Raw genomic sequence first — 92,873 nt, forward strand, 5'->3', positions numbered from 1 at the left:
ATGCCCCACATCATCGTCGAGTACACCGACAATATCCGCGCCGAGGCGCGCGTGCCGGCGCTGCTCAAGACCCTCAACGACGTACTGATCGCGCAGGACGGCGCCTTCCCCATCGGCGGCATCCGTTCGCGCGCGCTGGCGCTGAGCGACTACCGCATGGCCGATGGCGAGGCGGACTATGCCTTCGTCCACATCACGCTCAAGATCGGCGCGGGGCGTGACGAGGCCGTCAGGAAAAAGGCGTGCGACGCGCTGTTCGATGCGGTCAAGGCGCACTTCGCCGAACTCTACGCGCGGCGTTACCTGGCGCTGTCGATGGAGCTCGTCGAGTTCAACGAAGGCGGCACCTACAAGCACAACAACGTGCATGCCCGCTTCAGGAAGGCCGGCTGATATTCGCGCCCGGTCACCAGACACGCTACCACGACCCCACGGAGACCCTATGCTCAKCCCTGAGCTGATCGGCCAGATCGCCCGGCGCCTGGACGGCGCCGAACAATCGCGCACGCAGATCCGGCAGATTTCGCTGGACCATCCCGACATCACCATCGAAGACGCCTATGCCATCCAGCGCGAATGGGTGGCGCACAAGCTGGCGCAGGGCCGCACCGTCAAGGGCCACAAGATCGGCCTGACCTCGCGCGCGATGCAGATGTCGTCGCAGATCGAAGAACCCGACTACGGCACGTTGCTCGACGACATGTTCTTCCAGGACGGCGCCACCATTGCGCCGGGGCGCTTCATCGTGCCGCGGGTGGAGGTGGAACTGGCCTTCGTGCTGGGCAAGCCGCTCAAGGGGCCGCACTGCACGCTGTTCGATGTCTACGACGCCACCGCCTACGTCATCCCCGCGCTGGAGATCATCGACGCGCGCAGCCATTCGATCGACCCCGAAAGCAAGCGCCCGCGCAAGGTCTTCGACACCATTGCCGACAACGCCGCCAACGCAGGCGTGGTGATGGGCGGCCGCCCGGTGCGCCCGTTCGACGTGGACCTGCGCTGGGTCTCGGCCATCATGTCGCGCAACGGCGTGATCGAGGAAACCGGCGTGGCGGCCGGCGTGCTCAACCATCCGGCCAATGGCGTGGCCTGGCTGGCCAACAAGCTCCATCCGTTCGGCGTGGGGCTGGAAGCGGGCGAGGTCATCCTCGGCGGCTCGTTCACGCGGCCGGTGGCTGCCAGCCCGGGCGATACCTTCCAGGTGGACTATGGCGCGCTGGGCACCGTCGCCTGCCATTTCGCGTAGCGGCGCGGCGCGGGTGCCGGGCCGATCTCGGGCCGCGCCCGGATCGCGCCGGACTGGCCCGGGCTACCGGGCTACCAGGCAGGCTCAGGAGACGTTGCGGTACCGCTCGGCGGCATGGACCTGCGCGAAATTCGGGAACATGGCGAGCCGGGCGGCTTCGTAAGCGTTCCATTGCCCCACGTCCGGCAACGGCGGGATCGTGACGGTTTCGCGGCGGTCGTAGCCGACGAGTGCCGCATCCACCAGTTCATCCACTTCCATGACGGCCGCGAGGCTGTTCACATCCTTGCCCGAGCGCGCCCAGATTTCCGTGCGGGTGGCCGATGGCAGCACGGCCTGCACGTAGATGCCCTTTGGCCCGAGCTCGAGGTGAAGACCCTGGGTCAGGAAAAGCACGAAGGCCTTGGTCGCGCCATAGACCGTCAGGCCGAATTCGGGCGCAAGTCCCACGACCGAGCCGATGTTGATGATGGCGCCGCCGCCGGCCTGGACGAAGCGGGGCGTGACKGCGCTGGCAAGACGCGTCAGCGCCGTGGTGTTGAGGTTGATGACCGCGGCCACGTCATCCGGGCTCTGATCGGCAAAGCCGCCGGCAGCACTAGCGCCGGCATTGTTKACCAGGACGCCGATGCGGGCGTCGTCGCGCAGCCGTGCCTCGACCTGGRCCAGCTCCGCCGGCCTGGTCAGGTCTGCCTGGAGGATATCGATGGTGACACCGGTTTCGCTGCGCAACGTCTGCGCGATGGCTTCCATGCGGGCGCGGTCGCGCGCTACCAGCACAAGGTTATGTCCGCGCCTGGCGAACCGGTCGGCATAGACGGCGCCGATGCCAGTGGATGCGCCGGTAATCAGGACGCTGGGCTTTGTGGTCATGCTGTTCCCCTTCAGGATGTCGGTACGTTTGCTCGCGTATTCATGACGGCCGTCATGAATGGAATCATGATGTACGTCATGTATAATGTCAAGCGATGATGGAGAGAATCAGATGAAGGTCAGTCGCGAGCAGGTTGCCGCTAACCGGCAGAGGATCCTGGAGGCGGCCAGCCGCCTGTTCCGCTCGCTCGGCTTCGAGGCCGTGACGGTGGCGGAAGTGATGAAGGCTGCCGGCCTGACGCATGGCGGCTTCTACGGGTACTTCAAGTCCAAGGACGACCTGATCGCCCAGACGCTGGCGCATGTCATGGCTGCCGGGGCCCAGGGCGAGGTCGACGTGGCCCGCTATGTCGCCGATTACCTTGCGCCGAGCCACCGCGACGACCTCGCGGGCGGGTGCCCGACGGCTGCCCTTGCCGCGGAAACCATCCGCCAGGCGCCGGAAGCGCGGGCGGCAATGACGGCTGCGCTACGGCGCCAGTTCGAGCGGTTCGGCGAAAGCGCGCCGGGTGGCAACGCGGCCCAGGCACGCCAGGCCGCGATCGGCAACTGGTCGGCCATGCTGGGCGCCGTGATCCTGGCGCGCCTGGTCGACGACCCGGACCTGTCCGACGAGATCCTGGCGCAGACCCACGCCTGGATCCGCGGCAAAGGCAAGCCGGCGGCCGGACCCGACACCTGAGCGGCAAGGGGCGCAACCGGCGCCCGGGACTGGCATGGCGATTGCGGCAGTACCGGATCGCGCCGCCGCCGGCGGCGATCCCGGAGGAGACAGCCATGCATTCGACGCCCCGCAAGGAACACAAGGAAGACAGCAGGGCCGTCCGGCCCGATGACCAGCCGGTGCCCGGCCGCACTGGCACCGCCACGCGCGCGCAGGACCAGCAGGGCGAACCCCAGCCGCGCCTGCCGCACGAACACGACGAAAGCCATCACAGCCAGCGCAGCGGCCCGCGCAAGGAGGTGGAGCAGGCCGGTCGCGATATCGAGCGCGGGCTGGAAGACACCGATCTCTACGCCACGCGCGGCAAGCGCGCCGGCGGGCAGAAGTAGACGTAGCGGTCCCCGGACAGGCGTGCCCGGGGACCGCTACAAGACGACTCTCAAGATATTTCCCAGAACAAAGCCGCCTCCACGCTTGCGCGCGGAGGCGGCTGGCGGCGCCGTGAGGTGCCGCGCTCGTCAAAGCAGGCTGTCAGCGCTGTCCGCCTTGCTGCCCACCTTGCTGGCCGCTCTTCTGGCCTTGCTGGTTCTGCTGACCGGCCTGATCGGTCTTCTGGCCCTGCTGGCCTTGCTGGCCCTGGCCGCGATCCTGTTGCTGCTGCTGGCCGCCCTTCTGGTCCTGGCCTCCGGACTGCTGGCCCTGTTGACCAGACTGCTGCTGTTGCTTGTCCTGGTCTTGCTGGCCTTGGCCGGGTTGCTGTTGCTGTCCCATCGTGCTCTCCATGGCGCGGCGGAATGCCGCGTTATGGCATGGGCGCAAGGCGCGTGCCACGCACGGTGGCGGCTGCTGCGCATGGCGCATCCCGGTATGGCGCGCGTACCCGCCAGGGCCTGCCAGGCAAGGGCCCCAGCGCCCTGGCGCATCGATCCGCGCGCACCGGCAGAGACCGCCCGACCCCGTGGAAGTCGATGGCGCCGCATATGCGCCGGCGCGGCGCGGCATGAGTTGGCGCCATCCACCCGGCGTTTTTTACAAGCCCGTCATTTATTTACAGGCGCCGCAGGGGCCGCACCGCCGGTTCGCTTGCGGCACCGGCCAGCGCGCCCGGCCAGCGCTGCCGGACGCGCTGGCCGGGCGTCTCTCCTTGCGGCGGCATGGGGGCGCCGCGCGTGCCTGTCCCGGAACKGTCCTTGCGGGAGAGTATGCAGAAGCCAGCACACGGCACGCGTCCAGCGACGCGCGGACGTGGATGCCAGGCCTTTCTGTTCCTTCCGGCTCCCTGCGCAATCATCGGAGCCATCGAACMATCATCAGGAGATCGCCATGAACACACATGAGACGTTTCGCGCCGTTTGCCTCGCTGCGCTGCTGGCAGCCGCCGGCGCCGCCCAGGCCGCCACCGCCACGGACACTGCGCCTGCGGCAAACAGCGCGCCGGGTATGACGGGCCATCCCGAAACCAGCAGCGCCAGGCAGAAGATGAGCGACAGCGCCGTGACCACCAAGGTCAAGGCGGAACTGCTGGCCGCAAAGGGCCTGAAGTCCACCGGCATTCACGTCAAGACCCGGGACGGCGTAGTGTCGCTGGACGGCGTGGTGCCTTCGGAAGACCAGCGCACGCTTGCCGCGCAGACCGCGCGCAACGTGGATGGCGTGGCGTCGGTCTCGAACTCCCTGCAGGTGGTCACCAGGTAGCCGCCAGTCGGGCGCAGGCGCCCGGAGCCCGACGCCCGGCGCCGGACGGGCTCGGGCCATGGCACGGGCACTACGCCGCGAGATTGATGCCCGTCAGGGTGAAGGCCGTGCTCGCCCGCATGGATTCCGGCAGGTTTTCATTGAGCAGCCGGACCGCGCCGGGGCCCACGGTATTGGCGCAGGCGCTCGCCAGCGCACTTGCATGCGCGAGGCCGGCCTGACGCGCCAGCCTGTCGCCGGGGATGCGCCGGCCGGTAGCCAGCAGGTATAGCGCGTGCGCTACGCGCTGCTCGCGCAACAGTACCCGCAGCGCCTCGCCCTCGGCAAACAGGCGGGCGCGCACCAGCCTTGGCGCTACCTGCCACCGTTCCGACACCAGCGCGGCATTCCACGGCAGCCGCGGCAGCTCGAACATCGCGCCAGCCAGCGCACGCGACCAGTATTTCCCGGTGGCGCCATGGTCGCGCGGGCAGGCCGCATCAGGCACCGCGCGCAGCACGAGCGCCGTGTCGCGTCCGGTCCTGGGCAGGAAATCGCAATCGAAATAGGCAAAGGCAGGCACCACGAACGGCTTGCCGGGCGATACCTCGCGCCGCGCATTGGCATCGCGCAGGCATGCGCTGCCCCGCAGGGCGTCCACGTGCACGGCAAAGGGAAAGCGCAGATGGGACAAGCGCAGCTCGGTGCTGCTGACAAGGGCCATGCGAAGCTCAGGGGGCGCAACCGGCGCGCGGGTATCGCGCCGCTTGGGAAAAGAGGCATTGTACGGTGTCGCGGCACGCCGGACCATCATCGTGCCGGCCATTGCCTGCGCTACAGCTCCGACAGCCCGACGTGGCGCAGCCGTTCGAGGTCGGTCACGCGGATGCTCTGGTAGGAAAGATCGACCATGCCTTCGGCCGCCAGCCGGCGCAATGCCTGGTTGACGCGCTGGCGCGAGAGCCCCGTGAGCAGGCCGATTTCTTCCTGGGAAAGCTCCAGTACCGCGCTTGTGCGCGGGTAGAGCGCAGCATGGAACAGCTGCGCGATGGCCTGCGCCACGCGCGCATCCGCACCCAGCAGCCGGTCGTTCTGCACGGTTGCGATGAACTGCCCCATGCGTTCGTTGAGCTGGCGCACCACGAAGCTGGAGAAGGGCAGGCTCTCCGCCAGCAGGGTGTGGAACACCGTATCGGGCACCAGCGCGATGCGCGAGTCGCGGATGGCGATCACGTCGTAGCGGCGGGCCTCGCGCTTGATGACGCTGCCTTCGCCGCACCAGCCGCCGGCCGGCACGCCGGAGAAGGTGCAGCCGCGCCCGTCCGGCGTATACACGGCGAGCTTGATGAGTCCGTTCTCGACCCCGATCCAGTAGCGCGACGGCTCGCCCCGGCGCGCCACGAAGGCGCCCGCGGCGAAGTCCTGGACCACCACCTGCCGTGCGGCCAGCGCCTGGTGGGCMGGCGCGAGCGAGGCGTACCACTCGTGCCTGGACAGCAAGGCAGCCGGCGACGCAGGCGTGGCAGCGGGGGGTGGTGCGGGAAGGCCGGGCTGGGAGGACGCGGGTGGATGGCTGGACATTGATCTGGATTCAACCCGGAGAGCGCGCCCCGGCGGGGCACTGTCATCCGGACGACAAAGCTTTGTCGTGTGGGATGATAGCCTTGCCCTGCAAAAAGTAACAGCGACCGGCGGCGCCCGCAGCGCCAGGCGCAAGCGGAGACCAAGCAATGCCAAGCGATTTCGACACCGGCCTGGGCAAGAACCCGGCCAACCACGTTCCCCTCACGCCCATCGATTACCTGGCGCGCGCCGCCGAAGTCTATGGCGAGCGCCTGGCCATCGTGCATGGCCCGCTGCGCCAGACCTGGCGCGAGACCTACGCTCGTGCGCGGCGCCTGGCCAGCGCGCTGGCGGGCCTCGGCATCGGCCGGGGCGATACGGTGGCGGTCCTGTTGCCCAACACGCCGGCCATGGTGGAAGCGCACTTCGGCGTGCCGATGGCGGGGGCGGTGCTCAATGCGCTGAACATCCGGCTCGACGCCGCCAACCTGGTTTTCATGCTGCGTCATGGCGAGGCCAAGGTGCTGCTGGCCGATACCGAGTTCGCCGAGCTCGCGCGCCAGATCGGCAACGAAATCCCCGGCCTGAAGGTGGTGGCGGTGGCAGATGCGCTGGGCCCGCAGGACGCGCCGCGCTTTGGCGAGACCGACTACGAAACCCTGCTGGCCTCGGGCGATCCCGACTACGCCTGGCAATGGCCCGCCGACGAGTGGGACGCCATCGCCCTGAACTATACCTCGGGCACCACCGGCGACCCCAAGGGCGTGGTCTACCACCATCGCGGCGCAGCCATCAATGCCGTGTCCAACATCCTCGAGTGGGACCTGCCCAAGCACGCGGTCTACCTGTGGACGTTGCCCATGTTCCACTGCAACGGGTGGTGCTTTGCCTGGACCATCGCCGCGCGCGCCGGCATCAATGTGTGCCTGCGCAAGTTCGAGCCCAAGCTGGTGTTCGACCTGATGCGCGACGAAGGCGTKACCCATTACTGTGCCGCGCCCATCGTCCACACCGCGCTGGTCAACGCGCCGCCGGCCTGGCGCGAAGGCCTGCGCGGCCCGGTGCGCGGCATGGTGGCCGGTGCGCCGCCGCCCGCGGCGGTGCTGGCGCAGATGGAAGAAATGGGTTTCGAGCTGACCCACGTCTACGGCCTGACCGAGACCTATGGCCCGGCCGCGGTGTGCGCGGAGCAGGACGACTGGGCCGCGCTGTCGCAGGAAGACCGCGCCACCCGCAAGGCCCGCCAGGGCGTGCGCTACCACTTGCAGGCCGGGGTGGCGGTGCTCGATCCGGATTCGATGCAGCCAGTGGCCGCCGACGGCGAGGAGATCGGCGAGATCATGTTCCGCGGCAATATCTGCATGAAGGGCTATCTCAAGAACGAGAAGGCCACGCGCGAAGCCTTCGCCGGCGGATGGTTCCACACCGGCGACCTGGGCGTGCGCACGGCGGACGGCTACGTCAAGATCAAGGACCGCAGCAAGGACATCATCATCTCCGGCGGCGAGAACATCTCCAGCGTCGAGGTGGAAGACGCGCTCTACCGCCATGCGGCCGTGCTGGCCGCGGCGGTGGTGGCGCAGCCGGATGCCAAGTGGGGCGAAACGCCCTGCGCCTTCGTCGAGCTGAAAGACKGCGCCAGCGCCACGGCCGAGGAACTGATCGCGCATTGCCGCACCTTGCTGGCTGGCTTCAAGGTGCCCAAGGCCGTGTATTTCGGGCCCTTGCCCAAGACTTCGACGGGCAAGATCCAGAAGTTCGAGCTGCGCCGCAAGGTCAAGTCGKACACGGCCATCGACGTCTAGCCACGCGCGGTGGCGCCGGCCGGCGCCACCGGGGCCGGGGGCTAGTGGACGGCCCGCTGCGCGGACGCCAGCGTCGCCGGCCGCGTCGTGCCACCGGCGGGCAGCGCKCCCGTAAAGGCGAAATCCACCTCCGGCACGCGGCCGCTGACGATGTCCGCGATCGCACGGCCCGAGCCGCAGCCGTGCGTCCAGCCAAGCGTGCCGTGGCCGGTGTTCAGGTAGAGCCCGCCGATGGCGCTGGCGCCGATATAAGGTACGTTGCCCGGCGTGGCAGGGCGCAGCCCGGTCCAGAATTTCGCCAGCTCCGGTCGGCTCATGCCCGGGAACACTTCCAGCGTGCGCCGCACGATGGCCTCGCAGCGCACCGGGTTCAGATCCATCGCATAGCCGTTKAGTTCGGCTGTGCCGGCCACGCGCAGGCGGTCGCCAAAGCGCGAGAACACCAGCTTGTACTCGTCGTCGGTCAGGCTCACGCTGGGCGCGCGCTCGCTGTCGAGCACCGGCAGCGTCACCGAATAGCCCTTGGCCGGATAGATGTCGAGCTTGACCCCGAGCGGGCGCGCCAGCATCGGGCTGAAGCTGCCCAGCGCCAGCACGTAGGCGTCCGCGCTCTCGATCTGGTAGCCGCCAGTCTCGTCGGCAATCTCCACCCCGTGCATGCTGCCGCCCTCGGCATGCAGGCGCTGCACCCGCACGCCATAGCGAAAGCGCACGCCCAGCGCTTCGCAGCGCGCGGCCAGCGCGGTGGTGAAGCGGTGCACATCGCCCGATTCATCCTCGCTGGTATAGGTGGCGCCCGCCAGACGCGGCGCGATATTCGCCAGCGCCGGCTCCAGCCGCACCACTTCGTCCGGCCCGATCACGCGGCGCTCGCAGCCCAGCTCGCGCATGATGCGCGCCGGCTCGACGGCCGCGTCGAATTCCTTCTGGCTGGTATAGAAATGCAGGATGCCGCGCGTGAGGTGGTCGTACTCGATGCCGGTCTCGGCGCGCAGCGCCTGCAGGCTGGCGCGGCTATAGGTGCCCAGGTTGAGCAGCTGGATCATGTTGTGGGTGGAGCGACTGGCCGTGCACTCGCGCAGGAACTTGAGTCCCCACGACCACTGCGCCGGATCTGCGCGCAGGCGGAACAGCAGCGGAGCATCCTCGCGCCCGAGCCAGCGCAGCATCTTCAGCGGCGCGGCCGGGTTGGCCCAAGGCTCGGCATGGCTGACCGAGATCTGCCCGCCGTTGCCAAAACTGGTTTCCCGGGCCGCGCCCGCATTGCGCTCCAGCACCACGACCTCGTGCCCGGCACGGGCCAGGTACCACGCAGACGCAACGCCGATCACGCCGGCTCCCATCACGATGACTTTCATTTCTCAGGCTCCGGATAGCAAAAAGGGGCAGGCAAGCCATCTGGCCTGCCTGCCCCCACTGTCCTTTTGCCTGAGAGATTCGCCGCACCCACCACGGGTACCGGCTTGCCCCTTCGGCGGCCGCGTGCCGCTTACCTGGTCGGTGTGCGGTCCGGCGCTCTCCAGTTTGTTCGGTTTCCAGTCTTTTGCACCTGAGCGTTTCAGGGGTACGCCTTCGGTAGAGACACCCACCTGATACGGCGGAGGTGTCTCGTTCTCCTGGAAGCCGCAACATAGCACGCGTTGCAGAGAGACTGCAAGGGCAGTATGGCGGCCCGGCGGCGCCCCGCCGCCGGGCCGCGCGCTGTAGCAAGGTTCTGTAGCAGTCTGGCCGGCCAATTTTTGGAGCCGGCGAGCTCGGGAGCAGGGCACGAGTAGCGCAGGCTTTTACAGGTGGCGGACCAATATGGCAATAGGGTTCAAGGTGCAGTGCCTGGTATCCGCGGCGTGGCACCGTTGAGTGCATCATGCAATTGCTGCTTCAGTGCTTTGCAGCGGTCGGCTACCTCTTCCGACTGCTTGCCAAGCCCGATACTKATGGCCTGGCGTTCCAGCATATCCTTCAGTTGACCAGTCAGATTTGCCGCGATGTTGTCCAGAGCCGTGTTTCCGAACCTCTCGATGGCATTGCTGGTGCCTAGCGCCGATGCTTCGGCGTGCTGTCTGAATGCAGCGCGAAGCGAGCGGCGCAGGTCCGTAACGTAGCGCCGTTTGGCATCCTCGATTTTCTCTTCCCGAAAATGCAGATAGAGGTCGAGGATGGTTGCTAGCAACKGGCTGAATGCCGCTAGTCTTCCCGATGCTCTTGTGATGAGGCCAGCTCGACGGAGAGCCTCCGTCCTGACCAGCCTTATCCCGGTGGACCCGGCAATTTCGTAGAGGAGATTGCCGAGTGCCTTTGTGCTTATCGAAGCGGCTTCCAGTCCGCCTGCTATTGGCCCGGTTGCGCTATTGACAAGCCGCGTCAGACGCAATGCCGGGCTAGCTGGGATGCGGATGGCATCCAGTGAGCCGGGTGTGCCTGGCGCGAAGCTGCCGCCGGACCACGGCATGTGGAGCGCCTGCGTTGTGCGATTCTCGAGTTGCTTCCCCGCGCCGCCAAGGATTTCGTGCAGCTGTCGCTCCATTTCGCACCAAAGCTTGCTCAAGTCCTCCTTCATCTGGTCAAGCGTGGAGGTGAAGAACGCCTGCACCTCCGGAGCCTCGGCGGTGCCGTCCAGACGTTCCATTGCTTTCGCGGCACGCCCCAGTACTGTTGAATAGACTTGCCGATGCCATAGGCGCGCGAGCGAATGCAGGTGTTCCCTTGCCTGTTCAAGCTCGGCGATTTCCTTCTGGACGCAGGCTATGCGTGCTTGCAGGCAGGGCTCGTCGCCGGATTGCATGACATCCCGCATAACGCCTTCCACAGCGCTGATGGCTGCAATCGCCCGGCTCGCCTGACCGGTCTGGTTTCCCCAGGCGGAAAGGCTGGTCACCAGCGCCGACAATCTGCTTTGCCGCAGCAGTCGCTCGCGGAAGCCGGCCGAGGCCTGCCTGGCATGGAAGTACTTTGCCACCGAGCAGTGGAGCACGGGAATGCCGATGCGTCTACCCAATACCGCCTCAATCCGCTGTTGCATGCCGGCGCCTCCATTGCGGTCCCGGTCTATTTTGTTGACCACCAGGCAGCATGGTCTGCCGAGACAGAGGTTGTCTTGGTCTAGCAGCCTTCTCAATATGCCTGCCTGGGCCCGATAGGGAAGTTCGGGTGTAACGACGAGCAATATCATGTCGGCCTCCATGGCCGCACTGAGTGCTGCCCCGCCCACGAGTTCACTGGGGGAAAGATAAAGGCCTGGCGTATCCACAAATACCATCCCGTGCCAGTCATGCTCGCCTACCGCCGCAGTTGGCTCATCCGTTCCGAGGTGCGCTTCGTCGTTCCCTGACACCGCCCGGATGAGGCTGGTTTTGCCAACTCCCGCCTCGCCGAGTAGCGCGATTCTCCATGGGGCCTCAGCCTTTAACGTTTCCTGCCAGTATTGCAGGGTCGCGCGCAACGATTCCGAAGATGAAGTTGGCCAATGCGAAATGATTGAGGCCGCGTCGCGGATGAGGTGGCGGACGGCGTCGCGAGTGTCTTGAAATCCAGGCGTCACAACAGCACTCCAGTGTGAATTGAGATGCCAAGCAATTGCTCCGCCAGCTGAATGGAAGTCGACCCAGCCCCGATTGCTTGTTCCCACTGCATTTCGCTAAGCAAGACGGTCGCCGCCTCCCGGCCCGGGGCTATCGCCACTGACGCAATCGCCGAGCCGCAGTTGTCTATCCCGAGTGCCTGGCGCACTTGTCGTTCGAGCGGGGCGAGCCGGTCAACCAGCAGAAGCCTTTCACCGCCCAGCCACTCGGATAGCTGCTTCAGCTTGCTGCCGTCAGACTCACCGGGAAGCTTGAATGCGTGGTCGAKGCTGCGGGAAAATGCCACACTTGCAATCGCCAAAACGCCGGGTCGCCGCGCAACGGTGACAATATCAATGTGTTCGCGGTGCAAGTCCTGGGCAACGAGCTCGAAAGCGTGACTCAACAGGCAGCCATCAATTTTCGATGCGATGCGCTCGAGTCGCTTCGTCTCCGCGTCGAGGGAACTGCGGACGCATGCGAGGTGCTCTGAGATAGAAGCGGCCAGTTGTCCTTGCGCGCCTCCATCGTATCTACTCCCCGATAAAGCGTGTAGCCATTGATGCATCCGCCGGTGGTGTTGCCCCAGGACATCCCGCAGATCTTTCTCAAGGGAGGCGCGCCGCTGCTCCAGCACCAGATTCGCTTCGCCGATCCACCGGCTGGTGACCCGGCATACCCCTTTGTCGACGCCGAGTCCTACCGCCATGGAGAGAATCGTCGTGGCGGCAATCGTCCAGAGCGTGTCATCCACGACCGCGGAGATTAGCCATCCCGCGACGATGGCCGCTGCTGTGGATGAGATGCTTCGGAACAGAAGACGTGCGTGACGGTGCGACTTGACACGATGCCTGGCAAGCTCGAGTTGAGATACGTCAATTGAATCGTTATCGAACTGCCGTGCCCCGATGTCTGAAGCAGGAGGAAAGCTGGCCATATCGTTCGTTGTCGCCTCATTTGCCTGTAGCGCCAGGGGAAGCMATCCGGCGGCGTMGGTAAGCCCGTGCTCATCGAGCATGCCTCGCCAACCACGGCTAATAGCGTCTGCTGGAGAGGGCTCCGACAGCGCGTCGTCTATGAGACTGGCTATTGAATCCGCCGCAGCTTCAAAGCGGGATTGAAGCAAGTCAAGACTCCGGGCAAGCAGCCGGGCCGCCGTTGACCTCTGCAGTTCAAGGGAGTTTACGGCCGTCATCGCGGCATCGCGAAGTTGCCGGACGGAATCAGAGGCCTCGTCGATACACCCTCGGGTCAACTGAACATACATGTGGAGAAGGCTGGCCGGGGCCTGGAGGCGAGCCGATGCGACGCCTGAGGTCAGCAGGCGCAGAACGGCGGACTCTGCGGCCATCACATTACTTGACCGTTCGAGTGACGCGGCGGATACGCCAGGCGGTAGCACTGCGCCATGCCGTGCCAGCCACGCGGCCCGTGCGTGTATCGGAGTTACCTCGATGGCATCGATGCAGAAGCGTTGATAGATTCGCTCTGCGATGCGAGCGCCCAGTTGAGCGACGTTCCGGTTGCCCGACGCATGTCCATCCCCGCCAATCAACAGGTCAAGATCTTCATCGTGCCGCTTCACATTCAACAGTACCGCCAGGCGGCCCCGCAGCGGACCAGCTTGCGCAAGGCTGTCGAACGCCCCCGGTGCCATATCGTCATCCGTTAGTACCAGGACGAGCGTGTCGGGCCACATTGATCTGTCCCACCGCTGCGCCATGACGMCGGCATCATTGGGAGGGCTCTTCGCTACGCTTGCTTCCTGGACAAGGAGACACGCCGGGGTGTTTGCGATGGCACGGTCGGTTGGGTTCTCGCGCCGTGCCGGCGCCAGCTCAAGTGCTTGTGCCTCTCGAGCAAAGAATGCGGGCGAGCCGAAGAGGGCTTCCCTGGTGGTTGTCTTCCCGGAGCCCTCCGGCCCGACGAACAGGACAGATGGGGGATAGCCGGCGTCGGCAATACTTTCATACCCGCGCTCGAGCGCATGGGAAATGCCATCAACCTGTGAATGCAGTGTTCTGGCCCATATGCGGGACCGTTCAAGAAGTTCACTTGACGGCATTGACCCCGCCAAGGATAAGTCGCCAAGCGTATGTGCAAGGTTGCGGGAGACGTCGCCGAGCCGGCTCAGCACGGCGCGAATCGAGTCACGCTGCGCCTCCTGGAACTTTGCTGCCGCGGCACCAACGGCACGTGCGGTTGATAGTGCCGCATCGAGTTCTCGTTTGGCACAAATTGAACCGCTTGTCAGCAAATGGCGAGATGCGGCATCGGGTTCGGGCACGCCGCCAATACCGAGTTGAATAGTCATAAACGAGCCTGGCCACGAGAGATAGTCCGCGCATGCCTCTGGAGTCGTGGTTTCCAACTCGGGGTGGGGCTGGCGCGTGAAAGGTCACTCCATACGGCCCTCGGTATCTCGCTGCCGAAAGCATAGTCGAGTGGGGGCACGGATCAGGACGAGCGGGCGTCAAAGGCGGCCTTCGAAAAAAATGACTGCCTGATGCTGCCGAGGAATCCAAAGTCGAACGCGTTCTTTTTCCCAGGCAAGAAAAGCGGCGCGCCTCCCATGAGAATGCGCGCCGCGAAAGCAGCAGATGTCCAAGCTACTCGCCGCCCTGGCGTCCAATACAGGGCTCTCATGCTGCCGGCAACGGGAGGCGGGGGCCCCCAATTGCATTGCGAGGAGCGCTAGTCTAATGACAGCGCTGGCTACTTATCGGTCTTTCTGGTTTCAGATTCAGCCAAGGCATGGCTGAAAAGCCGCTACATCGCCCGCCGACTCGCGGAGCGACCACGCGGAACGTTTGGCCTTCGGCCGCCCAATGCTGGCGGAGCGAGAAGGCAATGCGACGATGGCTGGCCGAACGACGCCGGATGTTGGCCTGTGATTCATCAAATCTGCGGGGGCTAACGAGGCATTGCGCTGCTACAGTGATGCCGACGGGAATCGGGTGGCGTGTGGACTCTACAGATGTGTCAGCGAGGTCCCAGGAGGCCACGGGCCGAAACCCGTCTGGAAAGGGCAACACGGCCTTTGTKACTGAGGAAGAGTGCAATGAGTTGGACGGTAGACGAGATGGCAGAGCGCGCGGCAAGAGAGTTGCGCGATGGCGAGTTCGTGGAGTTGGGCCCGGGCTTGCCTGCCTTGGTGGCAAATCATATCGATGTCGCGAAGGAGGTTTGGGTTCATTCCGACGATAGGCTGCCAGGCATGGGCCTATACCCGACGGACGACTACATGGATGCCGATATCCTCGACGCCGGGCGAGGTGGAAAGCGCGTTGGACGGCAACTCACTCCCTTCCATTCGACGCAATCCTTCGCGGCAATGCTGAGTCCTACGGCGGATGTCGCAATCCTGGAGGCTCTCTGTGCCAGTAGCGCGGGCGAGTTCATTGAGCCAGAAAATACCATCGCCCGGCGTAAGACCGGCGGCGCACTGGGCAACGCGACATATGGCGCGGGACGCATCATTCTGCTCGTCCGAGAGTCGGGACTCGTGCATGGCTGCGGTGGGCCGTCACATATCGTCGACGCCCTGGGCGGGCATGGAATGGTCGAGCGGGCTGCGAATCGAATTATTACCGAGTGGGCCGTGCTTGATGTAACGTCTGGCGGACTGCGGTTGGTCGAGGCGGCGAGTGGCKTCACTCGCGGAGAAATACAAGCGAAGATTGGCTCGCGACTGCTTGATTAAACCGAGTGTGGAGGTGGCGAACCGGAGGCGCTTCGGCGTGCCGAAACCATTGTCCGGAACGCCAGATGCGAGTCTCGCCACGAACCGCCGCAAGAGCKATGCGTGGCGAAACCCGGGTCTTGCGCTAAGTAAGTCCAGGGGCGAATGCGCCCTTCATCGGCGCGGCGCTCCCGCTGCTCATGAGGTGACCGGGTGGCCTGGAGTGAATGCGCCAAAGGTACCCGCATGCACATCCTTGCTGAAATGTTCGAGCCAGTCGGATTCGTCACCAATAAGATACTCGCGCGAAGTGCCGGCCGAGAGACGGCGAATCGTAATCCATCCMTGCAGGCCAAATATTTCGTCGCTMTTCGGGTCGGTGGTGTCGACTTCGACAAGCACGAAGTCATGCTGAGGCAGGCTGTGCCGCTCMAGGAAGGAGAGGAAGCGCGAATGCTCGGACGGGTCGATCAGTTCCATGGTTGAATCCTTCATACATTTGTGACTGCAGGCCAGCCGGCAAGCGCGGCCCCCGGTTATCCCACGCCCCGCAAGCTTCATGCATAAGGATCGAAGCGCGGCGGACCTGAGTGCTTTAACTCTAGCAATCCCAAGCCGATGGAGACAGCCCGTAGTTCGAGCGGATGAAGACAACCACATTGTAGTTTCGGCCAAATGCCGAAGTCGACGCCTGTGATGGGGAGTCAGCAAGTGGCGGGCCGGAGGTAGCCGCGTTGCGTTGCAGCGTGCGTTGCTGCCGAGAGCGGGAAGACGAGCGTACCGTGAGGACAACACGGGCATGCGCCAATTCCGCAGCAAAAGCAGTCAACGGTATGAGGTAGCAACGCAATCGCGCCAGGAGGCCTTGTAGCCGTGGGTTCGGAACACTCGCTTGACTCTCGACCGGGCCGGCCGCCGCCGTGTCGTTTTCCATCTGGACCACGGGCCGTGTGCCCTCGAGGCGATCAGCGAGCCACCATGGCCGAAGCGTTCACTTGTATGGCAGATACTTGGTGCGCTGTGAGCCTATCCTGTTCCAAGACCGATCGCGCGCTCTCCTCTTGGCAAGGTCCACCAAGTGCTATCCGGCAGGGCCGACTGGCAGTTCTCCCAGGTAGCGCGCTGCATGGAGCAGCCATGGCATCGCAGCAGTTGAAAGATATCGTTCAGTTCCTTCGGGACCGTAATTCACAAGTCCCGGCTCAGCCAACGCTGGAGCAACTCCGAACGCACGCGGACAGGATCTACAACGAAATCGACGTCCCGCAAGGCGTTCGCTTCCTTGACGGCAACGAACTGCCGGGGACGTGGACGGCGTCCTACGGAGCGCAACGCAACCAGGCTGTCCTGTATCTCCACGGCGGCGGCTATGTCATGCATACCCCAGCGCAATACCGAACGCTGACGGCGGCCTTGTGCATCGAGACGCATCGGGATGTCTTTGCGGTTGACTATCGGAGGGCACCTGAGAACCCTTTCCCTCTCGCACTGCGCGATGCGCTCAACGCCTACCAGTGGCTGTATGACCGGCTTGGTGAGGACCCTTCCATTGTCGTGGCAGGAGACTCGGCTGGCGGCGGTCTCGCCGTGGCTCTAATGCTGCTGTGCAATCAGCGGGAGATACCGCTACCGAAGGGGGTCTTTCTCATCTCCCCCTGGACTGACCTCACCATGAGCGGTGACTCGATCCGCGCAAAGGCGGACGTCGACCCCATCATTTCAATGGAAGGGCTCCAGGCGTTCGCGCGTAGTTACCTGCAAGAGGACAATGACCCGCGGAACCCTTTGGCATCGCCCCTCTTCGGCGACCTGGCGGGCCTGCCACCAATGCTGATTCACGTCGGAGGAGACGAAAGCCTGCTGGATGATGCGACGAGGCTTGCGGCGCGAGCCGGCGCCGCCGGCGTCGATGTCACCCTCAAGGTCTGGCCTGGGATGTTCCATGAATGGCATATGTGGCACACGCGCTTACCGKAGGCAAGATCTGCGGTTCTCGAGGGTGCCGCGTTTATCCGTGGACGATTCGACGCCTGAGTGGCAGCGGTGCGCCGCACCGTGAAGTGCGGCGAGGTGAAAAGAGCAGCGGCGGACAAGGCGAATGCAAGAAGGCCCCGGATGGGGCCTTCTTGCATGTCTATCGCGATGTGGTCAGGCTGCCAGGATCCGGTGAGGAGGCCCCGCTGGGCAGGGTGAGGACAATGCCGGCGATGAGAGTCAAAACCCAGGAGTCTGCTAAACAGCGTACTTCAGCGCTGCGTTCAGCACGACAGCCATTGCGAAGCTGATGGCCCACCAGGAGACGGCGAAGGGAATCAGATTCACCAGGAGATGCCTCACCGAGTTGTGCTGCTGCTGCATGGACGCAGCGTGGATGGCTGAAGTGTTCATGATGTCCTCGTCTGTCCGATACGGCCTGTTCTTCTGTTTTCGGCCGACTTGATTACTTGGCATTGGCGCCGCACGTACAGTGCTGCGGCGGTGAATTCATTATCGGAGATGAAGGCCCGTGCCGTTAGTTATGAGATGCAGCAGTTTCAGCCAAACTGCTCGCTACCGAAGCCACTTACAGGAGAGGGCCCACCAATGCACATGGCCGAGATGGGGCGMGAGGGTTGTCGAGCTTTTAATTGGGCCTGATACGGTACCTTGGTGCKCGAATGTGTAACTGGCTGCTGCGATTGCGAGCAGCAGCGCCAGGAGATGGAGAGCCTGCATGGCGTCCTCATGACACCTGAGTTGTGTGGACGCACGGTAGTCCGACCATTTGGACACCACCAGCCTCCTGGCAGTTATCGAATCAGGAATGGACCTTCCTGCTGGTTTGGACAGCCCACACTCATCTCCCCATGGCGCAGCGTGCCGGTTCAACGTCTCATGGTTTATCAGGGGGATTTCCTGCGTACACCTGCATGGAACTCAAAATGAGAGACGACGCTAACGGCCAATATTGACAGCGCTACGGCCAGGGCCGCTCGCGCATGGCGATTACTGTCTAGACTCTGCAACTGGAACTAGTGCTGGGCAATGAGTAGCGTACGCGTGCCTGCCGATGCCTCGGTGCGCAGGCTGCCATGGATAGCGCTAGTCAGAGCAAGCCCCGGACAACCGGCGAGGGCGCCGGCGAGTCATGGTTAAGGGACCAGTGGGGACAAAAGGCTAACGACGGGAGCATTGCCTCAGCTCGCGGTTGAGTGTGCGCCGCCAGCGGTCCCCGAGTTGGGAGTAGAAAGATGATTGAACTGATAAGTATGCATGGCACGGCAGGAACCGGCATTCTGGAAGTCCGCTGCAATGATGATACGCCGCAAGATGTCTTCCTACGGTTMGTGCGCGCAAAGGTCAGCATGGAGAATCTCCTTTCAGCCTCCGCGATACTACAGACCTCGAGAAGAATGGCGCTGGACGGCGCATCGCTTCGATGGGAAGTGAAGCTTCCCGACATGCCTGCCCACCTTGCGCTTGCCCGCGCGGCACTCGACGTCATGGGAATTGCCTACCTGGATAAGGCTGGCCCCTTGCTGCAGGCCGCGAATGGAAGGAGACCGCCGCCAATTTCCCGGTAGCGATTGTTGGCAATCCGATGGCGGCAAAGCTCATCCTACAAATCGAGTGGCCCATCTCGGGAGAAACTCACCGGAAAGTCGTCGGTTGCTTATGTGGCCGACGCCAATATCAGGATTGTTCATGCGGAAGAGAGGCATTGTTGTTTTGGTCGCATTGATGCTGATGGCATTGAGGCTTCCGCTGGCGGAGGCCCTGACACTCGGAACTGGACTGCGGGAAGTCGATGCCGACTTGGCCAGCGTTGTACAGCGGCCCATCGAAAGGCGAAAGGAAGGCCGCAGTGATGACAAATCTCATATCGTCCTGGAGCGGCGCTCAATTGTCGTTCCCAACGGGCCGTTCGCACATCGCTTTCTTCAACTCGAAATTGACCGCGCCGTCACGCGTGCTGGAGGGGACGCGGCAATTCGCGTTGGAGAGAGGGAAGAGGAGGCGTATACAGAGGTGGTGGACGGTGTTACTTATCCAGCCATTAATCTGGTAGTCGACATCCTTATCGTAAAGCACAGGTAAGCGCTCCGGTCCTCCGATTTCCTGAGGAAATTGGTGGCGGTTGCATCCTTTAAAGAGCCTAGGGAGTCGCGCATTGCAAGACCAAGCATCAATAAACTACGTTCTGACCTTGAAAGACCCTCGCATGCTCCGCGAGTTGACCGCKAGCCTGGCCGAGGCGTGGTCTGACCTCCAAAACCCTTTCTCGCTCATCTACGACGAAATGCTCGCCTGTGGTCTCTCCGCCAGCGTATCGTCCTGCTTGCTGCGGAGTTCACTTTCTGTCGACATAGCGAGCGCCGGCAGTTGTGGGGAGAAGGCTCAGCTACGCGTATCGGCACGCATTGATGCGTCTGCGATTGAACGCAACCGCGAGTGCCTCGAAGGCATACTCTTGAACGTGGTCTTTCCCAGCTTAAGGCCGACGTGCGATTTCGAGGTACACGAACTCGACAGATGATGTCCGGGCGCACCGGAGAAAAATCGAGGTGACAAAATCGCCCGCATTGTGCGTGACGGCCTATTTGCGATGGTCGCGCTAATTTAATTATGGACTCTTATTATTAATATCATGAGGCTGATTGGTAAGTCGCTATTCAGGTGTTCGATTTTCGTTTCCGCGGCCTGCGTCGGTTTGGCTGCTTGCGTAGCTCCGATTCAACGATACKAAKGTACGCCGGAGGTCCGGTATGGAACCGGTGGTGCCAGAGAGGTTGTCGACGGTGTGGATGTATGGACACATGGGGAGCCTCCCAGAGCATACGAGAGAATCGGCTACACAAGCGTGGAAAGCCCAGAGGGGTGGATTGGGAACCGTATTCTTCTGTCTCGCATAGCGGGGCGAGTGCGCGAGGCAGGGGGTGACGCTGCCCTGCTTGGAGAGGCGCGAACAAGGCTCGAATCGCTTCATAAGGCCGGTGGCCAGATGCTTGCGGAGAATCGGCGCATCGTGGAAATCACTATCATTCGCTACCGATAAGTTCCGGTCGCCGGTTCGGATGTCCTGCGGCGCAATGAAGGTATCCGCGCCCAAAGCCGTGCCACGGATAGCACGTGCGTCGGCCGTCGCAGTGCTTCGCACCGGCACTGAAGCTGCACCCCGCTGCGGCATCGGGAGCCGGCAAGTGTCTCTGAGTTAACAGCCCATGGCAGGCTGAGGGTGGCACAGAGTCAGGCCTGCCCGGCATCTCCGGCAGGAGCTAGCGGCAGCAGGTCGTGTAGATGCGAGATGGCTGTTTCTGCACATGCATTCARATGCAGCCAATCGAGTGGCACTTCAAGCCAGGGCGCGCGCGCGTTGGCCGGAATTGACTAAAATAAAGTATCCGGTCATCTACGTCTGTTGTTGCCATGAAAATCGCTGTACTTGCTTTCCCGAGCGTCCAGATGCTCGACTTGGTGGGGCCTATCGATGTCTTCAATGAGGCTGCGCGTCAGGCAGGAAATCCAGGTGCGTACCAGTTCGAGATTGTGTCGCCAACACCCGGCATTCTGACTGCCTCGAACGGAATGACGATTACCCCGGATGCTACGCTTGATACCAGCAGCCCCGATATAGACACGCTTCTGATCGCGKGTAGTCCTTTGGTGAATCTTGTTGAGAAAGACACCGCGATACGAGATTGGATTAATCGCTACGCCAAGACGGTTCGTCGGATTGGCTCGGTCTGTTCGGGAGCGCTTCTMCTGGCGCACACAGGGTTGCTGGATGGAAGACGTGCTACAACGCATTGGAACTMAACCRCCAGGCTGGGCCGAATGTTCCCCAAGGTAAAGGTGGAGCCGGACCAGATCTATGTGAAGGATGGAAATATCTACACATCCGCCGGCGTCACGGCAGGGTTGGACCTCGCGCTTGCCATGGTAGAGGAGGACTTTGGGCGGGCGATTGCCCTGAAAGTTGCCCGTGAGTTTGTGATGTTCCTCAAGCGGCCTGGCGGGCAATCCCAGTTTAGTGCGCATCTGGCTGCGCAGACTGCAGAAAAGAGCGCGATTCGGGATGTTCAGAATTGGGCGGTGGAGAATCTGAACAAGCAACTCTCGGTGGATAATCTGGCCGCCCATGCGGGGATGAGCACACGAAACTTTGCCCGCATCTTCAAGCAGGAGTGCAACGTGACGCCTGCGGACTTCGTTGAGGGAGCGCGACTGGATGCCGCACGCAKGATGCTCGAAGAGACTAGGAATCCGCTAAAACGTGTGGCTGCCCTTACGGGCTTCGGTGACCCGAATGGCCTCAGACGAGCCTTCCTCAGGCGACTTGGCGTCTCGCCGGCCGAATACAGGCGCCGCTTCCGCATTGCGGCGTGATTGCCAGCGCCGCGGCATTGGGTGCTGGCATCGCCCGATGCCAAAGCAATTGCCTTCATCCAGCTCGCCCTCACATAGCTACTTTCGTAGCGCCTGAAGCGCAGTGAAGGAATCAACGCGTCATCGCGCGGGGCAGCGCATTACGTCATGGACAGCGCGTGGGTGATGGCCCTGAATCTGCCGACCCAAAGCGGGCCGCACCTGGCCTCCGACGCTACGGTTGTGGGGCTGGCTGGAAGCGTCACTGAATTGGCAGGAACAGCGCCCTCGTCAAGGTTTTCACTAGGGGTATGGACACCGATAATCCAGTAGCCAAACGACCCGCACCCGCTGGTACTGCAGTGAGCGCGGCGCAACTGAAGAACTCGGAGAATGCCATGAACCGCGAAGCTATTCTTTATCACGATGGCTGCAAGATTTGTCTTTCCGTTGTGGAAACGATGACAGGCCTCTTTGACAACGACCGACATTCCCTGACTGTTGTCAATCTCGAGGAACACGGAGAGCTAACCGCCTCCGCGGAGGCAGCGGGGGTGAAACGACTCCCGAGCCTGGTGATTGATGGGAAGGTCCTGGAGATTCAGCCACACGCCCCGATTGCGGAGTTCCGCCGGCAGTTGGTGTCCTKAGTCGCTCCGGACGGGGGCGCAGTCGGAGCGCTGCGCCCCGCTGGCGCGCTCAAGCCTCGCGTCCAAGCTGGTGGGAAGACTTCCGGTTCCCCGTTGGCGCATGAAGGCACAGGATGTGCGCTCCCTCGGCTTGAACTGATGGTATAGCGCCACGCGTTGGCTTTTCCACGAAGTCAAACTAGTTCACGTGGGGCGCCTGCGCAAGCGCGCGGCCCAAATCGTGGCATCAGCTCTGCTCTTCGAAAGTGCCCGTCAGGAAGGAGAGGCAAGCCTTCCCGGCGTCCGCCGAGCGTTCCTTCGGTGCCCAATCAGACCTCGCGGGAACCCGCCTACATCGACCTTGCCGGCGCGACTATCTCGTCAACAGTGTTTGGCCAATCAGTTCCTCGGTGCTTKCCGAACGGCGGAATTGTCCCCGTTCGCTTCCCTGGGGCTCGCAGTTCATCGCCGATGCGCTTGTATCGGCTGTCCTCTTCAAGAATAGCGTCATCATGAAATCAAACAGGTTGCCCCTATACATATTTGTGGCGATGGTACTCKGCGTGCTCGTCGGCACGGCCGTTCACTTCTTGGCCGGCGCGGAAGCGGCCAAGTCGATTAGTGGATATCTCTCCATCCTCAGCGACGTCTTTCTCCGTCTGATCAAGATGATCATTGCACCGCTGGTGTTTGCGACGCTTGTAGGCGGTATCGCGGGCATGGGCGACGGGAAGGCGGTGGGTCGCATTGGTCTCAAGGCGATGGCATGGTTCGTTGTTGCTTCCATCACGTCGCTGGTGATCGGCCTCGTTATGGCAAACGTCTTGACGCCGGGGCTTGGCATGGATCTGCCGCTGCCAGCCGCGGACGCCGCCTCGAACTTGAAAACCAATGCTTTGAACTTGAGAGACTTCATCGCTCATATGTTMCCGAAGAGCGTCATTGAATCGATGGCGACGAATGAGATACTCMAGATTGTGGTCTTCTCCGTGTTCTTCGGTGCCGCACTTGGCACCATGAAGGATGGCGTCGGCAAGCCGCTACTCCTGTCCATCGACGGACTCGGGCACGTGATGCTCAAGCTGACCAACTACGTGATGGCCTTTGCTCCGGCCGGCGTGTTTGGCGCCATCTCCGCGGTMATMTMTACCCAGGGTGTCGGCGTGCTCCTCGTCTATGGAAAACTGCTCGGCAGCGTGTACCTGTCGCTGGCGATACTCTGGGTCATTCTTATCGGTGCAGGCTACTGGTTCCTCGGGCGAGATGTATTCCGGTTGCTTGGCGAGATTCGTGCTCCGCTTCTATTGGGCTTTGCTACGGCAAGTAGTGAGTCGGCTTACCCGAAGGTGGTCGAGCATCTCGGGCACTTCGGCGTAAAGGACCGTATTGTCAGCTTCGTCCTTCCGCTTGGTTACTCGTTCAATCTTGATGGCTCCATCATGTATACCTCGTTCGCGGCGCTGTTTGTCGCGCAGGTCTATGGCATCGAGTTGTCCCTGACGAAGCAGATTACGATGCTCTTGGTCTTGCTCGTGACAAGCAAGGGGATTGCGGGCGTTCCCAGGGCCTCCCTCGTTGTCGTCGCGGCCGTATTGCCGATGTTCGGACTGCCGGAAGCCGGCATCTTGCTCGTGCTTGGCGTTGACCATATCCTCGACATGGCTCGCACGGTTACGAACGTCCTTGGGAATGCGTTGGCTACGGCCGTGGTCGCAAAGAGCGAGGGAGGACTGCAAAGCTCCTCCGCTGCGCGGTCGAGCCTGGATACCCCCAGGACGGCGTAGGGCCCCAGGCGGGGTGTAGAGAACGCCGCGACTCGCGCTTCGAATTTCTGGTGAAAGCTGCGGCCGTTTGGAGAGTCGTCGAGGGCAACCCGTCCGACTCGCAGGCGTGCCGGCCAACCTATTCCGAATTACTCACAGCGGCCTGAAAGGCCACCTTCAAAGATATGCTCGAAAAGAAACCAGGGCGACCGTCCGCGTTCATGACGGCGTGCATGAGCACAGGACTGTTCTTCGCCATGGCAGCGGTTACCTGCGCCGCATCCGCTGCCTCAGCCAATGCGCCAGAGGACCCGGACAGTAACAGAATTGCCGCGGAAATGAAGAAAATGCTGGACGGCCGTGCCGAAGTCAAGGGAGTCGCAAAGACACCGATTCCCGGCTTGTTCGAGGTCAGCATTGGTGGTGGCTTGGTGTACACGGATGGCTCCGCGAGATACATCATCAACGGCGTGATGGTTGATGCAAAGAGCGGTGCCAACCTGACGGAAGAGCGCCTTGCCGACTTGAATCGCATCAAATGGTCTGACCTGCCTCTCGCCGACGCGTTGAAGTGGACCAAGGGAAATGGAAGCCGGCAGATGGCCGTATTCTCGGACCCAAACTGCCCGTACTGCCGCCGGCTTGAGCAGAATTTGCGTCAGATTGACGATGTGACCGTCTACACCTTCCTTATGCCGGTGTTATCCGACGATTCGGAGCTCAAGGCCCGGCAGATCTGGTGCGCGGMGGATAGGACCAAGGCCTGGCGAGACTGGATGCTTGGGAAAGTTGCCCCGGCAGGGAAGGCCAACTGCAAGACACCTATTGCCGACAACCTTCGGCTGGGCAGGAAGCTGAACGTGACGGGCACGCCCGGCGTGTTCTTTGCTGACGGCACGCGGCTGGCCGGTGCTGCCGACGTGGTCACGCTCGAGCGCAGGTTGAGCGCCGAAAGGAGATAGCACTTACAGTTCGCGCAGGCCGAGTGCGCCTACAGATCAACGCTACGCGCGATTGGTGTTCGATAGCGACGAGGGGTGTCCGTTGCGTGGAAGGAATCGCGAAGCCAGCCGGGAATGGCGTCTTTCCGGGAAGAGGGCAACACAGGCCGGACAGTCGGAAGTGCTACGGGAAACTGGATAGACTCGTGCCCAGTTGGTTTCGTTCAGCGCGGACAGCCGCCAAAGTGCGAGCGCAGCGCAATTTGTCTCCGTTTATGACATCGACACAAAATACTCATACACATCGCGCTTGCGGACCGAGATAACCTCCACGGCGTCAAGAACTCGTATGAAGGTAGAAATTGTGAAGCGCGCCGTTGTAGTGGGTATCAGCTCGGTGGTTCTGTTGAGTGCATGTGTCATCGCTCCTCCGCGCGAGGAACACCGGCATCGGGATTGGGAAAGGGAAAGGGAAAGGGAAAGAGAGAGGTTCTCTCGATGGGAGCAGCCGCAGGAGATGCCTCGAGACTTCACCATCGAGCGTCACCAGCAGCGCTGATGAGACAGGTGGCGTGTGCCCTGGATCAGGCTCATTCCCGAGGCCGCCTTCAGTCCTTCTCTGAGGGCGCTAACGAATAGCTAGCGGAATGCCTACGAATGCGAAGACCGCTCTGAAAGCTTCCATGTAGGCAGTGCGATACTCCGCCTCGAATCGCCAGCGAAATAGACAACCATCCGAGGCCAGCGGGAGTACTTCGAGATACATGGTCTCGGTCACCAAGCTAACGGCCTGGGAAATTAGCCGATAGTCACTGGCATCGACGATTCTGTTGGCGTAGATGCCAAGCCATGCCAAACCGCCGGCGCCCGCATCGTCCGCGGTACGAAGTTCGCAGTCCATCTTGTAACCATCCTAAGCAAACGTACAGCCTGGTCTTCCATTCGGGATATTCTCCGCCGATGCAAAAGCGGGCTACCGAGTGCCCGCTCCAAGCATGGAGAACCTATTACCTGCACTCGGGTTGCAAGCAGCCGTCAAGCGCAAAGTCGGCCCTCCTGTCGAGCATGATATTCAGGGCCTGAATCGCAGCTCGGGCCGAGCCGCGCCCAAGATTGTCCAATCGCRCAGCAAGCAACCCGCTTTCCTCGGAGCTTCCCGGCAGGCAGTAGAGTTCCAGGATGTTGGTGTCACTGACTTCGCCTACGGCGATGCCGTCGGCTGGGGTGGCGCCTCGTGTCACCCTGACGTGACATGAATCAAGGTACCAGCGCTCCAGCAAGGAGTACGCGTCCTCCAGCGTGTGATGCGGCGTGAGGTTGGATTGGAACAGTGGGATGTGTACGGCGGTGCCACGCGCAAAGTTTCCTATGCTTGTGGCAAGCTGTATCGCTTGCGGGGGACGGGTCCATCGCTTGATTTCCCGCAGTTCACGGTCAATGGAGGTTGTCTGCAAAGTCCGGAAGACGGCGCGCTCCKCGCGGGCCGCGGTTTCCGCGCGCGACCTGGTCTCGCTAGCCTCCAGTGCACTATATCCTTGCACCGCATGGATACTTATCGGCAGGCGGGGGGCCAGGTATCCAGCTTCAAACAGGGGGTGCAACAGCGAAATGGAGGCACTTGCCACAGCGTTCGGAATCCCTACAACGCGTGCTTCGCGAATGAGAGCAGAGTTTTCCCGGAAGAACTCGGGGAGACCGCACACTACGTCACCACCTGAGAGATATGCTCCACTGGTATCGATGATTMGGGGCCCCTCGTGCAGATGTCCCAGAAGCTCGAGGGAGGAGGAGGCATTCCCACAGAGGATAGCGAAATCGGCCTCTCGGGCGATGTCAATCCGCGACACACGCCCCTCGTGGACGAAGGGCTCATAGCATGATAGTTCCAAATCGGACCTGTTCCGCAATAGCCCCCACAGGGTAAGGCCAACGGGAGTTTCCACTCCATCTACAAACACCTTCCGTTTGAGCATTTGAAATCCGATTCGTGGGGCCGCTTTGAGTGAGTACGCGGTGTTGGGGCGAGCTAGGTGGCAGTCCGAAACCGGCGCCTGTAGTCTGCCGGTGTGACGCCGAGGCGACGAACAAATGCGCGGCGAAGGCTATTGGGGTCGCCGAATCCGCAGAGTGCCGCGACCCGCTTCAAGGGATTGGCAGTTTCCTCCAACATCCGCCTCGCGGCGTCCAGACGAGCCCCTTCKACAAATTCGGCCGGTGTCGTGTTCGACTCGCGCTTGAACATGCGGGCAAAGTTCCGCGTGCTCATTCCTGCGTGCAGCGCAAGATGGTCTACGGAAAGGGGCTTCTCAATGTTCTCAAGCACCCAGTTCTGCACGTCGCGAATAACGCTCTTCTCAGCGGTCTGGGCCGCCAGGTGAGCGCTGAATTGCGATTGCCCACCTGGCCGTTTGAGGAACATCACGAACTCTCTTGCGACTTTCAACGCCACACCGCGACCGAAGTCCTCTTCGACCAAGGMCAATGCCAAGTCCATGCCCGCGGTAACGCCTGCGGATGTGTAGGTAGCTCCATCCTTGATGTAGATACGGTCAGGTTCCACGGTTACGGCGGGAAATGTGCTCGCCAGGCGGGTCGATGCGTTCCAGTGCGTCGTAGCCCTCTTTCCATCCAGAAGACCGGCACGGGCCAACAAGAACGCCCCCGAACACACGGCGCCAAGCCTGCGCACCCGTTTGCTTTGCTGCACGAGCCAGGAGAGCAGGGCCGCTTGCTCCTCGATTTCGCGCATCTTCGGGCTGCCTGCAACAAGAAGCGTGTCAATGTCACCACTCGCTGATGCGATGCCAGCGTCGGAGAAGAACGTCATGCCATTTGATGCMCGGACTTCGCCGCGCTCCGGCGTGATGATTTCKAACGTGTATGCGCCCGGATTTCCAGCCTGCCTKGCGGCTTCGTTGAACACGTCAATTGGGCCAACCACATCAAGCATCTGGACGCCCGGAAATGCAAGTACGGCTACTTTCATGGTCGCTTATTGGTCGAGGCCTGTTGCGTGCTGTTTAATCAGAAAAGGTCAACCGGCCTTTGGGGGTCCGTGTTTGCGCCATCATTGGCTGTATTTGGCGCGGGAGTCTGGTTGCCATCTTTCTTGAAACTACGCTGCCTTCCCCTTGTACGGAGGCCGTGCGTTTCCCGTGCGGAGCACCCGGGGAATTGCCCTCTGCCGCGGGTTGCCGGGCCGCCGTCTATCGGGGGCCCGGCTCGGGAACGTGCGGCGCAGGTCTAGCGACTTCAGCCAAGCAGCAAGCGGCCGCTGAAGAGCAGGTGAAGCGTGCGAATGAACAAGATGCCAATCGCAATCGTAAGGATGGCGAGGATGAGGCCGGCGATTAGCGTCAGCGGCCAGGTATTGGCAAAGAGTGCATATTTCAGTGCGGCATTCGCCAGGGCAGCCATCGGGAAGCTAATCGCCCACCAGGACGCAGCAAAAGGAATCGAGCGGCGGAAGACTTTGAAGCCGAGAACGATAAAGAGGAAGAAGCCGAAGTAGAAGAGCAGCGACGCGAACATATCGACATGCTGAGCGACGTTCACGTATGCAAGAAATCCAACTTCGAACGGCGCAATCATGATGATGAGCGAGGGAACCATCCCCTTGGGGAGCGGCTCGTGGTGCACGACACGCGAAAAGATCATGGTGAAGAAAACCATCGCCATCATCGTTCCGACCGCGACCGCAAACATGTTCACTTCGTGTGCCCAGGCCATCGGCATCGTCCCGCCCGCAACGGCGATATCCAACGTCGCAACACCGGGGATAAGCCACGCCGGGGCTGCATGCGTAGGGTCCTGCTTACCCTTGAAAAGGCGGGCAGTGATGATAAAGCTCAGAACAATGGTAAGAACTGCGCCCACCCCCCAGACTACCTGACCCAGCGACTCGCTATAGAAGCCCAAGACTGAGGAAAGCAGGAGTATGCCAATGGTAATGGTTCCAAAGAAGTTGCCGGCGATAGGATGAGTGAATTCGCCGTGCACGGTCGCCGGATACTTAATCCATTTGGCTATGTAGCCGATAGACAGAACCACGAACGTGAGAATTGCGACAATTCCAATGACTTCAGCAATGACCGGGTTGACGCCAAAGGCCCGATGAGCCAATCGCCACGCTAGAGACAGGCCAGAGATACCCATTACCGCGCCAAAAAGGTTGACGGGCAAATGCCTGACCGAGTGTGTTTTGACCTCTGCTCCAGCGGAATGACTTACAGTCGTACTCATCTCAAGCTCCACGAAAAATTGTCTGATTTTGCAGCGTACMCAGGAAAACGGGTMCGGCTAGCCGTATGCTTCGGCTCGCAGATTTGTTGGCCMGTTGGGAATGACTGAATTATGGTAGCCGGAGTGCGCGACTGAAAGATGCAAGATGTGGCAGTTTCGGCCAACCTTCGATCTGGTTTCTGCCAGCCAAAACAGCATGGCCGAATTTGTCGTATTTGAGGCCGGATTGGCCTTCCCAGGTGCAGCACGCTACGCGAAAGTCGCCAGCCAGCGGCCTCGCAAATCACACGCCCTCTCGGAACCAGGCCCTCACCCCTGGACGGACTACACCGGCTCGCCGGCCCGCCCCCATACGAGCGCAGGGGACATCGTTTCCTCCAGCGTGCAGCGTACGCTGCACGGCGCCGCAAATACGGACAGTGGCAGATAGCCMTTTCAGTACGGCCGAAATTGCAGGTTTGCCTACGCCGAGCAGCGGGTTGTGATTCCATCCGCGTTGACGCGTAGACCAGGCTCAAAGAAAGAGCGGTCTGGCCGGAAGTGAACTCAAGCTGTCCGTCAAACKGAGAATTAGTAGTACAGAATGCTCGGTACTCATCGCGCGAGCGGAAGGCTACCCCGTCCTCCTTATCCTGGAATCCATGCGCAATGCACCATGGCACGCCTGCACATTATTCCGGGCCGTTGCCCAGGGGGAGGATAGCGCCTGTCATTTCGGCGCCACTTACATTGGATTAAATATGGCTTGGACTATTCTATCTATTGCTGGACTACTGGAAATAGCTTTCGCGTTTGGGATGAAGTGGTCGGAGGGGTTCAGTCGACCAGGGCCCAGTTTGTTCGCCATCGCCACGGGCCTGACGAGTATTGTTCTGCTGACGCTGTCTCTGCGTAGCCTCCCGGTTGGCACCGCATACGCCGTGTGGACGGGTATTGGCGCGGCGGGTACCGCGGCAGTGGGCATGGCTTTCCTTGGGGATTCAATAACCGGCGCTCGAATCCTTTGCCTGGCGCTGATTCTCTGCGGCGTGATTGGCTTGAGACTGGTTGGAGGGGAGGCGGCCTAGCACGGCGCCCGCCGCCCAACCCCGGGGCGGCCTTGGCTTGCTGGACGCCCTATCCCTGCATGCCATCGTGGCCACCCGTCGGGTCAACGGACTTTGCCTGCCCGGCGAATTGTCTGCGGTAGGCGAGCGGGCTCTCCCCATAGTGTCGCCGAAAGACGAACCGGAACTCCTTGGAATCCGAGAATCCGCACATCGTGCAAATCTTTGCAATCGGGTAAGTGGTCTCCCTCAGCAGTCTGCTTGCCTCGGTTGCACGGGCAGACTCGACAAAGATGCTTGGTGCCACCTTGGCCTCCTCCTCAAATTTCGCCTGGAAGTTCCTCGGGCTCATGGCAGCCTGCAGGGCTAGTTGCTCAATCGTCAGCGGCTTGTCCAGGTTTCGGCGCACCCATTCCTGCACCTCGAAAATCTCACCGTGCGGCCGCACCCGCGGGCCACATGAACKCCCGCTGAACTGGAGCTGCCCTCCGAGCCTGCGCGGGAAGATGATAAGCTCCCGCGCCACTTTCATCGCGACGGACTTCCCAAAGTCTTCCTCGACCATCMCGAGAGCCAAGTCCATTCCGGCGGTAACGCCAGCGGATGAATAGACCTGCCCATCCTTGATGTAGGGCCTATCGGGCTCGACCTGAACACGAGGGAACCTGGCGGCGAGCTGGTTTGTGGCGTCCCAGTGGGTCGTGGCACGCTTCCCGTCCAGCAGCCCTGCGTTGGCCAGCACCATGGCGCCAGAGCAGATGGAGCCCAGCCGGCGCACGACTTTTGCCTGGTMTTTCAGCCATTGCACGGTGATCTCCCCGACCGCCATTGCCGTCCTGTTCTGCATCCCGGGTACCAGTAGCGTATCAATGTCCCCGAGGTAATCGGCAATGGTCATGTTTGGCGTAACACGGATGCCGTTGGAAGCGATGACAACGTTTCCGTCGATTCCCACCAAGCTGATTCGATACGCGTGAGGGCTTCCTGCCTGTCTCGCCGCCTCGCTGAAGACATCCATTGGGCCGACGACATCGAGCAATTGCACGCCCGGGAAGATCAAGATAGCTATGTGCATGATGGGAAAATTCCGGTCTTGGATGATACGAAACGAGTCTATTATTTAAACCAAACAATGTCGCTAAGATGGCCGTATGTCATGCATCAAAGTCTGAATCTGTTGCCGGGCAGATCATGAAGATGGAATTAACGTAATGTGCATCCACAAGTCGCGTGCGAGGTAACTATCGTCTCGGGTTGTGGAGCTTTTCTGGTTTCAACTCACGGGGCATTGATGACCGTAGTTGAAATTTCGGTTAGACCGATGTGCGGTGGATCGTTCTTTGCAGGCGGCTCAAGGGGCCGCCTAACCGTAGTGGCGGAAACTGTCCCAAGGTTGGCGGGCCATGCCGCGTGGGGACTCTTTACCCGGAAAGCACCGCAATCGAGAATGTTCCTGGAGTTAATCGGCTTGGCGTAGCGTCGCAGATGAAGCGATCCKGCGGTCCGGTTAGCGATGGCTCTGAATGAGAGAGCGAAAGATTCATTGGAGAAATGGACCGATTCGTTTGCTGGGGATTTGCTCGATTCGGTTCAATGAAGGGATATGTATGCTGCGAATGGCTGTTGATGCAGGGTTGGAACGGTGGGTTGCTCGGGTCAGAAAAGATGCGGACGTCCCGGTGCGGATCAAGCTATGGACCGGAAGCGCCTTCGACCTGGGACGCTTCGGGAACCCGAAAGTAACGTTGTCGGTACGCGACTCAAGAGCGTTGCCTTACCTTGTATCGCCAAGCTTGGACAGTCTTGGTGAAGCGTATGTGCAAGGAAGAATCGATGTTGATGGCGAYATCACCGACATTATCCATATGGGCTATCGCCTCGCGGAATTGGGCTCGGACGATGGGGGCACGTGGGACCGATTGGCCCAGACAGTCCGGCGATTGGGGCATTCCAAGGACGAAGACAAGGCCGCCATTGAATATCATTACGATGTCTCCAACGAGTTCTACAGTCTCTGGCTGGACGAGAACATGGTGTACTCGTGTGGCTACTTCGAGGATGGAAGCGAGACCCTGCATTCCGCCCAGTTAAAGAAGATTGACCACATTCTGACGAAGATTCGCGTCCAGCGAGGGCAGACTTTGCTGGATATCGGTTGCGGATGGGGTGCCCTTGTCATTCGCGCCGCCCAGAAATACGGGGCGAAGTGCGTTGGCATCACCCTCTCCGAGAATCAGTATCGCTTTGCCAAAGAGCGGGTGGAGAGGCTCGGTCTAGCGTCGTCGATCGAAATTCGCCTGCAGGACTATCGCGACGTTGCGGGTACCTTTGACCGGATTACCAGTGTTGGCATGTTCGAGCACGTCGGCCTGGAGAATCTGCCGCGCTATTTCGGGAAAGTCGCCTCCTTGCTGTCGGAGGGTGGGGTCGTGATGAATCATGGCATCACATCAAGCGATGCCTCTAGTGCAGACTCGCCCCATGGCGGTGGCGGATTCATCGATAAGTATGTCTTCCCGCAGGGTGAGTTACCTCATATCTCGTTGGCACTTAAGGCGATGCAAGAGGGCGGAATCGAGGCGCTCGATATCGAGAATCTGCGAAGGCACTACGCACAGACCCTGTCTATGTGGACCGAGCGTTTTGAGGAGAAGGCCGCGGAGATTCGCGAGGCCATCGGTGAGAAGAAGTATCGAATCTGGCGCGTATACCTGGCGGGTTGCGCGTTTGCGTTTGATGTCGACAACGTGGCCATCTACCAGGTCGTTGGGCAGAAGGCTCGTCGCAACGCGGGGTCCATCCCCTGGTCGCGGAAGTACATGTACCGAAAGACGGAGTAATAGTCAGGTCCCACGGCTAGCGACTTGCTGTCGTGGCGACCTGATCTTGCGAGTCGCTCAACTCTCGTCTGGCCTTCGGAAGCCATATGACCATGCGCCAAGGATTTCGGGAAACTGAAGCGGAGGGAGGCGCAGTGCGGGCTGAGAGCATGAATGCGAAATACTGGCACGGTCGCTTCGACCAGGCCAGGCGCGTTGATGTTCCTGTGTAAGGGGGCATGGTGCGCCATAGCAGTAACCCGATTGCCAATTACGCCGAGAACATGGTCGGTCATCGCTGCGTCACGGGCCTGGGAACGTTGGAAAGCGGTTTCGGCGCCTTCAGCTTTGTCCGCCACGTGATTGAGCAGACAACGGAACGAGCGTTCCCCGCGAACTTGATGATGGCGGCAGAACTGCTCCCGCGCGTAGAACTGTCCGAGGCGTTGCCGGGCGACCTCGTCTTCTTCAATACCGAGATGAGAGCGTTCTCCCACGTGGGAATCCTGTTGTCCGAAGGCGCCTTCGTTCACGTACTCGGCAAGTGCGGGACCGTCGAGTACGGGTCGATTCGTTCCTTCCGGTGGCGGTCGATCGTAAACGGTGTCAGGCGCTGTCCTCAGTGTGTCTGCCGATTCGCTTCCAGACGGTTTGTTTCGCTTCGAGCCTCATCAGACTCGCACGGACAGGCCGAAGCCTGTTTAGAAAGTGTAGTTGACTGACGATAGCGCGTACACAGCAAGGCGTCGCTGGACAACTGGGCTTCGCGCCGTATCGCCGAGCAAGCCAGTAACCGAAACTGCGCTGGTGATAGCCCAATTGCTTGTCAGCTTATGGGTCCAGACGAGTCTCGAGTCGGCGCCATATACGCCGGAATGGGCGGCGTATTCATTGAAGCCCGAAGTGAGAGCTTGCGACCCCGTTACTCCAAAGAAGGTCTGGTTGTACTTGCGGGTTCCGGCGAGCACGCCGACATCAAGGGAAACAACATCCCGGTCAGTCTTTGCCAAGTCGAACTTCGCTGCGGTACGAGAAGTGATTCCGCGCTCGCGGTGCGTGAGCGGAACCCTGAAAGTTGAGGTGAGGGAGATCTGCGGGGTCAGGGAAAAGCCCAGTTGGAGGACGCTGACAGCGGAGCCGCTGATGTCACCCATGCCGCGCAGGTGGTCGGAGCCCGGGAKCCCAGGTCGATTCTCGTCCTTTCGTCCCAGATCGTAKGTCAATGCAGCACTGCCAAAAAAGCCACTGGATGAACTGAAACGGGCTCCGATGCCGTCTGTCGCGGAGGCAAAGAGTCCATTCGGCAAAGTCACGGCGAAGGTAGGAAGTGCCACCGCGTGGTAGTCTTTGCTGCCCAGGTACCTCGGCACGACACCCCCGGCCAGGCCGACGMTGTATGACGTCGTCGACGATGGAGATTGACTCCCAGTCTGATTATCCACGGTGGATGCGGCGGCGAAACCGAAGGTACAGCAGCCGAGGAGTAGTAGTAGATTGCGCATGGTAAAAAACAGGCAGGTTGATAGTGCATCCGACTATACGAATGGAGCCTGCCTGCGTGGGTCATGGCTTTGTGTAGATTTGTCTCCAGTTGTCAGGCCATCTTGCGTCCGTCGGCGGACGCTCCAGGAAGAAGCATGACGAAGCGAGCGCCCCCCAGTTTGGACTGCTCGCATACGGCGGACCCATGGTGTGCTTTCACGACCTGCATGACGATAGAGAGGCCGAGGCCATGGCCACCCGTGCGTCTGTCGCGACTGCTGTCAAGACGATGAAATGGCTGAAAGACCAGCACTCTCTGACCCTCAGGGACGCCGGGCCCGTCATCCTCCACGGAGATGGTGACCGTATGACCTGACGTCTCAAGGACAGTGATCACCACACTGCTGGTGGCGTAGCGTATGGCATTACGAAGAAGATTCGCGAGGGCGCGGCCAATGCCGTGCGATTCGCCGCATAGACGGGAAACGCMATTAAGCTGGGCGTGGACAGAAATGTTCGCAGCGGCGGCCTCAGGCCTGGTTGCCTCTATCGCCATCTCGATGACGGGTTGGACATCGAACGGTGCGCGAGTTACGCCCGGCAGCAGGTGCTCCAGGCGGCCGAGTTCAAGAATCTCGGCTACGAGCGACTCCAGTTCCTTGATATCCCCATGCATTGCTTCCGCGCGCGCATGTACCTTGCTTAGAGAGGTGGATGACTTCAATAGCTMTAGCTCAAAGGCGACGCGAGAGATTGGCGTGCGGAGTTCGTGGGACACGGCGTTCATCAGATGCTTCTGCGCCTCAAAAGAGAGTTCGATGCGATCGGCMATCTGATTGAAACGGCGAGCTAGTCCGGATATGTAGGATGTTCGGGGGAGCTGCGAGCGCGCGGACATGTCGCCGTGCCCGAACTCTTCGGCGACAGAGCTTAGTGAATCCAGTTCAGTCCAATGGCGACGCACCCATAACAAGCTTGCGGCGAGAACCAGCGCTGCGACAATTCCGTACGCGGCGTAGAAGACGGCCTGTGTTCTGAACTTTGTTTTTCCAACGCGGGCGGCTAACGTTGTCGAGCCAAGGCGCAGGTAGAAAGCGTTGCCGTCGGCTGCGAACACCGGGAGACCATCGTGCAGGTCTGCGAGGTCCTGCTCGTGTATGAGGTCGGACGGAGGAATTGATACCAGCGAAAGCCGGTTGCGGCTGCGTAGATTCAGATCGTCGATGACATGCGGCCACTCGGCGTATGGATGGGAGAGGATGCGTTGCGAGAGTAGGTCGGAGTACCCTTGAACGGCCTCCCGCTGCATCTCGGTGTACCGGCTATGGAAGACCCGCGGCAAGCCAAGGTCCACCAATGCAATTGCGGAAAAAGTGGCAACCAGGACAAATACATACAATCGGATAAGGAAGCGTMGCACGGTTGCTACCAGGCCGAAGGGCTTAATAAATAGCCTTGGCCCCAAATGGTCTTGATGCGTTCAGGCTTATCCCATGAGTCCTCGAAGTGACGTCTCAGCCTGCAAATGTAGTTGTCAACCGACCGGTCGAAGCCGTCAAAGCCAAAGCCACGCAGCTCCTTAAGAATTTGGTCTCGATCTAGTACAGTTCCGGCCTGCCGCGCCAGCACAAGAAGGAGGTTGAACTCCTTGGTGCGAAGTGGGATGGTCTCCTCACGCCAGACGACTCGGCGGTCGCTCAAGTGAATTTCCAGACCCCCAATCTTCAAGTTCTCGTGTCGAATGGAGGCGGAGTTTTGTTCACTACGTCTCAGCAGGGCCCGAACCCGTGCCAGGAGGACTCTCGGCTCGACGGGCTTGGCTACGAAGTCGTCGGCACCCAACTCCAAACCTACGATCTGGTCGTAAGGGTCTTTACGTGCCGTCAGCATGAGAATCGGAACCGACGAGATTTGCTTTAGGCGACGGCAGACTTCCATTCCGTCCAGCCCAGGTAGCATCAGGTCTAGAACAACCAGGTTTGGCTTCAGTTCCTGATACGCGGCTATGGCCTCGTCCCCGCGATTGCACGTGCTCGTCGCAATGTCGAATTCACTCAGATACTCCGAGATGAGTTTCGCTAGCCTATTGTCATCCTCTACGAGCAGTAGTCTGCGCTTCGTACTGTCCATCCCCACATCCATCGTCTAGGCCTTGGCGCGCGTACCGAGTCTCGCAGCGGCAAGCGCCATATTCACCTATCAAAATCGGCACCACGGCATGCAGTGCCGCAGAAGAGAACATCTGCATCACTTTATGAGAGCCGGCGCGCCGAATTTGCCATTCTGCCTAGCAYACCAGCAAGGTGAAAGCTGGCGTGTGCTACCACCAGCATATATGGCTGGATTTGCCATAATTTTGGCTAAGTTTGAGTGCAGACCAATCGAGCTCGAAAGTGATKAAAGGCTCGGCGCGTAGCCCAGGCTCCCGGTGGGATGGTCTTTTGCGACGCCTCGTCCCTCGGCGGGGCGCGGCATACGATGCGCATCGTTGCGCCCACCGTTAAAGTAGCCGTTGAATACACATTATATTTTTCGACAAATTCAAACAAAGTTGTGAAAAAAATCCTGGAAGGAAAGACGTAGAGTTTGAGGCATAGATACGGTTGGGAGGATGTCATGACCATGCTGATGCAGAGTTACGGTACAGGCGAGGCCAACACATGTTGATATCGATTTTTGGAGGGAGAGCATCTCGAAACAAAGGAGGGAAGTATTCAATGGGGGAATATGTGAAGTTCGCGCAATACTGGCAATGAAAACCGTCGCAATTGTCGGCCTCTCCACCATTCCAGACACAGCTAGCTATGAAGTAGCCAGATTTCTGCAGCGCGATGGCTTTCGCATCGTGCCCGTCAATCCCMGTCACGCGGGCCAAAGAGTATTGGGCGAGCTATGCCATTCCAGCCTGACTGATGCAGCGGCAAAGCTGGCGGAGGTGGGCGAACGGATTCAATGGGCTCATATTTGCCGGCAAAGCCGTGATGTCCCGCCGGAGGTCGTAGAGGCAGTTCTTCTTGGGCTTCGTGGGGTGTGGCTCCAGCTTGGCATCGTTAATAGCGAGGCGGTGAAGTGGGCCCGTATGGGGTGGCTGCTTGCAGTGCAGAATCGCTGTCCGAAGATTGAGCTAATGAAGCTGTGGGGAGAATAGCCGCTCCGGTCCTCCGATTGTTGCATCTTCTCAAGAGTCTGGGGAGTCGCGCATTACAAAACMAAGCATCGAAGAACTATGTTCTGACTGTGAAAGATCCCCGCATGCTCCGGGAGCTGACCGCGAGGCGGGCCGTGGTCTGGTTTGGCCTGGCCTGCAAAACCCTTTCTCGCTTATGTACGACGAAGTGCTCGCCTGTGGTTTCTCCGCCAACGTATCGTCTTGCTTACTGCGGAGTTCACGTTCTGTCGACACTATGAGCGTCGGCAGTTGCGGAGAGAAGGCTCGGTTACGGATATCGGCACGCGCTGATGCGTCTGCACGTTACCGATTGCCGACTGGCGGGAGCGGTATCGCTCTCTTTCTCTCTCTCCCTTTGAGGCGGTCGCCCGGCCATCTACGTCTGTTGTTGCTATGAAAATCGCTGTACTTGCTTTCCCGAGTGTCCAGATGCTCGACTTGGTCGGGCCTATCGATGTCTTCAACGAGGCTGCGCGTCAGGCAGGAAATCCAGGCGCGTACCAGTTCGAGATTGTGTCGCCAACGCCCGGCATTCTGACTGCATCGAACGGAATGAAGATTACGCCGGATGCTACGCTTGATACCAGCAGCCCCGATATAGACACGCTTCTGATCGCCGGTAGTCCTTTGGTGAATCTTGCTGAAAAGKACACCGCAATACGAGATTGGCTTAATCGCTACGCCAAGACGGTTCGTCGGATTGGTTCGGTCTGTTCGGGACCGCTTCTCTTGGCGCACACAGGGTTGTTGGATGGAAGACGTGCAACAACACATTGGAACTCAACTGCCAGGCTGGGCCGAATGTTCCCCAAGGTAAAGGTGGAGCCGGACCAGATCTATGTGAAGGATGGAAATATCTACACATCCGCTGGCGTMACGGCAGGGTTGGACCTGGCGCTTGCTATGGTAGAGGAGGACTTTGKGCGAKCGATTGCMCTGAAAGTTGCCCGTGCGTTTGTGATGTTCCTCAAGCGGCCCGGTGGCCAATCCCAGTTTAGTGCGCATCTGGCTGCGCAGACTGCAGAGAAKAGCGTGATTCGGGATGTCCAGAATTGGGTGGTGGAAAATCTGAACAAGCAGCTTTCAGTGGATAATTTGGCCGCCCATGCGGGGATGAGCACGCGAAACTTTGCCCGCATCTTCAAACAGGAGTGCAACGTGACGCCTGCGGATTTCGTTGAGGGAGCGCGACTGGATGCCGCACGCAGGATGCTCGAAGAGACCAGGAATCCGCTAAAACGTGTGGCTGCCCTTACGGGCTTCGGTGACCCTAATAGCCTCAGGCGAGCCTTCCTCAGGCGACTTGGCGTTTCGCCGGCCGAATACAGGCGGCTTCCGCATTGCGGCGTGACCGGGAGGGTCGGGGCATTGGGAGTTGACATCTCCTGATGCCAAAGCAACACAAGCGGTTCACCCTAGCTACCAATGTACAGGTCTATTCTTGCGATTCGCAAAGCCCATGGCAACGTGGCACTAATGAGAGCTCGACACATTGCCTTTGTTAGCCAAGCAGGCTGTCCAATGCCTGGAAGTAGTCGTCCGCTTGTTCAACTACCGGGAAATGTCCAGACCGGCTGAGCTCAACGAACCGGCTACCCGGAATGAGGGAAGCGCAGGCTGCGCCCTCCTGCGGCGGATTGAGCCGGTCGTGCGCTCCTGAGATAACGATGGTCTTTGCACTGATCTTGGGGAGAATTCCMCGGAAGTCGAAGCCGACGAGTGCGCCCCCCGCCGCGGCCATCTCGTCTTCTGATAGAAGAGAGCGCATAAGCCTCTTGATATGAGCATCCTTCTTGATAGGGTCCACATAGGGTCCGAAGGCGAACCCAAGAAGGAACTCTTGCGTTTCCCGATGTGTCAGGTGCTCCACCTCGAGCTTGTGCTMCTCAAGGATGCGGGCGGAAGAGGACGTTGCACCATTGCTCTTGGTCACAATCAGGGCCAACTCCTTGACCCGCTGCGGATATGTGGCGGCGAAGCCTTGGGCGATGTAACTGCCCATGGAAGCTCCCATCACGGTGCAGTGATCGATCCCGAGTGCATCCAGCAGGCACCTGAGGTCTTCGACATGATGTTCGAGACCGAACTTTCCTCCGCGACTTGACTGTCCATGCCCGCGGGCGTCATACGCAATCGTGCGGTGCTGCTTTGCAAAGTGCGCTACCTCTTCATCCCAGCTTTCGAGACTTGCTCCCAGTCCGTGAATGAAGACAATGGGGGCTCCTTCGCCTCGTTCGACGACGTTGAGATTMACTCCGTTCACTCCGTTMACCGCAAAGCATTTCACAGTCGACTCTCCACAGATGCGCATGCATCTCGTTGCCGCTGTACGGTGAGCCAGGATCTTCCTGGCGACACTCCCTCACCACAGCATCACGATTCTATGTCCCCAGGCGGGATATCTCACTGCGAGGTGGGGGAGGTGTCCCTTCCTGACTGCGCATTGTCCGGGAATTGCACAAGATGTCCGGGCATCCCGCCGACCTTTCGCAAGTGCCGCCGGGGACTGCGCCGCTTGAAGGGTCAGGCAGACCTGAGGAAGCTCGATGAGATTTCTCGTGTCAGGAGTTCCATCGCTTCCAGTTCCTCCTCCGACAAGCCGCCCACGCAAGCGGTCGTGCCCCAGTCTCCGTAGATCAGTGCGACGCAGCGATTCCTGATGGTCACCGGGGCCAGCAGGATCGAGGTGGCATCGGGCAACTGTTCACGGTACCAGCGGGGCACGCGGTGGGCAATTTCCTTGTCGAAGGAATCTTCGATCACCAGCGGTTTGCGCGCGGTGGCGGCAAAGTGGAATATATCCGGGACAAAGCCCTCCTCGAACGATAGCGCCTCCAGTTTCTCTCGCATGCCGTCGCCAAATCCGATACGCGCCCCGAAGCGCTTTGCCTTCGGGTTCAGCAGCATGAGAAAACAATGCGAGAAGTTCAGTGCCCGCATGGCGGATTCGAGAACGAGCGGGGCCAGTTCGGAAATTGGCAGCTCGCCGCCTTCGCGTTGTATCTCGCCAAGGCTCTGCCGCAGGCGCGCGAGAGCGTCGTGCGGTTTGGCTGAGTTCGTTGGCGCGACCGCCTCGGCGGTGTCCGCGGATGCGGCGTCGCGCATCGAGGCATTGAGTGTCTGCGCCTGCGCTACCGCGATTTCGATGGCCTCGGGTTGCAGGCCCAGCGTTTGCGCGAGCTCCAGTATCGCGGCCTGGACGACATCCTCCGGTTCCCCGCTGCAGATCAGCGCCGCGGCCTGCGATGAAACCTTGGCCATTGCACCCAGCCAGTCGGCATGGGACTCCAGCGGTGTCTCTTTGTCGAAGCTCGCCCGCGTCATCGAGGTCGCGATCAGGGACGGCAGCCGCCATTTGATGGCGGCCGCCTGCGCGATGTCTTCCAGCGTCACGCCCAGCACACGCTGGATTGCGTCGCTTTCCMCGGCAGCGTCTTCCTGGCAGGAATCCTGGATCTGATTCCATTCTTCAGGAAAGTAGAAGACCAGGAGCAGGCGGCTCATGTGATGCATCAACGTGCAGACCACGGCCTCTTCCGCCTGGCCTATGCCCTGCGCGTTGCTCAGGGCCCTTGTGAGCTCGCCGGCAATCAGCGTTTGCTGCAATGCCTTGGCAGCCTGCGGGCGGTTGGCGGCGACCCCGGAAAAATACTCGAGAAGCTGGACCCCCAGCGAGAGATGGCTTATCGCATCGACACCCAGCACAAGGATGGCGCGCGATACCGTCGTCACCTCCCCGCCGAAAGTGCGGTACATGGCGGAATTGGCCAGCCGAATGACCTTCTGCGACAGGCTGAAGTCAGACAGTACGCCGGCGGCCATCTCGCCGACGCTGCTGTCGCTGTTCAGCGTCTTGAATATGTTGTCAATGCTGAACTGCAGTGTGGGGAAGTCCCCTTGCTGAGCCATTCGGCTCCAGAGCATTTCGAAGAACTGTTTCTTTGACATGATGGCATCTATTTCGCAAATGCCTGGGAATCGTCAAATAACAATTGACCGGCCCGAGTCATGCTCTCAAAATCCGGCGCGCTGAGCGCCTTCGAATATAGCCACCCCTGAACCAGCGCACATCCGTGCCTGGCCAGCAGCTGATTTTGCTCTACCGATTCCACGCCCTCCGCGATTGCCACCAGGCCGAGTTCCCGCGCCAGCGAGAGCACGGCCGATACGATGGTCCGCGCATGCGGCGAGTCCATCATGTCGGCCACGAAGCTCCTGTCGATCTTCAACGCGGATAGCGGGAAGCGCCGCAGGTAGGACAGGCTTGAGTAACCGGTTCCGAAATCGTCAACCGCGAACCGGACGCCCAGTGCGCGTAATTCCATCAGCAATTCCTGTGCTGCCTCGGGGTCAGTCATCAATACGCTTTCCGTGATCTCGAGAACCAGGCGTTCGGCGCTGATGCCGGCGTCGTGAATTGCCCTTCTGACGCTGGCGGCGAATCCCGGATGCTTGAACTGAACGGGCGAGACATTGACCGATATATATCCCACCTGCATCCCCTGGGCGTCCCATCCCGCGAGCTGCGCACAAGCGCACCGAAGCGCCCACGCTCCGAGGTGATTGATGAGTCCGTTATGCTCGGCAATTGGAATGAATACGTCCGGCGGGATGGGCTCGGCCTTTCGCTCCCATCGCATCAGCGCCTCGACCGCGCAGACCTTGCCGGATTCGGGCCACACGATAGGCTGGTAGTGGAGAACGAACTCGCCGTTCTGGATAGCCTCGAATATGGCCTGCTCTATGCGGAACTGCTCGTCCTGGCGATGGCCGAGTTCCGGCGAGTATACGCAGTAGCGATTCTTGCCCTGGGCCTTTGCGTCATACATGGCCAGGTCTGCATGCTTGAGCAGTTGCGACTCGGACTGGGATGCGTGTGTGCCGAAGGTCAGGCCGATGCTGGTGGTGACACGGACCTGGCAGCCCGCGAGATGAAACGGTTGCCTGCAGACGTGGATGATTCGTTCCAGTGTGGCGACGGCAGCCGCTTCCGATGCGACCCTGGACAGCAGGAGCACGAATTCGTCACCACCCAGCCGCGCCACCATATCCCCCGGACCCACGGTGCCCAGCAGGCGCAGGCTGACCTGTTTGAGCAAGGCATCGCCGAATTCATGGCCCAGCGAGTCGTTCACCCGCTTGAACCCGTCGAGATCCATCAAGGCAACGGCGAAGGGCGCCGTTCCTGCCCCGGCTTGCGCAAAGCATTCGGCAATGCGCTTGCTCATCAATGCGCGGTTGCCTACGCCCGTCAGGGGGTCAAGGAAGGATTCGTCGATGAGCCGTCGTTCGTTACTGACCCAGTGGGTGACGTCGTGCCCGAACAAGGACAGATACGCGTTGCCGTCGTCGTTCGCGCAGGGGGCGATGCGGAGGTCCAGCCACCGGCTTTCGCCAATTCCGCCCAGGAACCTGACCTGGCCGCATTTGACGTCGCCGTCGCGCTCGCAGGCCGTGAGCATCGCCGCGAGCTGTTCGCACTGCTCGAGCGAGACTAGGTCGAGTACCGACGATTTGAGTAGATATTCCCGGGGGTACGCCAGCAGCTGTGCCGAAGCTTCKGTAGCGGACAGGATTCTCCCCGCGGTGTCGACCTGCAAAGCCAGTCCACCGGAGGTCTCGAGCAGTGCCCAGGCGTCCTGCGCCGATACATCAGACGATACGTGCGGATTCCCGACGGAAGATAGCKAATGCGGAGGTACGTCCGTCAGAACAGCATCATACGTATACGATGTCATGGGATCTTTAACTCGTAGTCCTTTGTGGGCTAGCCTCAGCCTGAAACTAATACCATAATCACCCGAATAATGGGAATCGGCTTTGGCGGGCAGCGCGTTACGGCCAGGCCCGATTCTAAAGACCGCGACACGGATTTTCAGGTATTCCGGCTATTCGGGCCGTGCCTGCCCTCGTATGCGCAGCGTTGGGCGGGGAAAATACCKGAGCCGCCCGGGGACTTGCTTCGCGCCAGCTTTTTGTTGCTTTTGTACGACAGTCCGGAGTTCCGCCGGAAGCCCGGGCCTGAACGTTCAAACAGCAGGTGGCCCGGGCATCCGGCGGGCCATTCGTCCGGAGCGCGCGCTTCATGCACGGACTGCCGTGATCCAGAGGATCATCGCCCCGACATTCAGCGCCACGGTGGCCCGGAAGATGAACTGGAATTCCCGCTTCTGGTTCTTGTGCCGGAACAGGTGCTGGGCCGCAAGCGCGCCCGGCCAGCCCCCGAAGAGGGCGAGCAGATGCAGGTTTGCCTCGGGAACACGCCACTCCCTGCGGGCTGCGCGGCCCTTGTCCATGGCGTAGAGCGCGAACACCGTCACACTGAGGGCAAGGCTGAGGAGCGCCACGCCGCGCGGCAGGTAACCTGCGAGGGCAATGCCGATCACCGTGGCCAGGGCGAACGCGCCCGTCACCGCTGGAAGCAGGCTTGCCTGCGCTGATKCCTGCGCTGCTGCCTGCCTCGGGGCGCCCGCTATCGAAACCCGGCTTGCCTGCGGGCGGCCTTCCTTGCTCGTCGTGATCTCAAACGATACCCGGTCGCCAGCCCGGGGCACGGCGCTGCGATTCTGCAGCGAGCTGACATGAAGGAAAACATCTTTCGACTGGGCGTGAACCTCAATGAAACCGTAGCCCTTGTCGGCATTCCAGGATTTGATCCGTCCGGCTTTTCTCATCCCTGTTATTCATATTCCGAGATGGCCAAGTCTAACTGATGCGGGAACGCATCACGCATGGCCGGCGGTGGCAGGCCATGCGTTCTTGTCCGTTCAGCCGCCGATGCCCAGCAGCTCCACCTCGAAATTCAGCGTGGCATTGGGCGGGATCGTGCCCGGCACACCGCGCGCGCCGTAGGCGGTCGGGCCCGGGCAGACCAGCTTGGCCTTGCCGCCGACCTGCATTTTCTGCACGCCTTCCGTCCAGCACGGGATGACCCGGTTGAGCGGGAACGAAATCGGCTGKCCGCGCTTGTAGGAACTGTCGAACTCGGTGCCGTCGGTGAGCGTGCCGCGGTAATGGACCTTGACCGTGTCGGAGGCCTTGGGCGAGGGGCCGGTGCCCTTGACCAGGTGCTGKATGGTCATGCCGGAAGGCAGGGTTTCCGCGGGGCCGGCAGGCGCTGCGGCGTGAACGGCGCCGGCGCAGGCGAGGGCGGCGAGKAGCAGGGAGATCTTCTTCATCGTTGGCTTGGCTGGGTGGGAAGTCGGATGCGCCGGCCGGGCCGGCCGCAAAACCAGCATCTTAAACCGGGACGGGGGCAGTCCCGGTTTTTACGCTTCCTGCCAGGCCACACCAGGCCACACCAGGCGGCAAGCGCAGCCTATGGCATCACGGGCGGGCGATAAGGCAAGGTCGCGGCGAACGCCCACAGCATGAACAGCACCAGCGGCGCGTGCACCAGCAATTGGGTGAAGGTGAAGCCGACCACGTCCTTGGCCCGGATCCCGAGCACACCCAGCAGCGGCAGCATCCAGAAGGGGTTGATGAGGTTGGGCAGCGCCTCCGCGGCGTTGTACACCTGCACCGCCCAGCCGAGGTGGACCTGCAGCTGGTTGGCGGCCTGCATCACGTACGGCGCCTCGATGACCCACTTGCCGCCGCCGGAGGGTACGAAGAATCCCAGCACCGCCGAATAGACGCCCATCACCGCCGAGAACGACTCCCTGGTGGCCACCGAGACGAAGGCCGACGCCAGGTGGTGCGACAGGCTAGCGCCATCCACGCCCGCCGCCTTGGTGAGCATGAAGGCGATGCCGCCGTACAGGGGGAACTGGATCAGCACGCCGGCGGTGGATGGTACGGACCTCGCGACAGCCCGCAGGAAACGCTTGGGGCGCCAGTTCAGCAGCATCCCCAGCATGAGGAACAGGAAGTTGTACGTATTGAGGTTGGAGATCGCGAGGACCGGATCCTTGGTGGTGAATTCGTGCACCAGCCAGCCGGTCCCGAGCGCCACGATCAGCAGTGTCAGTAGCGGGCTGTATTCGAGCCATTCGCCGGGGCGCGTCGGGCGCCCGGTCACATCGCCGGCATCGTCCAGGTCCACGCCCATGTCTTTCGCGGTGCGGGCGCGCTCCCCGGTGGGCGCGGAGAAGTAAGCCACCAGCAGGGAGGCCACGATCAGCACGGCGGTCATTGCCATCGATTGCCACAGGAATATCGTCTCGGCGAACGGAATCACGCCGGTGATATCGAGGAGCGACCTGGGCAGGCTGGCCGGATTCGCCTGCAACTGCGCCGCGGACGAACTCAGGCCAAGCGCCCAGGTGGCGCCCATGCCCAGGTAGGCGGCCGCGCTGGCGGCCCGGTAGTCCACGCGCAGCCCGGTGCGCCGCGCGATGGCGCGCACCAGCAGGCCGCTGAAGATCAGGCTGACGGCCCAGTTCARCAGGGAGGTCAGCAGGCTGACCAGTGCCACGAAGGCGACGGCGCCGCGCGCCGTCCCGGGCAAGGCGGCGAGGCGCGCGATCAGCAGCGACGCGGGCGGCGACGCCGCCACCACGTACCCCGCGATCGCCACCACCGCCATCTGCATGGTGAACGGTATCAGGCTCCAGAAGCCATCGCCGAAGGCCTGCGCCACGCTCTGCGTGGACGCGCCGATGCCGATGGCGCCGAGCGCCACGACGACCACCGCGATGGCGGCGAAGATATACGAATCGGGGAACCAGCGCTCGGACCAGTCGGTGACCTTGATGGCCAGCCGTTCCAGTCCGCCGCGGCTTGGGTTGTCCCCGTTTTCCAGGGATAGGGGTGCGCTTTTCATTTACTGTCTCCTTGCATTGCCATGGCTTTGCGCGCGGCACGATGCCGCGCTAGCCTTCGAATCCCTCATAGGCCATGACGGCGGCCGCCAGATCTTCCAGCGCGGTGCCGACTGCCTTGAAGACCGTGATTTCCTGCTCGTCCGCGCGGCCCGGATGGGCTTGCCGGCACAGGTCCGCCAGCGTCGCCCGGATGTCGGCCGCCCGCAGCACGCCTTGTTCGATKGGGTGCAGCAGGTCGCCCGCCTTGAGGACCGCCTCGCCGGTGTCGACGAACACCGAGGTTGCGTCAAAGCAGGCATCGTCCGCTTCGCGCATGGCTGGCGTGAAGCCGCCGATCAGGTCCAGGTGCGTGCCGGGGCCGAGGCAGGTCCGCCGGACGATGGGCACGGTGGAGAGCGTGGCCGCGGTCACGATATCGACGCCTTCGCAGCCGTGCGAAACCGATGCGGCAAAGCGGGCGTCGAAGCCGTCGGCCCGCAGCCTTGCCGCCAGCAGCTCGCCCTGGTGCGCGTTGATGTCCCATACCGCTACGCGTTCGATGGGCCGAACCGCGCGATACGCATAGGGCAGCAGGCTCGCCACCCGCCCCGCGCCGATCACCAGCATCGACGACGCATCGCGGCGGCTCAGGTACGACGCCGCCAGCGCCGACGCGGCGGCGGTGCGGCGGGAGGTGATCTCGTTGCCGTCGATCATCGCCAGCGGCTTGCCGGTGCGCGCATCGTGCAGCAGGTAGGTCGAGTACAGGCCCGGCAACCCAGCCTGCGTGTTGCCCGGATAGATGGTGACCGTMTTGACGCCGAGGTAGGCGCCGGGCTGCCAGGACGGCATCAGCAGCACCGTTCCTGCCGCCTCGCCGGGCGTGCCGATGGCATGGCTGTGGCGCTGCGGGACCTCGCAGCCGCGGATGAAGGCGTCGCGCAAGGCGGGCACGAGCGCATCGAACGGCAGCAGCGCGCGGGTGGTGTCGGAGTCGAGTATCTGCATGTTTTACGTGATGGAGTTGGGGAGGGAACGTGTGATGGCTTGCGGGCCGCTCGCCGCCGGCGCGGATGAGATCAGGCATCCAGCACGATGTCGCTCGCGGGGATCGCCTGGCATGCCAGGCACACGCCGGCATCCTCCGGCTCTTCGCCATGCAGGTGGAGGACGCGGCCCKACACGACCGGCACGGCGCAGCTTTCGCACTGTCCGACCCGGCATCCGCTGGGCAGCGCCAGGCCCAGCCTTTCGGCGAACCCCAGCAAGGGTCCGTCGGCCGAGCGCCAGACGCGCGCGGTGGCGKATTTCGCGAAGACCACGTTGAACTGCTGCTCGGGACCGGACACCGTGCGTTCGGGGGAGCGGAACACCTCGCGGAAGATGTCGGAGCGATGCATTCCCCTGGCCGCCAGCGCATCGGCAAAGGCGCTCATCATCGGCGCCGGGCCGCACATATAGACCAGCGGACGGGCGCCGAGCCATTCCGGCGGGACATGGCCGGCGCTGACACGCCCGGCCACGTCGTAGTCGATGCCGGGCCGATCGCACGCGTCGGGGCGGTCGTAGAAATCGATCACCTCCAGCCCCGTGATGCACTCGCGCAGCGCGCGGATGCGCGAGCGGAAGGCGTGCGCCTGGCCGTTCTGGTTCGCGTACAGCAGCAGGATCCTGGGCCGATCGACCGGATCGACCGGATCGACCGGATGGCCCGGATCGCTGGCGGCCGCGAGGGATTCCAGCAGCGAGATGAACGGCGTGATGCCGATCCCGCCGGCCAGCAGCACAAGCGGCCGCCGGGAACGCACCGGCATCACGAAGTTGCCGGACGGCGCCCGCAGCGATACCACATCGCCCACCGCAAGGCTCTGGTTGATATACGAGGATGCGCGCCCGGACACGGCTTCGCCGGTAGCCGTCATGCCGGTGGCGCGGCGCACGGAAATCGAGTAGCCGCGCCGTGCCGGCACCGTGGCCGGGCCGGTGAGGGAATACGAGCGCACCACCTCTTCGCCGCCCGGMCGCATGGCGAGCCTGATCGTCACATGCTGGCCGGGCTGGAAATCCGGCAAGCCGCCGCCATCGGCGGGCTCCAGGAAGACGGAGGTGACCTCGCGTGCTTCCCTGGCCAGGCCGGCCACGCGGAAGGCGCGATAGCCATCCCACCTGCGCCGCGCCTCGTCGAGCCCGGGCTCGCGTTCCACATTGCAGCGAAAGGCGCGCAGGGGCACCGAGCCGCTGACCGGGTCGATGCTGTCCGCGCTGATCAGTGCGTTGTAGTTGCTGTTGCCCTGGCCGGATACCGGCAAGGGACCCTGGGCGAGGGCGTCGCAGCGTTGCCACCAGCCGAACTCGCCCACCACCACGCGCGGATGCAGTCCTTCTCTCACCCTGGCGATAAAGCGGGCGCTGCCRGCGGGCGTGGTCACGCGGATTGCATCGCCGCTGGCAATGCCGCGCGCGGCCGCCAGTGCGGTCGGGATTTCCGCTTCCGGCTGCGCGGCCTTGCGCCTGAGCGAAGGCAGGCCGCGATGCTGGCTGTGGCAGTAGTAGCCGCTCTTGGCCGAGGTCAGCACAAAGGGAAAGCCCTCGCCTGCGGGGCCGGCAGCTTCGCCGGCAGGCTGGCCCGGGCGCGGCAAGGCGGGATAGCCGTGGCGCAGCAACAGTTCGGAGTACAACTCCACCAGGCCGGTCTGCGTATCGAAGGCGCGCTCGCGCGGCCTTGCCGCGTACTTCCGTTCCATGTCGGCCACGGGCACGCGGATGCCTTCGGGCTGTGCGCGCAGCCGCTCGACGCTCAGCCCGGAGGGGGCCAGCATATGGTTCCAGCCCGCTTCCAGGCTGCCGCCGAAGAAGGCCTCCGACAGCCCGAGCCTGGTCGCGAGGTCGAACACGATGTCATTGTCCGAGCGCGATTCGCCGCGCGGCGAGACCATGCGCTGGCGCAGTTGCACCAGTTGTTCCGCCTCGGCGGAGATTTCGAAGCCGATGCGCAGGCCTTCGCGCTCCCACGGCGTATTCACCGGCAGCAGGATATCGGCGTAGCGCGCGCTCGGCGTCTCGAACAGGTCGCAGTGCGCATAGAAGTCGAGGCTGCGCAGCGCCCGTTCGCCATCTTCCACGTCGGCCTGCGACAGCAGGGGATTGGTGCCGAACGCCACCAGCGTGCGCACGCTGTAAGGCTGTGCATGCAGGATGGCCCGGTAGAGATCGCGCGCGGTGACCCAGCCCTGCGCGGGCGGGCCCAGCGGCCTTTCGGCATAGCCGAGTGCCTTGGGCTTCTGCCCGGCGGGCAGCAGGCCGGAGCCGCTGACGGGGTTGTAGGGCGGCTTCTGGTAGATGCGGTTGCCGCCGTTGCGGTCGAAGCTGCCGGTCAGGGCGTACAGGCAGGCGATCGCGCGGTCGGTCTGGGTGGCGTTGTCATGCTGGCCGACGCCGGACCAGGCGTGATAGGCCACGCGCCCGGCCGAGGCGAACAAGCTGGCGGCATGGCGAATATCTCCTTCGTCCACCCAGGTCAGCTGCGCGGCCAGGGCTGCCGGGTAGCGGGCGCATTCGCCGGCATAGAGCTMGAAAGCAGGGTGGCAGCCGATGGCTGTGCCCGGTGTATTGGCGTCATCCACGCTGAACGAACCGCGCAGCGCAAGATGCTGGAAATCCTGCGCCGCCAGCGACGATGACGTCTGCGCCCGTGCAGTCTGCGCGTTCCAGACCAGGTAGGCATCGCCATCCGGCAGCCCCAGGTCGCGCCCCCGCAGGAAGCGTCCGTTGTCGCTGCGCACTAGCAGCGGGCCGTTGGTCCACTGGCGGACGAAGTCCAGGTCGAACGCGTTCGCTTCGATCAACAGGTTGGCGATCGCCATCGCCAGCGTGGCATCGGTGCCCGGCCGCACGCGCAGCCATTGGTCCGCCTGGCCGGCCAGCGCCGTTTCCCTGGGGTCGATCACCAGCAGCTTCGCGCCGGCGCGCCTGCCGGCCCCGATTGCCTCGGCCTGCGACAGCCAGGTGTTGGTCGGGTTATGACCCCATAGCACGATGAGCCCGGCATGCCGGTAGTCCGCGGTCGGCATGCCGCAGCCGAAGGTAAAGGCGTGCGCGTAGTCCTTGTGCCAGTTGCAGATCTCCGTGGCGTAGCAGGTGTTGGGGCTGCCGAAGAGCCGGATAAGGCGTTCGATCCAGTCGATGCTGTCGCTMAGCGGCGTGCCGCTGGGCGTGGTCACGGCGAAGGCCACCGACTCGGCACCGCCATCGCGCCGGGCCTGCAGCATGCGCCGGGCGATCTCCGCCAGGGCCTCTTCCCAGGAGATCCGTGCCCAGCCGGGATCGGGGTCGGTCTTGGGATGGGTGCGCCGCATCGGATAGAGGATGCGCTCCGCGCTATGGACCAGCTCGGGCGCCGACTTGCCCTTCAGGCACATGGCCTTGCCGGTGGGGTGGGCGGGATCCGGCCGCACCGATATCAGGGCGTCGTCCGCCACCACGTTCACCGTCCCGCACCGGGAGCGGCACAACGTGMAGTAGCCGTGCTTGTCTTCATTGCTCATTGCTGGTCACCGCATCTTGTCTCCTGACCGGATGCTAGCTAGCATGGCGAAGTATTTCTAATTCTTAATTTTGAAAAAGCAATATCGGAAAAATCGATGCTACCCACATTGAAGCAACTGCAGCATTTCGTGGCCATGGCCGAGTCCGGGCAGGTGTCGCGTGCGGCACTTCGCTGCCATGTGTCGCAGTCGTCGATGACGTCGTCMCTGAAGAGCCTCGAGGAGGCACTGGGCGTCCAGTTGTTCACGCGGCATGCCAGCGGCGTGCGTCTCACMGAAGCCGGCACGCGTTTCCTCCGGCATGCGCAGCAGATCGGGGATGCCGTGCTGGATGCGGTGGAGGCCATCACCGTCGCGCCGGTGGAGATCACCGGAACGGTGCGCCTGGGGGTGACCGAGACCATCACGGCCTATGTGCTCCCGGGCCTGCTGCCGGCATTCGAGCGGAAATTCCCGAAGCTCCGGCTGTCGGTGCTGGAKCGGGAGCGGCACGACATCGAGCAGGGCATCCTGGACGGCGAGATCGATATCGCCCTGCTGCTGGTGTCGAACCTGCCCGGCCTGAATCATGTCACCTGCGAAACACTGCTGCGCTCCGCGCGGCAGCTGTGGGGCCATCCGGAGCATCCCCTGATGACRGCCGAGCGCATCGGGCTGGCCGACGTGGCGCGGCATGACTACATCCTGCTCRACATGGACGAGCACATTTCCACGGTGGGCAAGTACTGGGGCCAATACGGCCTGGCGCCCGATGTTCGCTACCAGAGTTGCTCGATCGAGGCGGTGCGCAGCCTGGTGGCGGCCGGGCGCGGCGTCGCCATCCTCTCCGACCTGGTCTACCGGCCATGGTCGCTGGAGGGCCAGCGCATCGTGCGGCGCGGCATCGCCGACAAGGTGCCGTCGATGGACGTTKGCCTGGCGTGGAGGCGCGAGCCCGCCACGCCGGGCAATGTCGTTGCGCTCGCGGACTTCCTGCGCGGCGCCCTGCGCGAAAAGGCCAGGTTCTAGGTCCGGCTGCGGCATTCGGCGCTAGCCGCCGGAATTCCCGCATGCCGTGGCGAAACGGCAATTGAGCCTATGCCGGCGGGCGCGGCGCCGCCTATCCTGTCTTGTGCCGGTGCACGGCGCCTTGAGCGATACGCGTGCACCCGGGCACACCCACGACAGGAGAACACGCATGGCTGGAACCACGGTGGCGGACATGATGGCGGACATCCTGACGGTGGCCGGCGTCGAGCGCATCTACGGCCTCGTCGGCGATTCGCTGAACGGCCTGACGGATTCCCTGCGGCGCAAGAAGACCATCGAGTGGCTACACGTGCGCCACGAGGAGGTGGCGGCCTTCGCGGCTGGCGCGGAGGCCCACCTGAGCGGCAAGCTGGCGGTATGCGCCGGCAGTTGCGGCCCCGGCAACCTGCACCTGATCAACGGCCTGTTCGACGCGCACCGCAGCCGGGTGCCGGTGCTGGCCATCGCCGCGCACATCCCCAGCTCGGAGATCGGCTCGGAGTATTTCCAGGAAACCCGCCCGCAGGAGCTGTTCCGCGGCTGCAGCCACTATTGCGAGATGGTCAGCAACCCGGAAGAACTGCCGCGCATCATGCAGTCCGCCATGCGCGCCGCGCTGGGCCAGCGCGGGGTGGCGGTGATCGTGGTGCCTGGCGATATCGCCCTGATGGAAGTGCAGGCACCGGCGCTGCTGGAACTGGCCCTGCCCGAAGCGCCCGCGGCGGTGCCGCCGGCCGAGGAACTGGCGGTGACGGCGCGCCTGCTCGATACCGCCAGCAGCGTCACCCTGCTGTGCGGGCGCGGCTGCGAAGGCGCGCACGCCGAAGTGGTGGCGCTGGCGCAGCGCCTGAACGCGCCCGTGGTGCACGCKCTCGGCGGCAAGGAATTCGTCGAGTACGAGAACCCGTTCGACGTCGGCATGACCGGCCTGATCGGCTTCTCCTCGGGCTACTACGCCATGCTCGAATGCGACACGCTGCTGATGCTGGGCACGGACTTCCCGTACCGGCAGTTCTACCCGACCAAGGCCACGATCATCCAGGTGGACATCCGCGCCGAGAACCTCGGCCGCCGCTGCCGGCTGGCGCACGGGGTGGTCGGCTCGGTGAAGGAGACCATCAAGGGTCTGCTGCCGCTGCTTGGGCAAAAGAGCGACCGCGCCCACCTGGACCGCGCGCTCGAGCATTACCGCAAGGCGCGCACCGCGCTGGACGACCTTGCCACCGGCGCGCCGGGCAGCGGGCTGGTGCACCCGCAGTACCTGGCTCGCTGCATCAGCGAAAACGCGGCGCCGGATGCGGTCTTCACCTTCGACGTGGGCACGCCCACGGTATGGGCCGCGCGCTATCTCGCCATGAACGGCCAGCGCCGCCTGATCGGCTCGCTCAACCACGGCTCGATGGCCAACGCCCTGCCGCAGGCCATCGGTGCGCAGGCGCTGTTCGCGCAGCGCCAGGTGGTGGCAATGTGCGGCGACGGCGGATTTTCCATGCTGCTGGGCGATCTGCTCACGCTGCGCCAGCACAACCTGCCGGTCAAGGTGGTGATCTTCAACAACGGCAACCTCGGCTTCGTCGCCATGGAGATGAAGGCGTCGGGTTTCCTCGACACCTATACCGACATGGTCGACACCGACTTCGCCGCGATCGCCACGGCGGCGGGCATCCCCGGCATCCGGGTGGAAGACCCCGGCCTGGTGGCGCCGGCGCTGCAGGAGGCATTCAGCCGCCCCGGCCCGGTGGTAGTGGACGTCAAGACCAACCGGCTCGAACTCGCCATGCCGCCCACCATCACCACCAAGGAGGCCAAGGGCTTCAGCCTCTACCTGCTGCGCGCGATCATCGACGGGCGCGGCGGCGAGATCGTCGACCTGGCGAAGTCCAACCTGTGGCGATAGGGCAGGCGGCAGGGCCACAGGGCGGCAGGGCTTCGCTGCAGGCCATCAGCCGATGCGCGCGCCGCTGGCCTTGACGATCGGGCGCCAGGACTGGTACTCGGCCACCACGAACTTGCCGAACGACTCCGGCGTGTACTGCATCGGCTCCGCGCCCTGCATCACGAACTTCTTGCGGATGTCGGGGCGTCAGCAGACTCAGCCCCGTCAGTCGTAGTCCAGCGCGTCTTCGAGCGGGACTTCACGCTGCGGCATGAGCCGGCGCGGCGGGTGCATTCCGGTGTACAACGGAATGCGCCCGCCTGCAAGCTGGCCGCCAGGGTGGCGCGCCGCGTGCGCCAGACCATGCACGGCAGCGCCACCGCGGCGCTAACTTGCGCTAGAGTGGGAACCTCGTACAGCTTGCGTTACACATGAGGATGTCCATGGAAGCCCAGCGCCTGCAGTTCCCCGGAAGTGACGGCCAGCAACTCGCCGCGCGGCTGGATTTACCGGCCGGCCCGGTCCGCGCCTTTGCCCTGTTCGCCCATTGCTTTACTTGCGGCAAGGACGTGCTCGCGGCCACGCGCATCGCACAGGCACTCACCGCCCACGGCATCGGCGTGCTGCGCTTCGATTTCACCGGTCTTGGCGGCAGCGGCGGCGATTTCGCCAATACCAATTTTTCCTCCAACGTGGCCGACCTGCTGGCGGCGGCCGACTACCTGCGCCAGCAGCACCGCGCGCCCGCGCTGCTGATCGGCCATAGCCTCGGCGGCGCGGCCGTGCTGGCCGCGGCGCAGGGCATACCGGAGGCCAAGGCGGTGGTGACCATCGCCGCGCCCAGCGATCCGGGGCATGTGGTGGGCCTGTTCGGCGAGCACGCCGCGCGCATCGAAGCCGACGGCGAAGCCGAAGTCCAGCTTGCCGGCCGGCCGTTCCGMATCAAGCGCCAGTTCATCGAGGATGTCGGCGAGCAGAAGCTGCTCGATAGCGTGGCCAGGCTGCGCCGCGCGCTGCTGGTCATGCACGCGCCGCAGGACGATACCGTGGGCATCGACAACGCCACGCAGATCTTCATTGCGGCCAAGCATCCCAAGAGCTTCGTCTCGCTGGACMGCGCCGACCACCTGCTCACGCGCAAGGAAGACGCGGTCTACGTGGCCAATACCATTGCCGCCTGGAGCCAGCGCTACCTGGGCAGCGAGACGCTCGACATGCCGCCCGCCGTGGCCGAGGAAGGGCTGGTGCGCGTGGAAGAGACTCACACCGGCAAGTACCAGCAGCGCATCGTCGCCGGCCCGCACCGCCTGCTTGCCGACGAGCCGGTCTCGTTCGGCGGCCTCAACGGCGGCCCCGCGCCTTACGACCTGCTCCTGGCCGGGCTGGGTGCGTGTACCTCCATGACGATGCGCATGTATGCCGAGCGCAAAGGCTGGCCGCTCGAGCATGTGGCGGTGTCGCTGCGCCACGAGAAGATMCACGCCGCCGACTGTGCGKACTGCGCCACCACCGAAGGCAAGATCGACTGGATCGAGCGCGAGATCACCATGCTGGGGCCGCTCGACGAGGCCCAGCGCGCCGCCCTGCTGGAGATTGCCGACAAGTGCCCGGTGCACCGCACCCTGCATTCGGAGGTGGTGATCCGCACGCACGCGGCGGAAGCCGTGCCCAAGTAGGCCGGCGCGGCGGACCCGGACGCACCCCTCTCCCGTGCGCGGGAGGGGGGTGCGCACCAGCGCTGCGCCCCGGCCTCCGGTTCGCGCTCAGACGAAAGTCGTCTCGATCCGCGAAGCCGCCTTCAGGAACAATGTCACCGGTGTGCGCTCGCAGATCTGCGCGAGCCGCTCGCGCTCGGCCTGGCCCAGTTCCGCGCCACTTACCCTGACCTCGCGCTGGATAAAGCGCGCCTCGTCCTTGCCCTGGAACACGGCCGTCACTTCCACATCGGCCACGGGCCATTGTTTGCGCTGCATATACATCTTCAGCGTGATCGCCGTGCACGAAACCAGGCCGGACAGCACGAAAGCGAACKGAGCCGGGCCCTGGTCCGTGCCGCCGAGGCTGGCGGATTCGTCGCCGCTCAGCGCATGGCTGCCGGCCTGCAGGTGCACGAGGTAATTGGCATCGGCCGGGCCGAGCCGGGCGGTGGCTTTGGAATTTGACATGGCTTGTGCGGAGTCGAAGTTGCAGGTGGGTAGCAGGGGCCTGGCCGGGTTTCTGGCTGGCGCAAGCATTTTCTCTTCCAAATCAAGGGCTTGAGSTCTTCAGTCAGCGGCCGGCCGGGAAAGCCGGAGACTGATTGTAACCATGCCGCCGCCGGGCCGCACAAGATATGGCGGAGCAGGGACATGCCCGGGCCGCGCCACGCTCCGGATCGATGCCGGGCTGATCCGTTCGTATCACCATAGTGGTGCAATTGAACCGTCTGTTTCCTTGTTGCGGTGAAAAACACGAGTGTTTCATGGTTATCCATGATGGAACAAATGTTGCTCAGTGACTAGCATCTGAAACGATGACGGATCCCGTATCCGCTAGACAAGGAGCGATCGATGAAAGCAGTGGAAGCGACGAAGGCGACGAAGGCGATGAGGCTGGCTGCGCTGGGCATGGCGATGGCGGCCGCCGCGCTCGGCGCGGGTGCGGCCCGGGCKGCGGACGCGGCGGCCGGCTCGACGCTGGGCAAGATCAAGGAGTCGGGGGCGATCGCGATCGGGCACCGTACCTCGTCGATCCCGTTCTCGTTCTATGACGGCAGCCAGAAGGTGGTCGGCTTCTCGCAGGACATCTGCGACAAGGTCATCGCCGAAGTCAGGAAGCAGACGGGCGTGGCAAACCTGCAGGTGCGCATGGTGCCGGTGACCTCGCAGAACCGCATCTCGCTGGTGCAGAACGGCACGGTGGACCTGGAGTGCGGCGTSACCACSAACCTSAAGGCACGGCAGCAGCAGGTGGCATTCTCKACCACCTTCTTCGTGGCGGGCACGCGCCTGCTGGTCAAGAAGGGCAGCCCGGTGCAGGACTTCGGCGACCTGTCCGGCAAGGCGGTGGTGACCAATGCCGGCACGACGTCCGAGCGCATCCTGCGCAAGCTCAATGACGAGAAGAAGGCCAACATCACCATCCAGAGCGCCAAGGACTATGGCGAGTCATTCCTGATCCTGCAATCGGGCCGGGTGGCTGCCTTCATGATGGACGACGTGCTGCTGTCCGGCGTCAAGACGCTGGCGCCGGCGCCGGCGGACTGGACCGTGGTGGGCACGCCGCAGTCGTTCGAGGCCTACGGMTTCATGATGCGCAAGGACGATCCGGAGTTCAAGAAGCTGGTMGACGGCGTGATCACCGGGCTGATGAAGAGCGGCGAGATCCGGTCGATGTACGACAAATGGTTCAACAAGCCGATCCCGCCGAAGAACGTCAGTTTCGAGTTCCCGATGAGCGCGGCTGTCAAGAAGGCCTACGAGCAACCCAGCGACGAGGCCTTCGAGTAAGGCCCGTTCGCGCGGGGGCGTCCATCGGGGCGTCCACCGGGGCCGTCCGTCACGGCCGCTTGGCGGGCACGTAGGCGCCGGTCTGGTGGAGCTGCCCCTCCGCCAGCTCGAGCGCCTTGATCGCGCCCTTGCCCTTCTTCGCCAGCAGTTGTTCCACGAGCGCCTCGGCCAGCGCCACGCCGGCGGCGATCGAGGGAAAGAACGAGGGACTGTCGAGCGAGAAGAGCAGGGTGCAGTCGGCCTGCAGGGCGATGGGGGCGACGGTGCTGTCGGTCAGGGCGATGACGCGGCAGCCGGCCTCGCGCGCCGCGCTGGCCACGCGGATGCTCTCCTGCGAATACGGCGCGAAGCTGGCGACCACCACCGCATCCTTCGGCGCCAGCGCGCGCAGTTCCATCTCCAGCGTGCCTGCATCGCCGCGGATCAGGTGCACCGGGGCGCGGAACAGCCGGTAGAGATAGTGAAACGTAAAGGCGATCGGATAGCAGGAGCGGAAACCGGCGACATGGACGGCGGGCGCGGCGCCGATCAGCTCGGTCGCGCGCGGCATCGCTTCGGCATTGCCGGCACCGGTGCGGTCCAGGTTGCGGTGCTGGGTCTCCAGCATCTCGGCCAGCATCCGTGTCGAGCCGCTTTCCCGTACCACCTTCCTGGCGCGCTTGGCGTAGGGCTGGGGACCGCCGCGCAGCGACTCCACGAAGAGCTCGCGCAGGCCCTGCCAGCCGTCGAAACCGAGGAACTGCGCCAGGCGCACCAGCGTGGCCGGCTGCACGCCGGCATCCGCGGCGATCTTGCGCATGGAGAGCATGGGCACTTCCTGCGGATGGTCCAGCAGGTAGCGCGCACCGCCCTGGAACTGCGTGCTGAGCGAGGCGAAGGTCTCGCGCAGGTGGGCCTGCAGGTCGTCCAGGCTTTGGGGCGGCAGGGGGCTTTCGGTCGGCATCGGCGTTCTGGAATGAGGAGATGCAACGATTGTTGCACAATCGGTGGCGACGTGCTTCCTGCTTCTGCTTGCGACGGTTCGCGGCGCATGGAATCGAATGAATCTTTCGTGTCGATACAAGAAACATATGTTGCATACGCGGCGACGTTTTCTTATACTTTCCCCAGCCGGCAACTCCGCCTGACTCCGTACCGCACATCATGACCAAAGTCTTCCACCGCAATCCGCGCCAGGCGCTTGCAGTCGCCGTAGCCGGCAAGGGCATCGAACTGACCGACAGCAACGGCAAGCGCTATCTCGACGCTTCCGGGGGCGCGGCGGTGTCTTGCCTGGGCCACGGCCATCCGCGCGTGATCGAGGCCATCAAGCAGCAGCTCGACACCATTGCCTACGCACATACGTCGTTCTTCACCACCGAAGTGTCCGAGGAACTGGCGGATACGCTKGCGCGCGCCGCGCCGGGCGACCTGGACCATGTGTACTTTGTCTCCGGTGGCTCCGAGGCGGTGGAGGCGGCGCTGAAGCTGGCCCGGCAGTATTTCGTGGAGATCGGGCAGCCTGCGCGCCGGCACTTCATTGCGCGCCGCCAGAGCTACCATGGCAATACGCTGGGCGCCCTGGCCATCGGCGGCAACGCATGGCGGCGCGAACCGTTCCTGCCGTTGCTGGTGCCGGCGCACCATGTCTCGCCGTGCTACGCCTACCGCGACCAGCACGCGGGCGAGACCGGCCAGCAATACGCGCAGCGCCTGGCCGATGAACTGGAGGCCAAGATCCTGGAACTGGGGCCGGACAGCGTGGCCGCCTTCGTGGCGGAAACGGTGGTGGGCGCCACCGCGGGCGCGGTGCCGCCCGTGGCCGACTACCTCAGGCGCATCCGCGGGGTGTGCGACAAGTACGGCGTGCTGCTGATCCTGGACGAGGTGATGGCGGGAATGGGCCGCACCGGCTACCTCTTCGCCTGCGAGGAGGACGGCGTGGTGCCCGATATCGTGACCATCGCCAAGGGCCTGGGCGCGGGTTACCAGCCGATCGGCGCGATGCTGTCGACCAGCCGTATCTATGACGCCATCGTCGGCGGCAGCGGCTTCTTCCAGCACGGCCATACCTATATCGGCCACGCCACGGCGTGCGCGGCGGCACTCGCGGTGCAGCGCACGATCGCCGGGGAGAACCTGCTCGACAACGTGCTGGCCCGCGGCGAGCAGTTGCGCGCCCGGCTGCGCGAAGCGCTGGGAGAGCACCCGCATGTGGGCGACATCCGCGGTCGCGGGCTGTTCGTCGGCGTCGAGTTCGTCGCCGACCGCGCCAGCAAGGCCACGCTGGATCCKGCCCTGAAGACGCACGCGCGGCTCAAGTMGGCCGCCATGCAGAACGGCCTGCTGGTGTACCCGATGGGCGGCACGGTGGACGGCGTACATGGCGACCACGTCCTGTTCGCGCCGCCGTTCATCTGCTCGGCGCAGGACATCGACAGCATCGTCGAGCGGTTCGCCGAATCGGTGGCGGCGGTCMTGCCGGGCTGAAGCAGGACGTCCGGCGCGGCCCCGCGCAGGCGCCTTGCCTGTGCGCGGGACGCCGCTTGCCGCMGCCTGCGCCTTGTCTGTCGGGCGCGAGGCACGTCCGAGGCACGTCCGGGGCACGTCCGGGGCACGTCCGGGGCACGTCCGGGGCAAGGGATGCGGCTACACTGGACACACACTTCGCCCGCCGGGAGCGGCCATGGACGCCACCCAGGTCTTGCCTTTGCTGCTGCACTTCGACCAGCATCTGGGCAGCGCCATCGCCGACTACGGCACGCTGGTCTACGGCATTCTCTTCGCCATCGTCTTCTGCGAGATCGGTCTGCTGCCGCTGTTCTTCCTGCCGGGCGATCCGCTGCTGTTCATCTGCGGCGCGTTCTGCGCTTCGGGCGCGCTGCAGTTGTGGGTATTGCTGCCGCTGCTGCTGGTTGCCGCGGCGGCGGGCAGCCTGCTGAACTACGCCATCGGCCGCGCCATCGGCACGCGCGTGCTGGCCGGCCACCATCGCTGGATCCACCGCGACGCGCTGCGCAGGACACATGATTTCTACCAGCGCCATGGCGGCCTGACCTTGCTGATGTCACCGTTCGTGGCCGTGGTGCGCACGTTCGCGCCCTTCGTGGCGGGCGTCTCCGCCATGCCGGCGGCGCGCTTCGCGCTCGCGGCAGGCACGGGCGCGGTCTTGTGGGGGGTCTCGCTGCTGGTGGGCGGCTACCTGTTCGGCAACGTGCCGCTGGTGCGCGATCATATGAGCGCGCTGGTGCTGCTTGGCCTCGCGCTCGGCCTCGGCTCGCTGGCGGTTGCCGGCCTCTGGCGCGCCGTGCGCGGGCGCCTGGGCGTGCGCGGCTGAGGCGTCCCGCAGCCTGGCGCTGAAGGCGGACGCTGTCCTGCATGGCCGGGCCCGCGCGGCGGTCCGGCCGGCGCGATGTCGGCCCGGAGGCCCCAGGACCCATCGATTTCCTGTCCGGTCTTCTTCCCGTCTTCTTTTGGTCTTCTTCCCGTCCACTTCGCCACCTTCATCGTTTTGTCATCAGCGCCACCCAGAATGCGCTCACTGTTTATGCAAGGAGAGTGGGATGACGCATGCAATCGAAGTGCGCGGCTTGTCCAAGGCGTTCCAGGCGGGACGCAAGGCGCTGGACAATGTCGGCCTTTCCGTCGCCCCGGGTGAAATGGTGGCGCTGCTGGGCGCCTCCGGCTCCGGCAAGTCCACGCTGCTGCGCCATGTGGCCGGTTTCGTGGCCGGCGATGCCGGCGCCGGCGAGGTGCTGGTCAACGGCCGCGTCATCCAGCGGGATGGCCGCCTGGCGCGCGACGTGCGCGGCGCGCGCGCCGAGATCGGCTTCGTGTTCCAGCAGTTCAACCTGGTGGGGCGCCTGCCGGTGATCACCAATGTGCTGACCGGCATGTTGCCGCGCATACCGCTGTGGCGCAGCCTGGTCCGGTATTTCAGGAACGAGGAAATCGACGCCGGCCTGGAAGCGCTTGCCCAGGTTGGTATAGACGACTATGCGTTTCGACGGGCGTCGACCCTGTCCGGCGGACAGCAGCAGCGCGCGGCGATTGCCCGMACGCTGGTGCAGAACGCGCGCGTGATCCTGGCCGACGAGCCCATCGCCTCGCTCGATCCCGAGTCGGCGCGCCGCGTGATGGAGTTGCTGGCCCAGATCAACCGCACGCGCAAGGTGGCCGTGGTGGTGTCGCTGCACCAGGTGGACGTGGCGATGCGCTACTGCACCCGCGTGGTGGCGCTGCGCCAGGGCAGGGTGGTCTACGACGGCCCTTCGGCGGCGCTGACCCCCGGCATGCTGCGCGACCTCTATGGCACCGAGGCGGCCGAGTTGCTGCCGCACGGCGCCGGGCTGGAAACCGAGGCTCCCGGCCTCGTTCCGGCCGGCCTCGCCATCGCCTGACATCGCGCGCTTCGGCATCGATTCCCGAGCTTTTCTCGTAGCGCTTTCGCAAGTCTCACCGCAAGCAACCCTAACCAAGCATCCCCCGGAGCTATTCATGCTGCGCAGAACCTTTGTTGCCCTGATCGTCACCGGCGCCGCCGGCGCCTTCGCGCTGCCCGCCCTCGCCCAGGAAGGCAAGACCATCAACATGGGCTTTATCTCGACCGAGACGTCGTCCAACCTGAAGTCGGCCTGGCAGCCCGTGATCGACGACCTCAGCAAGCAGCTGGGCGTGCAGGTCAAGCCCTTCTTCGCCTCCGACTACGCCGGCATCATCGAAGCCATGCGCTTCAACAAGGTGCAGGTTGCCTGGTTCGGCAACAAGTCGGCCATCGAGGCGGTGGACCGCGCCAACGGCGAAGTGTTCGCCTCGGTGATCGACAAGGACGGCAATCCGGGCTACTGGTCGCTGCTGATCGTCAACAAGGACAGCGACCTGAAGTCGGTCGAAGACGTGATCAAGAACGGCAAGTCGCTGAGCTACGGCGCCGGCGATCCGAACTCGACCTCCGGCACCGCCGTGCCCGGACACTACCTGTGGGGCGCGCGCAACCTCGAGCCGAAGACGCTGTTCAAGACGGTGCGCGTGAGCAACCACGAGACCAACCTGCTGTCGGTGATGAACAAGCAGGTCGACGTGGCGGTGAACAACACCRAGAACATGGAGCGCTATCGCATCAATACCGGCAAGAACGCCTATGACCAGGTGCGCGTGCTGTGGAAGTCGCCGCTGATCCCGGCCGATCCGCTGGTCTACCGCAAGGACCTGCCGGCCGACGTCAAGACCAGGATCAAGGCCTTCTTCGTCAACTACGGCAAGGGCGCCRACGCTGCCCGCGAGAAAGCCAACCTGGCGCCGCTGACCTACCAGGGCTTCCGTGCCTCCTCCGATGCCCAGCTGGTGCCGATCCGCCAGATCGAGCTGGCCAAGGAAAAGAGCAAGATCGAGTCCGACACCACGCTGGCTGGCGCCGACAAGGACAAGCGCCTTGCCGATGTCACCCGCAAGCTGGCCGAGCTGGACAAGCTCGCAGCCACCAGCGCCCAGTAAGCGCGCAAACGGCGGCGGCAAGGCGCCCGAACCGCGCCTTGCCGCCGCGCCGCGCAGTCTTGCTTCACCCCGGTTTTCCCGCGCCTTCGCGCTTTTCGTCTTTATGCATCGACCCGCCAGCCCATCCATGATCCMAGCCACCTCGCCCCGCGCCGCGCGCCCGCCGCGCGCCAGCCTGCCAGTCCTGCTCGTGTGGGCGGTGGTACTCGCGCTGCTGGCGCTGTCGTGGCAAGGCGCCGACATGCGTCCGCTCGACCTGCTGAGCGATTCCGGCAACATGGCCAGGTTCGCCGCCGACTTCTTTCCGCCGAGCTTCCGCGACTGGCGCATCTACCTCGACGAGATGGTGGTGACCGTACAGATCGCCATCTGGGGCACCTTCATGGCCGTGGTGGTGGCAGTGCCGCTGGGCCTGGCCTGCTCGGCCAATATCGTGCCGGGCTGGGTCTACCAGCCGATGCGCCGCGTGATGGACTCCTGCCGCGCCATCAATGAAATGGTGTTCGCCATGCTGTTCATCGTCGCGGTGGGGCTGGGCCCCTTCGCCGGCGTGCTGGCGCTGTGGGTGCACACCACCGGCGTGCTGGCCAAGCTGTTTTCCGAGGCGGTCGAAGCGATCGATCCGCGCCCGGTCGAAGGCGTGCGCGCCACCGGCGCCGGCGCGCTGGAAGAAATCGTCTACGGCGTGATCCCGCAGGTATTGCCCCTGTGGATCTCGTATGCGCTGTATCGTTTCGAATCCAATGTGCGCTCCGCTTCGGTGGTGGGCATCGTTGGCGCCGGCGGCATCGGCACGGTGCTGTGGGAAATCATCCGCAGCTTCCAGTACGCCGAGACGTGTGCCGTGATGATCATCATCGTTGCCTTCGTCACCGCCATCGACCTGCTGTCCGCCCAGATCCGCAAGGCGCTGGTCTGACTCCGGCATCACCGCGCGCGGCGCAGCAGGGCGCCGGCGCGGGCTTTTCCACACGACACCTCTGTTCATGACCATCCTCAGGCGCATCGAAATCCTCTTCTCCGGCCACGGCGCCAGCTTCTACGGCGGAGAGTCCATCACCCAGACCGAGCACGCGCTGCAGTGCGCGCACCTGGCCGAGCAGGCCGGCGATCCCGAGCCGCTGGTGGTCGCCAGCCTGCTGCACGATCTCGGCCACCTCGTGATGGCGGAGGACAGCACCACCGACATGCGCCACCAGGAAGTCGGCGCCGACCTGCTGGCGGTMGGCTTTGGCCCGGACGTGACCGAGCCGATCCGCCTGCACGTGGCCGCCAAGCGCTACCTGTGCGCCATCGAGCCCGCCTACCAGGCCGCATTGTCGCCGGCMTCGCAGCAAAGCCTTGCGCTGCAAGGTGGCCCCTTCGATGCGACCCAGGCCAACGCCTTCGCCGCGCATCCCCATGGCGCGGCGGCGGTGCGCCTGCGGCGCTACGACGATCTCGCCAAGGTGGTTGGCCTCGTCACGCCGCCGCTGGAGCACTATCTGCCCATGGTCGAGCGCTGCATCCGCCGGCCTGCCCAGGCTTGAAACACGCGAGGAAAAACCGGATATGGACAAGCCGGATATGGACAAGCGGGATACGGACAAGCCGGCCGGCCACCTGACGCTGCACGAGGTCAGCGGAACCGACGCCGAACTGGAACAGGTGGCCGCCTTGCTGTCGGAGATGGACGGCGAAGCACCGCTGCCCCTGGCGCGCATGCGCGCGCTGTTTGCGCGGCTGCGGACCATGCCGGATTACCGCTGCTATCTGATGCTCGGCGCCGGCGGCGTGCCGCTGGGTACCTTCTGCCTGCTGGTGTTTCCCGTGCTGGCGCACCAAGGGCGCAATGAAGCCATCGTCGAGAGCGTGGTGGTCACGCAGGCCGCGCGCGGCGGCGGAGTCGGGTCGGCGATGATGCACGCCGCGATGCGGCTGGCGCGCGAGGCGGGGGCGGACAAGCTGGCCTTGTCGTCGAATGCGCGGCGGCTGCAGGCGCACCAGTTCTATCGGCGGCTGGGGTTCCGGGAGCACGGGATCAGCTTCAGCATCGAGTTGGCGGGGGATTGAGGGGGGGCCAACCGCGGAAGTAACCTTGCCGCCATGCGGCAGATCATCCCGGATGCCCATCCTTGCGCTTGCGCTCAAGCTCTGGCGAAACCGGCCGCGCGGCAACAATGTGCCTTATGTCCCGGCGTGGCGCTTCGAGGGCGACATCGAAGACACGGCGGCACTGCGGGGCTGGCTGCTGGAACGCGCCGGCACCTTGCCGTAGCCTGGCGCGCGCGGCACGCCAGCGGCGGCCCGGCTCAGGAACGTCTGGCCGCGGCCAGTTCGTCTTCGGCGGCACCCGCATAACCGGCATCGCGCACGATCTCCGCCAGCACAGCCGCCGCCGCCTCCAGCGGCCCGCTATTGTCGAGCCCGGTAAAGCGGCATCCCGCCGGCACCGCGAACGGCTCGGCGGCGCGCGCCAGGCGCCGGGCGATATCGTCTTCGTCTTCGCGTCCGCGCTGGCGCAAACGCTGCGCCAGCACCTGCGGGCGCACGCTGACCTGCACCGCGTGCAGGGCGGGATAGCGTGCGCATGCATCGGGCAGGTATTCGCGCGAGCCGTTGACGACCACGCACATGCCTTGCGCGAGCCAGCTGTSGAGTTCGATGCCGATGCCGTAGCGCAGGCCGTGGCTGTCCCACTGCAGAGCGAAGCAGCCGAGCGCGGCACGGCGATCGAATTCGGCGGGCGTGATCGGCACGCTGGCTTCGTCTGCGTTGCTGGCGCGCGTGATGTAGCGATGTGCGATCAGGACGCGCTCGTCGGGCCGGAGCCGGTCGCGCAGGGCGCGCAGCAGCGAATCCTTGCCGCTGCCCGAAGGCCCCATCAGGTAGATCAGCTGCCGCCCGGCGCGGCAATCCGGTGGCGCGGCGGTCATGCCGCCTCCGGCCGCAGGGCGGCACCGGCGGCGTCGGTCGTGCTGCCGTCGAAGCCGTAGTGGCGCGCGGCCACGAAGGGCGCGTCCGGAGCCGGCTGGACGAACAGGCTGATGTCGCGCACCGGCATCGGAACGTCCAGCAGGTGGCTGGCGTGCGCTTGCAGCAGCGCGGCGGCGGCAGCCTGGTCCGGCTCGTCGAGCATGCCGCTCAGCGTGATATGGAAGATAAAGGTCTCGAAGGMATACGGGTAGCCCCAGGCGGCGAGCATGCGGCGTGCTTCGGGCCCCAGCGCCTCGGGCCTGCGGCGCGMGATTTMTTCGCCGCTGGGCGGGGCGCGGAACGCGTCGAACTCGCGCACGGCGGCATCGGCCAGCGCGTGCATGCGGGCGTTGGCGCCKGTGTCGTCGCCGAGGCACCAGGCCAGGAAGCCGCGCAGGTTGCGCAGCGCCAGCGGCACGGCGAACGGCTGACGTCCGGGCGCGAAAGCGCGCAGGGCGGCGTCCAGTCCGTCAGGGGTGCGGCCGGGCGCGAGCCGGAACGGGGCCTTGAGCGTGGCGTGCAGGCCGTATTGCGCGGGAGCGCGGGTCCATTGCACCAGGCGGGGATCGTCGCTGATGCGGGCCACCGGGGCGCAGGTCTCGGCGCTGCGGCCGAGCCAGCGGGCGCCGAAATCGCGCCACGGCGCGGCCGGGGTGAGGTAGATGGCGTAGCGGTACGCGTGCGGCAACTGGCTCGGCGTCATGGGCAAGGGCCTCAGGMGGCGCGCCGTTCGCCGCTGGCCTGGCGCAGCGGGAAGGCACGTGTGGCGTGATGCAGGATCCCGCCCACGATGGTGGCGCAGACCTGGGGCAGGGCAGGGTTGCTGTCGTCGACAAGGATGGCGTCGGCGCGCAGGCCCGGGCCCAGCGCGCCGCGGTCGCCCAGGCCGGCGGCGCGGGCCGGATTGCGCGAGACCAGGTCCCACGCGGYCGGCAGCGGCAGCACGCCGAGCTGCGCAATGCGGAAGGCGGCCTGCAGCGGCGCGGGGTAGTAGTAGTCGGAGGCAAGCACGTCGCACAGGCCGGCGGCGACCATCTCGGTGGCATCCGGCGCGCCGGTGTGGCTGCCGCCACGGATCACGTTGGGCGCGCCGAACACGGTATGGTTGCGCAGCGCGCGCGCGGCGCGCGCCACCTCCACGGTGAGCGGAAACTCGGCGACGGTGCAGCCTTGCTGGTGGAAGCCCTGGCGCGTGGCGGMGTCGCCGTCGTCATGGGATGCCACCTGCAGGCCGGCGGCGCGGGCGGCGGCGATCAGGCGGCCCACCGCCGCGGGTACCTCGTGGCCTTTTGCCCGGGCCTGCTCCAGGCGCTGGCCGAAAGTGGCCGGGTCGCACTCGGCGCGCTCGGCGTAGGCGGCGAGCTTGCGCGTGTCCTGCATGCGCCTGAGCATCTGCGGCAGGTGATCGTTGATGGCCAGGAAGCGCACCTTGCCGCTGGCGATCCACTCGAGCGCGATGTCGAGGCCGGCCAGGTGGTGCGCCTCGAAGCGCAGGTGCACGTGATGCTGGGCGCCCAGCGCGCCACGCATGCGTTCGAGTCCTTCGAACATGCGCTGCGCATAGGCCTCGCCGCGCAGCCCGCCTTCCCACGACAGCGTGACGCCGTGCAGTTCGGTGGTGATGCCGTGCGCCAGCAATTGCCGGTCCACGTCGAACAGGGCGCCGTCATAGGGGAAGCTGACCCCGGGGCGCGGCATCACCGCGCGCTCGAAGGCGTCGCCGTGGATGTCGACGATGCCGGGCAGCACCAGCAGGTCGCCAGCATCGAGCGAGGGGCCGGCKGCGCCGGGCATGCCGATGCAGCCGTCGCGGAACGCGAGGTCGGCCGGCGCGATGCCGTTGGGGGTGAGGACGCGCCGGCCGCTGAGGCCGGCGAGGGTGGGGTGCAGTGCGTGATTGGAGTTCATGCTGGCGACCTTAGCGCGGGCAGATGACAAGCGGATGTCTAGACCAATTGTGTTGTGCTGGCAATGCGTTCGTGGTGCTGTCGGCGGCCATGCGCAATCGGGCATTGGCCGCGCGGATCGTGCAGATTATGCCGTTTATGCAGGCCATGTGGCTGGCGCGGCCGTCAATCCTGGTCGGCCACCGTCAGCTGCACCCAGTCACCGGCGAAGCGCGCCACGCTGTAGTGCAGCGGCACGCCGTCGGCATCGACGTTGAGGGCCTCCACCTGCAGGATGGGCCGCGTCTTGGGCTGGCTGAGCTGGCGGGCCACCGGCGCCGACGGCATGGCCGCGGTGATGCGCGACCATTTCCGTGTGTAGTCGGCGACGCCGAAATGCGCGAGCGCCTTGGAGATCGACTGGCGTGCGCGCAATTGCGCTTCGAGTTCCGGGAAACGCGCGGCGTCGAAGTAGTGCTCGGCCACGTCGATGGTGCGGGCCTCGGCCTTGCCGAGCATCTGCACGCGCAGCACCGGGGCGTTGCGCGGCAACCCGAGGTGCCTGGCGATCTCGGGCGCGCGCAAGGTCTGCGACTCKATCACCTCGATATGGCCGCGCATGCCCTGGCTGGCCAGGTTCTGCGARAASCGCGTGCGCCGCCCGATGGCGTAGTCGATSGCGTGYTCCTGCACGAAGGTGCCGCGGCCTTGCTCGATGCGCACCAGGCCGTTCTGCTCCAGYTCGCCCATGGCGCGCCGGATGGTGTGGCGGTTGACGGCGAAACGGCTGGCCAGCTCCGGCTCGGGCGGCAGGCGCTCGCCCGGCTCATAGAGCTTGTTGCGGATGTMGAGGGCAAGGGCCTCGCCGATCTGGCGCCATACCGCAACTCCCGAACCCCGTTCGACTTCCTGTTCCACCATCTTGTCCTGCCCCTTCGTCATCCTGCGTTCATCATCGGCATGCTTCAATGGGATGCGATTGTGCCTCAACGGCGCCGTCCCGTGCATGGTACCGGGCGGGATGGGCGGCCGTCACGAAAGCTTCATCTGGCTGTGTTCTAGTTCGGCCCATGGATGGTATTCTACATCTAAACGTATAGACGTATAGGGGATGTACAGATGGATCGGACCGAGACCGGAAGCACCGCCCGCGCCGCAGGYGACACCMGCCCGGCCCATGCCGGGCACGCCGCGCGCGCCGCCTGGCTGCGCGAGCTGGCCCTGGCGGCGCCGGAGGCGCTCGAGCAGGCATTCGGACAGCTAGGCACGGTGCCCGCGCACCGCATGCTGCGCAAGCCCGAKAGCGGCATGGCCATGGCGCGMGCACGCGCCGGCGGCACCGGCGCCCAGTTCAACCTGGGCGAAGTCAGCGTCACGCGCTGTGCGGTGACGATGGAGTCGGACACCGGMGGCGTGGTCGGCGTGGGCTATGTACAGGGCCGCACGCACCGCCAGGCGGAACGGATCGCCGTGCTGGACGCGCTGCTGCAGTTGCCGGGCTGGCACGAGCGCGTGCAGGCGGCAGTCATTGCGCCGCTGGCGCAGGCTCGCGTGGCGCGCAGCGCGCACCAGGCGGCGGTGGCGGCACAGACCAAGGTGGAGTTCTTTACGATGGTGCGCGGAGAAGACTGAGATGCCAGGCCAAGCAAATGCCGCAGCTGCGGCAGGTTACGACAACGCGGCCGCAGGCCGCGCCGGCGCGGCGATGCTGCTGCCCGGCTTTGACGATGCCGTGCAATCGGCGCAGCGCATCTTCCGTGCCGCGCTGGATGCGATGTCGCGTCCCGGCACCGTGCGCGAACTGGCCGAGCCCTGCGGCGTGCCGCAGGGCTTGTCGCCGGCGCTKAGCGCGCTGCTGCTGACGCTGGCGGATGCCGATACGCCCGTGTGGCTGCCGCCCGGCACGCCCGATGCCGTGCGCGCCTTCCTGCGTTTTCATTGCGGCTGCCCGCTGGTGGACGACGCGGGGCAGGCTGCCTTCGTGGCGGTGCCGGCCGGCTGCGTGGCCCCGGCGCTGGCAGCCTGCGCGCAGGGCGATCCGGCCTACCMGGACCGCTCGGCCACGCTGCTGCTGGAAGTGGCATCGCTGTCGGACGGCCCGGCGGTGACGCTGCGCGGCCCCGGCATCGAGCATGAGGCCACGCTCGCCGCGCAAGGCCTGCCGGCGGACTTCTGGACCCAGTGGCACGCCAACCAGGCGCGTTTCCCGCTGGGCGTCGACGTGCTGCTGACCAGCGGCCACGCCCTGAGCGCGTTGCCACGCACCACCCAAGCGGAGCTCTGATATGTACGTAGCCGTCAAAGGTGGCGAACGCGCCATCCTCAATTCCTATCGCATGCTCGACGACTACCGCCGCGGCGACCGCGCCGTGCCGGAGCTGACGCTGGCGCAGGTGCGCGAGCAGATGCCGCTGGCGGTGTCGCGCGTGATGGCCGAGGGCTCGCTGTACGATCCGCACCTCGCCGCGCTGGCCATCAAGCAGGCCGCGGGCGACCTGATCGAAGCCGTGTTCCTGCTGCGCGCCTACCGCACCACGCTGCCGCGCTTCGGCTATAGCGCGCCACTCGATACCGGCGCCATGCGCCTGCAGCGCCGGATCTCGTCCACCTTCAAGGATGTGCCGGGCGGCCAGGTACTCGGGCCGACCTACGACTACACCCAGCGCCTGCTCGATTTCACGCTGGAGGCCGAGCGCGACCACGCGCCGCTGCCGCCCGCGCAGTCCACGCTGGACGCGCGCATGCCGCGCGTGACCGACCTGCTGCGCCAGGAAGCGCTGATCGAGCCGGAGACCGTGCCGGCCGGCGACCCCGCGCCGCCCGACCTGACGCGCGAGCCGCTGGAACTGCCCGCGGCKCGCCCCGCGCGGCTGCAGAACCTGGCGCGCGCCGATGAGGGCTTCCTGCTGTCGATGGGCTATTCCACCCAGCGTGGCTACGGCAACTCGCACCCGTTCGCGGCGGAGATCCGCTACGGCGATGTCGAGGTCGAGCTGTTCGTGGAGGAACTCGGCTTTGCCGTGACCATCGGCGAGATCGAGGTCACCGAATGCCAGATGGTCAGCCAGTTCGCCGGCAACGCGCAGGAGGGACCGAGTTTCACGCGCGGCTACGGCCTGGTGTTCGGCTACGGCGAGCGCAAGGCCATGTCGATGGCGCTGGCCGACCGCGCCATGCGCGCCGCCGAGCTGGGCGAGGCTGCCGACGCGCCCGCCAATGACATCGAGTTCATGCTTTACCACAGCGACAACGTGGAAGCTTCCGGCTTCACGCAGCATCTGAAGCTGCCGCACTACGTGGACTTCCAGACMAATCTCGAACTGCTGCGCCGGCTGCGCGCCGAGCGCGCGCAGGCGGCGCCGGCCCGGGCCGAAGCGGCGCAAGCCGCCGCGGCTCCCGCCGACGGCACGCAAGCGCAGGAGGCACTCGCATCATGACCAACGCCAGCACGAACACAACCACGAACACGAACACGAACACCAGCGCCACGGCCGACGCCGCCGTGCGCGACGAGCACTACAACTTCGGCTATCTCGACGAATCCACCAAGCGCATGCTGCGCCGCGCGCTGCTCAAGGCGGTGGCGATTCCCGGCTACCAGGTGCCGTTCGGCAGCCGCGAGATGCCGCTGCCCTATGGCTGGGGCACCGGCGGCATCCAGGTCACGGCTTCCATCATCGGCAGCGACGACGTGCTCAAGGTGATCGACCAGGGCTCGGACGACACCACCAACGCCATCAACATCCGCCGCTTCTTCGGCCGCGTCACGGGCGTGCGCGCCACCGAGCGCACCGCCGAGGCCACCATCGTGCAGACCCGCCACCGCATCCCCGAGACGCCGCTGGCGGCCRGGCAGATCATGGTGTTCCAGGTGCCGATCCCCGAGCCGCTGCGCTGGCTGGAGCCGAGCGAGACCGAGACGCGCACCATGCACGCGCTGGCCGAGTACGGCGCCATGCACGTCAAGCTGTACGAGGACATCGCGCGCCACGGCCGCATCGCCACCACCTACGACTACCCTGTGATGGTGAACCAGCGCTACATGATGCGCCCGTCGCCGATCCCCAAGTTCGACAACCCCAAGCTGGACAACAGCCCGGCGCTGATGCTGTTCGGCGCGGGGCGCGAGAAGCGCGTMTATGCCGTGYCGCCATACACCAGCGTCAAGAGCCTGGACTTCGACGACCATCCGTTCGCCGTGGAAACCTGGGACGGCTGCTGCGAGCTGTGCGGCTCGGCCCACAGTTATCTCGACGAGATCATCACCGACGACGCGGGCGGGCGCATGTTCGTCTGCTCCGACACTGAATACTGCGCCACGCGCCAGGAGCAGGGCATGAGCGGCCCGGCCGGCGTGGCCCCGAATAACACCAGCAGCATCACCAGCACCAGCAGCAAGGAGCCAGCATGAGCCGTACCGACCAGCCGCTGTTGTCCGTGCGCGGCCTGACCCGCACCTGGGACGGCGTGCACGGCTGCCACGACGTGAGCTTCGACCTGTTCCCGGGCGAAGTGCTGTGCGTGGTGGGCGAATCAGGCTCCGGCAAGAGCACGTTGCTGCAGGCGGTGTCCTGGCAGGCCGCGCCGGAGGCCGGCAGCGTCTGCTATGACACCCGCGAGCAGGGCCTGGTGGACCTGGCCACGCTGTCCGATGCCCGCCTGCGCCTGCTGGCGCGCACCGACTGGGGCTTCGTGCGCCAGAATGCGCGCGATGGCCTGCGCATGCGCGTGAGCGCCGGCGCCAATATCGCCGAGCGCCTGATGGCCGTGGGCGGGCGCCACTATGGGGAGCTGCGCGAGGTCGCCGGCACATGGATGGAGCGCATGGAACTGGACCTCGGCCGGATCGATGATGCGCCCACCAGTTTCTCCGGCGGCATGCAACAGCGGCTGCAGATCGCCCGCAACCTGGTCACGCATCCGCGCCTGGTATTCATGGACGAGCCCACGGCCTCCCTGGACGTTTCCGTGCAGGCGCGCCTGCTGGACCTGCTGCGCCGCCTGGTGGCCGATCTCGGCCTGGCCGCCATCATCGTCACCCACGACCTCGCCGTGGCGCGCCTGCTGGCGCACCGCACGCTGGTGATGCAGGGCGGGCGCGTGGTGGAAAGCGGCCTGACCGACCAGATCCTCGACGACCCGCACCACCCGTACACCCAGTTGCTGGTGTCCTCCATCCTGCAGGGCTGACCATGACGCAAGACTTCGACACCAATCGCGGCAATCCCGGCAATCCCGGCAATCCTGCCAACCCCGCCGACGCGCTGCGCATCCAGGTGCGCGGCCTGGGCAAGACCTTCGTCCTGCACAACCAGGGCGGCACGCGCCTGCCGGTGCTGCAGGCCATCGACTTCGACGCCGCCGCCGGCGAGTGCGTGGTGCTGGCCGGCAGCTCCGGCGCGGGCAAGAGCACGCTGCTGCGCTGCCTGTACGGCAATTACCTGGCCACCGAAGGCAGCATCCGCATCCGCGACGAAGCCGAGTGGGTGGAGCTGACCCGCGCGCCCGAGCAGCGCATCCTGCAGTTGCGGCGCGAGGTGATCGGCTATGTCAGCCAGTTCCTGCACGTGATCCCGCGCGTGAGCACGCTCGACGTGGTGGCCGAGCCGCTGCAGCAGCGCGGCGCCAGTTTCGAGGAGGCGCGCGAGCGCGCCGCCGTGCTGCTGGCGCGCCTGCAKGTGCCGGGCCGGCTGTGGGCGCTGCCCCCGGCCACGTTCTCGGGCGGCGAGCAGCAGCGCGTGAACATCGCGCGCGGGCTGATCGGCGGCCATCCGGTGCTGCTGCTGGACGAGCCCACGGCCTCGCTCGATGCCGACAACCGCGCGGTGGTGGTGGCGCTGATCCGCGAGGCACTGGCCGAGGGCCGCTGCCTGGTCGGCATCTTCCACGACGAAGCGGTGCGCGATGCCGTCGCCACGCGGCTGCTGCCACTGCATCCGGCACCGGCCGCGCACGCCCCGGCCKGCAAGCTGGCCGCCGTGCCGGCCTGAACCCGCCGTTCCATCCGTTCCTAACCGTCCCCGGAACCGACCATGCTTCCTGCCTACCTGAYCCGCGCGCGCATCGTGCTGCCCGATGGCKTGCTCGCCGACAGCGCGCTGTTGATCGAGGATGGCCGCATCGCGGCCATCGAGCCCGCCGCCGCCGATGTGCCGCGTGCCGCCCAGGTGATCGACCTGTGCGGCCAGACCCTGATGCCGGGCCTGATCGACCTGCACTGCGACGCCATCGAGAAAGAAGCCGAGCCGCGCTMGCGCGTGATGTTCCCGCTCGACTTCGCCGTGGCCCAGGTCGACCGCCGCAATGCCGCCGCCGGCATCACCACGCCGTATCACGCGCTGTCCTTCGCCAGCAMGCAGTTCGGCGTGCGCAACAACGASACCGCCGCGCAGATCGTGCGCACCGTGGCCGCGTTCCGCGACCACAGCCTGGTGGACAACCGTATCCACTGCCGCTACGAAGTCACCGACGCAAGCGCGCTGCCGGTGCTGGAGCAACTGCTCGAAGCCGGCGTGGTGGACCTGGTCTCGGTGATGGACCACTCGCCCGGCCAGGGCCAGTTCAAGACGCTGGAAGCCTACGTGGCCTACATGATCGGCAACCACGACATGAGCCGCGAGGAAGCCGTCGCGGCGGCCGACAAGAAGGTGGCCGAGCAACAGGGCGCGCTCGAGCGCGTGGAGCGCCTGCTGGCGCTGGCCGCGCGCCTCGGCGTGCCCGCCGCCAGCCATGACGACGACTCGGTCCAGCGCATCGCCACCATGCAGGCGCTGGGCGTGCGCATGAGCGAGTTCCCGATCAACCTGGAGACCGCCCGCGCCGCCGTCGCGCAGGGCCTGCCGACCATCCTGGGCGCGCCCAATGTGCTGCGCGGCCAGAGCCAGAGCGGCTCGATGCGCGCCATCGATGCCATCCGCGCTGGCGTGGCCGACTGCCTGTGCTCGGACTACCAGCCGTCCACGCTGATCGCCGCTGCGTTTGCCGCCGAGCGCGAAGCGGGGCTGACGCCGTCGCAGGCGGCCGCGCTGGTCGGCGCCAATCCGGCGCGGGCCTGTGGCCTGACCGATCGCGGGCGGATCGAGCCGGGGCTGCGCGCGGATCTCGTGTCGGTGGCCATGGTGGCGGGGCAGCCACTGGTCTCGCACACGTGGTCGGCGGGCCGGCTGGTGTTCGCTGCCGCCTATCCGGCGCACGCCACGGCGCAGAGCGCCAATGGCGCCGCGCAACCGGCGGCGCGCCGCGAAGGGCGCGTAGCGGCATGATGGCCGGTGCCGGTGCCGCCTGGCGCGCAAGGCCGGCATCATGGGCATCGTGCTTGCCGCTGGCGTGGTGCGGGCGGAGGACACCGTCCGCGTGACGTTGCCGCCTCCGCCTTACCGGGGGCTGGAACGGGTCCGAGCGGTGCGGTGCTAGTGGTGCGAGGCGTKGCCGGCGGTGTGGCGGGGGGCGTGCCACTCGCCCGGGATATCGGGGACCACTTCGCATTCGCCGCGCACGATCAGCTCCACCGTGGCACAGACGCCGTTCACGCCGCGCGGGCCGACGCAGACCAGGCTGCGGGGATGATCCGTATGGTTGGGAATGGCGTACACGCGCATGCCTTCCTGATACAGAGGATGGGCGGGCAGTCTTGCGTTCAGTAGTTCAACGAAACGCAGCGGGCTCACAATCGGCTTTTCCATCGCGCTCTCCCATGGAGAGTGGGCTCGGTATCCGGCAGCGCCGGATGGCCCGAAAGTGCCTCGCTGGCGGGAAACGGGGCGCTTTCCGTCCAGTCTGGAGGCACAGAACAGGGTATGTGGCCCGGGAGCCGCGGCGGGGGCGKAATGCGGCTCGATAGCCSCTTGGCGCGTAACACAATGCCAGGGGCCACGCGGTAAGGTTAGGCGATCTGGCGGCAGGATCAAGGATTGTGGCTGTTCGAAGCGGGAGAGGGGTGCGTGCGGCACTCCGGATGCGGGTGCCGGTCTCTTTCGGGTCGCCCTTGCGCCGCCCTKAGGTATATTTGCGGCCATACGAGCATCCGTGCCGCGGCATGCCGCCACCGGAGCGCCTTACCGACATTCCATCCGCATGAACGCCACCCCGAGCCTTGCCCCCGACGAAGCCGCGTCGATCGCAGTATCCGTCGCCGCCCTGCGCACGCACTATGATGCCGCGGTCCTTCCCCTGTGGCGCGGTCCCGGCTGGAATGCGGACATGGCCTTGCCATACGAGGCATTGGGCGGCGCGGACCGGCAGCCCTTGCCGGTGAGCCGCTACCGCGCGATGGCCTGCGCACGCCAGCTTTACGTGTTCTCGCAAGATGCGAGCGCCGCCGGGGCTGCCCATGCCGGGCAGCTGTTCTCGTCGCTGCGCCGCTGCTTTGCCGATGGCGCGCACGGCGGCGTCGTCTACAGCATCGATGCGCAGGGGCGTGTGCTCGATGGCACCAAGGACCTGTACACGCACGCCTTCGTGGTGTTCGCCTGCGCGGCCTACGCCGAGCGCACGGGCAGCGCCGAGGCGCGCGCCTTGCTGGAGGAGACCACCGAGCTGGTCGAGGCGCGCTTCGCCACCGGGCACGGGCTTTATCACGCTGCGCTGACGCAGGATTTGAGCCCGGCCGGCACACCGCTGCAGAACCCGATCATGCATCTCACGGAAGCCTACCTGGCGGCCCACGCGCTGACCGGCGACAGCTTCTACGCCACGCGCCTGCAGGCAATTGCCGCGGCCGTGCTGGCCGCGTTCGTCGACCCGGCCACCGGCTGCATCGCCGAGCTGCCGTTGCCGGCGCAGATCGCCGGGGCGGCCGCGCCTGGGGACAATCGCGTGGAGCCGGGCCACCAGTTCGAGTGGTTCTCGCTGCTGGCATCGGCGCCGGACTTGTTCGGCGGCTCCGCGCTAGAGCATGCAATGGCGCGGGCGTTCGGATTCGCCCTGCAGCATGGCGTGGACAAGCAAACCATGGGCGTGGCCGCCGCGCTCGGCCTGGATGGCTCGCCGCGCGAGGCGACCCAGCGGATCTGGGCACAGACCGAGTTCGCGCGGGCGCTGGCGGTGCGCGGCGATGCCACGGCGCTGGCGCTCCTGCGCGCATGGCTCCAGGCCTTCCCGGCGCGTTTCCTGCATGCGGGCGGCTGGCACGAATGCCTGTCGCCGGCAGGCGCCGTGGAACGCGCCGAGATGCCTTCGACCACGCCATACCACCTTGCCACCGCCTACCAGGCGCTGGCCGAAGCCTGCGGGTGGTAGGGGTCATAGCCCATGGTCGACTCGGTATAGGGCGTATGCCAGTGGCCCATGAAGACCAGGCCGTATGGCCCTGCCAGTCCTACCCGCGAATTGCGCCCGGCGATACCGCCCTGGCCGTTGTCGACCGACAGGTTGCTCTCGATCTGCCAGACCGCCTTGAAATCGCCGCCGAGGGGCTCTTCGCCACGCAGTCCGAACACCGAGCGGTAGTTGGTCATGCGGGCGGTGCTGCCAGTGCGGTGCCGTCGGTGGCGGTGCTGGCGCGCGCGTATTCGAGGGCCGTGTTCAGGCGGCCATAGACGGTGACCGTACTCTGGGCAAACGCTGCCGGGCAGGCCAGCCCKAGCAGGACAAGGAGGCTGGCGTGCCGCAGTCTTGCCGCAATGTCGCGCACGGGAGTTTCCATGGCGGGGGCTAGGCGCGCACGAGCCTGGCCTGCCATGGCTGGCAGCACAGCGTTGCCAGCAAGGCCACCGGCAGCAGCACGCACCAGAAGCTGACGGCGGTGAAGGCCAGCGCGCCCAGCACGGCGCCGGCGGCAAAGCCGGCGAGGGCGGGGACCATCTTGCGCAGGCGGGCCAGGATGGCTTTCTTCTGCTCTGGCGTCGCCGCGGCCAGGTCCACCATGTCGATCACGATCTGCGTGGTGTTGCCGGTCATGATGGTGGTCGGGCCCAGGTCGGCGAGCGCGGTGCGCGACAGTGCGTTCTGTATGCCCATCGCGGTCACGGCAAGCAGCCCCGCCACCGTGCCCAGCGCCGCATCCGCGCCGGCGTGGGGGGCCTCCAGCCCGGCGCCCATGAACAGCAGCAGGAAGGCGCATTCGAGCGCAATCAGCACGGTGACCACCGGCTGCTGACGGCCCTGCAGCCAGCGTTCCAGCAAGCGCGTGGCGCCGACCGCGACCACGAAGGTGGGCAGCGCGAGCAGCTTGGTCATCAGCCCGTTCGAATGGCCTGTCAGTTCCACGCCGATCATGATGAAATTGCCGGTCACGTGCGCGGTGAACAGCCCGAACAGGGCGGTAAAGCCCACCACGTCGACATAGCCCGCCACGAACGAAAGCAGGCAGCCACGCGTGCCTGCGGCGAGGTCCCCGAACCGGGGTGTTGCGCCGGCGCTCATCCTATTTCTCCTGCCCGGCCGCGGGCTGGTTCTMGGCCAGCGTCTTGGGCGGGGTGCCCGTGATMTTGGGCACGCACTCCGAACTGAACCATGCCACCGTGACCGGCTCGCCGGCGATCATGCGCTTGATGGGTGGCACGACCTGTTCGCCGATCAGCATGCCGAGCAGGCCGATCAGGGCCACCACCGGCGGCGCGGGCKAGCGGACCTGCAGCAGCGCGTAGATGATGCCGACGAGGATGCCGACGGCGAGGGAGACGAGATAGAGCTTMATCGATGGCTCCAGGGTAGTAGGAAGAAAAGCAGCGGCCTTACCGCGGCACGGGCCTGCCGTGGCGGATGTCTTCCMAGGCCACCAGCAGGAAGCCGCCGGCCAGGCCGATATGCTCGAAGAAGGCGTTGGCMATCATCAACTGCTCGCTGGGCGGCGCATCCCAGAAGCGGTTCGCGAGGAAGCTCGCCATCAGCGTGAAGCCGGCCAGTGCGAGGGCACCGAGCCAGCGCAAACGGCCGCTGAGGATCAGCACCGACGCGCCCAGCTCCAGCGCGATGGTGGCGGCGGCCAGCGGTGCCGCCGGCGCCAGGCCGAAGTGCTGCATCTCGGCGATGGCGCCGGCGAAGTCGGCCAGCTTGACCAGGCCGCCCTGCAGGTAGGCCGCGCACAGCGCCAGCAGCGCGAGCCAGYGTACCCAGGGCGGGGCAAGTCGCGCGCGCGCGCCGGCGGGGCGCTGCCCGGGCATGGAGGTGGTCTTGGTCATGGCTGGCCTCCGCGATCCGGCAACACGTCAGGTCCCTGCATCAGAATGCCCAGCACGAGCAACCCAGCGCGCCCCAGAACGCGCTTTCGTCCGTGGCTGGCACGCCGGAAGTCCAGGCCCTGGCGTGCGCGTGGCCGTGCACGCCACAGGTGCTGGCGCAGGCGCAGGCGGTGTTCAGCGCCTGCTGKCGTGCCGCCGGGCGGGGCTGGTAGCGGCTGCCGTGGCGCGCCGGCGACCAGTCCGGCATCGCGGGCGGCAGCGCCGGCGCGAGCTTGCCGAAGTCGCCGTCGCCGTACACCACCTTGCCGCCGAGCAGCGTCAGCACCGAGGTAATGTCCTGGATCTCGTCGCCGGGCACGGCGAAGTAGTCCGCGGACAGGACCGCCAGGTCGGCAAGCTGGCCCGCCTTGATCTCGCCCTTCTTGCCTTGCTCGGACGAAAACCAGGTGTTGGCCTCGGTCCACAGCCGCAGCGCGGTGTCGCGGTCGAGCAGGTTGGCCTGCGGGTACAGGGACATGCCGCCCACGGTCTTGCCGGTGGTCAGCCAGTACAGGGAGACCCACGGGTTGTACGAGGCCACGCGCGTGGCGTCGGTGCCGGCGCCCACCTTGACGCCGCGCTCGAGCATGCGCTTGATCGGCGGCGTGGCTTCGGCCGCGCGCGCGCCATAGCGCTCCACGAAATACTCGCCCTGGTAGGCCATGCGGTGCTGCACGGCAATGCCGCCGCCGAGCGCGGCGATGCGGTCGATATTGCGGTCGGTGATGGTCTCGGCATGATCGAAGAACCAGTGCAKGCCATCGAAGGGCACGTCCCGGGCGACCTTTTCGTAGACGTCGAGCGCGCGCGAGATGGTTTCGTCATAGGTGGCATGCAAGCGCCACGGCCAGCGGTTCTCGGCCAGCAGGCGGATCACCGGTTCGAGATCAGCTTCCATCGAGGGCGGCATGTCGGGCCGCTCGACGCGGAAGTCCTCGAAATCGGCCGCCGTGTAGACCAGCATCTCGCCGGCGCCGTTGTGGCGGTACAGGTCGTCGCCCTGGCCCGGCCTGACCTGCCTGGACCAGGTGCTGAAATCGCTCAGTTCTTCCTTGGGCTTCTGCGTGAACAGGTTGTAGGCCAGGCGCACCGTCAGCTGCCCGTCCTTGTGCAGTTCCTCGATGATGCTGTAGTCCTCGGGGTAGTTCTGGTAGCCGCCACCGGCATCGATCACGCCGGTCACGCCAAGCCGGTTGACCTCGCGCATGAAGTGGCGCGTGGAGTTTTTCTGGTACTCGGGCGGCAGCTTCGGGCCCTTGGCCAGCGTGGCGTAGAGGATCGTCGCGTTGGGCTTGGCCAGCAGCAGTCCGGTCGGGTTGCCGGCGCTGTCGTGGACGATCTCGCCGCCCGGCGGGTTGGGGGTGTCCCTGGTGTAGCCCACGGTGCGCAGCGCGGCGCCGTTGAGGATGGCGCGGTCGTACAGGTGCAGGATGAAGACCGGCGTGTCCGGCGCGGCCGCGTTGAGTTCTTCGATGGTGGGCAGGCGCTTCTCGGCGAACTGGTGCTCGGTGAAGCCGCCCACCACGCGCACCCATTGCGGCGCGGGCGTGCGCGCGACCTGCTCCTTGAGCATGCGCATGGCGTCGGCCAGCGAGCGCACGCCGTCCCAGCGCAGCTCCATGTTGTAGTTCAGGCCGCCGCGGATGATGTGCATGTGGCTGTCGATCAGCCCGGGGATGGCGCGGCGGCCCTGCAGGTCGACCACCTGCGTGGCGGGCCCGGCCAGCTGCATGATCTCCTGCTTGCTGCCGACCGCGGCGAACCTGCCGTCGCGGATGGCGACGGCTTCGGCCTGCGGGTTGGCGCGGTCGAGCGTGGCGAACTTGCCGTTGATGAGGATCAGTTCCGGGGTGGCCGGTGCGTTCATGGCAAAACTCCTGCGGGATGGCGCCGCGMGTGGCAGCGCAACGACGGCGCAACGACGGCKGTGCAAAGGCAACCTGGCGCGGGTGCGGCGAGGCCCGCTGGCCGTTGTGGCCGCGCGGGCGCTCTCACGCTGGCTTCTACTTCGCGGGCACGGGGGCCAGTACTTCGTGCTTGCCGGCCGCGCGTTGCGCTGCCTTGTGGACCATCGTGTAGGCGTAGTCGACGCCCATGCCGTAGGCGCCCGAGTGTTCCTTCACCAGTGCCATGACAGCGTCATAGGTGTCGCGGCGCGCCCAGTCGCGCTGCCATTCGAGCAGCACCTGCTGCCATGTCATGGGTACCACGCCGGCCTGGATCATGCGCTGCATGGCGTAGTCGTGCGCTTCCTTGGAAGTCCCGCCCGAGGCATCGGCCACCATGTAGATTTCATAGTCGCCMTCGGCCATCGCGCACAGGGCAAAGGTGTTGTTGCAGACTTCCGTCCAGAGGCCGGCCACGACCACCTTCTTGCGTGCGTTGGCCTTGAGCGCATCGCGCACCTTCTGGTCGTCCCAGGAGTTCATCGAGGTGCGCTCGAGCAGCTTCTGCCCGGGGAAGACATCGAGCAGTTCCGGATAGGTATAGCCGGAGAACGATGCCGACTCGACCGTGGTGATGGTGGTGGGGATATTGAAGATCTTGGCGGCCTTGGCGAGGCCGACCACGTTGTTCTTCAAGGCCTGGCGGTCCATGGACTGCACGCCGAAGGCCATCTGGKGCTGATGGTCGATGATGATCAGCTGGCTGTTCTGCGGGGTCAGGACTTCAAGCTTCGGATTGGTCATGGCGATTTCCGGTTAGGCTGCATGGCTGGGCGGGTTCTGGCAGGCACGGACGACGACATCGAGGTMAATCACGGGGGCGATATCGGCGTGCGGCATAAATATGCTTGACATGACGGCAAGCATTTCATTCTCCACAGGGCGGCGTGGCGAATCTGGCGGCAACGATGCMTCAACGAATCTAGTGCAAGTCGCGCGAATTTTCAAAAAAGAAAAAAGGAAGGTGAAAATATTCGATGCCCTGCCGAAGCCATTGCGAGGAATTGCCATGTATGCAAGGGCAAGGAAATAACGAGACCGATATTATCGGATTGCGCCGGTCTCGTCTTGTAGGATAGGACGGAAAATTAGCGAAAAGTACGCCCGCTCCATGTTGATGAATCAAGCACTGCGCCGCCGCGCCAGGACGGCAAACGGCCGCTGGCCTTCGCTCTGCGGATGCCGAGCGCCATCGCCGCCGGCGCTCGTGCCGGCAGYCCGTGCAATCCGATTGCGGCCTTGCGGGTGCCGCGAATGATCATGAATGAACTATAAGTCGTTCCGGTTGCGCCATTTTGCCGGGGGAACACCGACAACCCCGCTGAATACCCGCGTGAAATGGCTTTGATCGGAAAATCCATAGCGCACCGCGATTTCCGCGATGGATATTCCCTKGCGCAGCAGTATCTTGGCTTGATCGATGCGATATTCCAATAGCCAGCGATAGGGCGTAATTCCCGTATTCTGCTTGAATGCCTTGATGAAATAACTGCGCGACAGATTGCAATGCGCGGCCACCATCTCGATCGATACGTCTTCGCCCATGTGGGCGACCAGATATTCCTTGGCCAGCGCTTCCTGGCGGCGCGACAGCGCCGCTGTCTTCAGCAGATGCACCGAGGCGCTGCCGTAGTGGGCGATCAGATGCGCAAGCACGGCACCCGTCAACTGATCCAGGAAGAGCTGCGAGGCCTGTCCTGGCGCCTCCAGCGATGGCAGGAACGCGCGCGCGAGCGACTCGATCACGGCATCGTGCTCGCCCGCGGGGTTGCGCAGGGACAGCGATGCGCGCGCGCCGTGTTCGCGTGCAAAGGCCTGCAGTTCGTCGCAGCTGAACTGGATCCTCACATTGTCGAAAGACGCGCGATGGTGGCATCGCCAGCCTTGCCGCAGATCCGTGATGGCCAGCGCGCCAGCGGCATGGCCGCCGGCAAATACCTGCCTGCCGTCGCGCCACAGCGTATGCGCKGCGAACGGGYGCAGTTGCACGATGGCGGAAAACGCATCCTGAGACGCAATGGCGGGAGCCGGCGGCAGGCCGCCGGGCAGGTCGCAGCGCATGCGCATGATGCTCGCATGCGCCGTGCCGAGCCGGTCGATGACCGGCACCGCAGACGATGGCGGCGGTGAGGCTGGCCGTGCTGCGCTTTGCGTCATATGTCTGGAATGTCTTCGGCGAGCGAACTCGGGCGGGCGACGGTGACGAGGCCCGGAAGACGCCAGTGTGCTATTGCAGTGCGGCAAGCGCAATGGGGTGCGGAGGATTGCCTGGCGCCGTGCCGCCGCCGGCACGCGCCGGATTCCCGCGCTAGCCGGCCACGGGACTGAGCAGCCGGTCGAACTCGTTGCGCACGATGCGGTAGGACTCGCCGGAGAAACCCTCCAGGCCGGCACGGTCGATCACCGTGATCTGGCCGCGGCTGTGACGGATCATGCGTAGCGCCTCGAGTCGTCCCACGGCTTCGGTCACACCTTCGCGGCGCACGCCGAGCATGTCCGCGATGGTCTGCTGGGTAAAGTTGAGCGCGTTGCAGGGCGAGCGGTCCAGGGCCAGCAGGAGCCAGCGGCACAATTGCGTGGTCAGCGAGTGATGCCGGATGCAGACGGCGGTTTGCGCTACCTGCGTCAGCAGCACCTGCATATACAGCAGCGCCTTGCCCTGCAGTGCCGGCAGTTGCGGGTAGATCTCGCGCAGGTCGGCCGCGCCTATGCGCAGCGCACCGCCGCCGCGGCGTACCTCGATGCGGTTGGGCATGGTTTCGGCGCCGGTGAGGGCCGGCAGGCCGACCAGGCCTTCGCGGCCAACCGAGGCCAGTTCCACGCTGGCGCCGCTTTCCTGCAGCGACATCATCGAGATGACGGCCGTGCACGGAAAATACAGGTGCAGGATGCGCTGTCCGGAATCGCTGAGCAACTGCCCTTCGCTCAGTCTTACCCTGTCGAGGCGCGGCACCAGCAGCCGCCGCTCGGGCGCAGGCAGCGCCGCCAGCAAATGATTGCCGGCCAGGTCCAGTTCTCTATCGATTTCCGTTTCGGTCATGCATTTCTCCCCAAGGCGAATGGTCTGCGTGCCGTGTGTCCGGCTATCCCGGTTCTGTGCGCGATGCAGGCAGGGCTCGATCCCTTGATGTATTAAGGACGGAAAGTGCGCTTCCCGACAGTGGCCGGAGGTTTGAGATCGCCCCGGGATTCGGGCGGATAGGGCGGGTTCATGTCTTCGACCGGATTCATCCTTTCGGCGGGGGGCGGATCAGGCGCACGGCGTGCGCCAAAGCGGTGCGTCGGCTGGCATGCCTTCGCGCAGGCGGGACGACGAAAAAAAGCTGTAAGGTCGGCCAATGACGGGCGACGAATGGGCTCATTCCCCCCAAGTTGGAGACAGCCATGCACCCGAATCTCACCAAGTCGCTCTTCGCCGCTGCCGTACTTGCCGCCGCCGCATTCGCCGCGGGCAGCGCCCAGGCAGCCGGAAACCCGGGTGTCTCMGGGGGGTCCGGGGCCGCCGGCACGCCCCAGGTTCAGGCGCAGCGCCAGGCCGGCGCGCGCGACATGTTCAGCGATGGCGCGCGTAGTGGCAGGCTCGATGCGTTCACCGATGGCGCCCGCATCGCCGGCCTGGACCGCAGCGGTCCGTCCGCCGATCCGGCGCGCCGCATCGACCCGTTCAGCGATGGCGCGCGCATGGCCGATCCCTATACCGATGGCGCCCGTATCGCCGGCCTGGACCGCAGCGGGGTTTCCGCCGAGCCGGGCCGCGCTATCGATGCCTTTGCCGACGGCGCCCGCACGCGCGGTGCGGATCCTTTCTCCKAGCGCGTGCAGAGGCTGGCCGGGATGGACACGCGTGGCGTGTCGGCGCCGCCGGCCCGCGCGCTCGACCCGTACCTGGACGGCKCCCGCGCCTGAGGCAGGGGGGATACAGCGGATACAGCGGATACAGCAGCCACGGTGAATGCGCGCGCGCGGCGCTTATTCGTCCAGCCAGGAACCGCGCAGATCGCTCTTTTGCAGCAGTTGCAGCAGCGTCTCGGCAGGGCGGCTCAGGCGCCCAGCGCGCAGCGAGATGAACTCCACCTCCGGCAGCGCGGGCAGGGCCTCGCTGTTGACCAGCGGTACCAGGCCGCGGCCGGAGAGGTATTGCGCGCGGACGGTGATGCCGAGGCCGCCGCGCGCCGCGGCGATGCACCCCGAGTGACTGCTGCTGGTGCAGACGATCTGCCAGCGCATGCCCGCCTTGGCCAGCGTGTCGAGCACGATGGCGCGGGTGACACTGGGCTCGGGCACGAGGATCAGCGGCAGGGGCTGTCTCAGGTCGGCCACCGTGCCCGGTCGCGCCAGCCACTCCAGCTTGCCGCGGAACAGCGGGGTGCCGCGGCGGTCGCCTTCGCGGCGCTTGCCGATCATCAGGTCCAGCGCCCCGGCATCCATCAGCTCGTAGAGCTTGCCGGTCATGCCGATGGTGATTTCGAGTTCCACGTCCGGATGCGAATTGCGAAACGCAGCCAGCACATTGGGCATGGGGCCGAGCACCAGGTCGTCSGAAGTGCCCAGCCGCACGCGCCCCTGCAGGCGCGGCGCGTTGAACTGGGATTCGGCGCGTGCGATGGCCTCCAGGATCAGCCGGGCGTGTGCGAGCAGCGCCTCGCCGTCGGCGGTCATGGTCAGKGTATGGGTGTCGCGCACAAAGAGCCGGCGCCCCACGTGCTGCTCCAGGCGTCGGATATGGTCGCTGACGCTGGACWGCGACAGGCCGAGCTGGCGCCCCGCGTCGGTGAAGCTGTGCGCGGCCGCCACGGTGGCGAAGGTCTTGACCCAGACAGGATTGAGCATGCGCGCATTGTCATCGGATTCTCCGATCACAGTCAATATGTCCAGCGGGGTTCCCGATTGGCACCATAGTCATTAACATCGACAGCATTCGTGGCACCGCCGCTTTGCACGGGTCCCTGCCGGGTGATCCGTCCGGATGCCACGCCGGCCCAGGCCGGTTCTTGCCGTGAGATGTACCAGAATGAACAATCAATCCTCGCAGAAATMGCATACGGCCATGCTGTGGATCGTCGCCGCGGGCTTTTTCATGCAGACGCTCGATACCACCATCGTCAACACCGCGCTGCCCGCGATGGCGCGCAGCCTCAACGAATCGCCCCTCGACATGAGGCCGGTGGTGGTGGCCTACACGCTGACCATGGCCATGCTGACGCCGGCCTCGGGCTGGCTGGCGGACCGCTTCGGCACGCGCCGCGTGTATTTCGCGGCGATCCTGATCTTCGTGCTGGGCTCGCTGTTCTGTGCCGGCGCGCAAAGCCTGGACCAGCTGGTGATCGCCCGCGTGGTCCAGGGCATCGGCGGCTCGATGCTGCTGCCGATCGGACGCCTGGMGGTATTGCGCAGCGTGTCCGGCGAGCAGTACATCGCGGCGCTGGCCTTCGTCTCGGTCGCGGGGCAGGTGGGGCCGATCTTCGGCCCGGTGCTGGGCGGCTGGATCGTGCAGACCGTGGCATGGCACTGGATCTTCCTGATCAACGTACCGGTGGGCGCGATCGGCCTGCTGGCCGTGCTGCGCTATCTGCCCGACAACGCGCTTGAGCGCCCGCCCGCGTTCGACTTCATCGGCTGCGGCTTGCTGTCGTTGTGCATGGTGGCGTTCTCGCTGGCGCTGGACGCGCCGCACGAAGCCAGCCACGCCGCCTGGAGCGGCAGCCTGTTCGCGCTCAGCCTGCTGTCGGCGCTGCTCTATATCCCATATGCCCGGCGCAGGCGCGATCCGCTGTTMCGGYTCGCGCTGTTCCGCGAGCCCAATTTCAGCGTGGGCCTGGCGGGCAACCTGGTATGCCGCATCGGCTCGGGGGCGGTGCCGTTCCTGATGCCGCTGCTGCTGCAACTGCAGCTCGGCTACTCGCCGCTGCATTCGGGCATGATGCTGTTGCCGGCCGCGCTGGCCGGCGTGGTGGCCAAGCGCGCGATCGTCCCGCTGGTCAAGCGCTACGGTTACGACAACTTCCTGCTCATCAACACCATCCTGGTGGGCGGCTCGATTGCCTCGTTCGCAGCGATCTCGCCAGGCTGGCCGCTGGTCTTTTCGATCGCGCAGCTGGCCCTGTTCGGMGCCACCAACTCCATGCAGTTCGCCGCCATGAACAGCGTCACGCTCAAGGGCTTGAGCGTGGAAGACGCGGGCAGCGGCAACAGTCTGTTCTCGATGGTGCAGATGCTGGCCATCGGCCTTGGCGTGACCATCGGCGGCGGTCTCGTGAGCCTGTTCTCCGCGCAGCTGGGCATGTCCGGCACGGCCTACCGGCTGGCGTTCTTCAGCGTTGGCATGATCACGCTGATGTCCGCGCTGGTATTCCGCAGGCTCGACGTGGAGCAGTTCGACAAGGGCCGCCGGACGGCCGGCGTGGCCAGCCGCTGAGCCGGCGGCTCAGTMGGTGACGCCGTTGTCGTGGAGCAGGCGTGCGCATTCGTCGAGCATGTCGTGGGCGAAGGCGGACTGGTAGTTGGGATCGAGCGCTTCCATCATCTCGTGCGCTGCGTACAGGCCGGCCTCGCGCGACAGCGTGGCGGCAAGCTGGCGCGCGAATTCGTCGCTCAGCTGGGACAGCAGGCGGCGCTCGGCCAGCGCGAGCTGCAGCTTGGAGCGCGACAGCCACAGCCCGGCCAGGGTCGCGCCCTGGGCATCGGTCATCCACTGGCGGTGTTCGTAGAAGGCCGACAAGCGTTCGGCGGCGAGGGCGAACAGCAGCGCCTTGCGCGTATCGAAGTCGATCCTGGGGAGCGGCGCGGCGCCGGGCGGCGTGGTTTTCATCGGGCAGGCAAAAAATGCAATGGGCGCGAGACTACCACGTTGTGGGTTCGCCCCCGGACTTCGGGGCCGGGCGCAAGACCGGCGCACCGGGCCGATGCGCCAGGCGGATGCGCCAGGCGGATGGGTCAGGCGGATGCGGCAGCGAAACGTGCCTTGAGCCAGGCGCCGATCGCCACGATTTCTTCCATGCAGACCGAATGCGGCATGCGGTAGGTGTGCCATTCCACCTGGCAGCCGAGTTGCTGCGCCGTGTCGCGCGCCAGCATGCCGAGCTGCACGGGTACCACGTCGTCCTCGCTGCCATGCGCGGCGAACACCGGCGCGGCGCGGTTGGCCTCGCTCAGTTCCGCGGCCAGCAGTGCCGGCGAGGGGATATAGGTGGACAGCGCGATGATGCCGCCCAGCGGCTCGGGATGCGTGAGCCCCGTGGTGTAGGCGATGGCGCCGCCTTGCGAGAAGCCCGCCAGCACCACGCGATGGCTGGGCACGCCGCGCTGGTTCTCGCGCGCGATCAGCGCGCGGATGGCCGTGCGCGAGACGCKGATGCCGGCCTCGTCGCAGTGGCTGCGCGCGTCGTCGAGCGAGGCGATGTCGTACCACGCGGGCATGACATAGCCGCCGTTGCAGGTGACGGGAATGGCCGGCGCGTTGGGAAAGACGAAGCGCACGGCAGGGGCGGCCGCGAGGCCAAGTTCCGGCACTACCGGCACGAAATCGTTGCCGTCGGCACCCAGGCCGTGCATCCAGATCACGGACCACGTTGGCGCCGGGGCGCTTTCGATTTCAATGCAGGGCAGCAGTTCGCTCATGTCGCTCATGGGGGGATTCCTGTCGGGGCCGTGCCGGCATGCGCGCGCGCCGGCGATGGCGCGGGCTTGCCGCGCGAGGCGGACAGTATCTCATGGCGGCACGCGACACAGCCGCGCGCCGGACGGCGCGCGCCTGTACCACGGCAAGACACGGCGCGCCTTGCGTGTCAGGCGGCGGAGGGCACCGCGGGTATGGTGACGAGACCCGGCGCGCTGCGCGGGCCTTGCGCGTGCTCCGCGCTGGGGGGAGCACGCCGCTTGTCCACCACGTTTTCGACGCCGGTGGCGGACACATCTTCGAGGAACGCGACGAGGTCGCGGTAGTAGTCGACCTGCATCTGCGCTTCCAGCAGTCGACGCTCGGCCTGGAACAACGTTAGCCGCATTTGCTGCAATTCCCTTGCTGCGATTTTCTCCGGGGTGGGCGGACTAAACATATCTGCAAGTGAACGCATGGCATACCTCCCAAAAAACGGCCTCGAATTGAAGCGCCTGCCATTGCTTCCAATATAGTCAAGAAATGCGCACTTTAGGTTTTGTCGCATGCCGTCCACACGGTCGATTGCGGACGACTTGCGGCTGGGGTAGATTTGTTGGCCGGCGATGGGCTCACCGGCGCGGCCCCGGCCGCTGCGGCCTACATCGCCAGCGTGCCCGGCTCMGGCTGCTCCAGCTTTGCAAGGTAGGCGTGGATCTGCGCCACCACGGCCGCGCCTTCGCCCACCGCGGCGGCCACGCGCTTGGTGGAGTTAGAGCGTACATCACCGATCGCGAACACTCCCGGCACGCTGGTCTCCAGCGCCGAGGCAGGGCCCATCCCTTCATGCGGCGTGTCGGTGCCGGTCAGGACGAATCCCTTCCCGTCCACGCGCACATTGCACGTGCGCAGCCATGCCGTGTTCGGATCGGCGCCGGTGAACAGGAACAGGTTGCGGATCGGCACTTCGGTGATGCGGTCCGAATCGCGCTTGCGGTAGCTGACGCTGGCCAGGTGCTCCTCTCCGGCCAGGGCCGTAATCTCGGTGCCCGTATGCAGCTCGATATTGGGCTGGGCCGCGATGCGCTCGATCAGGTAGCGCGACATGCTGGCCTCCAGGCCTTGCCCGCGGATCAGGATATGCACCCACTTTGCATGCGCGGCGAGGAAGACCGCTGCCTGCCCGGCGGAATTGCCGCCACCGACCAGCATCACCTCTTCGCCACTGCACAGGCGTGCTTCCACCKGCGAGGCCCAATAGTAGACGMCGCGGCCTTCGAAGCGTTCGAGCGATGCGATGGGCGGGTGGCGATAGGCCGCGCCGCTGGCGATGACCACCGTGCGCGTCGGGATCTTGCGTCCGTCGCACAGTTCGATGCGCTGCGGATGTTCTCCGCAATGCAGCGCCGCTACCTGTAGCGGGATCGCAACGTGCGCACCKAATTTCTGCGCCTGCACGAACGCGCGTCCGGCCAGCGCCTGTCCGGAAATGCCGGTGGGAAAGCCGAGATAGTTCTCGATGCGCGAACTGGCGCCGGCCTGGCCGCCCGGGAAGAGGGCGTCGAACACCGCCACGGACAGCCCTTCCGATGCGGCATACACCGCGGTCGCCAGCCCGGCTGGGCCGGCGCCGACGACGATCACGTCGTAGATATGGTCTGGATCGAATTCGGGCAGCAGTCCGAGGCAGCTKGCAAGCTGGCCGGTATCCGGAGCGCGCAGCACCCGGCCGCCCGGACAGATCACCAGCGGAAAGTCGCCGGGCACGGCGGCGCTGAATTCGAGCAGGGCGCTGGCATCGGGATCGGTATCGGCGTCGACCACCGTATGTGGATAGCCGTTGCGGCGCAGGAAGGCTTGCAGGTGCAGGACCTTCGGCTCGCTGCCGCGGCCCAGCAGGGTCAGGCCCTTGCCGCGTTCGATCAGGCCCACGCGCCGCAGGATCAGCGCACGCATGATGCGCTCGCCCAGCTCGGCCTCGGCCACCAGCAGGGCACGCAGCCGCTCGGGAGGAATCGCGATGGCTTCGACATCATCGATCGCCTCGGCGTCGACCAGCGCGGGTTCGCCGGCCAGCTGCCCGACCTCCGCGAGGAAATGGCCGGCACCGTGTTCGCCGATCAGGGAGGTGCGCTCCAGCGCGTCGCGCTGGGACACGCGCACGCACCCGCACAGCAGCACCAGCATGCCGTGGCCCGCGTCGCCCTGGCGGAACAGGAATTCGCCGGCACGCCATTTCCGCACCGTGCCKAAACGATGGAGCCGCGCGATCTCGGCTGCGGCCAGTTGCGGATACATCTGGTGGCGGCGCGTTTCCAGCGGAGAGAACGCCGCGGGCGCGGTTTCCGCTTCGGCGGGAGGATCAGACGGGGACATCAGCTGCGGCCCGCTCGCGGCGATATTGCCGCCGGCATTCTCTGCGCTCATCTTTGGCTCCCCGAGTGCACCGCGCCGAAAGGCAGGTGCGGATGGATGCGAGTGCTGCAGCTACTACRCGCGCGGGTGGCACCGCCGCGCGGCCTCGGGGAGTTTGCACGCGATCCCGCGCTGCGGCAATCCCCGTCCTTTCGATGTCTGTCGGCGCGCACCTGCCGGGCGCCGCGCGGCGATGCAGCTTGTGCCAGCCAAGCCTGCTGCAAGCCGCTGGCCGTGGCCGCGCCGTTGCTACGCTGACCGGGCAACGGTGTCACGCGGGCCGGCTCCGGGCTGCGTGGCGTATCCGGGTCGGGCTTGCGGGGTGGTGCTTGCACTACCTTATAAGAATCTTGTAGAACGATAGGTAAAAACCCTTGACTATCTATCTACAGGTAGATATTATTGGGTCCATGGATGCAGMGATGCGGCAAGGGCAGGAAAGCAAAGCCCACACCGCACCGGTTCCAGTGCAGCAAACAGCAACAAAGACGGAAGTCATTTTTTTTGCCCCGTTTCTCTACCTAGTGGTAGGTAAAGCAAAAAAGAGGACATCCTTAACAAATCCAGGTCCCCGCGGCCAGTGCAGACCCCCGGACCCACGCTTCGATTGGAGAACATCATGAACGCCAAGCTTCTTGCCAAGTCCCTGCTCACCGCCGCCACCCTGGCCGCAGCTTTCGCCGCGGGCGCCGCGCAAGCCGGTACCGTCCCCGCCGACAAGTACGGTTACAACTACCGCGCGCGGGATGCCTACACCGACGGCGCCCGTACCGGCAAGTTCGATTCCTTCAGCGAAGGCGCGCGTGCCGGCAAGGCTGATCCGTTCACCGACGGTGCCCGCATCGGCAAGTTCGACGTCTTCACCGATGGTGCCCGCATCGCCGGCCTGGACCGCAGCGGCGTCTCGTCGACCCCGGCCCGCAGCGTTGACCCGTACACGGATGGCGCCCGCGTCGGCAAGACCGACCCGTACACCGATGGCTATCGCACGGTAGCCGGCCTGGATCACAGCGGCGTTTCGTCCGCCCCGGCCCGCAGCTTCGACCCGTACACGGACGGCGCGCGCGGCAATGACAAGCGCAATCCGTTCTACGACGGCGCCCGCAGCGGCCGTGCCGATCCCTACACCGACGGCGCCCTCGCCTGAGGCAGTTGATGGCGAGCCCCGCAAGCGTGCCCGGCGTGGCTTGCCATCATCATCGATTCACCCCGTCGCGCCGCATTGGCGGCGCGCGGATACCAGGAGCGCATCATGAGCCGTTGGCAGAGTTTCCGTCTGCTGGCAGGCTGGGTCCTGGTCTGCGTTGCCAGTGGCTCGATGGCCACCCTGGCGGCACAGACGCTCCCCGCCTGACAGAATTGACGACAGTTGTAGTCGTACCATCGCAGCGCTGGCGCGTTGCAGCCCGACGGCGTGCCCCTACCGGCACGCCGAATTTTTTTGCGGCTTGTTTTTCGCGCCGCGAACCGATTGCGCATCCATTGCGTATCCGGCCGCCTCCTAGCCTCCGAGGGTCTTCCTCGTTATCCGAAAAGGCGTGGCCCGGCCAAGGGTAAATTTCAGCGCCCCGTTGCCGTTATAGCGGTAGACGTTMCAGCGCAAAGTAGCGCTGGCGCGTCTGCACGCCTGCGCGCGCAAGGGGCTCTCCCGACAGGGATGAGCGCGTGGCCGGGCGGCATATAAAACAAGGCCGACACCATCCATGCCGCATATCCAAGGTCCGCCAGCCGAGACCGAACTCTTTCGCTTGCTGATCCTGGGCGTGACCGACTACGCGATCTACGCGCTCKATCCGTCGGGAAGCGTGAGCAGCTGGAATGCGGGTGCGCAGCGGGCCAAGGGATATACGCGCGACGAGATCCTGGGCAAGCATTTCTCGTGTTTCTACACGCCCGAAGACCGTGCCGCCGGGCACCCCGAGCAGGCGCTGCGGCAGGCGCGCGAGCTGGGCCGCTTCGAGGCCGCCGGCGGCTGGCGCGTGCGCAAGGACGGTACCCGTTTCTGGGCGCACGTGCTGGTCACCCCCATCCACGACCGCACCGGCAGGCTGCTCGGCTACGCCAAGATCACGCGCGACATCACGCAGCAGAAKGCCGATGCCGAGCGCACCGCCGCGGTCGCGCGCAAGCTGGACCTGGCGCTCGAGAACATGTCGCAAGGCCTTTGCATGTTCGATCCGGACGGCAGGCTGGTCCTGGCCAACGGGCGCATGGAGGAGATCTTCGGCGCTGCCGCCAAGGGGCTGGAGCCGGGCACGGATTTTCTCGAAGTCTGCCGCGCCATGG

Annotated in this window: 86 protein-coding genes, 1 pseudogene and 1 riboswitch; of the genes and pseudogenes, 42 read left to right on the forward strand and 45 right to left on the reverse strand. The window is 64.8% G+C overall.

Features of this window, described 5'->3' with window-relative positions; genetic code table 11:
- A complete protein-coding gene (locus tag AC1DKV_RS16955) occupies positions 1 to 393 on the forward strand; it encodes a 5-carboxymethyl-2-hydroxymuconate Delta-isomerase (protein ID WP_441619035.1) in 393 nt (130 codons plus the stop codon).
- A 49-nt stretch (positions 394 to 442) separates the two neighbouring features.
- The gene (gene hpaH / locus AC1DKV_RS16960; protein WP_477137657.1) at positions 443 to 1,246 is read left to right on the forward strand and encodes a 2-oxo-hept-4-ene-1,7-dioate hydratase; all 804 of its coding nucleotides are present in this window, start codon (positions 443 to 445) and stop codon (positions 1,244 to 1,246) included.
- A gap of 84 nt (positions 1,247 to 1,330) precedes the next feature.
- On the opposite strand, the gene AC1DKV_RS16965 is transcribed toward hpaH, so the two are convergent.
- Positions 1,331 to 2,119, reverse strand: coding sequence for an SDR family NAD(P)-dependent oxidoreductase (locus tag AC1DKV_RS16965; RefSeq protein WP_477137658.1), 789 nt, complete (start codon positions 2,117 to 2,119; stop codon positions 1,331 to 1,333).
- A gap of 112 nt (positions 2,120 to 2,231) precedes the next feature.
- Here AC1DKV_RS16965 and AC1DKV_RS16970 point away from each other — a divergent pair, with 112 nt between their 5' ends.
- Complete coding sequence (locus AC1DKV_RS16970; protein WP_441619041.1) at positions 2,232 to 2,801, forward strand: TetR/AcrR family transcriptional regulator; 570 nt, start codon at positions 2,232 to 2,234, stop codon at positions 2,799 to 2,801.
- Between the two features lie 95 nt (positions 2,802 to 2,896).
- Entirely contained in the window at positions 2,897 to 3,172 is a 276-nt protein-coding gene (locus AC1DKV_RS16975; protein WP_441619043.1) for a hypothetical protein, read from the forward strand.
- 142 nt (positions 3,173 to 3,314) lie between these two features.
- Here AC1DKV_RS16975 and AC1DKV_RS16980 read toward each other — a convergent pair whose 3' ends face one another.
- Entirely contained in the window at positions 3,315 to 3,554 is a 240-nt protein-coding gene (locus AC1DKV_RS16980) for a hypothetical protein (RefSeq protein WP_441619044.1), read from the reverse strand.
- A 552-nt stretch (positions 3,555 to 4,106) separates the two neighbouring features.
- Here AC1DKV_RS16980 and AC1DKV_RS16985 point away from each other — a divergent pair.
- The gene (locus tag AC1DKV_RS16985) at positions 4,107 to 4,478 is read left to right on the forward strand and encodes a BON domain-containing protein (RefSeq protein ID WP_441619046.1); all 372 of its coding nucleotides are present in this window, start codon (positions 4,107 to 4,109) and stop codon (positions 4,476 to 4,478) included.
- A gap of 70 nt (positions 4,479 to 4,548) precedes the next feature.
- Here the strand turns inward: AC1DKV_RS16985 and AC1DKV_RS16990 are convergent, their stop codons facing one another.
- Positions 4,549 to 5,181, reverse strand: coding sequence for an AraC family transcriptional regulator (locus AC1DKV_RS16990; protein WP_441619048.1), 633 nt, complete (start codon positions 5,179 to 5,181; stop codon positions 4,549 to 4,551).
- Between the two features lie 110 nt (positions 5,182 to 5,291).
- Positions 5,292 to 6,038 (reverse strand): Crp/Fnr family transcriptional regulator, encoded by a 747-nt coding sequence (locus tag AC1DKV_RS16995; protein WP_441619050.1) that lies wholly within the window; start codon positions 6,036 to 6,038, stop codon positions 5,292 to 5,294.
- A 149-nt stretch (positions 6,039 to 6,187) separates the two neighbouring features.
- Here AC1DKV_RS16995 and AC1DKV_RS17000 point away from each other — a divergent pair, with 149 nt between their 5' ends.
- Entirely contained in the window at positions 6,188 to 7,825 is a 1,638-nt protein-coding gene (locus AC1DKV_RS17000; protein ID WP_477137659.1) for an acyl-CoA synthetase, read from the forward strand.
- A gap of 41 nt (positions 7,826 to 7,866) precedes the next feature.
- Here AC1DKV_RS17000 and AC1DKV_RS17005 read toward each other — a convergent pair whose 3' ends face one another.
- The 3 genes from AC1DKV_RS17005 to AC1DKV_RS17015 all read right to left on the reverse strand — a co-directional run bounded on the left by AC1DKV_RS17005 (position 7,867) and on the right by AC1DKV_RS17015 (position 13,696).
- Complete coding sequence (locus AC1DKV_RS17005; RefSeq protein ID WP_441619054.1) at positions 7,867 to 9,183, reverse strand: D-amino acid dehydrogenase; 1,317 nt, start codon at positions 9,181 to 9,183, stop codon at positions 7,867 to 7,869.
- Between the two features lie 48 nt (positions 9,184 to 9,231).
- Positions 9,232 to 9,358: riboswitch (glycine riboswitch) on the reverse strand.
- Positions 9,359 to 9,641: 283 nt separating this feature from the next.
- Entirely contained in the window at positions 9,642 to 11,363 is a 1,722-nt protein-coding gene (locus tag AC1DKV_RS17010) for a GTPase domain-containing protein (protein WP_477137660.1), read from the reverse strand.
- Positions 11,360 to 13,696 carry a hypothetical protein gene (locus AC1DKV_RS17015; RefSeq protein WP_477137661.1) on the reverse strand — a complete coding sequence of 779 codons (2,337 nt, stop codon included), beginning with the start codon at positions 13,694 to 13,696 and terminating at the stop codon, positions 11,360 to 11,362. The genes AC1DKV_RS17010 and AC1DKV_RS17015 overlap by 4 nt, the downstream gene beginning before the upstream one ends.
- 747 nt (positions 13,697 to 14,443) lie before the next feature.
- On the opposite strand from AC1DKV_RS17015, the gene AC1DKV_RS17020 reads away from it, so the two are divergent.
- Complete coding sequence (locus AC1DKV_RS17020; RefSeq protein ID WP_477137662.1) at positions 14,444 to 15,085, forward strand: CoA-transferase; 642 nt, start codon at positions 14,444 to 14,446, stop codon at positions 15,083 to 15,085.
- A gap of 177 nt (positions 15,086 to 15,262) precedes the next feature.
- On the opposite strand, the gene AC1DKV_RS17025 is transcribed toward AC1DKV_RS17020, so the two are convergent.
- Positions 15,263 to 15,544: a transcriptional regulator gene (locus tag AC1DKV_RS17025; protein ID WP_477137663.1), complete on the reverse strand. Its 282-nt coding sequence runs from the start codon at positions 15,542 to 15,544 to the stop codon at positions 15,263 to 15,265.
- A gap of 657 nt (positions 15,545 to 16,201) precedes the next feature.
- Here AC1DKV_RS17025 and AC1DKV_RS17030 point away from each other — a divergent pair.
- Positions 16,202 to 17,098, forward strand: coding sequence for an alpha/beta hydrolase (locus AC1DKV_RS17030; protein WP_477137664.1), 897 nt, complete (start codon positions 16,202 to 16,204; stop codon positions 17,096 to 17,098).
- 198 nt (positions 17,099 to 17,296) lie between these two features.
- Here the strand turns inward: AC1DKV_RS17030 and AC1DKV_RS17035 are convergent, their stop codons facing one another.
- The gene (locus AC1DKV_RS17035) at positions 17,297 to 17,452 is read right to left on the reverse strand and encodes a hypothetical protein (protein ID WP_441619065.1); all 156 of its coding nucleotides are present in this window, start codon (positions 17,450 to 17,452) and stop codon (positions 17,297 to 17,299) included.
- Positions 17,453 to 18,294: 842 nt separating this feature from the next.
- Between AC1DKV_RS17035 and AC1DKV_RS17040 the strand changes: the two genes are divergently transcribed.
- From AC1DKV_RS17040 to AC1DKV_RS17060, 5 genes are all read left to right on the forward strand, one after another.
- Positions 18,295 to 18,627, forward strand: a complete 333-nt coding sequence (locus AC1DKV_RS17040; RefSeq protein ID WP_477137665.1) for a hypothetical protein — start codon at positions 18,295 to 18,297, stop codon at positions 18,625 to 18,627.
- 121 nt (positions 18,628 to 18,748) lie between these two features.
- Positions 18,749 to 19,141: a hypothetical protein gene (locus AC1DKV_RS17045; RefSeq protein WP_441619069.1), complete on the forward strand. Its 393-nt coding sequence runs from the start codon at positions 18,749 to 18,751 to the stop codon at positions 19,139 to 19,141.
- Between the two features lie 1,329 nt (positions 19,142 to 20,470).
- On the forward strand, positions 20,471 to 21,430 hold the full coding sequence (locus AC1DKV_RS17050; RefSeq protein WP_477137666.1) for a GlxA family transcriptional regulator: 960 nt from the start codon (positions 20,471 to 20,473) through the stop codon (positions 21,428 to 21,430).
- Between the two features lie 1,120 nt (positions 21,431 to 22,550).
- Positions 22,551 to 23,822, forward strand: a complete 1,272-nt coding sequence (locus tag AC1DKV_RS17055; protein ID WP_477137667.1) for a dicarboxylate/amino acid:cation symporter — start codon at positions 22,551 to 22,553, stop codon at positions 23,820 to 23,822.
- 212 nt (positions 23,823 to 24,034) lie between these two features.
- On the forward strand, positions 24,035 to 24,763 hold the full coding sequence (locus AC1DKV_RS17060) for a DsbC family protein (protein WP_477137668.1): 729 nt from the start codon (positions 24,035 to 24,037) through the stop codon (positions 24,761 to 24,763).
- A gap of 607 nt (positions 24,764 to 25,370) precedes the next feature.
- Here AC1DKV_RS17060 and AC1DKV_RS17065 read toward each other — a convergent pair.
- From AC1DKV_RS17065 to AC1DKV_RS17080, 4 genes are all read right to left on the reverse strand, one after another.
- On the reverse strand, positions 25,371 to 25,643 hold the full coding sequence (locus AC1DKV_RS17065; protein ID WP_441619079.1) for a hypothetical protein: 273 nt from the start codon (positions 25,641 to 25,643) through the stop codon (positions 25,371 to 25,373).
- A gap of 106 nt (positions 25,644 to 25,749) precedes the next feature.
- Positions 25,750 to 26,715 (reverse strand): hypothetical protein, encoded by a 966-nt coding sequence (locus AC1DKV_RS17070; protein ID WP_477137669.1) that lies wholly within the window; start codon positions 26,713 to 26,715, stop codon positions 25,750 to 25,752.
- Positions 26,716 to 26,768: 53 nt separating this feature from the next.
- Positions 26,769 to 27,728, reverse strand: a complete 960-nt coding sequence (locus AC1DKV_RS17075; protein WP_477137670.1) for a GlxA family transcriptional regulator — start codon at positions 27,726 to 27,728, stop codon at positions 26,769 to 26,771.
- A 266-nt stretch (positions 27,729 to 27,994) separates the two neighbouring features.
- Positions 27,995 to 28,984 (reverse strand): SLAC1 anion channel family protein, encoded by a 990-nt coding sequence (locus tag AC1DKV_RS17080; RefSeq protein WP_441619085.1) that lies wholly within the window; start codon positions 28,982 to 28,984, stop codon positions 27,995 to 27,997.
- 740 nt (positions 28,985 to 29,724) lie between these two features.
- Here AC1DKV_RS17080 and AC1DKV_RS17085 point away from each other — a divergent pair.
- Positions 29,725 to 30,051 carry a DMT family transporter gene (locus AC1DKV_RS17085; protein ID WP_441619087.1) on the forward strand — a complete coding sequence of 109 codons (327 nt, stop codon included), beginning with the start codon at positions 29,725 to 29,727 and terminating at the stop codon, positions 30,049 to 30,051.
- A 49-nt stretch (positions 30,052 to 30,100) separates the two neighbouring features.
- Here the strand turns inward: AC1DKV_RS17085 and AC1DKV_RS17090 are convergent, their stop codons facing one another.
- On the reverse strand, positions 30,101 to 31,105 hold the full coding sequence (locus tag AC1DKV_RS17090; RefSeq protein WP_477137671.1) for a GlxA family transcriptional regulator: 1,005 nt from the start codon (positions 31,103 to 31,105) through the stop codon (positions 30,101 to 30,103).
- Between the two features lie 532 nt (positions 31,106 to 31,637).
- Between AC1DKV_RS17090 and AC1DKV_RS17095 the strand changes: the two genes are divergently transcribed.
- Together AC1DKV_RS17095 and AC1DKV_RS17100 are read left to right on the forward strand one after the other, a co-directional pair.
- Positions 31,638 to 32,870, forward strand: a complete 1,233-nt coding sequence (locus AC1DKV_RS17095; RefSeq protein ID WP_441619091.1) for a class I SAM-dependent methyltransferase — start codon at positions 31,638 to 31,640, stop codon at positions 32,868 to 32,870.
- 218 nt (positions 32,871 to 33,088) lie between these two features.
- Complete coding sequence (locus tag AC1DKV_RS17100) at positions 33,089 to 33,571, forward strand: C40 family peptidase (protein WP_477137672.1); 483 nt, start codon at positions 33,089 to 33,091, stop codon at positions 33,569 to 33,571.
- On the opposite strand, the gene AC1DKV_RS17105 is transcribed toward AC1DKV_RS17100, so the two are convergent.
- The 3 genes from AC1DKV_RS17105 to AC1DKV_RS17115 all read right to left on the reverse strand — a co-directional run bounded on the left by AC1DKV_RS17105 (position 33,551) and on the right by AC1DKV_RS17115 (position 36,461).
- Entirely contained in the window at positions 33,551 to 34,351 is an 801-nt protein-coding gene (locus AC1DKV_RS17105) for a MipA/OmpV family protein (protein WP_477137673.1), read from the reverse strand. The two genes, AC1DKV_RS17100 and AC1DKV_RS17105, sit on opposite strands and share 21 nt — an antisense overlap.
- A gap of 92 nt (positions 34,352 to 34,443) precedes the next feature.
- Complete coding sequence (locus AC1DKV_RS17110) at positions 34,444 to 35,751, reverse strand: ATP-binding protein (protein WP_477137674.1); 1,308 nt, start codon at positions 35,749 to 35,751, stop codon at positions 34,444 to 34,446.
- Positions 35,752 to 35,756: 5 nt separating this feature from the next.
- Positions 35,757 to 36,461: a response regulator gene (locus AC1DKV_RS17115; RefSeq protein ID WP_441619099.1), complete on the reverse strand. Its 705-nt coding sequence runs from the start codon at positions 36,459 to 36,461 to the stop codon at positions 35,757 to 35,759.
- 622 nt (positions 36,462 to 37,083) lie between these two features.
- On the opposite strand from AC1DKV_RS17115, the gene AC1DKV_RS17120 reads away from it, so the two are divergent.
- Entirely contained in the window at positions 37,084 to 37,479 is a 396-nt protein-coding gene (locus tag AC1DKV_RS17120) for a CoA-binding protein (protein ID WP_477137675.1), read from the forward strand.
- A gap of 414 nt (positions 37,480 to 37,893) precedes the next feature.
- Positions 37,894 to 38,889: a GlxA family transcriptional regulator gene (locus tag AC1DKV_RS17125; RefSeq protein ID WP_477137676.1), complete on the forward strand. Its 996-nt coding sequence runs from the start codon at positions 37,894 to 37,896 to the stop codon at positions 38,887 to 38,889.
- A gap of 112 nt (positions 38,890 to 39,001) precedes the next feature.
- On the opposite strand, the gene AC1DKV_RS17130 is transcribed toward AC1DKV_RS17125, so the two are convergent.
- From AC1DKV_RS17130 to AC1DKV_RS17165, 8 genes are all read right to left on the reverse strand, one after another.
- Positions 39,002 to 39,787 (reverse strand): alpha/beta fold hydrolase, encoded by a 786-nt coding sequence (locus tag AC1DKV_RS17130; RefSeq protein WP_477137677.1) that lies wholly within the window; start codon positions 39,785 to 39,787, stop codon positions 39,002 to 39,004.
- Between the two features lie 236 nt (positions 39,788 to 40,023).
- Positions 40,024 to 41,448 (reverse strand): HDOD domain-containing protein, encoded by a 1,425-nt coding sequence (locus AC1DKV_RS17135; RefSeq protein ID WP_477137678.1) that lies wholly within the window; start codon positions 41,446 to 41,448, stop codon positions 40,024 to 40,026.
- An 8-nt stretch (positions 41,449 to 41,456) separates the two neighbouring features.
- Entirely contained in the window at positions 41,457 to 43,238 is a 1,782-nt protein-coding gene (locus AC1DKV_RS17140; protein ID WP_477137679.1) for a putative bifunctional diguanylate cyclase/phosphodiesterase, read from the reverse strand.
- Positions 43,239 to 43,583: 345 nt separating this feature from the next.
- Complete coding sequence (locus AC1DKV_RS17145; RefSeq protein ID WP_477137680.1) at positions 43,584 to 44,174, reverse strand: DUF1294 domain-containing protein; 591 nt, start codon at positions 44,172 to 44,174, stop codon at positions 43,584 to 43,586.
- Positions 44,175 to 44,267: 93 nt separating this feature from the next.
- Positions 44,268 to 44,678 carry an FKBP-type peptidyl-prolyl cis-trans isomerase gene (locus AC1DKV_RS17150; protein ID WP_441619111.1) on the reverse strand — a complete coding sequence of 137 codons (411 nt, stop codon included), beginning with the start codon at positions 44,676 to 44,678 and terminating at the stop codon, positions 44,268 to 44,270.
- Between the two features lie 140 nt (positions 44,679 to 44,818).
- The gene (locus AC1DKV_RS17155) at positions 44,819 to 46,264 is read right to left on the reverse strand and encodes a short-chain fatty acid transporter (RefSeq protein WP_441619113.1); all 1,446 of its coding nucleotides are present in this window, start codon (positions 46,262 to 46,264) and stop codon (positions 44,819 to 44,821) included.
- A 49-nt stretch (positions 46,265 to 46,313) separates the two neighbouring features.
- Positions 46,314 to 47,252 carry a bifunctional Delta(1)-pyrroline-2-carboxylate/Delta(1)-piperideine-2-carboxylate reductase gene (lhpI, locus tag AC1DKV_RS17160; RefSeq protein ID WP_477137681.1) on the reverse strand — a complete coding sequence of 313 codons (939 nt, stop codon included), beginning with the start codon at positions 47,250 to 47,252 and terminating at the stop codon, positions 46,314 to 46,316.
- A gap of 71 nt (positions 47,253 to 47,323) precedes the next feature.
- Positions 47,324 to 50,788 (reverse strand): molybdopterin-dependent oxidoreductase, encoded by a 3,465-nt coding sequence (locus AC1DKV_RS17165; RefSeq protein WP_477137682.1) that lies wholly within the window; start codon positions 50,786 to 50,788, stop codon positions 47,324 to 47,326.
- A gap of 96 nt (positions 50,789 to 50,884) precedes the next feature.
- Here AC1DKV_RS17165 and AC1DKV_RS17170 point away from each other — a divergent pair, with 96 nt between their 5' ends.
- The 3 genes from AC1DKV_RS17170 to AC1DKV_RS17180 all read left to right on the forward strand — a co-directional run bounded on the left by AC1DKV_RS17170 (position 50,885) and on the right by AC1DKV_RS17180 (position 55,348).
- Positions 50,885 to 51,796, forward strand: a complete 912-nt coding sequence (locus AC1DKV_RS17170; RefSeq protein WP_477137683.1) for a LysR family transcriptional regulator — start codon at positions 50,885 to 50,887, stop codon at positions 51,794 to 51,796.
- 169 nt (positions 51,797 to 51,965) lie between these two features.
- Positions 51,966 to 53,693, forward strand: coding sequence for a ubiquinone-dependent pyruvate dehydrogenase (gene poxB / locus AC1DKV_RS17175; protein ID WP_441619121.1), 1,728 nt, complete (start codon positions 51,966 to 51,968; stop codon positions 53,691 to 53,693).
- Positions 53,694 to 54,115: 422 nt separating this feature from the next.
- A complete protein-coding gene (locus AC1DKV_RS17180; protein ID WP_477137684.1) occupies positions 54,116 to 55,348 on the forward strand; it encodes a bifunctional alpha/beta hydrolase/OsmC family protein in 1,233 nt (410 codons plus the stop codon).
- Between the two features lie 87 nt (positions 55,349 to 55,435).
- Here the strand turns inward: AC1DKV_RS17180 and AC1DKV_RS17185 are convergent, their stop codons facing one another.
- A complete protein-coding gene (locus AC1DKV_RS17185; protein ID WP_477137685.1) occupies positions 55,436 to 55,837 on the reverse strand; it encodes an OsmC family protein in 402 nt (133 codons plus the stop codon).
- Positions 55,838 to 56,257: 420 nt separating this feature from the next.
- Here AC1DKV_RS17185 and AC1DKV_RS17190 point away from each other — a divergent pair, with 420 nt between their 5' ends.
- Positions 56,258 to 57,160, forward strand: coding sequence for a glutamate/aspartate ABC transporter substrate-binding protein (locus AC1DKV_RS17190; protein WP_441619276.1), 903 nt, complete (start codon positions 56,258 to 56,260; stop codon positions 57,158 to 57,160).
- A 49-nt stretch (positions 57,161 to 57,209) separates the two neighbouring features.
- On the opposite strand, the gene AC1DKV_RS17195 is transcribed toward AC1DKV_RS17190, so the two are convergent.
- Positions 57,210 to 58,103: a MurR/RpiR family transcriptional regulator gene (locus AC1DKV_RS17195; protein WP_441619127.1), complete on the reverse strand. Its 894-nt coding sequence runs from the start codon at positions 58,101 to 58,103 to the stop codon at positions 57,210 to 57,212.
- A 200-nt stretch (positions 58,104 to 58,303) separates the two neighbouring features.
- Here AC1DKV_RS17195 and AC1DKV_RS17200 point away from each other — a divergent pair, with 200 nt between their 5' ends.
- The 8 genes from AC1DKV_RS17200 to AC1DKV_RS17235 all read left to right on the forward strand — a co-directional run bounded on the left by AC1DKV_RS17200 (position 58,304) and on the right by AC1DKV_RS17235 (position 64,889).
- Complete coding sequence (locus AC1DKV_RS17200; RefSeq protein WP_477137686.1) at positions 58,304 to 59,629, forward strand: aspartate aminotransferase family protein; 1,326 nt, start codon at positions 58,304 to 58,306, stop codon at positions 59,627 to 59,629.
- A 196-nt stretch (positions 59,630 to 59,825) separates the two neighbouring features.
- Complete coding sequence (locus AC1DKV_RS17205; protein ID WP_441619130.1) at positions 59,826 to 60,476, forward strand: VTT domain-containing protein; 651 nt, start codon at positions 59,826 to 59,828, stop codon at positions 60,474 to 60,476.
- 226 nt (positions 60,477 to 60,702) lie between these two features.
- A complete protein-coding gene (gene phnC, locus AC1DKV_RS17210; RefSeq protein WP_441619132.1) occupies positions 60,703 to 61,539 on the forward strand; it encodes a phosphonate ABC transporter ATP-binding protein in 837 nt (278 codons plus the stop codon).
- A 97-nt stretch (positions 61,540 to 61,636) separates the two neighbouring features.
- Entirely contained in the window at positions 61,637 to 62,632 is a 996-nt protein-coding gene (gene phnD / locus AC1DKV_RS17215; RefSeq protein ID WP_477137687.1) for a phosphonate ABC transporter substrate-binding protein, read from the forward strand.
- A gap of 127 nt (positions 62,633 to 62,759) precedes the next feature.
- On the forward strand, positions 62,760 to 63,551 hold the full coding sequence (phnE, locus tag AC1DKV_RS17220; RefSeq protein WP_477137688.1) for a phosphonate ABC transporter, permease protein PhnE: 792 nt from the start codon (positions 62,760 to 62,762) through the stop codon (positions 63,549 to 63,551).
- Between the two features lie 67 nt (positions 63,552 to 63,618).
- Positions 63,619 to 64,161, forward strand: a complete 543-nt coding sequence (locus AC1DKV_RS17225) for a phosphonate degradation HD-domain oxygenase (RefSeq protein ID WP_441619135.1) — start codon at positions 63,619 to 63,621, stop codon at positions 64,159 to 64,161.
- 22 nt (positions 64,162 to 64,183) lie between these two features.
- Positions 64,184 to 64,684, forward strand: coding sequence for a GNAT family N-acetyltransferase (locus tag AC1DKV_RS17230; protein ID WP_441619137.1), 501 nt, complete (start codon positions 64,184 to 64,186; stop codon positions 64,682 to 64,684).
- A 52-nt stretch (positions 64,685 to 64,736) separates the two neighbouring features.
- Positions 64,737 to 64,889 (forward strand): hypothetical protein, encoded by a 153-nt coding sequence (locus tag AC1DKV_RS17235; protein ID WP_441619139.1) that lies wholly within the window; start codon positions 64,737 to 64,739, stop codon positions 64,887 to 64,889.
- Between the two features lie 34 nt (positions 64,890 to 64,923).
- Here AC1DKV_RS17235 and phnN read toward each other — a convergent pair whose 3' ends face one another.
- From phnN to phnF, 4 genes are all read right to left on the reverse strand, one after another.
- Positions 64,924 to 65,547, reverse strand: coding sequence for a phosphonate metabolism protein/1,5-bisphosphokinase (PRPP-forming) PhnN (gene phnN, locus AC1DKV_RS17240; protein ID WP_477137689.1), 624 nt, complete (start codon positions 65,545 to 65,547; stop codon positions 64,924 to 64,926).
- A complete protein-coding gene (locus AC1DKV_RS17245) occupies positions 65,544 to 66,290 on the reverse strand; it encodes a DUF1045 domain-containing protein (RefSeq protein WP_477137690.1) in 747 nt (248 codons plus the stop codon). The genes phnN and AC1DKV_RS17245 overlap by 4 nt, the downstream gene beginning before the upstream one ends.
- An 11-nt stretch (positions 66,291 to 66,301) precedes the next feature.
- Entirely contained in the window at positions 66,302 to 67,495 is a 1,194-nt protein-coding gene (locus AC1DKV_RS17250) for an alpha-D-ribose 1-methylphosphonate 5-triphosphate diphosphatase (protein WP_477137691.1), read from the reverse strand.
- Between the two features lie 164 nt (positions 67,496 to 67,659).
- A complete protein-coding gene (gene phnF / locus AC1DKV_RS17255; RefSeq protein WP_477137710.1) occupies positions 67,660 to 68,394 on the reverse strand; it encodes a phosphonate metabolism transcriptional regulator PhnF in 735 nt (244 codons plus the stop codon).
- 198 nt (positions 68,395 to 68,592) lie between these two features.
- Between phnF and phnG the strand changes: the two genes are divergently transcribed.
- The 7 genes from phnG (at position 68,593) to AC1DKV_RS17290 (ending at position 74,735) form a co-directional block, all read left to right on the forward strand.
- A complete protein-coding gene (phnG, locus tag AC1DKV_RS17260) occupies positions 68,593 to 69,105 on the forward strand; it encodes a phosphonate C-P lyase system protein PhnG (protein ID WP_477137692.1) in 513 nt (170 codons plus the stop codon).
- Between the two features lie 73 nt (positions 69,106 to 69,178).
- Complete coding sequence (phnH, locus tag AC1DKV_RS17265; RefSeq protein ID WP_477137711.1) at positions 69,179 to 69,757, forward strand: phosphonate C-P lyase system protein PhnH; 579 nt, start codon at positions 69,179 to 69,181, stop codon at positions 69,755 to 69,757.
- Position 69,758: 1 nt separating this feature from the next.
- Positions 69,759 to 70,910 (forward strand): carbon-phosphorus lyase complex subunit, encoded by a 1,152-nt coding sequence (locus tag AC1DKV_RS17270; RefSeq protein WP_441619149.1) that lies wholly within the window; start codon positions 69,759 to 69,761, stop codon positions 70,908 to 70,910.
- A complete protein-coding gene (locus AC1DKV_RS17275) occupies positions 70,907 to 71,884 on the forward strand; it encodes an alpha-D-ribose 1-methylphosphonate 5-phosphate C-P-lyase PhnJ (RefSeq protein ID WP_477137693.1) in 978 nt (325 codons plus the stop codon). Before AC1DKV_RS17270 ends, AC1DKV_RS17275 begins: the two co-directional genes overlap by 4 nt.
- A complete protein-coding gene (phnK, locus tag AC1DKV_RS17280) occupies positions 71,881 to 72,663 on the forward strand; it encodes a phosphonate C-P lyase system protein PhnK (RefSeq protein WP_441619152.1) in 783 nt (260 codons plus the stop codon). The genes AC1DKV_RS17275 and phnK overlap by 4 nt, the downstream gene beginning before the upstream one ends.
- A gap of 2 nt (positions 72,664 to 72,665) precedes the next feature.
- Entirely contained in the window at positions 72,666 to 73,463 is a 798-nt protein-coding gene (gene phnL, locus AC1DKV_RS17285; RefSeq protein WP_477137694.1) for a phosphonate C-P lyase system protein PhnL, read from the forward strand.
- A 42-nt stretch (positions 73,464 to 73,505) separates the two neighbouring features.
- Entirely contained in the window at positions 73,506 to 74,735 is a 1,230-nt protein-coding gene (locus tag AC1DKV_RS17290; protein ID WP_477137695.1) for an alpha-D-ribose 1-methylphosphonate 5-triphosphate diphosphatase, read from the forward strand.
- 147 nt (positions 74,736 to 74,882) lie between these two features.
- Here AC1DKV_RS17290 and AC1DKV_RS17295 read toward each other — a convergent pair whose 3' ends face one another.
- Positions 74,883 to 75,155, reverse strand: a complete 273-nt coding sequence (locus AC1DKV_RS17295; protein WP_477137696.1) for a hypothetical protein — start codon at positions 75,153 to 75,155, stop codon at positions 74,883 to 74,885.
- Positions 75,156 to 75,546: 391 nt separating this feature from the next.
- On the opposite strand from AC1DKV_RS17295, the gene AC1DKV_RS17300 reads away from it, so the two are divergent.
- Positions 75,547 to 76,710, forward strand: coding sequence for an AGE family epimerase/isomerase (locus AC1DKV_RS17300; protein WP_441619160.1), 1,164 nt, complete (start codon positions 75,547 to 75,549; stop codon positions 76,708 to 76,710).
- Here AC1DKV_RS17300 and AC1DKV_RS17305 read toward each other — a convergent pair.
- The 8 genes and pseudogenes from AC1DKV_RS17305 to AC1DKV_RS17340 form a co-directional block, all read right to left on the reverse strand.
- Positions 76,701 to 77,116, reverse strand: a pseudogene (locus tag AC1DKV_RS17305) (porin); the annotation flags it as partial. The gene AC1DKV_RS17300 and the pseudogene AC1DKV_RS17305 sit on opposite strands and share 10 nt — an antisense overlap.
- A gap of 8 nt (positions 77,117 to 77,124) precedes the next feature.
- The gene (locus AC1DKV_RS17310; protein ID WP_441619162.1) at positions 77,125 to 77,835 is read right to left on the reverse strand and encodes a YoaK family protein; all 711 of its coding nucleotides are present in this window, start codon (positions 77,833 to 77,835) and stop codon (positions 77,125 to 77,127) included.
- Between the two features lies 1 nt (position 77,836).
- Positions 77,837 to 78,109 (reverse strand): XapX domain-containing protein, encoded by a 273-nt coding sequence (locus AC1DKV_RS17315; protein ID WP_477137712.1) that lies wholly within the window; start codon positions 78,107 to 78,109, stop codon positions 77,837 to 77,839.
- Between the two features lie 37 nt (positions 78,110 to 78,146).
- Positions 78,147 to 78,575, reverse strand: a complete 429-nt coding sequence (locus tag AC1DKV_RS17320) for a DoxX family protein (RefSeq protein ID WP_477137713.1) — start codon at positions 78,573 to 78,575, stop codon at positions 78,147 to 78,149.
- Positions 78,576 to 78,633: 58 nt separating this feature from the next.
- Positions 78,634 to 80,499, reverse strand: a complete 1,866-nt coding sequence (locus tag AC1DKV_RS17325) for an amidohydrolase (protein WP_477137697.1) — start codon at positions 80,497 to 80,499, stop codon at positions 78,634 to 78,636.
- Between the two features lie 136 nt (positions 80,500 to 80,635).
- Positions 80,636 to 81,322, reverse strand: coding sequence for a hydrolase (locus AC1DKV_RS17330; protein ID WP_477137698.1), 687 nt, complete (start codon positions 81,320 to 81,322; stop codon positions 80,636 to 80,638).
- A gap of 525 nt (positions 81,323 to 81,847) precedes the next feature.
- Positions 81,848 to 82,567: a helix-turn-helix transcriptional regulator gene (locus AC1DKV_RS17335; RefSeq protein WP_477137699.1), complete on the reverse strand. Its 720-nt coding sequence runs from the start codon at positions 82,565 to 82,567 to the stop codon at positions 81,848 to 81,850.
- Positions 82,568 to 82,886: 319 nt separating this feature from the next.
- On the reverse strand, positions 82,887 to 83,618 hold the full coding sequence (locus AC1DKV_RS17340; protein WP_441619173.1) for a Crp/Fnr family transcriptional regulator: 732 nt from the start codon (positions 83,616 to 83,618) through the stop codon (positions 82,887 to 82,889).
- Positions 83,619 to 83,962: 344 nt separating this feature from the next.
- Here AC1DKV_RS17340 and AC1DKV_RS17345 point away from each other — a divergent pair, with 344 nt between their 5' ends.
- Positions 83,963 to 84,484 carry a copper resistance protein CopQ gene (locus AC1DKV_RS17345; protein WP_477137700.1) on the forward strand — a complete coding sequence of 174 codons (522 nt, stop codon included), beginning with the start codon at positions 83,963 to 83,965 and terminating at the stop codon, positions 84,482 to 84,484.
- Positions 84,485 to 84,547: 63 nt separating this feature from the next.
- On the opposite strand, the gene AC1DKV_RS17350 is transcribed toward AC1DKV_RS17345, so the two are convergent.
- The gene (locus tag AC1DKV_RS17350; protein WP_477137701.1) at positions 84,548 to 85,408 is read right to left on the reverse strand and encodes a LysR family transcriptional regulator; all 861 of its coding nucleotides are present in this window, start codon (positions 85,406 to 85,408) and stop codon (positions 84,548 to 84,550) included.
- Between the two features lie 181 nt (positions 85,409 to 85,589).
- Here AC1DKV_RS17350 and mdtD point away from each other — a divergent pair, with 181 nt between their 5' ends.
- Positions 85,590 to 86,993, forward strand: a complete 1,404-nt coding sequence (mdtD, locus tag AC1DKV_RS17355; protein ID WP_477137702.1) for a multidrug transporter subunit MdtD — start codon at positions 85,590 to 85,592, stop codon at positions 86,991 to 86,993.
- Positions 86,994 to 87,002: 9 nt separating this feature from the next.
- On the opposite strand, the gene AC1DKV_RS17360 is transcribed toward mdtD, so the two are convergent.
- The 4 genes from AC1DKV_RS17360 to AC1DKV_RS17375 form a co-directional block, all read right to left on the reverse strand.
- Positions 87,003 to 87,386 carry a hypothetical protein gene (locus AC1DKV_RS17360; protein WP_477137703.1) on the reverse strand — a complete coding sequence of 128 codons (384 nt, stop codon included), beginning with the start codon at positions 87,384 to 87,386 and terminating at the stop codon, positions 87,003 to 87,005.
- A 125-nt stretch (positions 87,387 to 87,511) separates the two neighbouring features.
- Positions 87,512 to 88,195: an alpha/beta hydrolase gene (locus tag AC1DKV_RS17365; RefSeq protein ID WP_477137714.1), complete on the reverse strand. Its 684-nt coding sequence runs from the start codon at positions 88,193 to 88,195 to the stop codon at positions 87,512 to 87,514.
- Between the two features lie 167 nt (positions 88,196 to 88,362).
- Complete coding sequence (locus tag AC1DKV_RS17370; RefSeq protein WP_441619182.1) at positions 88,363 to 88,650, reverse strand: hypothetical protein; 288 nt, start codon at positions 88,648 to 88,650, stop codon at positions 88,363 to 88,365.
- 182 nt (positions 88,651 to 88,832) lie between these two features.
- A complete protein-coding gene (locus AC1DKV_RS17375) occupies positions 88,833 to 90,599 on the reverse strand; it encodes an FAD-dependent oxidoreductase (RefSeq protein ID WP_477137704.1) in 1,767 nt (588 codons plus the stop codon).
- Between the two features lie 607 nt (positions 90,600 to 91,206).
- Between AC1DKV_RS17375 and AC1DKV_RS17380 the strand changes: the two genes are divergently transcribed.
- Positions 91,207 to 91,734 carry a hypothetical protein gene (locus tag AC1DKV_RS17380; protein ID WP_441619186.1) on the forward strand — a complete coding sequence of 176 codons (528 nt, stop codon included), beginning with the start codon at positions 91,207 to 91,209 and terminating at the stop codon, positions 91,732 to 91,734.
- Between the two features lie 556 nt (positions 91,735 to 92,290).
- A partial coding sequence (locus tag AC1DKV_RS17385; protein WP_477137705.1) for a PAS domain-containing protein occupies positions 92,291 to 92,873 on the forward strand: 583 nt, incomplete at its 3' end.

It is taken from the genome of Cupriavidus sp. 05T41, assembly GCF_056396525.1.

Coding starts and splice junctions, on each gene's coding strand:
- AC1DKV_RS16980 (WP_441619044.1), bottom strand. CDS start 3,554: ATGGGACAGCAACAGCAACCCGGCCAAGGCCAGCAAGACCAGGACAAG.
- AC1DKV_RS17310 (WP_441619162.1), bottom strand. CDS start 77,835: ATGAGCGCCGGCGCAACACCCCGGTTCGGGGACCTCGCCGCAGGCACG.
- AC1DKV_RS17205 (WP_441619130.1), top strand. CDS start 59,826: ATGGACGCCACCCAGGTCTTGCCTTTGCTGCTGCACTTCGACCAGCAT.
- AC1DKV_RS17235 (WP_441619139.1), top strand. CDS start 64,737: ATGCCCATCCTTGCGCTTGCGCTCAAGCTCTGGCGAAACCGGCCGCGC.
- AC1DKV_RS17380 (WP_441619186.1), top strand. CDS start 91,207: ATGAACGCCAAGCTTCTTGCCAAGTCCCTGCTCACCGCCGCCACCCTG.
- AC1DKV_RS17115 (WP_441619099.1), bottom strand. CDS start 36,461: ATGGACAGTACGAAGCGCAGACTACTGCTCGTAGAGGATGACAATAGG.
- AC1DKV_RS17340 (WP_441619173.1), bottom strand. CDS start 83,618: ATGACCGAAACGGAAATCGATAGAGAACTGGACCTGGCCGGCAATCAT.
- AC1DKV_RS17230 (WP_441619137.1), top strand. CDS start 64,184: ATGGACAAGCCGGATATGGACAAGCGGGATACGGACAAGCCGGCCGGC.
- AC1DKV_RS17035 (WP_441619065.1), bottom strand. CDS start 17,452: ATGAACACTTCAGCCATCCACGCTGCGTCCATGCAGCAGCAGCACAAC.
- AC1DKV_RS17300 (WP_441619160.1), top strand. CDS start 75,547: ATGAACGCCACCCCGAGCCTTGCCCCCGACGAAGCCGCGTCGATCGCA.
- AC1DKV_RS16955 (WP_441619035.1), top strand. CDS start 1: ATGCCCCACATCATCGTCGAGTACACCGACAATATCCGCGCCGAGGCG.
- AC1DKV_RS16985 (WP_441619046.1), top strand. CDS start 4,107: ATGAACACACATGAGACGTTTCGCGCCGTTTGCCTCGCTGCGCTGCTG.
- AC1DKV_RS17085 (WP_441619087.1), top strand. CDS start 29,725: ATGGCTTGGACTATTCTATCTATTGCTGGACTACTGGAAATAGCTTTC.
- AC1DKV_RS17045 (WP_441619069.1), top strand. CDS start 18,749: ATGCGGAAGAGAGGCATTGTTGTTTTGGTCGCATTGATGCTGATGGCA.
- AC1DKV_RS16975 (WP_441619043.1), top strand. CDS start 2,897: ATGCATTCGACGCCCCGCAAGGAACACAAGGAAGACAGCAGGGCCGTC.
- phnK (WP_441619152.1), top strand. CDS start 71,881: ATGAGCCGTACCGACCAGCCGCTGTTGTCCGTGCGCGGCCTGACCCGC.
- AC1DKV_RS17080 (WP_441619085.1), bottom strand. CDS start 28,984: ATGAGTACGACTGTAAGTCATTCCGCTGGAGCAGAGGTCAAAACACAC.
- AC1DKV_RS17100 (WP_477137672.1), top strand. CDS start 33,089: ATGGTGCGCCATAGCAGTAACCCGATTGCCAATTACGCCGAGAACATG.
- AC1DKV_RS17370 (WP_441619182.1), bottom strand. CDS start 88,650: ATGCGTTCACTTGCAGATATGTTTAGTCCGCCCACCCCGGAGAAAATC.
- AC1DKV_RS16970 (WP_441619041.1), top strand. CDS start 2,232: ATGAAGGTCAGTCGCGAGCAGGTTGCCGCTAACCGGCAGAGGATCCTG.
- AC1DKV_RS17065 (WP_441619079.1), bottom strand. CDS start 25,643: ATGGACTGCGAACTTCGTACCGCGGACGATGCGGGCGCCGGCGGTTTG.
- AC1DKV_RS17195 (WP_441619127.1), bottom strand. CDS start 58,103: ATGCCGACCGAAAGCCCCCTGCCGCCCCAAAGCCTGGACGACCTGCAG.
- AC1DKV_RS16990 (WP_441619048.1), bottom strand. CDS start 5,181: ATGGCCCTTGTCAGCAGCACCGAGCTGCGCTTGTCCCATCTGCGCTTT.